Here is a 115343-nt window from a genome sequence, read left to right as displayed (position 1 = left end):
GCCTCGGCCCGCGCAGCTCTGCCCGTCGGCGGTCCGATCGCAGACCACTTTCACCGTCACCTGACGTTGAACCCGCAGGTCGAAGCGCTTTTCGTAGAGCTCGTAGTAGTGCGGCACCGCGCTGGCGGCTCGCGCCGACTCCGATCCCGCCGGCAGCGTCTCGGCGAAGGACATCCCCGGCAGGTCGTGCACCCGGTTCACGGTCGTCAGGGTGAGCGAGGGCCACCGGAACTGCCAGGCACCACCGGGGCCCGGAGCGTGGTCGACGATGCGGAAATCGCGTTCGGGCACCAGCCCGAGCTTGCGCAGGTGATAACCGGCGGAGAGCCCTGCCTGGCCCGCGCCGATCACCACGATGTCGAAATCGGTGTCTGGGGAGACCTCTCCTGCGTGGTGCCACACAACCGTCGATGCTATCGCCTTGCCGGGCGTTGTCGGCGGGCTGTGGCAGAGTGTGAACATCCACGAAATCCGCTGATTCTGGGGAGGATGCATGCTCGGCGTGACCCGCGATGGTGATGTGATCACCATCGAACTGCAGCGCGAGGAACGGCGCAACGCGCTCAACGAGGACCTGGTCGGGCAGCTGCGCGCCGCGATGCTCGACGCCGTGGCACAGGGTGCGCGCGCCATCGTGCTCACCGGCCGCGGGCCGATCTTCAGCGCGGGCGCCGATCTGTCGGGGGTGTACTCCGAGTCGTTTCTGAGCGGGCTGCTCGACATGCTGCACACCATCGAATCCGTGCCGGTTCCGGTGATCTCGGCGATCAACGGTGGTGCGCTCGGTGCGGGCGTGCAGCTGGCGCTGGCCTCGGACCTGCGGGTGATCGAACCCGACGCCTACATCGCGGTGCCCGCGGCCAAGCTCGGCATCTCGGTCGACCGCTGGACGGTGTCGCGGCTGGCGGCCCTGATCGGTGGCGGCCCGGCCCGGACGATCCTGCTCGGCGCCGAATCCGTCTCCGCCGCAGACGCCTACGCCTACGGCTTCGCCAACAAGCTCGGCACCCTCGCCGACGCCAAGGACTGGGCCAAGTCCATCGCCGCGCTGGCGCCGCTGTCGCTGCAAGCCATGAAACTGATGCTCAACGACGACGGCACCGGCGATCCGGCGAGCGCGCAGCAGCAGGCCGCGCTGGCCGCCGCGTGGAGCAGCGACGACGCGAAAGAGGGCCGCCTGGCCCGGCAGGAGAAGCGCCCGGCGAAGTTCGTGGGGCGCTGATGCGGATCACACGTCTGGCAGGTTCGGTGGCGAGCACCTTCGGTCTCGCCTGGATGGCGCGCGCGGTGTGGGGCCTGCCCACCTCGATCGGTGCGGGCCCGTCGGCGATCGCGCCGACCGCCCTCGGCAAGTCCTCCTATCGCGACGGCCGTTTCCACAACACCGAGCCGAGTTCGATGCTCGCCGCCGGCGCCGCGCCGTCGCTGCTCTGGTCGGGACTCACCAAGGGACGCGTCGGCCGCCCGGCCAACCCCGTCCCGCTGGTCACCCCCGCGGTTCCCGAGCAGGCCGCCGAACTCGCGGTGACCTGGTACGGGCACGCGAGCGCCCTGGTGGAACTCGATGGCTACCGGGTGCTGGCCGACCCGGTGTGGAGCGAACGGGTCTCCCCGTCCCCGGTGGTCGGCCCGGCCCGCCTGCACCCCGTCCCCGGCGAACTGGCGCAGGTGCCGCAAGTCGACGCCGTGATCATCTCCCACGATCACTACGACCACCTCGACAAGGCCACCGTCGACGAACTCGTCCGCACCCAGCTCGCGCCGTTCGTCGTACCCACCGGCATCGGCGCGCACCTGCGGCAGTGGGGTGTGCCCGAATACCGGATCATCGAGCTCGACTGGGGCGGCTCGGTCTCGCTCGGTCACGACGCCGACGACCGGGGGCTCACCATCACCTGCGCCGAGGCCAGGCACTTCTCCGGGCGCGGGCTCGTCCGCAACACCACGCTGTGGGCGTCGTGGGCACTGTCCGGCCCGACCAAGCGGGTCTATTTCGGCGGCGACACCGGCTACACCAAGGCGTTCGCCCAGGCGGGGGCGGTGCTCGGCCCCTTCGATCTCACGCTGCTGCCCATCGGCGCCTACGACGAGCGCTGGACCGATGTGCACATGAATCCCGAAGAGGCGGTGCGTGCCCACGCCGACCTGTGCCTCGGCGACGCAGGCTACGGGCTGCTGGTCCCGATCCACTGGGCAACGTTCAACCTGGCCTTCCACGGCTGGTCCGAACCCGTCCGGCGCCTGGTGTCGGCAGCCGCCGATGCGGGTACTCCGGTGGTAGTGCCCAAGCCGGGCCAGAGGGTGGTTCCGAATGACCTCCCACCACGGGATTCGTGGTGGGAAGATGTGGAGTGACCCTCCTCTCGAAAGGAACATCGGCAGATGAGTCTCGTGGACACCTTGAAGGGCTTGCTCGGTAAGGGCAAGGTTGCGGTCGAACAGAACGCCGACAAGATCAATGAGGCGGTCGACAAGGCCGGCACCTTCATCGATGACAAAACCAAGGGCAAGTACAGCGACAAGATCGAGAAGGGCAAGGACGCGGCCAAGAAGGTCGTGCCCCCGCAGGCAGGCCCCGGCACTGCCCCCGGCGGCCCCGCTCCGACAGATCCGGGACCCAAGGCCTGATTCGGTGCGCGGGGACCACTAGACGGTCCCCGCCGTCCGATCGCGTCGATGGTCCGCCGGGAATTTCGGGGCGCGCCGGGTGAACCGGACATCGAGGTTGAGCTCAGCAACCTCGACAAGGTGCTGTACCCGGCGACCGGCACGACGAAAGGCGAGGTGATCGCCTACTACTCGGCGATCACCGAGGCGGCCCTGCCCCATCTCGTCGGCCGTCCGGTCACCAGGAAGCGCTGGCCGAACGGAGTCGACCATGCCGATTTCTTCGAGAAGAACCTGCCCGAGCACGCGCCCGCGTGGATCCACCGGTCCGCGATCGAGCATTCCAGCCGCCGGGTGGTGTACCCGCTGATCGATTCCGAGGCCGGGATGGCCTGGCTCGCGCAGCAGGCGGCGCTGGAAATCCATGTGCCGCAATGGCGTTTCGACGCGGACGAGCGCGGGCCCGCCACCAGGATCGTGTTCGATCTCGACCCCGGCCCCGGCGCGGGTCTGGCGGACTGCGCGCGGGTGGCGATCGCCGTGCGCGACATGGTCGCCGACATCGGCATGCGGGCATTCCCGGTGACCAGTGGTAGCAAGGGGATTCACGTCTACGTGCCACTGGATCGGCCGGTGAGTTCGCGTGGCGCGTCCACCGTCGCCAAGCAGGTGGCCACCAATCTCGAAGCGCTGCACCCGGATCTGGTGACGGCCACCATGGCGAAGGTGGCCCGCAAGGGCAAGGTGTTCCTGGACTGGAGCCAGAACAACGCCGCCAAGACCACCATCGCCCCCTACTCGCTGCGCGGTCGCGCCGAACCCAACGCCGCCGCCCCCCGCACCTGGGCCGAGATCGAAGACCCGGACACCCTGCGCCAGTTACGTTTCGACGAGGTGCTCGCCCGCTGGAAGGCCGACGGCGACCTACTGGCCGAACTCGATCCGCCGCTTCCCGCCGACTCCGGCCGGTCGACTGCCCGCCGCGATTCCCTCACCAAGTACCGCAGCATGCGCGACTCACAGCGGACCCCCGAGCCCGTCCCCGAAGCGACACCGGAGCCCGGCCCCGGCAACCGCTTCGTCATCCAGGAACATCACGCCCGCCGTCTGCACTGGGACGTGCGGCTCGAACACGACGGCGTCCTCGCCTCCTGGGCGGTGCCCAAAGGCCCGCCGACCGATTCGAAACACAACCGACTGGCCGTGCGCACCGAGGATCACCCCCTCGAGTACCTGGACTTCCACGGCACCATTCCGAAGGGCGAATACGGTGCGGGGGAGATGACGATCTGGGATTCGGGGACCTATGTCACCGAGAAATGGCGAACCGACGAGGTGATCGTCGAATTCGACGGCAAGCGGGTGTCCGGCCGCTACGCCTTGATCCAGACCAAGGGCGATCAGTGGCTGATGCATTACATGCGCGACCAGACTCGTCCAGAACCCGTGGTGGACAGCAGTTTCCCCCGCGGACTGTCGCCCATGCTGGCCACCGCGGGCGACGTCGAATCGCTGCCCCCCGCCGACTGGGCCTTCGAAACCAAGTGGGACGGCTTCCGGGTGATCGTCGAGATCCACGACGGCACCGTCACCGTCCGAAGTCGTGCGGGCAACACGGTGACCGCCCGGTATCCGCGCCTGGCCGCCCTCGGCGAGGAACTGGCCGGGCATCAGGTGGTCCTGGACGGCGAAGCGGTGGTTCTCGACGACGCCGGCCTCTCGGATATCTCGGCGCTGCAAGCGGATTCGGCCCGCGCGGTCTTCATCGCCTTCGACGTGCTCTACCTCGACGGCACCTCGCTGCTGCGCAAGAAGTACACCGACCGCCGGGCGGTGCTCGCGGCGCTGGGCCGATTGGCGCCGTCGATGAATGTCAGTGCGCTGCTGGAGGGTTCGGGCGCCGAGGCGATGAAGGCCAGTCGAGAGCAGGGGCAGGAAGGGGTGGTGGCCAAGCGGCGGGAATCGGTGTATCAGCCGGGCAAACGCAGCCAGACCTGGCTCAAGCAGCGCAACTGGCGCTCGCGCGAAGTGGTCGTCGGCGGGTGGCGGCGCAGCGACAAACGGCCGTTCAAGTCGCTGCTGCTCGGCATGCCGCACGACGACGGCCTCATCTACGTCGGCCGGGTGGGCACCGGATTCGGGGACGAACAGTCGCGCCGGATCGCCGCCGCGCTCGACGGACTGCGGCGCGAGACTTCCCCGTTCACCAACGAGCTGACCGCCGACGAACGCCACGACGCGCAATGGGTTACCCCCGAGCTCACCGGCACCGTCCGCTTCCAGGCGTGGACCGACACCGGACGGCTCTGGCATCCCGTCTGGGACGGTGTGACGAGCTCCCCACGATGACGCCCACCCGCGAAAGCTGCGATGTTGCTACGGTTGTCGCGTTGTACCCGGTGTCGAATCAACGAGGAGTGCGCGGTGGATTTCAAGAACCTGGCGGGCAAGGCGATGGACCTGGCCGCCCAGCATGCGGACAAGGTCGACAGTGTCATCGACAAGGCCGGTGACGTGGTCGACGAGAAGACCGGCGGCAAGTTCAGCGGCCAGGTCGACTCCGCCCAGGACGCCGCCAAGAACGCCATCCGCGACTGAATTATTGGCGGCGGGCGCCGCGGGGGTTTTCGGCCCCGATTGCCTCGAATCCGAGGGGCGATACTGCGCCTCCGGCGTTCCGTCTCGCCCCTCGGATCCGAGGCGGCCGAAAACCCACTGCTGCTGAAAGTTCGCCGGTTGGTCTCAGTTCCCGGTCATCAGGCCGGAGATCGTGTCGACATCGGTGACCAGCGCATTGCCCTGGAACGCGAAGTCGTCGTAGGCGCGCGCCATCGCTTCCTTGTCGCGACCGCCGCAGGCGTCACCGATCACCACGGGCACGAAACCCAGATCGGTGGAGTGGGTGACGGTGGGCGCGATCCCGATCTCGAGTGCGACACCGGCGATGGCGTAGGAGCCGATCCGCAGATCGCGCAGCAGAGTAGCGAGGGGTGTGCCCTCGAAGGCCGACATCGACATCTTGTCGAAGACCAACTCGTCGTCACGCGGCACCAGTTCGGGTACCAGCTCGAACGAGGGCGTATCGCGTTGCAGAATGAAGGCCACGTCGTCGACGGATTCGGCGTTCTGCCAGCTCATCAGTAGCCGCATCCCGTACACGCCGGTCAGTCGCCGCGGCGGGAAGAAGTGCCGGAGGAAGATCACCGGATAGCCGCCGCGCCGGGCGGCTTCGACCACCCGCACGACGCGCTCGGTGATCTCCTGGCCGTCGGGCAGCTGGCCGAGAACCCCGACCTGCATGTCGTAGACGATCAGCGCCATCCGGTCGGGCGCGCACAGATCGCCGAGGTCATCGGGAATGTCGAGTCCGTTTCCTTGTCGCACCGACGCCAGTGTAGGCGTCGGTGCGACAGTGGAATCGAACTGTGGCGCAGACTATTTGGTCTGCTGTGCCCACTGCGTGGTGCCTGCGGGCGCCTGGAGGGTGTTGATCAGATCCATGCCCGCGACGACCAGGGCCGGTCCACCGACAACGAGGGTGCCGATGATGCCGCCGACGGAGGCGCCGGTGACGAAGCCGGGAATCGCGCCGACGCCGGGGATGAGAACACCGCCCACGATCAGACCGATCACCGCGCCGATGCCCATGCCGACAAAGCTGCCGACGGCGGTGGCCAGGCCGAAGGTCGACGCGAAATTGGCCTGTGCCGCATAGTTTTCGGCGGGCGAGGCGACCGGCGTGAGGTTGGGCTTCGCCGCGGCGACGTCCTTCACCGCGGTCAGCTCGAGGACGTGGCCTTCGTCGCGCACCGCGTGCGGCAGCGGGTACTCGAACTTGCCGTCGCGGACGGAGAGCGGCATCGACACCAGGGTGGCGCCCGCTTCGTCGCGGATGTCGACCCTGCCGCCGGTGACGGCGAAGGTGCCGTGCGTGAGGGTGGTGACGAGAGTGTTGCCGACGACCTCGGTGCGGTACTCGACATTCGGCGTCACCGGGTCGGCTCCGGCAACTCCGATTCCCACCAGCGCGGCGGCGAGCGCCGGAACAGCAGCCGCGGCGATTGTGCGGATGATCATGTGAACATTTCCCCTCTGGACTTCATCAGGAGTGAGTGCCCGAACAAGCGCCGTGGCGAGGACTTCCCCCGAGAAAGTTTCGTGACCGGCGCGTGAAGCTGCCTAGCTCGATTTCCGTGACGAACCATAGCGTGCGCCAGGGTTTCGGGGCAGTGAATTCGGGGTATTGCTTTCAGCTGAGAATGTTGCTCAGCACCACGGCGCCCGCGCAGACCGCGACGACCGCTCCGAGGGCGATGACGTCGCGCCGGTGCGGCGCGCTCGGATGCGCTGTCAGCATGCCGGTGCCGCCTCGCGCGGTGATCGCCTCGCCCAGTTCGCCCGCGCGCCGCGACGATACCGCCATGCACGCGGTGAGGATGTCGATGAGCGGGTTGTCGGCGGCGCGGTGCATCAGGTTGTCCTTGGGGCGCAGTTTGCGTGCGGCGCGCAGCACCCTGATCTCGTCGAACAGCAGCGGCAATCCGCGCAGGGTGAGCGCCACGACCACGGCCCATTCGTCGACCGGCAGTCGCAACTTACGCAGCGGCGCACCGAGTTTCGCGAGAGCGGGGGCGATCTCGCCCATCGGCGTGGTGAACGCGATCAGGAACGAGGCGGCCACCAGGACCATTCCGAAGACGAAGATCTGCGTGTAGCCGAGCACGGCCTTCATCCCGATCGGCGCGTTGATCAGGCCGCCGAGCACGACGAGTCCCCAGAACCACCACGGCAGCCGGGGGATCGCGCCGACCGGCAGCCGCGCGAGCACCCAGATCAGTACCAGGAAAGCCGTGATCACGCCGAGCACCGGCCAGGACGGCAGGAACATCAGCAGCAGGCTGATCAGGAACGCGGCGATCATCTTCGTGCCTGCCCACAGGCGGTGCACGACACTGTCGACCGGTACTTCACGCAGCAGCACTGTGCTCATGGGGTCGTGCCTTTCGGTGCGCTGGTGTGTGCCGTCGCGCCCTCGTCGCCGCGACGGCCGAGGGGCAAGCCGGCCACGAAGGACGGCTTGTCGAGTGCGCGTTCGGTTCTCGGGATCGCGTGGCCGTCGGCCGCGACCACCACGCCGTCGTCGAGGTGCACCGTGCGGTCGCAGACCATCGCCATCTCGGCGACATCGTGGGAGATGATGATCAACGTCAGCCCCGAATCCCGCAGCCGGGCGAGCAGTTCCACGATCTCGGCGCGACCCTGCGGATCCAGGCCCGCCAGCGGTTCGTCGAGCACGACCACCTGCGGCCGGCTCGCCACCATCGCGGCGAGGACCACCCGCTTGGCCTGTCCGCCACTGAGTTCTTCCACCGAACGGGCGGCGAGGCGGCGGTCGAGCCCGACCGCGTCGAGCGCTTGCCCGACCGCGCCGGATCCGGTGGCTCGCCCACCCCAATCGGCGATCTCCGCGCCGACCGTCTGCTTCTGTAGTTGCAGCCGGGAATGCTGGAAGGCCAGCGCCACCCCGCCGACCTGCTTGTCGACCGCGGTACCGCGCAGTTCGCAGCGTCCCGAGCTCGGCGCGATCAGGCCCGCGATGATCCAGGCGAGCGTCGATTTGCCCGATCCGTTGCCGCCGACGATCAGCAGCGCCTCGCCCTTGTGGACCGACAGGTCCACCCCGTGCAGAGCCGGCGCTTCCCACGGCGTGCCGCGGTTGTAGGTGTGTCGCACGTCGGCGAGTTCGAGGACAGGGGCGCCCATCGGCCTGCGGCGCTGATCGCGGGCCGGGTGGGGCCAGCTCGCGAGGTGATCGACCATGCGGCCGCCCGCGAGGTGGATCACCCGGTCGGCGGCGGTCGCGTCGGCTTCGTGGTGGGTCACCAGGACCACGGCGGTGCCGTGCCTGCGCGGGAGTTCGGCCAGCAGGGCGACGAGCTCGCGACGGCCGTCGGGGTCGATCATCGAGGTGGCTTCGTCGGCGATGAGCAGCGCCGGGCGCCGGGCGAGCGCGGCCGCCACGGCGAGGCGCTGTTGCTGGCCGCCGGAGAGGGTGGCGGTTTCGCGGGCGCCCATGTCGGCGAGGCCGACCTCGGCGAGGAGCGCGTCGACGTCGACCTCGGCGGCCGAGTCCGCCGACAGCCCCCACACCACATCGTCGGCGACCGAGACGCCGAGAGTCTGGCTCTCGGGTCGCTGCAGGACCAGGGCTGTCCCGCCGAGCGCGCCCAAGCCTGCCGAACCCGGACGGTCCACCGCACCCGTTGTCGGCGGCCTGCCCGCCAGTACCCGGGTCAGGGTCGACTTCCCGGATCCGTTGTGGCCGACGACGGCGACGAACTCGCCCGGACGAATGGTGAGGTCGATGTCGGCCAGCGCGTCGGCATCGGTGCCCTCGTACCGATAGCCGACCCCGTGCAGGGCTACCGGCAGCGGTCCGACCGGCCGATCGTCGAGCGGCGCGTCGAGTCGATCGCTGCCCGGCAGCCACGCGAGCCGGTCGAGGACGGCCCCGAGCACGAACCAGGAGATCACCGTGCTGACCAGCACGCCGAGCGCCACCGTGCTGCCGACATAGATCCACCACCAGCGCAGCACCACCTCGACCGTCTCGGCGGCCATCCGGCCGAGCGGCTCCAGCGCGGGCAACCGGCCCGCCAGATTCTCGATGCCCTTCGCGGTATTGCGGATCGCGTCGAAGAACAGGTCTCTGGTTCGGGAGAAGAGCAGCAGACTGCCGACGGAGAACAGACCCCAGCCCACCCCGGCGACGATCCCGAGCGTGAACACCGCGGGGAATCCGCCACCCCGGCGCTTCACCGTCCCGATGATTCCCGCCAAGGTGGCCGCGCCCATCACGCCGAGCGCGGGCATCACCCCGGCGGCCACGAAGGTGACCAGCGTTGCCGCGACAGTGGCGGTGACCAGTGCTCGTAACCGGTACCGCTGGGCGAGCAGGCCCAACGGCACCGCTGCGACGAGCTGCAACGCGGCCGCCATGGGAACGAGTGAGCCGACGGTGATGAGGCCGACGGTGAGCCCGGCCATCACCGCACCGCTCGCCAGTTCGATCGGGCGCAGGGGACCGCTGGGCAGACCCGCGGGCTTGTCTCTCACGTGTCCAGTCTGCCAGGGGGCCGGGTGTGCGGGGGTGGGGCTGATGTGGAGGTTGTGTGGGGATGCCCGCAGGCGTGTCGGCTACCGAAGCGCCGGGGCGACGTCGTCTCGGTGCACGGAGGCGGACTGGGGGCGTCGATGGAACATGCTCGGCCGCAAGCGGGCGATCGCGACACCGGCCAGGCAGAGGGTGCCGCCCAGGAGTGCGGTGGGAGTCGGGACCTCGGTGAGGAAGATCCAGGACATGACGATGGCGAGGGCGGGCACGGCGTAGCTCGACGACGCGGTTATCCCCGCGGGGGTGTGGGCCAGGGCGTAGGCCCACAGCAGGAAGGCGAGGGCGGTCGAGACCAGGCCCAGGTATCCGACGCCGATGGCGGCGGAGAGCGGAGCTTCGGCCAGTTCGTGTGCCATCGTCGGTGCCCACGGCAGCAGTACGACGGCGCCCGCGACCGCGCCGAGGGCGGTCGCGGTCAGCGGGTCGGTGGACCGCAATACGAGCTTTTGCGCCACCACGCTGATGCCGTAGAGCAGGGCGGCCGCCACCGCGAGCAGCACGCCGACGCGGTCGCGCTGTCCCGGTCCGGTGAACGCGATGATCGCGGCGCCGGTGAAGCTGACCGCGATGCCGACGACCAGCAGCGGCGGGAAGCCTTCGTTCAGGAACAACCCGGCCAGTACCGCGACCACGATGGGCGCGATGTTCACCAGGAGCGCGGTGGTGCCCGCGTCGAGATGCTGTTCGGCGGCGTTCACCAGCACTGTGTAGAGCCCGAACCACAGGGCGCCGTAAGCCATCGTGAGCCACAGCGCCATACCGCGCGGCATCCGGCCGCCGCGCAACGCCAGCACCGGCACCAGCACCGCAGCGCCGACGAGCAGCCGCCCGGATGCCATCGCCGCGGGCGAGACGTAGGGCGCGATGCCGCGGATGATCACGAACGACGATGCCCAGGCGAGCATCACGGCGACCAGGGCGAGAGCGGGCAGGCGTGACTTCATGCCTCTACGGTGGACCCGTGGAGAGGTAAGTACAAGCGGGTATTCGCCATCTACTATTCAGTAGAACTGAATCGAGGAGTTCGCATGATCGACACGCACCGCTTGATGATCTTCCGATCCGTGGTCGCGACCGGTTCGGTGGCCGCGGCGGCCGCGACGCTCGGTTACTCGCCGTCGGCGATCTCCCAGCACCTGACCGCACTCCAGCGGGAGACCGGCTTGCAGCTGCTGGAGCGGGTCGGTCGCGGCGTGGTGCCGACCCCGGCGGGACGGGTGATCGCCGGGGAGGCGGCCAAGGTGCTCGACGAGCTGACCGCGCTCGGGTCGACGGTGTCGGACCTGCGCGCGGGCAAGGCCACCCGGATCACGATCAACTCGTTCAGCTCGGCCGGCACCAACTGGATGCCCGACGTGGTCGCCACCCTCGCCCACGAGTTCCCCGACACCAGGGTTCGCCTGCGCATCGTCGACGAACTGGCCGCGGTGTCGGGCAACCGTCCCGACATCGCCCTCACGGTGCGCTTGGGCAAACCGGCCCAGATCTCCGGCTACACCCACCGCGACCTGATGACCGAGCCCTACGTGGCCGTGGTCCCCGCCGACCACGAACTCGCGGCACGCACCACCGTCGACGTCGCCGAACTCGAGCGATACCGCTGGATCGACAACGACACCAGCCACGGACCGTGCAGGCAGGCGATGCTGAACGCCTGCGCCGCAGCGGGTTTCACGCCTCGGTTCGTGGTGGAGACCACCGACTACCCGTCCGCCCTGCGATTCGTGGCGCGCGGTGTCGGCATCACTGTCGTCCCCCGTCTCGGCGCCACGGACCTGCCGCCCGGCTCGCGCGCGCTGGAGCTCACCAACCCGACACCGCGCCGCACGATCTGCGCGCACATCAAGGACTCCGAGTCGTACAACCCGGTCGTCATCCGGACGATGGCGTTGCTGCGGGCGGCCGCGGGCTAGTCGCGCGATCAGGCGGGTGGCGGCTCGGACAGCCAGCCGCCCATCGCGACGGTGCGGAAATGTGTTGTCAGGCCGAAGTTCTCGTCGATGACGTGCAGAGCGATAGCCGGGTCGGGTGCGTAGTCCATGACGCGGTGCGGTGGCGTCACTTCCCATTCGCCGCCGAGCACGGAAGCGGTACTGGGACCGGTGATCATCGGTTTGCCCGCGAAAACCGTCGCGATGGGGGAGTGGGCGTGGCCGGTGAGAATGCCGACGATGCGTGGATCGCCCGCCACCACGGCGGCCAGCCGGCCGGGATCGGCGAGCGCGATGACATCGACCACGGGACTGAACACGTGCTTGGGCGGATGGTGCAGGGCCACCAGGATCGGTCCGTCCGGGGCCTCGGCGAGCGTGGCGCGCAGCCAGTCGAAGGTGTCCTCGCCCAGCAGGCCTGCGGGTTCACCGGGGATGCTCGAGTCGAGCATGATGACAGTGAGCGCGCCGACGCGGTGGACGCTGTTGACGGGAGTGGTCGAGGCGGGCTCGCCCAGCAGTGCGGTGCGGAAGTTCGCGCGGTCGTCGTGGTTACCGGGCAGCAGGTACACGGGGATGTCCGCTCGCAGGGCAAGGCGTGCCTGCGCGTACTGCTCCGGTGTCCCGGAATCGGTGATGTCGCCGGTCACGAGGATGACGTCGGGCCTGCGTGGCAGGTCCGCCAGGTAGCCCATCACCGCCTCCACCCGTTCGGTGTTGCGCGCGCTGAGGTCGAAGTGGGTATCGCTGAGCTGAGCCGCCAGGATCATCGGCAGTCGCTTTCTTCTCTGGGATCGCTCCGTTGCGTCAGAGTGCGCCGGTATGACTCATCGGCACCTCTCAAGGCTAGATGACCTGCGTTTATTCGTCTTCATGAGCCGTACCACGGACGAAAACCTGTTCAGTGGTCTGTGTCACCTTTCACGCCCGCGGATCCGGCTGTTCCGGCGTGCGGCGCGCGCCGATGTGCTGGCGGAAACCCGAGAGAACATTCTTGTAGGTTCGCGGCCCGATGTTGCGTAACTTTGTCTATGTGTCCAACGCTGATGCTGTGCGTCATTCCCGTAAGCGGGTTGTCCTGAGTGCCTTGTCGATTCCGTTCACCCTCGCTCTCTTCGGGTGCAACGCGTCGATCTCGATCGGCGGCCCGGATTACGAGGCGCTGGAGAAGAACATCACCACGGAGCTGGACAACGCCTACGCGTCGATGTCGCGCAAGGTGTCCTCGGTCAAATGTCCACGACTGGCCGATGATCCGAAGGCAGGCGACACCTTCGTCTGTATCGCCGACCTCGGCGGCAACGACGTGCGCGTCGATGTGACCGTCGAAGACGACGAGGGCGCGGTGAAGTTCACGACTCGCGACATCGTGTTCGACCTCGCCGCGACCGCGAGCGGACTCAGCACCGATGTCGCGAGCCAGGTGGGCTTTCCGGTGACGGTGGACTGCGGGCAAGGGCTGAAGATCGTCGAGGTCGGCAGTACCTTCACCTGTACAGCGCTCGACGAGCAGGGCGAGTCGGCGACGATCGAGGTGACCGCGCGCAACGCCGGTGACAGCGACTGGCGACTCGTGCAATAGCACCGGTGGCCGCCGGATCGCGGTCAGTCGCCGGTGAGCTGGCGCGCGGTGTCGAGTAGTCGCGCGGCGTCGTCGGGGTCGCGCGTGATCGGCTCCCAGAAGTCGGGGCCGGGAGTGGCCTCGAGGTCGAGGATCGGTGGGGTCAGCCAGTCGGCGGCGAGGCCGAGTTTCCAGGAGTGCAGGTGAGTGCGGGGCAGCGCGGCGGTGCGGTCGAACAGCGGGTCGCCCAGAATCGGGTGGCCGATCCAGGCCAGCTGCACGCGAATCTGATGGCGACGTCCGGTCACCGGCCGGAGGGCGAGCAGGGCGTGATCGCCGCGCCGGGCGACTGTGCTGAACACGGTGCGCGACGGATAGTTCTTCGCGGGCAGCAGATCCGCCTCGTCGACGAACCACCGGTCGCCCGCGCGGGTGATCGCCTCCCGTGGCGCCGCGATCCGCACCCGATTCTTGCGCCCCACACTCAACGGCAGGTCGATCTCGCCGTGATCGGGCAGGTCCGCGCCCGACACGATCGCCAGATACGCCTTGCGGGCCGTCTGATTGTTGAACTGCCTGGTCAACGGTCCGTGCGCGGCCAGATCGGTAGCCAGCAGCACCAGTCCCGAGGTCACCTTGTCGATCCGGTGCACCGGGTACAACTGCGTCCCCGCCGCCTGCGCCAACTCCACCAGGTCGGTGTCGTGGCGCTCCCCGGTCACCGAGATCCCCGACGGTTTGTTCAACGCGAGCACCGCGTCATCGGCGAACACGGTGTACTCCTCGCGCACACTGCGCCAATCCAAGTCCACTACAACACCCTAGGCAACGGTGTGCGGACTCCGCTCGACGGCTGGTCAGCGGGCCGCCGCAGCGGAATTCCGCACGTCGCGATCATGCCTGCCGCAGGCGATGGGGGCGCAGGCGGTTGAAACCGCGAACGCGGACACTGCGCAGGTGCCGGATGGCGAACGCGGGGTTGTCGTCGAGGGCCGAGGCCGCGGCGTCGTCGATGAGGATGTTGCCCGGTCGGGCGACGCCGGTGAGGCGGGCGGCGATGTTGACCACCGAGCCGTAGAGGTCGCCGAAGCGTTGCAGTACCTCTCCGTAGGCGAACGCCACGCGCAGTTCCGGCGTGCCGCCGACGAGCATGGTCGACTCCTGGATGGCCAGCGCGATGCGGGCGGCGGCGGGCGCGGTCTCGGCGGCGAACATCACCTCGTCGCCGACGTTCTTGATCACCCAGCCGCCGTTGTCGGTGATCGCCGAGGTGGTGGTCGACTCGAAAGCTTCCAGGAGTGTGGACAATTCGTCGGGATGCAAGTGCCGGGTGAGCCGGGTGAAGCCGACCATGTCGGCGAATCCCACCGCCAGCGTCCGCGTCGAACCTTCGCCCTGCGCCTCGCTCGACCTGGCGACCGCGGCTGCCAGGTGCCTGCGCCACACATACGACTGCAACTGGTCGATGCTCGCCATGGTGGATTCCGTTGCGGCACCTACTCGTTCCGCCAGCGGGATCGCGGGATCGGCCGCGGCGGCGCGCGCCTTGATCTCGGCCAGCACCAGGTCGGCCTGCCACTCCGCCAGCCGCGCCATACCCTGACCGATCGTGCGCGCGGCCGCGGCCTGCTGCCGGATATCGGACGCGGCAACAACTTTCATGCTCCGGAAGTTGGTGACCGCCGTGATGTCGATCTGGGTGAAGTCGACCTGGTCGTCCTCATTGGCCGGAAACCCCAGCGCCGTCCACAGCCGCCGTGACTCCGACTCCGGTACGCCCGACTGCTCGGCCACCTGCGTGCGCGTATAGCGGCGTTGCCCACCGAGCAGCGCTTCCTCGACACTGCGCTGCACCAATTCGGTCATCTCGGACTCCGACATACTCAGACTCTACGACTGTGCCGCACGAGTGACAGGCATCCTCGGCTCCGCATTGGCAACGTTCATAAATCCGGGGCCAGGTTCCGCTTCGGTGACACCTGGCACAGCGCCGTCACGCCTGGTAACCCGCGACCTGGTTGCTTACCTGCCGGTGCGCAAGGGATGGCGAAAGTGCGTACTTGTCCGCGTGCGGACCCGAATCGACACTCGGTGCAGGGGGTCGTCCGATGGCCTCGTGGGCAGGAGTGGAAATGATCAAGGAATCGGTGACGGTGCTCGGCACCGGAGCGATGGGCAGCGCGCTGGCCGCCGCCTTCCTCGCCGCGGGCTACCGCACCCAGGTCTGGAACCGCAGCCACGAACGCACGACACCGCTGGTGGACGCGGGCGCGACCGCGCACCTCGACATCGCCGATGCCGTCGCCGCCAGCCCGGTGATCATCTCCTGCCTCACCACCTTCGCCGCCACGCGCGAGAGTCTGCTCGGCGTCGACGCGCTGGCGGGTCGCGACCTCATCACTCTGAACAGCGGAACACCCGACCGAGCAAGGGAATTCGCGCACTTCGCGCACTGCAAGGGCGCGCGTTACCTCGGCGGCGCGATCAAGAATGTGCCTGCGGCCGTGGGCGATCCGCATACGCTGCTGTACTTCGGTGGTGACCGCGCCGTGTTCGACACGCACGCGGACACCCTGCGCGTACTCGGCGGCGATCTCGAATTCCTCGGTGCCGAACCGGATCTGGCCGCGCTCTACGAATCCGCCGTCGGTGCGACCCTGCTGCCCGCGCTACTCGGCTTCCTCGAGGGCGCGGCGGTTTTGGCCTCGCGCGGACTGCCCGCGGCGACGATGGTGCCCTATTCGGTGAAGTGGCTGCAGATGATCGAGTCGCTGCTCCCGGTGCTGGCGGGCGAGATCGACGACAGGGACTACACCCGGCTCGGCTCGTCGGTCGAGCTGTTCCACACCGCCGTCGCCGACGAGGTGCGGCTCGGCGCCGAAGCGGGCGTCGACCTGTCCTGGCACGCCCCGATGCACGAGCTGTTGGACCGTGCGGTCACCGCGGGACACGGCGCGCAGAGCATCACCGCGGTGATCGAGCTGTTGCGGACGCGTCAGCGCAGCACGCTGTAGGTGGCTGACAGGGTGAAGCCGTGCGCGCCGACCTCGCAGCTCACCGTTCCCTGGTAGCCGACGCCGCAGGTGGTGTTCTCCCGCGTGATCCGGTGACCTTCGGGGAGCACCTTCGCGGCCGGGTGGGTGAAGATCGGGCTGTCGGCATCGACGAAGTGCGCCGCTTCGAGGATCCCGACCCGGAGCTGGTCGGTGCCGGTGGGCGCGTCGATCGGGACCGCGTCACACCCGGCCGGGCCGTTGTTCCAGTAGATGGCGCAGTGCCGTCCGTCGGGGGTCGTGAAGAAGACGCTGCCCGTGTATTCGGGTTCGGGAACCTGGTACTCGACCGGGTCGACCGGCGTGTAGTCACCGAGTCCCGACTGGGCGGCGGCCGGTCCCACGGCCAGGAAACCGGCGGCCAGCGCGGCCCCGGACGCGACGGTGAGTGCGGATCGGATCAACATGGACGTCCTCCCTACGACTTGTTGTACCGGGTATTTCGCCGCCCCGACACACCTCGTTAACCGACCGAACAAATTCCTTCGCACGATGCGATGCACGCGTACCCGCCGCTACCTTCTACGCTGGCTGCCATGTCGTCACCCGCTCTCGGCGAGTTCCTTCGTACCCGGCGCGCCCGCATCCAGCCCGCCGCCGTCGGACTGAGCGAATACGGTCGCCGAAGAATGGTCGGATTGCGTCGCGAGGAAGTGGCGCAGCTGGCCGGCATGAGTGTGGACTACTACACCCGGCTGGAACGGGGGCGCGAGGAGGACTTCCCCGATTCGGTGCTCGACTCCGTTGCCCGCGCCCTGCGGCTCGACGCGGCCGAGCGCGACCATTTCTACACGCTGGTCCGTCCCGCCGACCCCGACTACACCTACGCCCCGGCCGTTCGCCCCGGTACCCGGCGGTTGCTCGACTCCATCACGACACCCGCGTTCGTGCTCGGGCGCCACATGGAGGTACTGGCCTGGAACGACATGGGCGACAAGGTCTTCGGTTTCGGCGCGGTCACCGAATCCGACCGTAATCTGGCCCGTTTCACGGTGCTGAACCCCGCGGCCGGCGTTTTCTATCCCGACTGGGAACCGGTTGCCGCCGAGACCGCCGCCTATCTCCGCCGACAGGTGGACCGCTGCCCGCGCGATCGCCGGCTGACCTCGCTCGTCGACGAACTCACCGCGGGTAACCCGGTGTTCCACCGCATCTGGTCGATCCACACCTCGGCGGGCACTGCGCACGGGGACCGGCTGATCCAGCATCCGGTGGCAGGCCGGATCGAATTCGGTTACGAGACATTGGCTTTGCCCGGCGACCAGGATCAGCTGCTGGTGGTCTACACGGTGATCCCGGAGTCGGCGGCCTGCGACGCCGTAGCCGCGTTGGGTGCGCGGGAACTGGTCGGCGTTCGCTGACGAGAAGGCTCACCTGGGTTGGAGCGGTTCGCTGTCGGATGAGACGCTCGAAGCATGACGATCGAGGAAATCACCGACTACGTGACCGGCCTCGGCGGAGTGCTGGTGCTGCGACCGACCGAGGGAAGTGAAGCTCCCGAGATCAGCTGGGGCGACACTTTCTTCTACTACGCCCCCGACGGCGTCGTTCCCGCCGGTCAGCCCTTCGCCACCATCGTGACCAAGGACTATTCCGGCGACGAGACATCCGACCTGAACCGACCCGGCAGCTTCCGCGTCAACATCGCCGTGAGCAAGACGACCTTCACCGACGCGGCCGCCCCGACCGACGCGAGCATCGCGGACACCGTGGTCGCTCACCCCCTCTACGCGGCCGCGAACTGGCTCGCGGTGGTGAATCCGGCGACTGCCACCGAAGCGACGGTCCGCGATTTGCTGCGCGAGGCCCACGACCGGGCCCGCACCCGATCCGAGCGACGCGCGGCCGAATAGCCCAAGCATCCGGCGGTCGCCATTCATTTGCTGGCGACATGTTCCGCGACGGCCCGGTCTCATGGTCACGGTTTGTTCCCGTCGGCGCGGTACCTTTCAGCTACCAACGAAAGGGGAGGCCATGTCGGTACATTCCAGGCTCGCGGGTTTGTCATCCACTGCCAGGATCGGACCCGTCGAATGGATTACCGGTGGATTGCTGTCGACAGCCGCGGCCCTGGCCATGGCCGGCCCCCTGATCGCGGCCCTGCTGATCCACCGCAGCGGCGCGGGCCGAACCGACCCCACCACCGCCCTGATCCTGCTGACCCCCGCCATCGCCCTCGCGATCACCGCCGCCCTCACCATGTTCGCCCTCGCTCGTCGCAGGAGCTCGGATAAGGGCAGTTCATAGGTCATTGCGACTACCTTTTTGTAGTCGCATGAGGTGACTACGATAACGTAGTCGAGTATCCTGACGTCTAAAAGGTAGTCAAGGAGGCGTCGTGGCCTATACCGGCAAGGTGACAGGTGCGGAATCGCTCGGCCGAATCCTGCAACAGGCGCGGTTACTGAGCGGTTTGAGTCAGCGTGAGCTCGCCCAGCGCCTCGGCACCACCCAGCGCTACATCTGGGAGATCGAAGCGGGCAAACCCTCGATCTACACGGATCGGCTGTTCGCCATGATGCGCGAGACGGGGATGGAGCTCACCGCCACCATCGAGCCGAAGGGCGACCGTGGCTGACCTCGTTATCGAGTTGTACGACACGCGCATCGGAACTCTCACCGGGACCTGGCAAAACTTCGACTTCGTCGCGGATCCGGCCGCGGTCGACAAGTTCGGGATCGACAGCGCGATCCTGTCCGTGTCCATCCCGCTGGCGGCTGTTGCCACTCGATCGCGTAAAGGAAGGCGGCAGAACTTCTTTCGCGAACTCCTTCCGGAGGGACGCATGCTGACCCGAATGGCAGCGGACGCAGGAGTATCCGAGCGGGACGTGATCGGATTGCTGCGGCGATATGGTCGCGACATCGCGGGCGCACTCCAGATCTGGGACCCCGAAGCACCCGGCGAGCCGAAAGAACCTGCGCTGCAGCCGCTGTCCGATACCGAGGTTGCGAACATGCTGGTCAACGTCGCGGATAATCCGTTGGGTAACAAACCTTTCGGTGGCAAGACCTCCTTGGCGGGCGTGCAGGACAAGATCGTCCTCGCTCGCACCGGCGGTGGCTGGAATCGCGTGATCGATGGTTATCCGTCGACGCATATCCTCAAGCCGGAGGCCCGCGACCACCCGACTGCCATCTATGACGAGGAGTACGGTGCGCGCTTCGCCCGTGCGGTGGGATTGGCGGAATTCGGCACGGCGATCAGGGAATTCGACGGCACGCCCGCGCTTGTCGTCGAACGGTACGACCGGTCCGCGCAATCTCCATCCGGGCGAATCCATCAAGAAGACTTCAGTCAGGTACTCGGCGCGGGTGGGGACCAGAAGTATCAGATATTCGGCGGAAAAGTCAGTACCAGCCGCATCGCCGGTGTTCTGTCAGCTGTCGCTGATCAGGCGTCCATGGAAAAGCTGCTCCGGATGACGACGTTGTCCGTCGCTCTCGGCAACCTCGACATGCACGCGAAGAATGTTTCTCTGCTGCACCACCTCGACGGGTCGATAACCCTTGCCCCCGCCTACGACGTCGTCCCGCAGGTGCATCAGCCCAATGACGGTGAGATGGCGCTCGCGGTCGATCGCGAATACCGCCACCGAGTCATCACGCGAGCTCATCTGATCGCCGAGGGCGAAGCATGGGGACTGTCCGACGCTGACCGCATCATCGACAACACCCTCGCCGCCGTGTCGGACATCGTAGCCACCGAAATGCCGCACCCGTCAGCGCATCCGGCCCTGGTTGCGGATATCGCCCGCTTCACCGGCAACCTGATCGCGGGCCGCGCGGCTGGTGACCCCGCGGAAACAGGTGGGGCGTAACCGGATCGGTTATCCTGGTGGTGATCAGGGAGGCTGCTCATGCCCATCAAGTTCCGTCAGCGCAAATCCTTCGGACCGCTGAAGTTCAATTTCACCCAGTCGGGCCTGTCGTCCTGGGGCATCAAAATCGGCCCCTGGTCCTGGAACTCCCGCACCCGCAAGAACAGCGTCGACCTCCCCGGCCCCCTGAGCTGGCGCCAACGCTGATCGGGCGCTGCCCGAGTCGCTCGTGTGCCCACCGCGGCTGAGGAACACTGCTGCCGTGACAGTCGCTCCGAACGCTCGTGTCGGTTTCGTCCAAGACAGCGCGGGGGAGCGTTCCCTAGGCTGATCACAGGTCGTTTCCGACGCTCGGATTCAGGAGGATTGTGATGGCACGCGAACTGGTGTACACGGGATTCATGTCGCTCGACGGCGTGGTCGACTCGCCGGGTGGGAAGGTCGAGGGCCATCGCAGTGGCGGGTGGGTGATGGAGACCGAGTTCGTGCCGGAGGCGTTTTCGCTCAAGGGCGAGGAACTCGCCGACACCACCGCGCTGATGTTCGGCCGCCGCAGCTACGAGGCGTTCGCCCCGATCTGGCGCGATTCCGAGGATCACGCGGCCTACAAGGAACTGCCCAAATATGTCGTCTCCTCGACGCTCACCGACGACGCGCTGATCGACGGCTGGGGCGAGATCACCATCCTGCGCTCGACCGCGGACATCGAAAAGCTGAAGCAGACCGACGGCGGCCCGATCTACATCCACGGCAGCGCCGAACTGGCACAGCGACTGTCGGACGCCGACCTGATCGATCGATACAACCTGCTCGTGTTCCCGGTGCTGCTCGGCGCGGGCAAGAGCCTGTTCGGCCGGGCCGACCGGCCCAAGCAGCAACTGCGCCTGCGTGACTCGGCCACCTACTCCAACGGCGTCGCCAAGATGGTCTACGACGTAGTGCGCTGAGTGAGGTCCAGCGCGATCGCACCGCTGCCGCCCTCGCGCAGCTGCCCCGCCGTCCGTCCGACGAAGCGGCGCAGTGCGCGGGCGAGGTGGGGTTCGTCGTAATAGCCGAGCTTGTCGATGACATCGGCCGGCGCCTCGCCCGCGCTCAGCAGCACCGCCGCGGTCCGGGCCCGCTCGATCTGACGGACCGCGCCCTGGGTGAGGCCCGTCGCCGCCCGGAAGCGACGCTCGAGCGTGCGCTCGGTGATCGCGGGCGTCAGACCACGCAGGGTGTCGGCGACCAGGGCATCGCGGATCACGACGCCCTGGCCGACCAGCCGCTCGACCAACGCTTCCGCGTCGTCGACGCGCGGTGTTTCCCATCGGTCGCCGTCCAGCCAGAACCCCCGCGCGGTCACATCGGGCAGCACGATCCCGCTGCCGACCAGGGTCGTCGCGGTTACCGCGCGCAGCGAGGTGCCGACCGCGAACTGGATGCCGACGAAGTCGGCCCCCTCGGGGACGGGCGCGGTGCTGGTGGCGACTTCCGGCCCGGTGACCGCCGCGGACGGCACACCCTGCTGCTCCCAGAACACCAATCCCCAGGTCTGGCTCGCCACGGACGTCATCTCCGCGACCTGCTCACTCCGGCAGGTCCAGACCGACTCCACCCACGGCGAGTCCGATAGCCGGGTCTCGAACACCAATCCCACCGTCGCGATCCTAATCGCGCGGGTTGTCGGATTTCGGCGAAGTCGCCCTGGTAGGCGGTTTATAAAAGCGGCAGGCAGGAGCTTCCGGTATTCAGACCGCGTCCTACGACCTCGACCGTGATGTAGTCCGTCGAGGTGTATTGCCCGGGCTTGAACTGCTGGGCGACAAGGTTCTGACGACCGGTGTACTCGGGCGTCCAATCGAAGGTCGCGGTGCCGTTTTCCGGATGGTAGACGGCGACCCCGAGCTGTTTTCCGTTCCCGGGGACCGAACCGCCGCTGATGCCGATGGTCACCTCCCCGGCTTCGGAAACCGGTGCGTCGACACCGACGGTCACCGTGTACGAGCAGCCGGTGCGCAGGCCCTCAGCAGGCTGCTCCACACTCACTCCGGTCACTGCCGCGGTCGCATTCGGTGCGGCGGTCAGCATGGGCACGGCGCCCAGCAACACAGCGAAGCCGAATCGGCGGGTCCGAACATTCATGGTTTTCCTTCCTGCACGTGGTTCAACGATCGCACGATCAGGCCGGCCGCAGTGGGCCGATGAAGGTACCCGCGTGGGTGGCGGCGTCCTGGCGGGCGACGCTGCCGACCTGCGGCCACGGCACCCGCAACTGGGTGGTGGTATCGGGTGGGGTCAGCACGATCGCGGTGGGGGTCCAGCCTTCGGGTCCGTCCGAGAGATAGGTGAGTTCGCTGCTCACGGCCGCGCCGGGGGCGACCGTCACGGGGGCGAAACCGGTTTCCCGGCGTGGCAGCGAGTAGTTCGGCCCGTAGGCCGGATGGTCGGGCCCGGCCAGGTCGACGCCCGGGTAGCCCTGGACCAGGCAGCTCTGCTGGGACGTGTTGGTGAGCACGATCCGCAGGGTGTTCTGCTGACTCGAGGGCGCCGAGTGCTGGGTGGTCGCGGTCAACATCTCGGCCGAACAGATCGGCAGCTGTGCGGAACCGACGGCCGGGGCCATGAACGTCGCTGGAACTGCCACTGCCACAACCGCTATCGCTCGCTTCGCTATCACCGTGAAGTTCCTTCCGTGCAGACTTCCATTCGGGACGTGGGTAGATCGAGGCGTCGAGCGTGTCCGTTAACCTCGCTAACGAAGTTCCCCGTGCACGGTGTGGGTATACCCCGGGGTGAGGCAGCCGCCGTACCGCAGCGTGATGCCGAGGGGCGTGTGGCATCGATAGGTTCCCAGTGATTCGAAAGGGGAGCGATGCGATACACGATCGTGGCCGCGGTGCTCGCGCTGGCCTTGACGGTCAGCGGATGTGACGCCGAACCCGGCGCGGACACTCTGCAACGCGACGTCGACGCGATCGCGGCGCTGGGAACCGCGGGAGTGCAGGCCAGGGTCGTGGGCCTCGGAACCGATCGGACTGCGGTAGCGGGTCACTCGGACACTGGTGCACTGGAGGAGGTTTCGTCCGATGGGTACTTCCGGATAGGGAGCTTGACCAAGACCCTGGTTGCCACAGTGGTTCTCATGCTCGTGGGCGAACGTCGTCTCTCGCTGGATGACACGGTCCAGCGCTGGCTGCCGGATATGGTGCGCGGCAACGGGAACGACGGTACGCGGGTGACCGTTCGGCACCTTCTTCAGCACACCAGCGGTATTCACGAAAGCCCACCCGAAATGGCCACTGCCGAGGACTATTACCGGCTCCGCTATCAGGTGCGCGATCCGCGAGACACAGTAGCGGCCGCCATGGGGCACGCACCCGATTTCGCACCGGGTGCGGGGTGGTCGTATTCCAATGTCGGCTACGTTCTGCTCGGCCTGATCATCGAGCAGGTCGGAAACCGGCCCTGGCACGACGAGATCTCCGCGCGGATCCTCGAACCCCTCGGACTGCGTGACACCCGCTGGCCCGGCGACGCGCCGACACTGCCCGCCCCCCACGCGAACGGCTACCAGCAATTCGAGGTCGACGGTCCGCTGATCGATGTCACCGAACTGGTCGACGCCGACGCCTCCGCCGGCTACCTCTCCACCACCGCCGATGTCGGCACCTTCTACCGAAGCCTGCTCGGCGGAAAACTGCTACGACCCGAAGAGCTGGCCCAGATGCGCACCACGGTGCCGGTCGACGGCGTCACCGAGCTGGTCTGGCCCGGTGCGGCCTACGGCCTCGGCCTGTTCGCCGTGCCGCTGTCCTGCGGCGGCACGTATTGGATGCACAACGGCGGTCAGACCGGATTCCTCACCAACGCCGGAGTAACCGACGACGGTGGCCGAAGCGCCGTGGTCTCACTGTCGGCCGCTCTCGCTGTCGGTGAGAACGTCACGCAGAGCAAGGGATTCGCGCAACTGCGGGCGGTCAACGAACTGGTGGACCACGCGCTCTGTGAGAGGTAGGCCGGCCGTCTCCAGGTCGGCTTGGTCGAGTTGGGCGGGCGGAGTACTCTTGCCGGGAGGTGTGATGGCTGAGCATCGCAGCACCGTGTTGCCCGGCGAACTCTGGCGTGCACCCCTTCGAACCCTTCGGCCGCAGGACTTGGCCGACATCTACGCACAACCTCGCCCCGAGATCGCGCGGCTCGTCGATCGGGGTGTGCTGCACCGCGTTGCTCACGGCTATTACGTGATCGTCGCGCCGGAGCAGGTCGGCCGACCTTGGCTGCCCGCTCTGGAGGCCGTCGCCGCAGGTATCGCGACATCGATCTACGGGCAGGATCAGGCCATCGTCATGGGAATCAGCGCGGCTCGCGTGCTGGGAGCCGTGCCGCGTGCGCTGGCAACCGCGCTTGTCGCCGTTCCGCGCCAGCACCGGGCGATCGCGCTGACCGATCGCCCGGCGCAAGTCCGGTTCGTTCGCCGCGATACCGAAGCGCTCGACGCCGAGCGTATCGAAACACCGCTGGGCCCCGCGCTGGTCACGACGCCGGAGCAGACCGTGCTCGATCTGGCCCGACGCCCGGAGCTGGGCAATGCCGAGGCAGAGGTTCGTCAGGCGATCGAGACGCTCTACCGGCGTAGCGATCCGGTACGACTCGCGCAGCTCGCGAATGACCAGCGCCTGGGTGCGGCGCTTCGGCGCGCGCAAAGCTGGGTGGGGGCATGACGATCGACGAACACGACAGTGTCGCAGTCCAATTCGGCGTCTCCACGGAGCAGGTCGAACGCGACCATCTGATCTCCCATCTGCTCGCGGCAATCAGCGCAAGGTCGTACGGACCGCGACCGTGGACCAGTTCCCGGTGAGCGGGGTGCCGAAGTTGTGGAACACGGCTTCGCGGGTGACGATCTGGGCGATCGCCGGGTCGGTGTCGCACGCGGCCGGCAGAATGCCGAACTGGTCGTAGAGCCGCTCGCCGGGGCGGGGTAGTCGCGCACCGACGAATAGCCTGTGCTGATTCGGGCGGAATACGACCGGTTGCAGGTCGCGTACCGGAGCTGCCCGGGTGGGAGGTATGGGGGCTCCGGCACAGTGTTGCCATGGGTTCGTCGGTCGCTGACTCTTTCACTGTCGCCACTTTCAATGTCAACGGAATCCGCGCGGCACGTCGTCGTGGATTCGACCAGTGGTTGCAGGCGCGGTCGGTCGATGTGGTCGCGTTGCAGGAGTTGCGTTGTCCCGCATCAGATGTGGGCACCTTCCCGGGCTATTCGGCGGCGGTGGATGTGGGTTCGGTGGCCGGTCGTAACGGTGTGGCCGTACTGACGAGGGTTTCCGCCGCTGCCGTGCGGACGTGGGTGGCCCACCCACCCAGGTCCCGCGGACTCGGTGAGTTCGCCGCCCAGGGACGCTATATCGAGGTGGATCTGGCCGACCGGCCGGTGACGGTTGCCTGTCTGTATCTCCCCAAGGGTGGTCTGCCCGCGCATCTCCAGCGCCCGGGATCGATGCGCGAACTGCCCGACGGTGGGGCCAAGTACGAACGGAAGCAGAGGTTCCTCGCGGCGTTCGCCCGCGAAGTGCACCGGAACCGGCTCGCGGCGCTGAGCGCGGGACGCGAGTTCGTCCTCACCGGGGATCTGAACATCGCGCACACCCGACATGATGTGACCAACTGGCGTGCCGCCCGCACGATGGACGGCTTCCTGCCTGCCGACCGCGAGTGGTTCAGTTATGTTCTCGGCACGCGCCGGCTCGTCGACGTGGTGCGACAGGTGCACGGTGACCGCCCGGGTCCACTCACCTGGTGGAGTTGGGCGGGTCGATCGTTCGCCAAGGATGTGGGTTGGCGAGTGGACCACCAACTCGCGACGCCCGGTCTCGCCCGCCTCGCGACGTCAGTTGTCGTCGACAAGGAACCGTCACCCGCCGAGCGGCTCTCCGATCACGCGCCCCTCGTGGTGACCTACTCGGCGATGCCTGACCGATAAGTTCTGGTGCCCTCGGCGGGGCACATCGACAATGGGAACGCGTTTGACCTGGGGGTTTGCTCCGGTCAGCTGGTGATAGAAGCAGATTTAGCAACCCTCAATCTGATGAGAAATTTGTCAAGATGATCAATAAAGACCTCGCTGACGATGGGAATGTCCTAATTGATCCTGACGGAATGTCGCCGGCGCGGCGTGCGCGATTGGAACAACTATTTTCTGAACATCCCGAGTGGGAAGGAAAAGCAGTATGGGGCAGTTGATTTATGGCCGGACCAGGAGCGATGTCAAGCGTTGGCCTTCTGGCCCTGCGGCTCAAGTGGCTCTGGGGCTCTACCTGGATCAATTGCCACCGGTGTCGATGTCGATGTCGGCATCCAATCTCTTCAATGGGGACGGTCTGGACCTTTCCCGCTCTGATGTATCGGGTTTGTTCTTGGAGGGCGCGTCCTTGAATGGGGCCGATCTGACTTCGGCATGCGTATCCGATGTGGATCTGTATACGGCGTGGATGATTTCGGCCGATTTGCGTAATGCTGATTTCAGTCGTAGCGATCTCCGCAAGGTCGAAGGTCGTGGCTGTTCGGCATCTGGTGGTATTTTCTGTGATGCCCGTCTTCAGAGCGCGGTCTTCGAGGATTCGGACTTCCGGCGTGCAAATCTGGTTGGTGCTGACTTGCGGAGCGCAAGCTTTGCGGATGCCGATCTCGGATCCGCCGATCTGCGAGGCTGCGAGTTTTCTTCGACAGACTTTTCGGACGCACGAATGGGCGGATGTTCGGTGGCAGGCGCTTCGGGGTCCATAATTGGTCCAGTGGATGTCGGAGTGAAATCGGCTATGGTTCTCGCGGGTCTCGAGCTCAAGAAATGGTTCAGCGAAAATGGGGCTGTGGATGTCACGATTCGATCGTGACCCGGCTGTCATTGACTCCGAACTTTCGAAGGCGAGGAAACATGGAAGACAACTCGGGTGACCCTGTCGAATCTCTCAGGTCCGGCAATCCCGACAATCAGGTAGCCGCACGGGCGTCATCGACGCTGCACCTGCGGAACGAGTAATCGGCTCACCATCGAGGTGGACTGGATCGGGTGCTTCGGCATCGGGGTGTTCTTGAGCTGATGCACAGCTGGCCAAGTCCGTGGAACCGGCCGCTGCGCGCCGCGAAGGACATGGTGCCAGGACTAACCGGTGCCGGTGAGAGGCCCGGACGCCGATATCCCGTGTACCGATGCGTGCATTCCCATGTTCCTTGTGCACTGCCACTCCAGAGGGACGAACGCGCTTGACCTGGACTGTCGTGTGCGACCTTTGTCGGAATCGCGAGGAAAAGGTCGTTGACCTGCGAAATTAGTGTCGCAGGTTTGTGCCCTCGGCAGGGCACACAAAACATGGGCAACCCGAAAACGCCTGGTCATCGCGGGTTCTTACACGATCTAGCGATCCCGGTGCACCGGTGTCGATCCTATCGCGTTCTGCGGTCTTCGAATGGTCGACGGGTGATCGAAGCCGACTATCAACTGTAGATCGGGCCCGGTGGCGGCAGGTTTCTGGTTCGAGTCCAGATGGGGGAGCGCAACCACCAGGTCAGGCACGGGTCACCGTGCCTGACCTGGTTTCGTATGCGGGCCGCGACCAAAATTACGCCAAGAATTCCGGTCCGTACTACTGGTGACGACCGTAGGTCAAGCCCACCGGCCCAGCCCTGGCTGCCGAACCCGCGTAGGCGGTCACCCAGCCGTCACCAGCCCACCCGCAACCCTCAGTATGGGTCCCGGTCACCAACCCGCCACCCGCCTCGCCGACGACGAATGGCAGAAGCGCGCCTACACCCCCTCCTACTGCCGCTCCTTCCTTACCTCGCGGCGTCCGCGGGCGCGCTCGGTTGCTGACCGGGGGAGGGGGCTTCGGCACCTTGGTCAAGCTTGAACCCGAGCGGGAAGCTCAATCCCCTTAGCGTCGCGCACTTGTTCGGACTTGCGGTCCAGCGACCACTCGATTGCTGAGACACCGATATTGGCCCATCTGGCCCGGATGTCCTCGAGCACAACGTCGATGAGGTCAGGCAAATTACTTCCGTGCTCGGTGAAGGTCACGCCAAGGCCAGGCGCCGATTCGCCTTCTGATTCCTGCTCACCCCATTGCGCACTCCAGAATTCAGGCGCACCGTCCTGGGGCTCGAACCAGTTGATCTCGACTTCCATCGTCACTGGTCCTATCTTCTCGGAAGCATCTGCTGCAGAGACAGGCCGCAGATTCGCGCCGGGCCGGGAGGCGGCCTTCTGGGCAGCTCGTTCACGTGCACGACGCTGCTGACGAGTTTCGGTCATCCCTCGATAGTGGAGTGGGGTCGGCTGGGCGGCAACCTTTTCAGCCAATCGGGGTATCGCGGCTACGTCGCGCTGCTCAAGCTCTACCTCGCGCGCGCCGGCTGGCACTGGTCGGTCTCGCCGCGGCCGTCGCGGTCTCCTTCGCCGCGGGCACCGCGCACGCCGCGGTGGACAGCGCCTCGGTGGTGGTCGACGCCAAGCAGCGCACGATCAGCGCGATTCTGTCCGACAATGTCATCCGCGGGTACGCTCCGCTGGACCGCAATCCGCTGACCCGCCAGTGGACCCATGACGGGGTGGCCGAGTTCACCGTCACCGGGGACAAGGCCGAGGAGTTCACCGGAACCATCAAGATCGGGTACCTGATCGGGTACCCGGCGACCTTCGGCGGCAAGATCAAGGTCAGCCACAGCACCCCGTCGTTCGGTTTCAATGTCGACGGCGCCGAGTCCAGCCTCGGTTTCAGCGGCAGCCTCGTCCCGACTCTGACCGCGGAGATGGAAGTCGGTTTCGGACCCGGTGTCCGGCAGGTCGAGGCGGCGTCGGGCAAGATCAGCGGCGCGACCGGCAAGATCAGCATCGTCAACAATCTCGGCACGGTGACCGGGGTCGTCGGTCCCGCCAGCATCCAGCCCTATGTCACCGTGGTCAGCGACTCCGGCGACACCGTGACCACCTTAGGGCGAGTTCAGGACGTCTGAGTCACTCGGGCCCGGTTGATGGCTTCGGCGATCGACCGGGCGACCTGCCCAAGTGCCCGCCACCTCGGCAACTTCCGCACCGGCGTCGGATCCGAACCCGTCGCGACCGACAATCCTACAATTCGTCGGGCAGTAGCGTGAACGCCTTGTGCTCGGTCAGTGGGCGAATCGCCCGGAAGGCCCGGTCAGGCTGGCTGGGCTCGATTCCTTTGGGCAGAGACCTCGTCTGTTGCAGCCCCACGCTGCCGTGTCTAGGCTGACTCCGATAGCCTGAGAACGGGGGAAGCATGGCGGGTGAAAACGATACTTCTGGAACAGTTTTCGCGATCGTGCCGGGTGAGGTGACCGATGCCGGTGTCTATATCCAGCAGATCGCGGAATCTTTGATCAACGGGCTCGGCACGCTCGACCGCGAGGTATCCACTGTCCTGGACAATTGGAGCGGTGCGGCGGCCGAGGCGTTCGAGGACGGTTGGACTGAAACCAAGAAGGGTGCCGCAGACGTACTGAACGCCCTCACGACGATGGGCGAACTTCTGGGCATCGCAAGCAAAGCCGTTGTCGGTCAGGATATCTCGAACTCCGGTACTTTGAGTTCACTCGACCTACCACAATTGAACATGTGATGGCCGACGACTCCCGCGACTTCACCTTCGACATCGATGAGTTGGACCAGCTCATCAGCCGCGCCAATGGATTCATCGGCTTCCTCACCGAAAGCCTCGACGGCATCAACAACCGAATCGCCTCCATCCAGCAAAACTGGCAGGGGGCCGCTGCCGACGCCCAGGAGGAGGCCTACCGAGAATGGGCTTCCGGGGCTGCCACGGTAATTGAAGGGCTCGCCCAGATGTACAATGCCGCCGTCACAGCCCGCGACGCCTACAGTGCGGCAGCGGAAGCCAACTTGAGAATGAGCGGTGGCTGACTTCTATGGGCGCAGTCTCGCCGCAGTCCTATGACAGCGCGGCCACGGCGTGCTACGACTTGTCGGAGAAATTCCAAACGGTCTACGAAACGCCGCAATCTGTACTCTTAGAAACAAACGCGATGGCCGGCGGCTATGGAGCAGTCAAGTCGTGGTCGAAAGTCTACGACGACCGTGCCGCCGCTTTGACAATGGTCGCTACCAATTTCGCGCGAGCCCTGCAACGCTACGGGGACATACTGACAGCGTCGAGCTACAACTGGAAGTCCGCAGAATACACAGCCAACCGCGGTACCAACAAAGGCGACCCACCATCGTTGCCCACCGGCATCCCGTCGGAGCTACCCTACGGCGCGAGCGCAGTAGTCGGTATCGCGTCGTCAGGAGCCTATTCCAACGGACTTCAGACAGACTGGACCGAACTGCAGGACAAGGTCACCACGCTTGTCACCGGCGGCCAAGTCCCCGACGGGGATACCGACAAACTTGCACGCTCCGCGACCATGTGGAAGACCTTCGCCAATTCAGACCCCCTCGAATACGGCGTGGCACGGCTACTAACCGTCGCCTCAGGGCTGGAACAAGGCTTCGGACCCAAAGTCCCGGACGACATCCCGAACCATGTAGCAAACCTTCGCAAGCTCGCTGAAAAACTCCGCGAAGTCCGTACCGCCGCCCATGACATCGCCAACGCAGTCGAAGCCCACAACGTGGCGTTGACCAAAATGCGCGCGGACATCAATACGCAGTTCGCAGCAGTAGTTGTGGTTACCGCCATATCGATCGGGCGTTCGATGGTAAATGTCAAAGAGCAGCCAGCGAAGGAAAAGGCGCCGAGCAAGCAGCAGTCGCAGTCGCCCAACGACAACAAAGTCGAGATAGATATCGACTTCCTGAACGACGCGGCTTGGGCCATAGCCGGGCCCGCCAACACATTCCTCGCCACCCTCAGCACCCTCACTTTCACCACCGCCACGCTGACAAACGGCGACCTCCTGGCCATCGTCGAGTTGCCGATAGTTGTCACCACGGTGGACCCGGTACAATCCACCAATGGCCTCGGATCCCAATGGAGTACGGTATCGGGGCCTGTTCCGAGCAGTATCTCTATCACCGAGCTCAGGAAGATTCATATCCTCGACGGAGACGGGAGCGACGACGTTAACAGCGGAGGGCATGCGCCTGGGACAGGCATGCCAGGTAAGACCGAATTCCCGGACAATAAGACTTGGACGGACGACCATATTATCAATAGCATTCAAGATGTTGCTAGGAATCCCGATCAGGTTCCTGTTCTTCAGAAGCACGGAACTTGGTTGGTCACTGGTACGCGGGATGGTGTTGTCATAGAGGTCGTCGTCGACACGTCGGGCAACATCATCACGGGCTATCCGGTAAGTGGTCCGGAGGTGTATAAGAACGACGCAAATGGCAACCCGATCAAATAGAACTAGGTGACACTGATGGATTCTGATGATAGGCCCAGCACTCGGCGCAAAAGGCGCCAGTTCACTCCGGAGCAGAAGGCTAAATTAGCCAAGCTGAACAACGATTCCCGGGAACTTCTAGAACGGTTCTCGGACCGCCTTCGGCCCGAAGCGCTAGCTCAGTACCGAACTTTTAGTGAGGTCGGCGAGTGGACGTTGTTGATCGATAACCTGTGCGCCACTCTGGTGAAAGATAAAATTTTGGTCAGCGCGGCCGAGCGTGATGCCTTAGCTGATCTCCTGCCATTGTTTGGAAACCCTAAAGAAAATTCCTCCATGTTTTATATAGAGAGTTATGATCGGGTGCTTGCGGAGTTGAATGTGGGCCACGAATAGAGCTGGATGTCGAAAGCCGCTGATTCGAGGGTGAGCAGGTGGGCGTGACCGGGCAGGATGAGGTCATGGGCCAATGCCGCTAACTGGCTCGCCGTCGCTAACGCGCTGACCTCGAGCCCATACTGCACTGACATCGCGCGCCACTGGGCGGCTGCCGATCAGCAAGCTCGCCGACGACGCACGAGCGCACGGCGCGAGAATCGCGGTGCTGGTCAGTGCGGTCCTGCCCCGGTCGAGGTCGCGCAGTAGGGGCGGTTTGGGGTCAGGGCTTCGACGTTCTTGTTTGACCCCCGGTGGCCAGCAATAACCGCCCGACTCGATCCCTGAGCTGAGTCACCAGGCCCGGTCGATGGCTTCGGCGATCGACCGGGCGACCTGCCCGAGGACCGGGCCGTCGCGGACGACATCCATGTGGCCGCCCTGCATCTCGATCACGTCGGCCCCGTCCACCAGTCGCAGCCAGCCCGGCAGCTGGTGGGCGGTCTCGGTCGCGACGAATCAGCGCGGGACCCGGCCGTTGGCGCAGACGCGCGCGGTTCTGGACGCGCAGCCCGATCTCGTAGAACAGCTCCTGTTGCCTGCCGACCGGCCGGCGTGATCCGCCGGCCACATACCAGACCGCACCGGCCACGGCAGCGGTGCCGAGCACGACATCGAACCGCCAGAACGTCAGCAACTGCCACGCCGATGGCGGCCGTGTCACATCGAACCCGATGAACGCCTCGTGCGCGGTGAACGGGCGCCCGGCGAACGCGGGAGCGGGGCGCATCCCCGCAAGAGCGAACAACGCCACCGCCAGCATGGCCGCCGCGCCGCCGACCGGGTGCGCCGAAGACCTCCGGGCCACCGTGAGCATCGTCGCCAGCAGCGCGATCCCGACCAGCACGATGCGGCCGTACCCGCTGGCGATCGCCGCCGACGGTGGGATCAGCAGCGCGACGAGTACCGCCCCCGAACCGCACGCGACCCCGGCGCAGATCGTGACCAGGTGCCGGGTCCGCGTCGCGGCGGCCGCGCCGTCACCGCCCATCCGAGGCGTTCGCGCACCGGTACACCACAACAGACCCACTGGCACCGAGATCGCCAGCTGGAACAGGATCACCGCACCCGTCGCGTAGTCGTGCCCTGGCCCTTCCCCGGCATTGCCGACCACGACCGGAGCCAGCACCCCGACACCGGCGACGACCAACGGCACGACAGCACCGGTCCACGACAGCGTCCACCGCGCCACCGCGGTCACCACCACGGCACACACCGCGACCACGATCCACGCCTTGGGCTTCTCCGAGGCATCCATGAGCGCCGGCAGCGCACCGATGCTCACCATGTCGCCGACCCGCATACCCGCGATGTCGGCGGCCGACACCGGAATCATCGCCACCGCGCACAACGCCCACACCGCCGCCGCGCGCTCGACCACCCGCCAACCGGCGAACCCGGCGAGATCGACCCGCCCGTCCCGGGCGGGGCCCGTGCAGCTCAGGACGTACACCAGTCCGCCGAGCGCCACCGCCCCCGCCACCATGGCCGCAGTGCGCAAGATTCCGTACAGCAATGCCTGTATCAAGCCCGGGTAGGCAGTACCGGCTTCCAGATACGGCATCGGTCCCGCGGTCACGACCGCGGCGACCACGGATCCCGCGGTGGCGAGGACTACGCCGCACCCAACCGCCCGGCTCGGCCTGTCACCAGCCTTGTCCGGCCCACATCCCTCGCTCACCCGCAGTTGGTCGGAACGGCACTCCTCCCGGTTCCACGATCGATTGAATGTGACCACCGACATGGTGTTCCGTATCTGACCACCAACGCACACACCGGAGAACTCTCCATCGCGCCGAAGAACCTCGCCACCCCCGTATGGACCTCGCTGATGTGGCGACCGGGCGATCGGACGTGCTCGGCTGGACGAGCCGGTCGCCGATGATCACGCTGCATCGCAACCTGCGACGGGACGGGTTCGCCCAGAAACAGTACGCCGGCTGTTCGTCGGCGGACCGGGCCTGCGATGCGCCTCGTCACGCCGATCTGAAGCGATCTGGCACGGCCGCCGAGCAGGTCAGACCGAATTGTCCTACTCATCGGAGCGGAATGCACGCAGATCGCGCCGATCGAAGTCGACGTCCGCCCGCTCAGAGCTAGCACCCTAGGGCACGTACCTGCGACCTGTGCCCTGGGGATTCTTGTTCGCCCGGTTTGCATCTCTCCATAAAAATGGCCCTGACCTGCGCAAATAGTGCGCAGGTTGGTGCCCTCGGCAGGATTTCAACCTGCGACCACCGAAACGGGCAGGGTGCTCAATAGGCGAGGTCGGTCCAGGCGAGGGTGAGGGGGAAGGGGTGGTTCAGCTCGACTTCGGGGTGGACGGTGGGCGACCATTCGCTGACCAGGGCGTATTGGCGCGGTCGCAAGGGAGTGACGCCCGCGGGTAGGTCGGTGGGTGTCGCCAGGACGTAGGTCAAGATGGTGTCGATGCGCCGACCTTCCCGGTCGAGCAGCACCTCCCAGTATTCGCTGATCCCGGCTTCTGCGTAGCGCGCTTGTTTTGTCAGCATTCGACCGATGTGGTTGGACGGGGAAAGTACTTCGCCGACGATGACAACGTCCTCGGCGAAAATCGGCGTCCATGGTTCGTCGGGGCAGTGGTAGACCATGAAATCCGGGGTGAGGAAGTCATCTTTGGAGGGGCTCAGGAACACGTTGGTTTCGGTGTCCACCTGCCAGCATTCACCAGGACGGGCCTTCATGCTGCGTCGCGCGGCGTTCTCCAGTGCGTTGCGCAGGCGGGTAGCGAAGCGCTGGTGCTCTGGCGGACCGGTGCGAACCCAGACCGGATGCCCTCTGATCAGTTCGATACGTTCGGACTGGTCCGGGGGGAGGGCGCTCAACTCGGCCCAGGTCATCCGATCGGGCAGTGGGGGGAACTCCGTTGACGGATTCGACATCGTCATTCCTCCTCGCACCAGGCGAACTCCGGTGCCCTCGGCAGGATTCGAACCTGCGACCTACCCTTTAGGAGAGGGTTGCTCTATCCCCTGAGCTACGAAGGCGTGGCCAGGCTCGGCTGGCCGAGCTGAGTATAGCGTGGGGTCGGGTTCGGTGGCAGAGGCCCGGTGGGCGGGGTCAGAAGCCGCCGAAATCGCCGCCGCCACCGCTGTCGAAACCTCCGCCGGTGTCATAACCCCCGTCGCCGCCGGTGTCGCCGGGGTCGAAACCGCCCTGGTCGTGGCCGGGATCGGCGCCTGCTTCGCCGGTGCCGTCCTCGAACGCTTGCGCGTCGTAGCCGACGCCGCCCATTCCGGCGAACAGCGTCGTGAACAGCAGTGCCGAGCCCGCGCCCCAAGCTCCGGCGATCAGCGCGGGCTTCCACCACGGCTCGGAGTACCACCCGGCGGGGACGGGACGACCTGCCACGCGGCCGCCGGGGAAATAGTTCGGTGTCCCGGCGGAGGGGGCGGGGGAGGCGGTGATCGAGCGGCCGTTGTGGGCGATGGTGCGCTGCTCGTCGACCTGACCGGCGATGTCCTGGCCGTCGATGGCCGGGATCGGCGGGCCGGGGTCCATGTCCATCGCGGTGCGGGCGGCGCGAATGTAATAGAGGCCCTCCGTGGCGGACTGCTTGGCCAGCCGGGCTTGGGCGGGGGAGCCGGCGCGGTCGATCTGGCCGCCCGCGGCGTTGTACCGTTCGGACGCGTCGGCCAGGGCCTGACGTGCGGCTTCGTTGCGTGGGGACAGCTGGTAGACCTGCCCGCCGAGTCGCTCGATGGTCGCCCGCGCGTCGGCCTGTGCCTCCTCGAGCTCGCGCGCGTTGCGCTTGTTCTGTTCGGCGCGCAGGTACAGCAGAGCACCGACGCACACAATCACGATCACGATCAGCCACCACAGCATCGCGCGCCTCATTTCGTCGAGGTGTCGAGATGCCATTCAGTTTACTGATCGGTTGCCCGAACGCGCCGACCCGTATTGATCAGCGCGTTGCCGATTAGCTACCGGCGAGGTGGCGGGCGATGACCAGGCGCTGGATCTGGTTCGTTCCCTCGAAGATCTGCATGACCTTCGCTTCGCGCATGTAGCGCTCGACGGGGAAGTCCTGGGTGTAGCCGTAGCCGCCGAAGACCTGGACTGCGTCGGTGGTCACCTTCATGGCCGCGTCGGTGGCGACCAGTTTGGCGACCGAAGCCTGGCGTGAATACGGCAGGCCCGCATCGCGGCGGCGGGCGGCGTCGAGGTAGGTGGCGCGGGCGGTGTCGACGGCGGCGGCCATGTCGGCGAGCACGAAACCGAGGCCCTGATGGTCGATGATCTTGCGGCCGAAGGCTTCTCGTTCCTTGGCGTAGGCGACGGCCTCGTCGAGCGCGCGCTGGGCGACACCGGTGGCGACGGCGGCGATGCCGAGGCGGCCCGCGTCGAGCGCGCTGAACGCGATCGAAAGTCCCTGTCCCTCTTCACCGATGCGACGTTCGGCGGGCAGGAACGCGTCGTCGTAGGCGGCGGTGGTGGTGGGGATGCCGCGCAGCCCCATCTTCTCCTCGGGCTTGCCGAAGCTCAGGCCCTCGGTGCCGGCGGGGACGAGGAAGCAGGAGATGCCGCGCGAACCCTCGCCGGTGCGGGCGAACAGGGTGTAGAAGTCGGCGCGGCCGCCGTTGGTGATCCACGCCTTGGTGCCGTTGAGGGTGTAGCCGCCGTCGACGGGGGTGGCGCGGCACCGCAGCGCGGCCGCGTCGGAACCGGCGTGCGCCTCGGAAAGGCTGTAGGCGCCGATGGTTTCGCCCGACAGCATGCCCTCTAGCCATTGCTGCTTCTGCTCGTCGGTGCCGTAGGTGAACAGTGGATGGCAGGACAGGCCGTGCACGCTCACGGCGACCGCGACGGCGGCCCAGCGGCTCGCGATCTCCTCCAGTACCTGGAGATACACCTCATAGGGCTGCGCGCCGCCGCCGAATTCCTCCGGGTAGGGCAGGCTGAGCAATCCGGCCGCGCCGAGCGCGGGGAACACGCCGTCGGGGAAGACGCCGGTCTTCTCGCTCTCGGCGACCCTCGGCTCCAGCACCTTGTCGGCGATATCGCGGGTCAGTTCGATCAGGTCGCGCGCGTCGTCGGTGGGCAGCATCCGGTCAACAGCCATGCTCGTCACAGTATCCGTCGTTCACTTAGCCGGCCGTGGCGAGGCGAACCCGCACGGCTCTATTATCTGCGCATGAATGCAGATGATCGTTCGCCCCTGGCCGAGGATCAGGTGGGGTTGGTGGTCGAGGTGTTCCGAATGCTGGCCGACCCGACCAGGGTTCAAGTCCTCTGGGCGCTGGCGGATCAAGAACTCTCGGTGAACGAATTGGCGAGCCGGGTCGGCAAGCCGGGCCCCTCGGTGTCCCAGCATCTGGCGAAACTGCGGATGGCCAGGCTCGTGCGCACTCGTCGCGAGGGGACCACCATCTACTACAGCCTCGACAACGATCATGTCCGCAGCCTGGTCGTCGACGCGGTACACAACGCTGAACATGCCGGTCCCGGAGTGCCGTCGCACCATAGGGGCCCCGATGGTCAGCCGCCGCACGCGCCGCCGCCTGGTTTGTGATGACGAGCCGACCTGCAGGAATGTTGTCGGAGGAAACGATTGCGAGCCCCAAACCTTTCGGTAGCATCCGTTGTGACGTGGCTCATGCCACGGCAGGGACTGAAGGAGCACCGATGCTGAGCACCATGCAGGACGACCAGCTCTCGCTGGCCAAACTGCTCAACTATGCCGCAACTTTCCAGGGCGATTCGACTGTGTCCACATGGACCGGTGACGGTGTTCGCACCATGACCTACCGTGAGCTCGGCGCCGATTCGGCCCGGCTGGCCAACGCGCTGCGCGGTCTCGGCATCGCGGAGGGTGACCGCGTCGGCACCTTCATGTGGAACAACAACGAGCACATGGTCGCTTACATCGCGGTGCCCGCGATGGGCTCGGTGCTGCACGCGCTCAACATCCGGCTGTTTCCCGAGCAGCTGGTCTTCGTCGCCAACCACGCCGAGGACAAGGTCGTGCTCGTCGACGGCACGCTGGTGCCGCTGTTCGCGCAGTACCTACCGAATCTGAAGACCGTCGAGCACGTGATCGTCGTGAACGGCGATCCCGCCGGGCTCACCGCGCCCGAGGGCGTCACCGTGCACTCCTACCGCGAGCTGCTCGACGCCCAGTCCGCCGACTTCGACTTCCCGGTCGTCGACGAGCGGTCCGCCGCCGCGATGTGTTACACCTCCGGCACCACCGGCGACCCGAAGGGCGTCGTCTACTCGCACCGCTCCAACTGGCTGCACGCGATGCAGGTGAACTCGCCCAACGGCATGGGTTTCCAGGGCTCGGACTATGTGCTGGCGATCGTGCCGCTGTTCCATGCCAACGCCTGGGGCCTGCCGTACGCGGCACTGATGTCGGGCGCCAACGTCTTGATGCCGGACCGCTTCCTGCAGCCCGGCCCGCTGCTGGAGATGATGGCGGCCGAGAAGCCGACCTTCGCCGCCGCGGTGCCCACCATCTGGGGCGGCGTACTGGCCGCGCTGGCCGCCGCGCCGCAGGACATCTCGCACCTGCGCACCGCGGTCGTCGGTGGTTCCGCGGTGCCGCCCGCGATGATGCGCGCGTTCGAGGAGAAGCACGGCGTGCGCATCCTGCACGCGTGGGGCATGACCGAGACCTCCCCGCTGGGCAGCGTCGCGCACGCGCCCGCGGGCGTCAGCGACGACGATGCCTGGGAGTACCGCTACACGCAGGGTCGTTTCCCGGCCAACGTCGAGGCCCGGCTGGTCGGCGACGACGGCAAGGTTGTCCCGAACGACGGTGAGTCGCTCGGCGAGCTCGAGGTCCGCGGCGCGTGGATCACCGGCTCCTACTACTCGCCCACCGGCGCGGAGATCGACCCGGACAAGTTCGACGACGGCTGGCTGCGTACCGGCGATGTCGGCAAGATCAGCGCCAACGGCTACCTCACCCTGGTCGACCGCTCCAAGGACGTCATCAAGTCCGGTGGCGAGTGGATCTCCTCGGTGGATCTGGAGAACGCGGTGATGGGCCACGCGGCCGTCGCCGAGGCCGCGGTCATCGGTGTGCCCGACGAGAAGTGGGACGAACGCCCGCTGGTCGCCATCGTGCTCGCCGACGGCGCTGCCGCCGAGGCCACCGAACTGCGCGACTACCTGGCCGACAAGTTCGCCAAGTGGCAGCTGCCCGAGCGCTGGACCTTCATCGCCGAGGTGCCGAAGACCAGCGTCGGCAAGTTCGACAAGAAGCGCCTGCGCGCCCAGTACGCCGAGGGCGAGCTGGACGTCGTCACGGTGTAGGACAGCGAAACGGCGGGCGTGGAATCGCTTCCACGCCCGCCGTTGTTGTTCTGTGCTGTTTCGCGGCCCGCCCGATTCTGGACTGACCAGAGGGTGCGACGAAGGAGTGCCCGTCGGGAGGGAAGAATCGGGGCCCGAAGGGCCGCGATCCGCGGCGCCAGCCGCCAAACAATCAGCAGTTGCGCAGCTCGGGGCTTTGGTTCAGGAGCTGGGCGCGGGGGCTGATGTAGGTGGTGTAGGTCTCCCCGCCGACGGCCGACAGCGGGAACGCCGCGACCCGATGGCAGTTCTGGAAGGCCAGCTTCACACCGAAGTGCCGTTCCAGGCCGCCGCGGATGGCGTCGGAGGCCAAGGCACGCAGCAGTTGCCCGCGAGCCACCTCGTCCGGCGGCGGAATCCGGTTGTCGGCGTATTCGTCGGTGCCGCTACGCAGGTCGTCGGCTACCCGGCTGACCACCTCCCAGGCGTAAGGCAGTGAGGTGCGGACGCATTCGACGAATTCGGCGTCGTCGATATCGCCTTGTTCTGCGCGTTCTAGTAATGCGGCGGGAACATCGAGGGACATGGCGCTCTCCTCCTGCTTGGGGGGTGGTCGGCGGGATGCGATGCCAGGTCCGAGTCTAAACGAAATTCGTTGTCAATAACCCTGGATTCGTTCCGAAAGTGCTTTTCGGAGTGCGCTTTTCGCGTCAGCGGCCAGGTCGGTGACCAGTTCGCTTGCCGGTTGCCCGGTGCTCAGCGAGTGCGCTTGCCCCGCCCACAGATTCACTTCGTCGGTGTTGCCGCCTGCCCGCGCGGCGGCCCGCAACGGGGCAGTGGCGTAATGGATTTCGGGGTAGGCGGCCGGCGCGTCGGCGGTGTGATCGACGAGGAAACGGTTGCGGATCCCGCGGGCGCGACGTCCGGTGAACGCGCGCGTGAGCATCGTCGGTTCCGGCGTCCCGATCGCCCCGCGATGCACGGCGTTGGTGCCCGCTTCCGGGCAGCGCAGCAGCGCGGTGCCGATCTGGGCGGCCGCCGCACCGGCCGCCAGCACCCCGGCCACACCCGCGCCGGTGGCGATGCCGCCCGCCGCGACGAGCGGGCGCGAGGTGACGGCGGTGAGCAGCTGGATCAGGGTCAGCAGGCCGGGCGGGTCGATCGGGTCGCCTGCGGGATCGTCGAGGAAGCTCGCGCGGTGCCCACCCGCCTCGGCGCCCTGGGCGATCAGCACGTCGGCGCCCGCCTCCACGGCGGTCAGCGCCTCGGCGGGGGAGGTGACCGTGACCCACACCTCCGAGCCGACCGCGTGCAGCCGGTCCACCTCCGCCGCGCTGGGGCAGCCGAAGGTCGTCGAGACCACGGCGACCGGATCGGCGACCAGCAGATCGAGCTTGTCGTCCCATCCGTCGGTGTCGTGCTCGGGGGTGCCGATCGGGAATTCGGCGCCGAGTTCGGCGAGGTAGGTGGCGTAGACGGCCGGGTCGGCCACCACGCCGGGCGCGAACAGGTTCACCCCGAACGGCGCCGTGGTGGCGGCCCTCGTCGCCTCGATCTGTGCTGCCACCGCGTCGGTGCCGAGGTATCCGGCGGCGAGCTGGCCGAACCCGCCCGCGGCCGCGACGGCGACCACCAACTCGGGTGTGGACGGGCCGCCCGCCATGGGCGCGGCGACGATGGGGACAGTCAGGGTCTCGATCACCATGGGTCGAGTCTGGTCGGTCGGGGCCGTGTTCAGGCCCGGTGACAACGCGTGTGATGGGCCGGACACCGTGATTGTTACTGTGCGGCACGTCATCTACCTGCGATTTCGTGACAGAAGGTTGCGGAATGGTCACGGCCGGGTAGAGTTCCCGTCACAACGTATGCCGAACCGTTACACATAGTTCGGCATCGGAGAACATCCAGGTGGTCTCCGGGCCGGTCGCAGACCGGTTTCGTTTCCTTGTTGTCGGACGCTAGGACGAGATCTTGTCGCAGCACCGTGTGGGTCCCGAATCCATCTCCGTGCAGGCCCTGCTTGCGAACGCGGATGGCCGGAGCCCGAGCAGGAGCAGGCACCGCGCCGAGGCGTCGCGTTCCGATCGTGTCCGGGTCGCCGCCAGTGCCGCGGTCGCCGCGGGCGCACTGGTCGGCGTCACCGCGCAGATCGCCCCGGCCCTGGCCTTCGCGGCCCCGCTGCTGCCGACCCACGACGACAGCGTCGAGGAATCGGTCGTCCCCGAGTCGGCCCGCCAAGATGTCGACCTCGTCGCCGCGCAGGAAGTCGCCGCGCACGTGGAGACCCCCGCGCCGGTGACCGCGGTCGCCGCGCCGATCGCCGCCCCCGTGGCCGCGCCGTTCGGCATCGGCAACCTGCCCCCCGAGATCTCCGGTCCGCTGTCGCAGGTCGAGGACATCCTCCAGGGCATCCAGCACCAGGTCGCGCCGCCGCAGGCCACCCGCCCGGTCGCGGGCCCGATCAGCTCCGGCTTCGGCTCGCGCTGGGGCGCCATGCACTACGGCCTCGACTTCGCCGATTCGATCGGCGCCCCGATCAAGTCCGTGTCCAACGGCACCGTCATCGAGGCGGGCCCGGCGTCGGGCTTCGGCCTGTGGGTACGGGTGCTGCACGACGACGGCACCACCGGCGTCTACGGCCACGTCAACGAAATGCTGGTCAGCGAAGGCCAGCGGGTCAACGCGGGCCAGGTCATCGCGACCGTCGGCAACCGCGGCCAGTCCACCGGCCCGCACCTGCACCTCGAGATCTGGGATCAGGGCGGCGCCAAGATGGACCCGATTCCGTACCTCGCTTCCAAGGGCGTGCCGCTGGAATGGGGCCCTTCCGCGCACTGAGTTTCTGGAGCGCTGGCGCGCTCGAGTTCGCGGCCCCGCCGGTCACGTCGATCAGGCACCGTTGCTTGCTCCTTCGTCGCCTACGCAACGGCACCTGATCGACGGGACGGCCGCGAACCGCCGCTACGCGGCGCCCCTCCCTAAGGGTCGGGGTATGCGGTGTGCTCTGACAGCGTTAGCGAGTGACGGTGGTTCTTATGAACCCCGTCACTTTGCCGTTGGTGGGGGCAACACGTGCCAGGGCCGGGCCGATAGTCCTCTGGGCCCCGAGCACCGGGGGCACGCTGACTCGGACATTATGCGACCGATCTATATGATGACTCGATCTGCACGGTGCGGGGCAGCCGCACGTGCAGGCGCGATGAGAGGTGAATGAACCCGAATGGAAACTGCCCGTCGTTCTGCCCGCGGTAATCGCCGTCGCCGGTCGAGCAGTCCGACATTCGGGCAGTTGCTGACGGGAGCGGTCGAATCGGCCGCCGATCGGGTCGCGGTCCGGTTCAACCCGTCCGGCGACCCGGCCGACCAGCGCCAGCTCACCTATTCCGAGTTCGATCAGCAGTCCTCGCGGCTGGCCCGCGCGCTCATCGCTCGCGGGATCGGCCCCGGCGACGTCGTCGCCATCGGCATCGCCCGTTCGATCGAATCGGTGCTCGCGGTGTGGGCCATCGCCAAGACCGGCGCCGCCTACGTGCCGGTCGACCCGAACTACCCGCCCGACCGCATCGCGCACATCGTGTCCGACTCCGGCGCGGTGCTCGGTCTCACCACCGCCGCGCATCGCGACGTGCTCGGTACGGCGCTGACCTGGCTCGAGCTCGACGGCGCCGAGACAGCCACCGGGATCGCGGCCCAGCCAGCGCACCCCATCTCCTACACCGACCGGATCCGCACCCTCGACGAGCGGCACCCGGCCTACGTCATCTACACCTCGGGCTCCACCGGCAAGCCCAAGGGCGTCGTGGTGACCCACACCGGTCTGGCCGGTCTGGTGGCCGCCGAGCGCGCGCACTACCGCGTCGACGCCGACGCACGCGTGCTGCACGTGTGTTCGCCGAACTTCGACGTCTCGGTGCTCGAACTGCTGCTCACCTTCTCCGCGGGCGCCACCCTGGTGATCGCGCCGCCCGGGGTGTTCGGTGGTTTCGAGCTCGCGGATCTGCTACGCCGCGAACAGGTTTCGCACATGCTCATCACCCCGGGCGCGCTGGAATCGGTCGATCCGGCGGACCTGGACGACCTGCGCGTAGTGGTCGTCGCGGGCGACAAGTTCGGTCCGGAACTGGTCGGCCGCTGGGCCGTGGGCGAGCGGGAGTTCTACAACGGCTACGGCCCCACCGAGGCCACCATCCTGGCCACCAGCACCGCGCCGATGGATCCGGCCGCGCCGGTGACGATCGGTGCCGCGATCGCCGGTGTCGGTGCGTTCGTGCTGGATTCCCGGCTGCGGCCGGTGCCCGCGGGCGTGATCGGCGAGCTGTATCTGTCGGGTCCCGCGCTGGCACAGGGCTATCTGAACCGCCCCGCGCTGACCGCGGAACGTTTCGTCGCCAGCCCGTTCGGCGCCGAATCCGGTGACGCGAACGCGCGCCTGTACCGCACCGGAGATCTGGTGCGGCGCAGCGAATCCGGTGACGGCGTCATCGAGTACATGGGGCGCTCGGACTTCCAGGTGAAGATCCGCGGTTTCCGGATCGAGCTCGGTGAGATCGACAACGCGCTCACCGCGCACCCCGATATCGACTTCGCCGCCACCCTCGGCAAGACCCTGCCTTCCGGTGTGACAGCGCTGGTTTCGTATGTGATGCCCCGCTCCGGCGCTACCGTCGAGGTGACCGAGCTCGACGCGTTCCTCGCGGAATCGCTGCCCGGCTACATGATTCCGGCCGCGATCATGGTGCTGGACCGGATCCCGCTGACGCCGGTGGGCAAGCTGGACCGAAAAGCGTTGCCGGAGCCTGTTTTCGCGGTGCGCGAGTTCCGTGCACCCGTCACGCCGGTGCAGCAGGTGGTGGCCGACGTCTTCGCCGAGCTGCTGACCGCCGGTGCGCCGGAAGAGATCCGGGTCGGCGCCGACGACGACTTCTTCGAGCTCGGCGGCAACTCGCTGCTGGCCGCGCAGGCCGCCACCCGCATCGGTGCCGCGCTCGACACCAGGATCGCGGTGCAGGTGCTGTTCGAGGTCAGCACCGTCTCGGGGCTGGCCGAACGCGTCGAACGGCATATCGGCTCCGGATCGGGCCAGGAACTGGTCGCGCAGCAGCGCCCCGATGCGATCCCGCTGTCGTTCGCCCAGCAGCGGATGTGGTTCCTCAACCAGTTCGATCCGGCCAGCGCGGTGAACAACATGCCGATCGCGGTGCGCCTGTCGGGTGCGCTCGATGTGGACGCGTTGCGCGTGGCGGTCACCGACCTGGTGGCCCGCCACGAGGTGCTGCGCACGATGTATCCGCCGGTCGACGGGGTCGGCACGCAGCTGGTGCTGCCGCTGTCGGACCCGCGCGCCGTGCCCGCCCTCGTGGTCGGCGACGCGGGCGAGGACGCGATCGCCGCCCTGGTCACCGAGACGGTCAGCGCGGGCTTCGATGTCACCGTCGCGCCGCCGCTGCGGCTGCGCCTGCTGCGACTGAGCGCGACCGAGCATGTGCTGGTCTGCGTGATGCACCACATCGCCGGTGACGGTGTGTCGATGGGACCGCTCACCCGTGACCTGATGACCGCCTACGTCCAGCGCAGTGCGGGTAACGCGCCGGGGTGGCCCGAATTGGCCGTCCAGTACGCCGATTTCACGCTCTGGCAGCGGGCGGTGCTCGGTACCGAGGACGACCCGGAGTCGATCCTGACCCAGCAGATCGACTTCTGGCGCACACAGCTCGCCGGTGTGCCCGACCAGCTCGAACTGCCCACCGACCGGCCGCGGCCCGCCACCGCCTCCTACCGTGGTGCGAGCCTGGACTTCCGTATTCCGGCCGAGGTGCACGCCGGGCTGGATCAGCTCGCGCGCGCACACAATTCGACGCTGTTCATGGTGGTGCACGCGGCGCTGTCGGCGCTGCTGGCCCGGCTGTCGGGCAGCACCGACATCGCCATCGGCACCCCGGTCGCGGGTCGTGGCGAGGCCGCGCTCGACGATCTGATCGGCATGTTCGTCAACACCCTGGTGCTGCGCACCGAGGTCGACCCGGCCGTGAGCTTCGCGGAGCTGCTCGCCTCGACCAGGGCGGTCGATGTGGCGGCCTTCGGCCACGCCGACGTGCCGTTCGAGCGCTTGGTCGAGCTGCTCGACCCGGCCCGGTCGACCGCGCGGCATCCGCTGTTCCAGGTGATGCTCGCCTTCCAGAACATGGCGCGGACGGCACTGGAGCTGCCCGGTCTGACTGTCGCCGGCGTCGAGATGACCATTCCGTTCGCCAAGTTCGACCTGCAGTTCGAGATGGTGGAGGACACCGATCGCGACGGTGCGCCGCACGGCATCGCGGTGGGGCTCACCTACGCCACCGACCTGTTCGACGCCGAGACCGTCGCCGGGTTCGCCGACCGGTTCCAGCGGTTGCTGGCCGGGATCGTCGCCGCGCCCGCCGAGCCGCTCGGCGCGATCGAGCTCCTGGAGCCCGCCGAGCTCGACCGGATCCTGGTGCAGTGGAACGACACTCGCCACGAACTCGCTCCGGAACTGTTGCTCGACGGCTATCGGCGTGCCGTGGCCGAGCATCCCGATGCCGTGGCCGTCTCCTATGAGGGTGCCGAGCTGACCTATCGGGAGTTCGACGAGCGGGTCAACCGCCTAGCCCGGCTGCTGGTCACCCACGGTGTCGGTCCCGAATCTCTGGTCGGCCTCGCGGTTCGGCGCTCGCTCGATCTGGTGGTCGGGATGTACGCGATCGTGACCGCCGGCGGTGCGTACGTGCCGATCGACCCGGATCATCCGGCCGATCGCATCGCCCACATTCTCGATACCGCCGCGCCCGCCGCAGTGCTGAGTACCACCGCGGATGCGATCGAGGTGTCCGCTGACGTGCCGGTGATCCTGGTGGATTCCGTTGCGCTCGAGGAATTCTCGGCGGCGCCCGTCGAGCTGGCTCGGCCGGTCCGGCCCGGGAACCCGGCCTACGTCATCTTCACCTCCGGTTCCACCGGGCGTCCCAAGGGTGTGGCGGTGTCGCACGCGGCCATCGTCAACCAGATGGTCTACATGGGCGCCGAGTACGGGATCGGCCCGTCGGATGTGTACCTGCAGAAGACGCCTGCCACGTTCGACGTGTCGCTGTGGGGCTATTTCCTGCCGCTGCGAACCGGTGCGAAGCTGGTCGTGTCGACCCACGACGGACATCGCGATCCGCTGTATCTCGCCGAGACGATCGCGGCGCAGGGCGTGACGCTCACCGACTTCGTCCCGTCGATGCTGTCGGTGTTCGCCGCGCACACCACCGCCGGTTCGATTCCCAGTCTGCGGGCGGTGTTCGCCGCCGGTGAGGCGCTGCCCACCGAGACCGTGGCCGACGTGACCCGCGTGTCCACCGCCGGGGTGCACAACCTGTACGGGCCCACCGAGGCTGCCGTCACCGTGACGCGGTGGCCCGCAAGCGATTCCGATCGCGGTTCGGTGCCGATGGGCGTGCCGGAGTGGAACACCCGTGTCTACGTGCTGGATTCGCGCCTGCGCGCGGTGCCGGCCGGAGTGGTCGGCGAGCTGTACCTCGCCGGTGACCAGCTCGCGCGCGGTTATGTCGCCCGCCCCGGGCTGACCGCGGATCGGTTCGTGGCCAACCCCTTCGAGCCCGGCGCGCGGATGTACCGCTCCGGTGACCTCGTCCGCTGGGGCGGTTCGTCGGCCGCGCCCGCGCTGGAATACCTGGGCCGCACCGACTTCCAGGTGAAGTTCCGCGGTCAGCGCATCGAGCTCGGTGAGATCGAGACCGCCCTGCTCGCGCAGGAGGCGATCAGCCAGGCCGTGGCGTTGGTGCTCGACACCGTGTCCGGCCAGCATCTGGTGGCGTATGTGGTGGCGCGGCCCGGCGAGGAGCCCGACCCCGCGGCGCTGCGGACGGCCGTCGCGGACTCGCTCCCCGCCTATATGGTGCCGACCGTCGTCACGGTGCTGGACAGCTTCCCGCTGAACCCGAGCGGCAAGCTCGACCGCAAGGCCCTGCCCGCCCCCGCGTTCACCGTGGGCGAGTTCCGCGCCCCCGCGACGCCGGCCGAGGAGATCGTCGCCGGGGTGTTCGCGGAGCTGCTCGGCATGGCCCGGGTCGGTGCCGACGACGACTACTTCGCCCTCGGCGGCAACTCGCTGCTCGCCACCCGCGCGATCGCCCGGATCAACGAGGCGCTCGACGCCCACCTCGCGATCCGCGACCTGTTCGAGACGCCCACTGTGTCGGCCCTGGCCGCGCGTATCGGTGGTACGAGCGGTGCCGCCGCCCGCCCGCCGTTGGTCGCCACCGAACGGCCACAACGCATTCCGCTGTCGCTGGCTCAGCAGCGCATGTGGGTGGTCAACCAGGTCGACCCCACCTCGGGCTCCTACAACATCCCCTTCGCGATCCGCCTCACCGGCGAGCTCGACATCGCCGCCCTCGACGCCGCGGTCGCCGACGTGCTCGGTCGGCACGAGTCGCTGCGCACCTTCTTCCCGGCGTCCGATGGTGTGCCCGTCCAGGAGATCCTCTCCGTGGCCGAAGCACTGCCGGGCGGGCTCGCGCTCGAGACGACGTCCGACCTCCTCACTCGTGCGGCCGAATTAACCGGTGCGGGGTTCGATGTGGCGCGTGAAGTTCCGCTGCGTGCGCGGTTGCTCACCGATGGGAATTCGGCCGACTGGCTGCTTGTCGTTGTGGTGCACCACATTTCGGCCGACGGTGCGTCGTTGGCGCCGCTTGCTCGCGATCTGATGACCGCCTACGTCGCCCGCGCGGCTCAGCAGAGCCCGGCGTGGACGCCGCTGGAAGTTCAGTACGCGGATTACGCGCTGTGGCAACGAGCGGTCGTCGGCGACGACGAGCAGCCGGACTCCCTGGCCGCCGCCCAGCTCGACTACTGGCGCAACCAGCTGGCCGACGTGCCGCCGCTGCTGGAGCTGCCGCAGGACCGCCCGCGGCCCTCGGTGCCGACCCTGCGCGGGGCCACCTCCGAGCTGCGCTTGCCCGCCGAGGTCCACGCAGCACTGAATCACCTCGCGCGCGAGCACAAGTCGTCGCTGTTCATGGTCGTGCACGCGGCGCTTGCCGTGCTGCTCGGCCGGTTGTCGGGCACTTCCGACATCGCCATCGGCACCGCCGTCGCCGGGCGCGGTGAGCGGGCGCTCGACGAACTGGTCGGCATGTTCGTCAACACCCTGACCCTGCGCACCACCCTCGATCCGGCCGGTTCCTTCGACGAAGCCGTGGACGTGGCGCGCGAGACCGACCTCGGTGCTTTCGTCAACGCCGACCTGCCGTTCGAACGGGTCGCCGAGGTCGTCGCGCCCGGACGGGGCAGTGCGCAGAGCCCGCTGTTCCAGGTGGCGCTCACCTTCAGCAACAACGAGGCGGCCGCGCTCGAACTGCCCGGCCTCACCGTGAACGCGCTCGACACCGCGATCGCGGCCAAGTTCGACCTGCAGGTGGACGTCGAACCGCGTTTCACCGCCGCCGGTGATCCCGACGAGCTGGTCACGCTGTTCAACTACGCCACCGACCTGTTCGACGAGGCCACCGTGCGCAGCATCGGCGCCCGCTTCGCCCGTATCCTGACCGCCGTCGCCGCCGACCCGCAGATCCGGATCGGCGACATCGACATCCTCGACGAGTCCGAACGCGCCCGGCTGCTCGCCGGCGCGGTCAAGGCGCCCGCGCCGGGCACCCCGTCGGGTGGCACCACGCTCGCGCAGGCCTTCACCGCCGCCGCCGAGGACGACCCCGATGGTCCCGCCCTCGTCTGGGGCGACGACGCGCTCACCTATGAGCAGCTCGATACGCGCTCGGCCCGCCTGGCCCGGCTGCTGATCGGCCGTGGCTTCGGCCCCGGAGACGGTGTGGCCGTGGATCTTCCACGCGGTGTCGACTGGGCCGTCGCAGTCTGGGCGATCCTCAAGGCGGGCGCGGCCGTGGTCCCGGTGATCGGCACCGAGCCGCACGGCGAACCCGCCGCGAAGCTGAGTATCACCGTCGGCGAACCCCGTGGCGTCGACTGGATCTCGCTCGACGACCCGGCGATCAAGACCGAACTGTCCACCCAGTCCGCCCGTCCGGTCACCTACGCCGACCGGACCCGGGCCCTGCGCGGCGGTGACCCGGCCTTCGTCGGCGCCGACGGCACCCGGAGCTACGACGAGCTCGCCACGGCGGGTGCGCGGGTGCGCGCCGACACCGACCTGACCTTCGAAGCGCGAACCTTCGGCTATGGGGCCGTCGACAGCTTCACCGCGCTCGTCGAACCGGTCGCCGTCGGTGTCGCGGGTGCGTCGATGGTGCTGGTTCCCGGCACCGCGCACCAGCGGTTGGTGGCGCAGGCCGTGTCGTCGGTACCGGGTGCTTCGCCGGCGGGCCAGTCGCCGAATGGGCAGTCGGACAACGGGATCGCCGGCGAAGTGTCGACGGTGCTGGCCGAGGAGTGGGTGACCCATCTGTTCGGTGACCGGGCCGGTATCGAAACGCTCGATACCGCCGAGCTCGGCGATCTGCAGGCGCTGATCGCCGACGATGCCGCACCGGGCAATCCGGGCGCGGCCGAGATAGTGCTGGTACTCGCGGATTCGCGCGCCCAGGTGGCCTGAGCGGCGACGCGGGACCGCGCTGCGGCACAACAAGTTTCGGTGATGGGTGAGGTGGAGCAGCTATGACACGACCGGCGAGAACCCGACCGGTTCGTACCCGTCGCCCCCGCGTCACCGCGTTGGCGCAGCTGCTGGCCACCGCGGTCGAGACCAACCCCGACGGCCTCGCGGTCGTCCTCGCCGACGCCACCCGCACCCTCGGCAGCCTGACCTACGCCGAACTCGACGAGCGTTCGAACCGCATCGCCCGCTTCCTGATCGGCCGTGGCATCGGCGCGGGCGACCTGGTAGCCCTCGGGATCCCGCGCTCCATCGAATCGGTCCTCGCCGTCTGGGCCGTCACCAAGACCGGTGCGGGCTTCGTCCCCGTCGACCCGAACTACCCCCCGGACCGGGTGGCGCACATGGTCACCGACTCCGGCGCGGTCTTCGGACTGACCGTCGCGGCCGTCGCCGACGGCCTTCCGGACCAGGTGCAATGGCTCCGGCTCGACGCCGAGCCGACCGGCGACACCCGCGGTGACGGCGCCCGGCCTGCTGGTGGCCTGCTCTACGGCGCCGACCCTTTCGACAGCCTCTCCGGCGAGGCGATCACCTCCGGGGACCGGCTTCGTCCCGTGCGGGCCGAGGATCTGGCGTACCTCATCTACACCTCCGGCTCCACCGGCCTGCCCAAGGGCGTCGCGGTGACGCAGGCGGGGCTCGCCGGGTTCAGCGAGGAACAGCGTCGGCACTATGGGGTCGACTCCACCTCGCGCACTCTGCATTTCGCGTCGCCGTCCTTCGATGCCTCGCTGCTCGAGCTGCTGCTGGCGATCGGCGCGGGCGCCACGATGGTGATCGTCGACCCGAGCGTGTACGGCGGCGACGACCTGGCCGCGCTGTTGCGGCGGGAGCGGGTGAGCCATGCGTTCATCACCCCGGCCGCGCTGGCCTCGATCGATCCGGACGGGCTCGACGAGTTCCGGGTGGTGGCGGTGGGTGGCGAGGCCGTTGCGCCGGATCTGCCGCGGCGCTGGGCGATTCCGCTCGCCGACGGCACCCTGCGCGAATTCCACAATGTGTACGGACCCACCGAGACGACCATCGTCACCAACATCAGCGTGCCGCTGAAACCGGGCGACCCGATGACCATCGGCGGCCCGATCAACGGGGTCGCCGAATACGTCCTCGATGACCGGCTCGGCCCCGTTCCGCCCGGCGTCACCGGCGAGCTCTACATCACCGGCGCCCAGCTGACCCGCGGCTACCACGCCCGCCCCGGTCTCACCGCTTCGCGCTACGTCGCGAATCCGTTCGACCCGGCCGGTTCTCGCCTCTACCGCACCGGTGACCTGGTCCGCTGGTCCGCGGATGGTGCGCTGGATTATGTGGGCCGCAACGACTTCCAGGTCAAGATCCGTGGTTTCCGCATCGAGCTCGGTGAGATCGACGCGGTGCTCTCGGCCCACGAGAGCCTCGACTTCGCCGCCACCCTCGGCCACGAACTCGACAGCGGCGCCACCATTCTGGTGTCCTACGTGCACGCGGCGCCGGGCGCGACCGTCGACACCGCCGCACTCACCGTGTTCGCCGAACGCAGCCTGCCCGCGCACATGGTGCCGACCGTGCTGATGGAACTCGACACCATCCCGCTCACCCCGGTCGGCAAGCTCGACCGAAGGGCGCTGCCAGCGCCGATCCTCGAACACGCCGAATTCCGCGCTCCCGCAAGCGCAGTGGAGCAGATCGTGGCGGGCACCTTCGCTCAGGTGCTCGACCTCGGCGACACTCAGCTCGGCCTCGACGACGACTTCTTCGCCCTCGGCGGCAACTCGCTGATGGCCACCCAGGTCGCCGCCCGCCTCGGCGCCGCGCTGGACACCGAGTTCCCGGTCCGGCTGCTGTTCGAGGCGTCGACGGTGGAAACACTGGCCCGGCGTCTCGCCGAATCCGCCGGTGCGGGTGCGCGTCCCGCGCTGACCGCGGGGGAGCGGCCCGCGCGGATTCCGCTGTCGCTGGCCCAGCAGCGGATGTGGTTCCTCAATCAGTTCGACCCGGGATCGGTCGCGTACAACATCCCGATGGCGGTGCGGCTGCACGGCGCCATCGAGGTCGAGGCGCTGCGCGCCGCCGTCGCCGACCTCGTCGCCCGGCACGAGACCCTGCGCACGATCTACCCCGAGACCGACGACGGGCCGATTCAGCGGATCCTGGCCGGGACCGAGGCGACGCCGCGGCTCGAGGTGCGGTCGATCGAGCCCGAGCAGCTCACCGCCGCCCTGCGCGAGTTCGGATCGTCGGGGTTCGATGTACGCGATCAAGTGCCGTTGCGGGTGACGTTGTTCGAGCTGGGCGGCGATGAAGCGGTGCTCGCGGTGGTCGTGCACCACATCGCCGGTGACGGCTCCTCGCTCGCCCCGCTGACCAGGGATCTCATGTTCGCCTACGCGGCCCGCTCGGCGGGTAACGCGCCGGAGTGGGCGCCGCTGACCGTGCAGTACGCCGACTACGCGGTGTGGCAGCGGGCCCTGCTCGGCAGCGAGGACGATCCGCGGTCGCTGGCCTCGGCCCAGCTCGCCTATTGGCGTGACGCGCTGGCCGGGCTGCCCGACCAGCTCGACCTGCCCGCCGACCGTCCGCGTCCCGCCGTGCAGTCCTTCGCCGGTGGCCGCGTCCCGATCGAGGTCGACGCCGAAACCCACCGTGCCCTGCTCGCGGTGGCGCGCAATCAGGGCGCGACGCTGTTCATGGTCGTGCACACCGCCCTCGCGGTGACGCTGGCCAGGTTGGCGGGCACCGACGATCTGGCGGTCGGTACGCCCATCGCGGGCCGTGGCGAGGCCGCGCTCGACGACCTGATCGGCATGTTCGTCAACACCCTGGTCTTCCGTACCACCCTCCGGTCCGGCGAGTCGTTCACCGAACTGCTCGCCCGCCAGCGCGATAGCGACCTCCAGGTGTTCGCGAACGCGGACCTCCCGTTCGAGCGCCTGGTCGAGGCGATCAACCCGGCTCGCTCCACCGCCCGCCACCCGCTGTTCCAGGTCGGCCTGTCCTTCCAGAACCTCAGCCGCACCGGCCTCGAACTCGGCGAGACCGCGGTCGAGGGCGTCGATGTGGATCTCGCGGTGTCCCAGTTCGATCTGCACGCCATCGTGGCCGACGCCTACGGCAGTGACGGCGTCGCGCAGGGGATCAGCGGTGTATTCACCTATGCCACCGACCTTTTCGACGCGTCGACCGCCCAGATCTACGCGGATCGGTTCGCGCGGGTGCTCGCCGCCGTCGCCGCGGCGCCCGAGAGTCCTGTCGACGAGCTCGAACTGCTCTCCGACGCCGAGCGGGCACGAATCCTGCACGGCTGGAACGCGACCGATCACGTCCACCCGCCCGCGACACTCGCCTCCCTGTTCGCCGATACCGTGTCCGCCGAGCGAGAAGGCGTCGCGCTCGTCGATGCCGACGGCACCGAACTCACCTACCGTGATCTCGCCGCGCGCGTGAATCAGCTCGCGCGGTATCTGATCACGCAGGGTGTCGGGGTGGAGGACCGGGTGGCGCTGGCGTTGCGCCGCTCCCTCGACCTGGTCATCGCCATGTACGCGGTGACGCAGGCCGGCGCCGCCTACGTTCCGGTGGACCCGGACCAGCCCACCGATCGCATCGAGCACGTCCTCGCGACGGCCGCGCCGATCTGCGTGCTGACCACCACGCGGGACGGCTTCGCGCACGGTTCGTCCGCTGTCGCCGCCGGCACCACCGGGTCGCGCGCCGTGAACCCGGCCGACACGACGCCGGTCCCGGTGATCGGCATCGACAGCCTCGACCTTTCGGGCGTGGCCTGCGCGCCGATCGAGGCGAGCGAGCGCATCGGCACGCTGTGCCCGGAGAACACGGCTTACCTCATCTTCACCTCCGGCTCGACCGGCAAGCCGAAGGGCGTGGCGGTCTCGCACGGTGCGATCGTCAACCAATTGCTCTGGAAGAAAGCCGCTTTCGGCCTCGGCCGCGACGACTCGGTACTGGTGAAGACCGCCGCCACCTTCGATCTGTCGGTGTGGGAATTCTGGTCGGCCGCGATCTGCGGCGGCCGCCTGGTGATCACCGCCCCCGACGGCCATCGTGACCCCGCCTACCTGCTGCGCGTCCTCGCCGCGCAGTCCGTGACGACCCTGCACGTGGTGCCGTCGATGCTCGACGCGCTGCTCGCCGAATCCGGTGGTGTCCTGCCGGGATCGCTGCGTCGCGTGCTCGCGATCGGCGAGGCCCTCCCCGCCGCGACCGCCCAGCGTTTCCTCGCGACGAACTCGGCGGCCCTGCACAATCTGTACGGCCCCACCGAGGCCGCGGTCTCCATCACCGACCACCGGGTGAGCACCGCCGATCGCACCACCGTCGCGATCGGCCGACCGCAGTGGAACAGCCGCGTCTACGTCCTCGACGCCTGTCTGCGCCCGGTCCCGGTCGGCGTCGCGGGCGAGCTGTACCTCGCGGGCGCGCAGCTGGCCCGCGGGTACCACGCGCGTCCCGACCTCACCGCCGACCGGTTCGTCGCCGACCCCTTCGCCGGGTTCGGTACGTCGGCCGCCGAGGGCGGAGAACTCGGCGGCGCCCGCATGTATCGCACCGGTGATCTCGTCGCCTGGACCGCTGACGGCGAGCTCGAGTACCGCGGTCGCACCGATTTCCAGGTCAAGATCCGCGGTTTCCGGATCGAACTCGGCGAGATCGAAGCCGCCCTGCTCGCCGCGCCGCGGATCGCCCAGGCAGCGGTCATCGCCGTAAACGATCCGCAACTGGGTGACCGGCTGGTCGCCTATGTCGTTCCCGCGCCCGGCGCGGCGCTCACCGCCGGGCAGGCCAAAGCCGTGGTGGCGCAGGTGCTCCCCTCGTACATGGTCCCGTCGGCCTTCGTCGTGCTCGACCACCTCCCGCTGAACGCCAACGGCAAGCTCGACCGGGCCGCCCTTCCGGCGCCGGTGCTCGAACCCCGCCGCTACCGCGCGCCCGAGACCGACCACGAGAGCGCCGTAGCCGCCGTCTTCGCCGAGGTTCTCGGCGCGGAGAACCCCGGCCTCGACGACGATTTCTTCGCACTGGGCGGCAACTCGTTGCTGGCCACCCGCGTGGTGCACCACCTGCGCGAACGCACCGGTGTCGAGCTCACCGTCGCCGCGTTCTTCGCCGACCCCACCGTCGCCGGTCTCGCTACCAGAATCAGCGACGGCCCCGCAGGCGCGGCCGACCTCCGAGCCGCGCTCGCGGTCGTGCTCCCGATCGCCCGCCGCGGCACCCGCCCGCCGCTGATCTGTGTGCACCCGGTCTCGGGTCTGGCATGGGCCTACGCGAGCCTGGTGCCGCATCTGCCCGCCGATCAGCCCGTGGTGGGCATCCAGTCGCCCGCGCTGAGCGATCCGGATTTCCGGCCCGCGTCCGCCGACGAGCTGGTCGACCGCTACCTGGCCGAAATCCGCGGCGTCCAGCCCCACGGCCCCTATCAGCTGCTCGGCTGGTCTCTTGGCGGCGTGCTGGCGCAGGCCGTCGCCACCCGCCTGCAAGCCGAGGGCGAGACGGTGGCGTCGCTGACGATGCTCGACAGCCTCCCCGGCGCCGCGCTCGCCGATTTCGCGACCGAATTGCGCCACGTGCTCACCGAACTCGGCATACCCGAGGAGCAACTGCCCGGCCAACTCACCGAACTCGGCGAGGAGGCACTGGAATCGCTGCACGCAACACTCGCTGGGGACGCACCGATCTCGCGTGCGCAATTCGTGGGCATGTACCGCGGCGCGCTGCGCTCTGTGGCGCTTCTCGCCGAGCTCGAACCCGCGCGGTTCGACGGCGATCTGACCTATTTCACCGCCCTGCGGACCCCCCAAAAGCTGGGGGACGGAGCCTCGCGATGGCGCCCGTTCGTCAGCGGGATCATTGCTGACCACCCGGTCGAGGCCACCCACCAGGAGATGCTCTCGACTGTGGCGGTAGCCACGTCCGGACCGGCAATCGCGCAGGTCGTCGTGGGTGTGGACGGATCCGCCGATACACGTCCGTAACGGACTCCATGGGCATTACGATTCTGTTGCGATAGAGTTGGTGTGTCGTGGCGCACACCTCGGCGACGGTCGGCAGCGGCTATGTAGGTGTGGCTATGCTGTGTCCGACTCGGCCGCCGGACGCGAGAGGTGTATAGGTCTGTGGAAACCCCCCGCCGCACGGGCCGTGCCGGTCGTCGACGTACTACCGGCGCACCGTTGTTCGGTCAGCTGCTCACGGCCGCCGTCGAATCCGCGGCCGATTCGATCGCGCTGCGCTACAACCCGACCGGGATGCCCGGCGCGGAACAGCACCTCACTTATCGTGAGCTCGACGAGCGCTCCTCGCGCCTGGCCCGCGAACTCATCGACCGTGGCATGGGCGCGGGCGACGTTGTCGCCATCGCCATCGCCCGTTCGATCGAATCCGTGCTCGCGGTGTGGGCCATCGCCAAGACCGGCGCCGCGTACGTGCCGGTGGACCCGGCCTACCCGGCCGATCGGATCGCCCACATCGTCGCCGACTCCGGCGCGAGCATCGGCCTGACCACCGCGGCCCATCGCGCCTGCCTCGGCACCACCGCGTACTGGATCGAACTCGATGACCCGGTGGTCGCCGAGCGCATCGCCGTGCGGCCCGCGCACGCGGTGAGCTACGCCGACCGGGTGCGCCCGATCGACGAAGGTCACCCGGCCTACGTCATCTACACCTCCGGATCCACCGGTAAGCCCAAGGGCGTCGTGGTGACGCACACGGGGCTCGCCACCCTGGTCGCCGCCGAGCGCGAACACTATGGGGTGCAACCCGATTCGCGGGTGCTGCATGTTTGCTCGCCGAACTTCGACGTGTCGGTGCTCGAGTTGCTGCTCGCCTTCGGCGCCGGTGCGACGCTGGTGGTGTCGCCGCCGCGCGTGTTCGGCGGTTTCGAGCTGTCGGACCTGCTGCGCCGCGAACGCATCACCCACCTGCTGATCACCCCCGGCGCGCTCGAGTCCGTCGACCCGGCCGGGCTGCCGGATCTGTCGACCGTGATCGTCGCGGGCGACCGGTTCGGCCCGGAACTGGTCGGCCGCTGGGCAACCGGCGGGCGCGCGTTCTACAACGGGTACGGACCGACCGAGGCGACCATCCTCGCCACCAGTACTTCGGCACTGCGGGCGCACGCGCCGATCACCATCGGCAACGCGGTGCCCGGCATGGGCTTGTACGTGCTCGACGCGCGGCTGCGGCCGGTGCCCGCCGGCGTGGTCGGCGAGCTGTATCTGTCCGGTCCCGCGCTCGCGCAGGGGTATCTGGGCAGGCCGGGGCTCACCGCGGAACGGTTCGTCGCCTCGCCGTTCGGGCCGGGCAGGCTGTACCGCACCGGTGATCTGGTGCGCCGGTTCGAACACGACGGCACGCTGGAATACCTGGGCCGCACCGACTTCCAGGTGAAGGTGCGCGGCTTCCGGATCGAGCTCGGCGAGATCGACAACGCGCTCACCGCGCACCCCGACCTCGACTACGCCGTGACGCTGGGCAAGACGATGCCCTCGGGCGCGACGGCGCTGGTGTCCTATGTGCTGCCGCGCGTCGGCCGCACGGTCGACACCGGGGAGCTGGCGGAATTCCTCGCGGAATCGCTGCCCGCGTACATGATTCCGTCGGTCATCATGGTCCTCGAAGAGCTGCCGCTGACCCCGGTCGGCAAGCTCGACCGCGCCGCGCTGCCGACGCCGGTGTTCACCGCGCGGGGCTTCCGCGCGCCAGCCACCCCGGCCGAACAGGTGGTCGCCGACGTGTTCGCCGCGCTGTTGCTGCGTGACGGCGCGGGCCGGGTCGGCGCCGACGACGACTTCTTCGAACTGGGTGGCGACTCGCTGCTCGCCGCGCAGGCGGTGGCCCGCATCGGCGCCGCGCTGGACGTGCGGGTGCCGGTCCAGGCGGTGTTCGAGGCGCCGACCGTCGCCGCCCTCGCCAATCGAGCCGAGCAGCACCGTGTTTCGGCACACGCGCTGCCGTTGACGGCGCGTCCGCGCCCCGGGCTGGTCCCGCTGTCCTACGCCCAGCAGCGGATGTGGTTCCTCAACCGCTTCGACCCCGCGTCGGCCGTGGACAACATCCCGGTCGCGGTCCGCCTGTCCGGCCGCCTCGATCTGCCGGCCCTGCGCGCCGCGATCGCCGACCTGGTCGCGCGCCACGAAGTTCTCCGCACGGTCTACCCGGTGTCCGACGGTATCGGCGCCGAGGGCCACGGCTCGGTCCTCGACGGTGAAGGTCACCAGCTGGTGCTGGCGGCGGGTGACCCTGCCGCGGTACCCGAGTTCGAGATCGTCGAAGTGGCGGAGCAGGACCTGACCGAGGCGATCGCCGCGGCCGCGCTGACCGGCTTCGACGTCACCGCCGCGCCGCCGGTGCGGGTGCGGGTGCTCGCTATCTCGGACAACGAGCACGTCGTCGTCTGCGTGGTGCACCACATCGCCGCCGACGGCTTCTCGTTCGCACCGCTGACCAGGGATCTGCTCACCGCCTACGCCGAACGACGCGGTGGCGGCGCGCCGCAATGGCCGCCGCTGCCGGTGCAGTACGTCGACTACACGCTGTGGCAGCGCGAGCTGCTCGGCGCCGAGAACGATCCGGATTCGCTGCTCGCCGCGCAAGTGGCCTTCTGGCGAAAGACGCTGTCCGGCTTGCCCGAACAGCTCGAACTGCCCACCGACCGGCCGCGTCCCGCCGTGTCGAGCCGGGCGGGCGGGTCGCTGAACGTGCAGGTGCCCGCCTCGGTGCACGCCGGGCTGTCCGCGCTGGCCCGCGAGCACAACGCCACCCTGTTCATGGTCGTGCACACCGCGCTGGCCATGCTGCTGGCCCGGCTGTCCGGCACCCGTGACATCGCGATCGGTACCCCGGTGGCAGGCCGTGGTGAGCAGGCGCTCGACGAGCTGATCGGGATGTTCGTCAACACCCTGGTCCTGCGCACCGAGGTGGATCCGGCGACGAACTTCGGCGGGCTTCTCGCCGAGGTCAGAGCCCGCGATCTCGCCGCCTTCGGCCATGCCGACGTGCCGTTCGAGCGGCTCGTCGACCTGCTGGAACCGGTCCGTTCGACCGCGAGGCACCCGCTGTTCCAGGTGATGCTGACCTTCCAGAACCTGGCCCGCACCGATCTCGCGCTGCCCGGCCTCGCCGTGTCCGCCGCCGACTTCGCGGTGCCACTGGCGAAGTTCGATCTGCAGGTGGAGCTCGCCGAACACATCGGCATCGACGGCGCGCCGCAGGGCATGGCGGCCACCTTCGTCTATGCCACCGACCTCTTCGATCGCGCCACGGTCGCCGACTTCGCCGATCGCTGGACGCGGGTACTCGCCGCGGTTGTCGCCGACCCCGCGAAGCCGGTCGGCGATATCGACGTGCTCGCCCCCGGTGAGCGTGAACTCGTGCTGCGCGAAGGCTATTCGCCCGGCATCGCCGTTCCGGAGGTGACGCTCACCGACCTGATCACCGCCCAGGCGCAACAGCGACCCGAGGCGATCGCGATCAGGGCGGGGCAGCGTTCCCTCACCTTCGCCGGCCTCCTCGGCAGGGCATCGGCGCTCGCCCGCGCGCTCATCGCGCAGGGCGCCGGTCCGGAAACTCTGGTGGCCGTGGCGGTCGCGCGCACCGAGGAGCTGCCGGTCGCGCTGCTCGCGGTGCTCCTTTCGGGTGCGGGCTACCTGCCGATCGACTCCGGATACCCCGCGCAGCGGCTGGCCTACATCGTCGACGACGCGAAACCCGCTGTCCTGCTGACGTCTTCGGCCGAGCGCGAACTGCTGACGCCACTGGCGGAGCTGCCCGTGGTGTTGCTCGACGAGGCGCCCGTCTACAGCGATGCCACCCTGCATCCCGATGAACGCCGCGCCCCGCTGCGCCCGGATCACCTCGCGTACGTCATCTACACCTCGGGTTCCACCGGCCTGCCCAAGGGCGTCGGCGTCACCCACCGCAATGTGCTCGAGCTGTTCGCCAACACTCAGCTGCTGTTCGCCTTCGACGAGGACGACGTGTGGACGGTGTTCCACTCCTTCGCCTTCGACTTCTCCGTCTGGGAGCTGTGGTGCGCGCTGGCAGGCGGTTCGTCGGTGGTCGTCGTCGACCACCTCACCTCCCGTTCGCCGATCGAATTCCGCGAACTGCTGGCCCGGGAACACGTGACGGTGCTGAGTCAGACCCCCACCGCCTTCGCCCAACTCGACGAAGCCGACCGGGCCGCGCAGGCCGCGGGCGCCACCCCGCTGCCGTTGCGCTATGTGGTCTTCGGCGGTGAGGCATTGGACCCCCGCAAGCTCAGCCGCTGGTACGACCGCTACGGAAACGGGCCGGGCGCACCGGAACTCGTCAACATGTACGGCATCACCGAGACCACCGTCCATGTCTCGCACCAGGTCCTGACCTCGCGGACAGCCGACATCGTGGCCGACCGGGCCCCGGCGGACGCCGACCACATCGGCGGCTCCGGCGTCGACCTGCCCGGCAGTCTCATCGGCCGCGCGCTGCCCGGACTGTCGGTGGTCGTGCTCGACGACCGGCTGCGTCCGGTGCCGTTCGGTGTGGCGGGTGAGCTCTACATCGCGGGCAATCAGCTCTCGCGCGGCTACCTCGGCAAGCCGGGCCTCACCGCCACTCGCTTCGTCGCCGACCCGTTCGGCGCACCGGGAGCCCGTCGCTACCGCTCCGGTGACCTCGGTCGCTGGATCGGGTTCCGCGGCGCCCCCACCCTCGAATACGGCGGTCGCGGCGACCAGCAGGTGCAACTGCGTGGCTTCCGCATCGAACCGGGCGAGATCGAGGCAGCCCTGCTCCGGGTGCCCGGCGTCGGGCAGTCCGCGGTCATCGTGCGTGCCGACGAGCACGCCGGCGACCGGCTGATCGCCTACGTCGTCCCGGCGACAGAGGGATTCGAGCCGGACGACGCGCCCACTACGGTCCTTCCGAAGACTCCGGTCGGCGCGCGCTTCGAACGGGTCGAGGTCGGTGCGGGACCCGACAGCGACGAGTCCGCCGGTCCTCGGCCGGCCGCGGCTCTCGACCCGGTGCGAGTGCGGGCCGCCGTGGCAGACTTCCTCACCGGATACATGGTTCCCGACGCTGTCGTGGTGGTCGCGGAACTACCGATGACCACCAACGGCAAACTCGACCGGGCCGCGCTGCCCGCACCGGAGTTCACCGCCGCCACCACCTTCCGCGCGCCGACCACTCCCATCGAACTCAGCGTCGCCGAGGTGTTCGCGAACCTGCTCGGCGTGCCCGAGATCGGCTTGGACGACAACTTCTTCGATCGCGGCGGCAACTCGCTGCTGGCCACCAGGGCCATCGCCCGCATCGACCAGGCACTCAGTACCGACCTGGTGGTGCGTGACCTGTTCGAGGCGCCGACCGTCGGTGCGCTCGCGGCCCGCGTGCGCCCTGGTTCGGTGGCCGCGCCACGCCCACCGCTGATCCCGGCGCAGGATCGTGGCGTGGTTCCGCTCTCGCCCGCGCAGCAGCGGATGTGGTTGCTCAACCGCATCGACCCCGATTCCCCGGCGTACAACATCCCGCTGGTCCTGCGGTTGCGCGGCGCGCTCGACACCTCAGCGCTGCGCTATGCCGTCGCTGATGTGCTCGAACGGCACGAGGCGTTGCGCACCCGCTTCCCGGCCGACGACGCCGACGCCGTTCCGTACCAGGAGATCCTGCCCGTCAGCGCGGTACTGCCGACCGGCCTCGCACTCGAGGAATGCGACGATCCGCGCGACCGGGTGATGCGTTTGCTCGCAGGCGGTTTCGACGTCGCCGAGCGAGTTCCGCTGCGCGCCGGGCTGTTCACCTCGCCCGCCGACGACCCGCTCGCGGAGGAAGAGTATGTGCTCGCCGTGGTGGTGCAGCACATCATCGCCGACGGCGCCTCGCTCGCGCCGCTGGCCCGTGACCTCGTGATCGCCTATCGGGCTCGCGTCGAGGGACGCTCACCCGCCTGGTCGCCACTGCCCGTGCAGTACGCCGACTACGCGCTGTGGCAGCGCGAGGTACTCGGATCGGAATCCGACGAGAATTCCACCGCCGCACGGCAGTTGGGGTTCTGGCGGCACACGCTGTCGGGGCAGGCGGGCACGGTCGAACTGCCGCACGACCATCCGCGCCCCTCGCACGCCTCGCTGCGCGGCGCCGATGTGAGCACCACCCTGACCGCCGATGTTCATGTCCGCCTCGCCGAGGTCGCCCGCAGGCACAACGCGTCGCTGTTCATGGTCGTGCACGCGGCACTGGCCGTGCTGCTCGCCCGGATCTCCGGCAGCACCGATATCGCGATCGGCACCCCGATCGCCGGCCGGGGTGAACCCGAGCTCGACGACCTGGTCGGCATGTTCGTCAACACCCTGACCCTGCGCACCGAGGTCGACCCGCGTCACGGCTTCGACGAATTGGTCAGCACCGCCCGCGAAGTCGGCCTCGCCGCCTTCGCCAACGCCGACCTGCCGTTCGAGCGGGTGGTCGAGGAGGTGGCCCCGACCGGCACGGTGTCGCACAACCCGCTGTTCCAGGTGGTGCTCTCCTTCCACAACAACGAGACCCCCGTGCTGCGCCTGCCCGGACTCACCATCGAGGCGATGGACCTCGCGGCCCGGCCCGCCAAGTTCGACCTGCAGGTCAATATCGAACCGCGCCTGTCCGCGACCGGCGAACCCGGCGAGATCGGCGTCGTCTTCACCTACGCCACCGACCTGTTCGACGAACACACCGTCGCCGCCTTCGCGCGCGGGCTCACCGAGATCGTCACCGCGGTCGCCGCCGATCCCACGGTGCGAGTCGGCGATATCGACCTGCGTGACGCCAGCGAACGCGAACGCGAACTGACGGCGGCGGCCTATGCCCCTGTGCCGTCGGCCAACGGTGCCGCGCTGGCGCAGGAACTGGCCTCGGCCGTGGAGGAAGACCCGGACGCGCCCGCGCTCGAACTGGGTGAAGCCGAGATCGCCTACGCCGAATTCGATGCCCGATCCTCGCAGCTGGCGCGCTCACTGATCGCCCGCGGCGCCGGACCCGGCACGGGCGTCGCGGTCCGGCTCGACCGCGGGGTGGAGGCGGCGATCGCGACCTGGGCGGTGCTCAAGGCAGGCGCCGCGGTGGTGCCGCTGATGACGATGGACGCGCGCCTGCCGGGCAGCAACCTCGAGGTGAAACTCGGCCTGACCATCGACATCCTCGACGCCCCCGACGGCCTGGACTGGTACGACCTGGCCGACCCCGCGCTGCGCGCCGAACTGGCCGCGGAATCACCGCGCCCGATCGGTTACGCGCACCGCACCCGCGCCCTGCGCGGCGACGATGTGGCCTTCGTCGGCGGCGGTCGTACGCTGAGCTACGACGAGCTGGCGACCGCGGCCGAGCAGGTGGCCGAGCGCACCGGGCTCAACTTCGAATCACGCACGCGAGCGGCGGGCCGACCGGATTCGGTGGCGGGTGTGCTCGAGATCGTCGCGGCCGCGATCGCGGGCGCGACGCTGGTGATGGGGGCAGACCAGGGGGGTGCGGACGAGGTGAGTCATGTGTTCACCGAGTCCGCGGTGGCCGTTGCCGAGCCAGGCGACGGGACTGGTGCGAGGATTGTCGCGCTCAGTGAGATGATCGGCAACACCGGGCAGCCGCACGAGCGGCGCGCGGTGGTCGGGATGGATGGATAGGTGGAACGAACACTGGCTGGTCCGCGCGCGGTGCGGATGAGTGGCAGTGCGCGTCGATATCGGTACGAGGTGTGCATGACCGGGCAACGGCAAGTCGACTCCGTCGATCGGACGGAACTGTCGTGACCCGGGCGAACCGGGCGTCCGGCGCCCGTGCCCGGCAGCGCGGAAAGTCGCTGCCGCAACTGCTGACCGTGGCGGTGGAATCCAACCCCGGCGGGCTCGCGCTGTCGTGGGACGACGGTGTGTCCGCGCCGGTGCGCTGGACCTACGCCGAGCTCGACGAACGTTCCAACCGGCTGGCGCGGCTGCTGATCGCCCGCGGCGTCGGCCCCGAGGACGTGGTGGCCATCGGCATCCCGCGTTCGCCGGAATCGGTGCTGGCCATGTGGGCGGTGACCAAGACCGGCGCAGCGTTCCTGCCCGTCGACCCGCACTATCCGCCTGCTCGGGTGAGTCACATGCTGGGCGATTCCGGGGCGGTGCTCGGGGTCGCGGTCGGCGCCGCGGTCGACCGTCTGCCCGGTGCGCTGGAGTGGTTGTGCCTCGACGACGACGCCGTCCGTCGCGCCACCGACGACCAGTCCGGTGATCCGGTGACCTTCGCCGACCGGGTGCGTCCGCTGCGGCTGCAACACCCCGCCTACGTCGTGTACACCTCCGGTTCCACGGGCCTGCCCAAGGGCGTCGTGGTGACGCACGCCGGCCTGGCCGGGTACTGCGCCGAGCAGCGCGCGCACTACGCGATCGAGCCGACCTCGCGGACGTTGCATTTCGCGTCGCCCTCGTTCGACGCCGCCGTGCTGGAGCTGTTGATGGCGGTGGGTGCCGGAGCCGCCATGGTGCTCGTGCCCGCGGGCATTTTCGGCGGTGCCGAGCTGGCCGACGTGCTGCGCCGCGAAGCCGTCACGCACATGTTCATCACCACCGCCGCCCTGGCATCGCTGGATCCGGCCGGGCTCGACGCGCTGGCCGTGGTCACCACCGGTGGCGAGGCGTGCCCGCCGGACCTGATCCGGCGCTGGGCCACCGATACCCGCCGGTTCCACGACTGTTACGGGCCGACCGAGACCACCATCGTGACCAACATCAGCGCGCCGCTGGTGGTCGGCGACACGATGAACATCGGGGCGCCGCTGCGTGGGGTAACGGAGTACGTGCTCGACGAACGACTGGTCCGGGTGCCCGACGGGATGATCGGCGAGCTGTACATCGCCGGTCACGGGTTGGCGCGTGGCTATCACCGTCAGCCGGGTCTGACGGCGTCGCGCTTCGTGGTCGATCCCTTCGCCGGGGCCGAGGGGCGGATGTACCGCACCGGTGACCTGGTGCGTCGCCGGGTCGACGGTGCGATCGAGTTCGTGGGGCGCAACGACTTCCAGGTGAAGGTGCGTGGGTTCCGGATCGAGCTGGGCGAGATCGACACTGTGCTCACCGCGCACGACACCGTCGACTTCGCGGTGACCGTGGGGCACGAACTCGACAACGGCACCACGATTCTCGCCGCGTACGTGCACGCCGCGCCCGGCGCGCGAATCGACACCGACCAGCTGTTCGAGCACGCCAAGGCCGGGCTGCCCGCGCACATGGTGCCGACCGCGCTGACCGTGCTCGACACCATTCCCCTGACTCCGGTCGGTAAACTCGACCGGGCCGCGCTGCCCGCGCCCACCCTGCGCGCCGAGGAGTTCCGGGCGCCCTCGGGTGCGATGGAAGAGCTTGTGGCGCACGTCTTCACCGAGCTGCTCGCCCCGGAGAACCCGGTGGGCGCCGACGACGACTTCTTCGCCCTCGGCGGCAATTCGCTGCTCGCCACGCGGGCCGCGGCGCGACTCGGAGCGGAGCTCTCGGCCCGGGTGCCCGCCGGTCACGTCTTCGAGAGCCCCACTGTCGCCGGACTCGCCGCGCTGCTCGAACCGCTGAAGGGCGCGGGCGGCCACGCGCCCCTGGCCCCGCGCGAACGCCCCGCGCTGATCCCGCTCTCTCCCGCGCAACAGCGGATGTGGTTCCTCAACCAGTTCGATCCGGGTTCGACCGCCGAGACGATCCCGTTCGCGCTGCGGCTGTCCGGACCGTTCGACCCGCGCGCCCTGCACGCGGCGCTGTCGGACCTGGTCGCCCGGCACGAATCACTGCGCACGCTGTACCCGGTCTACTCCGCCGAGGTGCCAGAGCGAGGTGCCGACGGCGCGGTGGTGGACGGCGTCGGCCACCAGGTCGTGTTGCCGATGGCCGAAGCCGTCCCCGATGTGCTGGTCGACTCGCTCACCGAGGACGAACTGCCGTTATGGCTCGGCGAATTCGCCGCCACCGGGTTCGATGTCGCCGCCGGTGTGCCGTTCCGGGTGGCGCTGGCCGAGCTCGGGCCGCACGATCACGTGCTCGCCGTGGCCCTGCACCACATCACCGCCGACGGCGCCTCGGTCGCGCCGCTGCTGCGTGACCTGCTCGGCGCCTACCTCGCCCGCCGCAACCGGTCGCGGCCCCGGTGGCAGCCGCTGCCGGTGCAGTACGTCGACTACACGCTGTGGCATCGCGAGCTCCTCGGCGCCGAAGACGACCCGGATTCGGTTGCCGCCGCCCAGATCTCGCACTGGCGGACGGCGCTGGCGGGGCTGCCCGACCGACTCGACCTGCCGACCGATCACCCACGCCCGCCCGTCTTCACCGGCCGCGGCGCCGAATTCGGGTTCCAGATCCCGGCGACGGTGCACACGGCACTCGCCGCGCTCGCCCAGCGCAGCGGCACCTCCGAATTCATGGTCGTCCACGCCGCTTTCGCGGTGCTGCTCGGTCGGATCGCGCACACCGACGACATCGCCATCGGCACCCCGGTGGCCGGTCGCGGCGCCAGGGAACTCGACGACCTGATCGGCATGTTCGTCAACACGCTCGTGCTGCGCACGCACCTCGACCCGCGCGCGAGCTTCGCCGAACTGCTGCGCGCGACCAAGCGCGCCGACCTCGCCGCCTTCGCCCATGCCGACCTGCCGTTCGAGCGCCTGGTCGAACTGCTCGATCCGGTTCGCTCGCAGGCCCATCACCCGCTGTTCCAGGTTGCCCTGTTCTTCCAGAACCTGGACCTGCCGAACCTGCGCCTGCCCGGCCTCGACGCCACTCCCGTCGAATTCGGCGGTGCGGTAGCGCGTTTCGACCTCCAGCTCACGATCGTGCCCGGCGCGGATCCGGCCGAGCCGATGGCCGCGTCGTTCAACTACGCCACCGATCTGTTCGACGCGGCCACCATCGAAATCCTGGCGGCCCGGTTCACCCGCCTGCTCGACGCGGTCGCCACCGACGCCGATCTCGCGATCGCCGAGATCGACCTGCTCACCGAGGCCGAGCGCGAGCAGAGCCTGGTGAGCTGGAACGAAACCCGTCATCCGGTGCCGCCGGAACCGATGCTCGACGCGTATCGCCGTGCGGTGCAGACCCATCCGGACGCCACCGCGCTGGTCTACGGCGACACCGAGCTGACCTACCGGCAGTTCGACGCGCGCGTGAATGCCCTCGCCCGGCTGCTGATCGACCAGGGCGTCGGTCCCGAAAGCCTTGTCGGCCTGGCTGTCCGGCGTTCACCCGACCTGGTGATCGGGATGTACGCGGTGCTCACCGCGGGTGGCGCCTATGTGCCGCTGGATCCCGACCATCCGGCCGAGCGCATCGCCTACATTCTCGACACCGCGCGCCCCGCCTGCGTGCTGAGCACCCGCGCCGACGCCATCGAAGTCCCGCCCGGCACCGCGCTGCTGCTGCTCGACGAACTCGATTTCGCCGGTGTACCGGGTGATCCCGTCCTCGCGCCGGAACTGCGCGCACCGCTGCACCCCGACCACCCGGCCTACGTCATCTTCACCTCGGGGTCAACGGGCAAGCCGAAGGGCGTCGCGATCTCGCACGCCGCCATCCACAACCAGCTGGTGTGGATGCTGGCGAAATACCCGCTCGCACTGGGTGATGTGTACCTGCAGAAGACCGCGACCACCTTCGACGTGTCGCTGTGGGGCTATTTCATGCCATTGCGCGTCGGCGCGAAACTGGTGCTCGCCACCCCGGACGGCCACCGCGACCCCGCCTATCTGATCGACCTGATCGGCAAGCACAAGGTCACCGTCACCGACTTCGTCCCGTCGATGCTCACGATGTTCGCCGCGCAGGCGGCAGCGGTCGACCCGAACTCCGTGTCCGAGGGCCACGCCGACCTGGAGTCGCTACGCGAGATCTTCGTCATCGGTGAGGCCCTGCCCGCGGAGACCGTCGATGCCATGGCCGCGGTCACTTCCGCCAGGTTGCACAATCTGTACGGGCCGACCGAAGCCGCTGTCTCGGTGACCTACTGGCCGGCCCGCCCCGGTGAGCGGTCGGTGCCGATCGGACTGCCGCAGTGGAACTCTCGCGTGTACGTCCTCGACGATCGGCTGCGACCGGTGCCGCCCGGTATCGCGGGGGAGCTCTATCTCGCGGGCGATCAGCTCGCGCGCGGCTATGTCGCGCGACCCGGTCTCACCGCCGATCGATTCGTCGCCGACCCCTTCGCCTCGGTATCCGGCGCGGGCTCGACGGGCGCTCGCATGTACCGCACCGGCGACCTGGTGGTGTGGCGCCGGCCCACCGCGAATGCCCCGCACCGGCTGGACTACCTGGGGCGCATCGACTTCCAGGTGAAGTTCCGCGGACAGCGGATCGAACTCGGTGAGATCGAGACCGCGCTGCTGGCGCACGAATCCGTGAGCCAGGCAGTGGCCTTGGTCGCGGCGACCGAGCTCGGTGACCAGCTGGTCGCCTACGTGGTGCCCGCGCCCGGCCACGCCGCCGAGCCCGACCGGCTACAGGCCGCTGTCTCGAAGACCCTGCCGGTCTACATGGTGCCTGCGTCGATCACCGTGCTCGACGCATTGCCGCTCAACCCCAGCGGCAAGCTCGATCGCACGGCACTGCCCGCGCCGAGCTTCACCGCACGGGCCTTCCGCGCGCCGAGCACCGCGCAGGAGCGGCTCGTCGCCGGTCTGTTCGGGGAAGTGCTCGGCCGTACCGACATCGGCGCCGACGACGACTTCTTCGCGCTCGGTGGCAACTCGCTGATCGCCACCCGCCTGGTCGCCCGACTCGGCGCCGCCACCGGTGGCCGCATCGCCGTGCGTACCCTCTTCGAAACCCCCACCGTCGCCGGGCTGGCCGCGGTACTCGACCCCGACGCGGTGGCGGAACCGGCCAGTGGCCTCGGCACCCTGCCTCGCCCCGACGAGCTGCCGCTCTCGCCCGCCCAGCGCCGCATGTGGTTCCTCAACCGCTTCGACCAGGGCGTCGACGACGGAGCCGCCGCCTACAACCTGCCCTTCGCGCTGCGGCTGACCGGGGCCCTCGACGTCGCGGCCCTCACCGCCGCGCTGCGCGACGTACTGGCCCGCCACGAGGTCCTGCGCACGGTCTACCCCGACACCGCCGACGGCCCGATTCAGCAAGTTCTCCCCGCGGACCGGGTCGACCTCGACGTCACTGTGCACCGGATCAGCGCCGGGCAGCCGACCGCGGGTGAGACCGGAGCCCAGGACGCCGCGACCGCGCTGATCGCCGAGGTGACCGCACTCGCGTCGACCGCCTTCGATGTGACCACCGAGGTTCCGTTGCGCGTCCGGCTGCTCGACATCACCGGGAGCGAACCCGACGCTCCCACGGAGTACGTGCTCGCCGTGGTGGTGCACCACATCGCCGCCGACGCCTCCTCGATGGCGCCGCTGGTGCGCGATGTGACCACCGCCTATCTCGCACGGGCCGCCGGACATGCCCCGGAGTGGGCGGCGCTGCCGGTGCAGTACGCCGACTACGCGCTGTGGCAGCTGGATCGGCTCGGCACCGAGGACGAGACGGATTCGGCGGCTGCCCAACAGCTCTCGTTCTGGCGCTCCGAACTCGCCGATCTGCCGGATCTGCTCGAACTGCCCGCCGACTACCCGCGCCCCGCCGTCGCCTCCCTCGCGGGCGGACGGGTGCCGGTGCGCATCGACGCCGCGACGCACGCCGCGCTCGCGCGGCTCGCCCGCGACAGTGGCGCCACGGTGTTCATGGTGTTGCACACCGCTTTCGCCGTGCTGCTGGCGCGACTGTCCGGTGCCGCGGACGTGGCGGTTGGCACCCCCGTGGCCGGTCGCGGAGAGCGTGAACTCGACGATCTGATCGGCATGTTCGTCAACACGGTCGTGCTGCGCACCCGCTACGACGGTGGTGCGACGTTCGCCGCGCTGCTCGCCGCCCAGCGCACGAGCGACCTGGCCGCGTTCGCCGCGGCCGATGTTCCGTTCGAGCGACTGGTCGAGGTGCTCGATCCGCCGCGCTCCACCGCACGTCATCCGCTGTTCCAGGTGGGTCTGTCCTTCCAGAACATCGACCGCGCGGCACTGGAACTGCCGGGCCTGCGGATCGCGCCGGTGTCCTCCGAACTCGCTGTGTCGCAATTCGATCTGCATCTGATCGTCGGCGACGGATACGACGCGGACGGCGCACCCACCGGCATCGAGGGCTTCTTCACCTACGCCACCGATCTCTTCGACGCCGCGACGGTGGCGGCCTTCGCCGACCGGCTGGCGTTGCTGCTCGACGCGGTGGTGCGCGAGCCCGCCGTGGTGGTCGGTGACGTCGACCTGCGGACCGCCGAGGAACGCGCGACCGAAATCGTCAGTGGCGCCGCTGATCTCGCTGTGCCCGGCGGCACCCTCGCCGACCTGCCGTCGGTCGCCCGCCCCGAAGCCGTCGCGCTCGTGGCCGATCTGCCCGAGGGTCGCCTCGAACTCACCTACGCCGAGTTCGAATCGCGGGTGAACAAGCTCGCGCGACACCTGATCTCGATCGGGGTCGGCCCGGAGTCGCTGGTCGCGCTAGCCCTGCCCCGGTCGATCGATCTCGTGGTCGCCATGTACGCGGTGACCAGGTCGGGCGGCGCCTACGTGCCGATCGACCCCGATCAGCCCGCCGACCGCACCGACTACATCCTGCACACCGCCGCACCGATCTGCGTGCTCACCAACGGTTTCCGAACCGACGCCGCGCCGGTGGTGCGCGTCGACCACCCGGTGATCGCCGCCGCCGATCCCGGCCCGATCACCGACGCCGACCGCCGTGCGCCGCTGCACCCGGACAACACCGCCTATGTCATCTTCACCTCCGGCTCCACCGGTCGCCCCAAGGGGGTGGCGGTGCCGCACGCGGCGGTGATCAACCAGTTGCAGTGGCTACGCGGTGAATTCGGCACGGATGCCGCTGATGTCTTCCTGCTGAAGACCCCCGCTACCTTCGACCTGTCCGTGTGGGAATTCTGGTCCGCCGCCGTCTGCGGTGGCCGCCTGGTGATCGCCGCGCCCGACGGCCACCGCGACCCCGCCTACCTGGACGACCTGATCACCGACGCGGGCGTCACCACCCTGACGGCGGTGCCGTCTCTGCTCGACGCGCTGTCCGGGTATTGGGAGTCGTCCGCGCACGACGAGAACGGCGGCCGGGTCGCGTTGACCCGCATCCTCGCGATCGGTGAATCCCTGCCCGCCGCGCTGGCCCAGCGCCTGCTGAAAGCGTTGCCCGGCACCAGGATCGACAACCTGTACGGCCCCACCGAGACAGCGGTGTCGATCACCGACCACCGCGTCGGCACCGCCGACGTGCTCACCGTGCCGATCGGCGCGCCCGAATGGAACAGCCGCGTCTACGTGCTCGATGAGCGCTTGCGACCCGTCGCCCCCGGCGTCCGAGGTGAGCTGTACCTCGGCGGCGTCCAGCTGGCTCGCGGTTACCTGCGCAAAGCGGCCCAGACCGCCGACCGCTTCGTCGCCGATCCTTTCGAACCCGGCGCCCGCATGTACCGCACCGGTGACCTGGTGGCGCGCCTCCCGCTGACCGGCGGTGGCGAGCTGAACTACTTGGGCCGCAGTGACTTCCAGGTGAAGATCCGCGGATTCCGGGTGGAGCCCGGTGAGGTGGAAGCTGTGCTGCTCGGGCTGCCCGGGGTGACTCAGGCCGCGGTGCTCGCCAGGACCGACGCCCATTTCGGCGATCGACTGGTCGCCTACGTGGTCGGCGCGGATCTCGATGTCGCACAGCTGAAGTCCGTGCTGGGGGACCGGTTGCCGACCTACCTGGTGCCCGACGCCTTCGTCGTCCTCGAGGAACTGCCGTACACCGTCAACGGCAAGCTGGATCGAAAGGCGTTGCCCGCGCCGGTCTTCGAGGCCGCCACTTTCCGTGCCCCGGCGACGCCCACCGAGCAGGTGGTCGCGGAGGTCTACGGCGAGATCCTCGGCGTCGCCTCCGTCGGCGCCGACGACGACTTCTTCGCCCTCGGCGGCAATTCGCTGCTCGCCACCAGGGCCGCGGCCCGGATCGGGACGGCACTCGATCGCACGGTCGGCGTTCGATTGCTGTTCGAGGCGCCTACGGTGGCCGATCTCGCCCTGCGCGTGCACCGATCCGACGAGGCCGCCGCACCGCGGCTACTCGCCGGACCGCGCCCGCAGCCGGTGCCGTTGTCGCTGGCACAGCAGCGGATGTGGCTGCTCAACCGGCTCGACCCCGACGCGACCGTCTACAACATCCCGGCCGCGATCCGGCTCACCGGCGCCCTCGACCTGCCCGCCCTCGGACTGGCCGTCGCCGACCTGTTCGCCCGGCACGAGGTCCTGCGCACCCGCTACCCGGCGCGCGGGGACGTGCCGGTTCAGGACGTACTCGCGCCCGACGCGGTGCGCGTCGACCTGACCCCGGTCGAGGTCGCCGCCGACGACCTCGCCGACGAGGTGCGCCGGTTCGTCGCCACCGGGTTCGACGTCACCGCCGAGCCACCGGTCCGCCTGCGGCTGCTGCGCCTCGGCGCCGACGATCACGTGCTGGTGTTCGTCGCCCACCACATCAGCGCCGACGGTTTCTCGATGGGGCCGCTCACCCGCGACCTCGTCCTCGCCTATACCGCCCGTACGGCGGGCTCGCCGCCCGCGTGGTCGCCGCTGCCGCTGCAGTACGCCGATTACGCGGTGTGGCAACGAGACGCACTCGGCGACGAAGCCGACCCCACCTCCACGGCCGCCGCTCAGCTGGCCTACTGGCACGACGAGCTCGCCGGCCTGCCCGAGGAGATCGCGCTCCCCGCCGACCGTCCGCGCCCGGCGGTGCAGTCCTTCGCAGGCGCCACCAGCACCTTCGAGATCGACGCCGCACTGCACGCCGCGCTCGCCGGATTGGCCCGCGCGCAGGGCGTCACGGTGTTCATGGTCGTGCAGGCCGCGCTCGCGGTGCTGCTCGCCAGGCTCAGCGGCGCTGGCGACGTCGCCATCGGGACCCCGATCGCGGGCCGTGGCGCCCGTGAGCTCGACGATCTGGTCGGCATGTTCGTCAACACCCTGGTGCTGCGCAGCCGGATCACCGAGAGCGATCCGTTCACCGCGCTGCTGTCACAGACCCGCGACACCGATCTGCGCGCCTTCGCCCACGCCGACGTCCCCTTCGAGCGGGTGGTCGACGCGATCGCGCCCACGCGGTCGGCGGGCAGGCACCCGCTGTTCCAGGTGGCGCTGTCGTTCGAGAACCTCGCCCCGGTCGCGTTCGAACTGCCGGGGATCACGGTGGGCGCGCTGGACGCCCGCACCGCCGAAGCCAAGTTCGACCTGTTGCTCACCGTGCGTGAGCAGCAGGACAACGGCGGGATACACGCCGAATTCGCCTACGCGACAGACCTGTTCGACGCCGGGACCGTGCGGAGTTTCGGTGCGCGCTTCGTGCGTCTGCTCGCCGCCGTAGCCGCGGACCCCGATCTCGCCGTGGGCGATATCGACCTGCTCGACCCCGCCGAATTCCTCGCCGGCATCACCTTCGCGGGCCCGGCGGCCGAGCCGGAACGCACCCTCGCCCAGCTGATGGACGACGCGGTGCGCGCCAACCCGACCGGCATCGCCCTGCGCGGCGACGGGCGCGGATTCACCTACACCGAACTCGACGCCGCCGCCAACCAGCTGGCCCGCGGCCTGATCGCTCGGGGCGCGGGCCCGGAAGCCGCAGTCGCGGTGGCGATTCGGCGCTCGGTCGAATCGGTGCTCGCGGTCTGGGCGATCGCGCGCACCGGCGCGGTGATCGTGCCGATCGACCCCGGGTACCCGGCCGAGCGGATCAGCCACATGGTGACCGACTCCGGCGCGGTCTTCGGCATCACCCTCGCCGCCGAACTCGCCGGCCTGCCCGCGCTGTCCGGCGACGGCGGCTGGGTCGCGCTCGACGATCGAGTGTTCACCGCCGAGATCGCCGGCTGCGCCACCGTGGGCCTGCGTGAGATCGAACTGCTCTCTCCGCCGAGTACCGGCAACGCCGCGTACATGATCTACACCTCCGGTTCGACCGGACTGCCCAAGGGCGTCGTTGTCACCCATGCCGGACTCGCCAACTTCTGCGCCGAGCAGAAACAGCGCTACCGCCTCGATACCACGACGCGCGCACTGGCTTTCGCCTCCCCGTCGTTCGACGCGTCCGTGCTGGAACTGCTGCTCGCCCTCGGCGGCGCGGGCACCCTGGTGGTCGCTCCCGCGGGATCCGTCGGCGGCACCGAGCTCGCCGAACTGATCCGCACCGAGGGCGTCACCCACACCTTCCTGACCCCGTCGGTGCTGGCCACCCTCGACCCCGACGGCGTACCCGGTCTGCGCACCCTGATCGTCGGCGGCGAGCACGTACCCGCCGACCTGGCCGCACGCTGGAACACGCTGCCCCAGCGGCACTTCCACAACGGCTACGGCCCCACCGAGACCACCGTCATGACCGCCATCAGCGACGCGCTGCGTCCGGGCGACCCGGTCCACATGGGTGGCCCGATCCGTGGCATCCGCGCCCTGGTCCTCGACGAACGCCTGCGTCCGGTCCCCGACGGCGTCGCCGGTGAGCTCCACCTCGGCGGCATCCAGCTCGCCCGCGGCTACCACCGGCGCCCCGCCCTCACCGCGTCGCGCTTCATCGCCGACCCCTTCGGTCCGGAGGGCGCCCGCCTCTACCGCACCGGCGACCTCGTTCGCCGACGTGGCGATGTTCTGGAGTTCCAGGGCCGCAACGACTTCCAGGTCAAGATCCGGGGGCTGCGGATCGAGCTCGGCGAGATCGACGCCGTGCTGGCCGCCGCACCCGGAGTCGCCTGGGTCGCCACGCTCGGCCGCGACAACGGCACCGGCTCGACGATGCTGGTGTCCTACGTCCTGGCCGACGAGGGTCGCGCGCTCGATACCGCCGAGCTCACCGCGCTCGCCGCGCAGGTGCTGCCCGACTACATGGTGCCCGCCGCGATCCTCGTGCTCGACGAGATTCCGCTGACTCCCGTGGGCAAGCTGGATCGGCGCGCGCTGCCGGACCCGATCGCCACTCGCGGCGAATACCGCCCGCCCCGCACCGCCGCCGAGAAGACCATCGCCCGGGTCGTCGCCGACGTCCTCGGCCACGACCGCGTCGGCCTCGACGACGACTTCTTCGCCCTCGGCGGCGACAGCATCACCGCCATCCAGGTGGTCTCACGGGCCACGGCGGCCGGAGTGGTTCTGCGACCGCGCGATCTGTTCGACGCGCGCACCGTCGCCGCGCTCGCCGGGCGCGCCGAAGTCGCCGTCGCGCCGAGCGCGCCCTCGGCCACGCTGCCACTCACCGCCACCGCCGCACAGCTCACCGAAGCGGGCACGGCCGCGGTCGAACCCCGCGCGGTGCTGCTCGAGGTACCGGCCGACTGCCCGGACGACGCCGTCGCCGCCGCCGCGGCCGCGGTGATGAACCAGCATCCGATGCTGTGGGCGCTGCTCGACCGCACGGGCGAGACCCCGGTGCTGCGCATCCCGCCGCCCGACGAACGCACCGGCGACGCCTTCCGCAGGCTCGACAACGAAGACGGTGAGTCCTCGCTGCCCGTCGACGACATCGTGGCCGCGGCCTCGGCGGCGCTCGATCCGGACGAGGGCCGCAATATCCACTTCGTGCTCACCGGCGACGCCGGGAGCTCGACCACCCTGGTCGTCGTCGCCAACGCCCTCGTCCTGGACGAGAATTCGTGGCGCGCCGTGGTCGATCAGCTGACCACGGCCTGGAGTCGCGGCCGCCACGCCGCACCCGCGGCACCCGACGACGGACTCGGTGACCTGGTACGCCACCTCGCCGAGTACCCCTCGACCGCCGCCGCGCGGGCCGAACGCGCGTACTGGCATCGCGCGATCCGTTCCAGGGCAGGCGAATCCGCCGACCTGCACCTGCGCAACCGGGTCTCGCTGAGCATCACCGGCGAGGGCACCACCGCGGTGCGCACCGTCGCCGACGCCTACCGCGCCACCGTCGACGAGGTGCTGCTCACCGCCGCCGCGCTGGCCCTGCACACGGCGGCCGACACCGCCGCGGCCCGGGCGATCGGCACGGTGGTGCGGCTGCGCGCCGATCAGCGCCTGCTCGGCCGACCCGATGCGGACAACGTCGTCGGCGGGTTCACCACCGACTACCCGCTCGCGCTGCGCCTGGACGGCATCGACGTCGGCGACGCGCTCGTCGGCGGTCCCGCCGCGGGAACGGCCCTGGCCCAGATCAAGGAACTGCGCCGCGCGGTGCCCGCCCACGGCGCCGGGTTCGGGCTGCTGCGCTACCTCGACGCCGAGACCGCCGACAGCGTCCGCACGCTGGACCGCGGCCGATTCGCCGTCCGCCTGCGCGACCTGCGCCCGGCGCGCGTGCACACCGATGTGGCCGCCGACGACCTCGCGCTGGTACTCACGGTCGACGCGACCGACGACGGCTTGGTCGCCCGGTTCGACTACGCCACCGCCGTGCTCACCGCGGACGCGGTCAAGACCTTCGCCGAACACTGGATCCGCGCGCTCGGCGGACTCGCCGAACACGGATTGCAGCCCGGCGCGGGCGGATTCACGCCGTCGGACTTCCCGCTGGTGCGTCTGGGCCAGACCGAACTGACGCGCCTGGTCCGCCGCTATCCGCTGCTCAGCGACGTGTGGCCGGTGACGCCGCTGCAATCGGGGATGCTGTTCCACGCGCTGCTCGCGGAGAACTCGGTCGACCCCTACATCACCCAGTTCGTCCTCGATCTCGATCTGTCCGTGGACGCCGAGCACCTGCACGAGGCGGCACAGGCCGTGCTCGACCGGCACGACAACCTGCGCGTCGCGTTCGCCACCGACGCCGCGGGCGCGCCGCTGCAGGTGGTGCTCGACGACATCGACGTGCCGTGGCAGGTCATCGACGCCGACGAAGCCGCCTACCAGCGCATTCGCGCCGCCGATCTGGCCGCGCACTTCGACATGGCCACCGCGCCGCTGCTGCGGTTCACCCTGGTGCGCACCGCCGAGGCCGCGCATCTGCTCGTCACCAGCCATCACATCCTGATCGACGGCTGGTCGACCCCGCTGCTGCTGCAGGAACTGCTGACCGCCTACGTGGTCGGCGGTCGTAGCAGGCGCCTGCCGAAGGTCGCGCCCTATCGCGACTACCTGGCCTGGCTCGTCGACCAGGATCTCGAAGCCGCGAGGACGGCATGGCGCACCGCGCTCACCGGACTGGCCGAGCCCACACCGCTCGCCCCCGTCGATCAGGGCCGTGAGATCGCGACGGGCACCGGGGAAACCGGCTTCGCGCTCTCCCCGGCCGACACCGCCGCGCTGAGCGAGCTCGCCGCCGGCCTCGGCGTCACGGTGAACACCGTGGTCCAGGCGGCGTGGGGCCTGCTCATCGCACGGCTGGTGGATCGCGACGACGTGGTGTTCGGCGCCACCGTCTCGGGCAGGCCTGCCCAGCTCGACGGTGTGGAGCGGATGGTCGGGTTGTTCCTCAACGCGATTCCCGTTCGCGTGCGGTTGCGCCCCGGCGATACCGTCGCCGAGCTGCTGCGCAGGCTGCAGGACGATCAAGCCGCGCTGCTCGATCACCACTACCTGGGGCTCGGTGAGATCCAGGAGATCGCGGGCATCGACGCGCTGTTCGATTCGCTGGTCGTCTTCGAGTCGTTCCCGGTCGACCGCGAGGGGCTGGCGCGGGCCGCGTCCGGATCGGCCGCCGTCACCGGGATGGACGCCGCCAACGGCACCCACTACCCGCTCACCGTGCAGGTGGTCGCCGACGGGCAGCTCCGGGTGTCGGTGAAGTACCTGCGCGATGTGTTCGGTGAGGACACCGCCACCGCGCTGGCGCAACGCTTTTCGATGCTGCTGGCGCGGTTCGTCGCGGGCCCGCAGGCCAGGATCGCCGAGATCGATGTGCTGCTCGCGGAGGAACGCGCGACCCTGGCGGCGGTCAACGCCACCGACGCGCCCGAACTGCTCGACGAGGCGACCCTGCTGTCGCTGTTCGACGCGCAGGTACGGCGCACGCCGCAGGCCACCGCGCTGGTCGACGGCGAAACCACCTACACCTACGCGGAATTCGACGAACGCGTGCGCGATCTCGCCGCTTCCCTGCGTGCGCGGGGCGCCCGGCCGGAAACGCTCGTCGCGGTCGCGATGCGGCGCGGCATCGACCTGGTGACCGCGATCTACGCGGTACTGCGGACCGGTGCGGCGTACGTACCGGCCGACCCGGACCATCCGGCCGAACGGACCGAACGGGTGCTGGCCTCGGCCGCGCCGATCTGCGTGCTCGCCACCGCCGGTTTCACCACCACGTCCGGCATCCCCGTCCTCGACATGGACACCGCCGGTGGTGAAGTGGCGGATCTCGCGCTGCCGGCGGCCGACAATCTCGCCTACGTCATCCACACCTCCGGGTCCACCGGCACGCCCAAGGGCGTCATGCTGACGCACCGGCAGCTGGTCAACCAGTTCCGCTGGGCGCAGCGCACCTACCCGCACGGACCCGGCGACGTGGTCCTGCACAAGACCCCGGTCACCTTCGACATCTCCACCTGGGAGTTGCTGTGGCCGTTGCAGACCGGCGCCACCGTGGTGATCGCGGCTCCCGACGGGCACCGTGACCCGGCCTACCTGGCCGAGGTGATCACCGAACGCGCCGTCACCACCGCGCATTTCGTGCCCTCGATGCTGGATGCGTTCCTCGCCGATCGCGACCCGGGCGAATTTCCGTCACTGCGAAGGGTATTCGCGGCGGGCGAGGCGCTGTCATCCTCGACCGCCCGCCGGTTCGCCCAGGTGCTGCCCGCGGCGACACTGGTCAACTGGTACGGGCCCGCCGAAGCCACCGTGGTGACCGCGGCGCAGGTCGAAGCCGGTCCCGCCGTGGGTATTTCGATCGGCGTTCCGGTCGCCAACACGCGCGCGCACGTGCTCGATCGGCAGCTGCGTCCCGTCCCGCCCGGCACGGCGGGGGAGCTGTACCTGGAAGGTGTGCAGCTGGCCCGCGGCTACCTCGGCGCGCCCACTCTCACGGCCGAACGCTTCGTGGCTCATCCCGGCGGCGGCAGGCTCTACCGCACGGGCGACGTCGTGCGCTGGACCGCCGACGAGAACCTGGAATACCTGGGCCGCAGCGACTTCCAGGTGAAGCTGCGTGGTCAGCGCATCGAGCTCGGTGAGGTCGAGGCGGTCCTGCGCGATCATCACAGTGTCCGCCACGCCGCTGTCGCGCTGGTCCACGGCCCGACGGGAGACCGCCTGGTCGGCTACGTGGTGCCGGTCGAGGTGCCGGTCGAGTCGGCTCCCGCCTCGGCTCGCCCGGAGGGCTATTCGATCGAAAGCGGCGCCACCACCGCCGGTTTCGATCAAGTCGCGCTGCTCGCCCATGCCAGGGCCGCACTCCCGTCGTACATGGTTCCGGCGACCGTGGTGATCCTGAGTGCGCTGCCGCTCAACGCCAGCGGCAAGCTCGACCGCAAGGCCCTGCCCGTCCCCGCCTTCACCACGCGCGCCTACCGCCCGCCGACCACGCCGTTGCAGCGTGCCGTCGCCGAGGTCTACGCGGAGGTGCTCGGCGCGGGCAAGGTCGGCCTCGACGACGACTTCTTCGAACTGGGCGGCAACTCCCTGGTCGCCACCAAGGCCATCAGCCGTTTGCGCACCAGGGTCGGCGCCGAGGTGCGGGTGCAGTGGTTCTTCACCGACGCCACCGTGGCCGCGCTCGCCGAGCGGATCGACGCCACCCAGTCCGCGGGCGGCGACCGCGACCTCACCTCCGACCTCGAATCCGACGACGCCCTCGGCGTCCTGCTGGCCATTCGCAATCGGGTGCCGCACGGCACCGAGGCGGGCGGCGCGCTGTTCTGCATCCACCCGATGTACGGGCTGTCCTGGTGCTACGCCGGGCTGGCGCAGTACATTCCGGCGCGGCGGCCGATCTTCGGCCTCCAGTCGCCCGCGCTGAGCGAGGCGGGCTACCTGCCCGGCACGCTCGCCGAGATGGCGCGCCGCTACGCCGCCGAGATCAGGACCCAGCAGCCACACGGCCCGTACCGGTTGATGGGCTGGTCGCTGGGAGGTGTGCTCGCCCACGCCGTCGCCACCGAACTCCAGGCGGCGGGGGAGCAGGTGTCGCTGCTGGCGATGCTGGATTCGCATCCCGATATCGATGTCCCCGATTTCCACACCGCGGTCCGTGACGCGCTCGCCGAACTCGGCGTCGACATCAGCGCGGCGCTGCCCGCCGCGGGGGTGCGCGAACTCAGCGAGGACGCACTGGCCGCGCTGCACGCGATCATCCCGGCCAACATGGCCGTCCTCACCCCCGAACGGGTGCGCCGGATCTACCGCAGCGCGGTGCGCTCGGCCGAGCTGATCGCCGAACACCGGCCCGCGGTGTTCCGTGGCAGGCTCGAATACTTCAGCGCGCTCGGACACGAGGCGGCGGCGGCCAATTGGGCCCCGTATGTCGACGGCGCGGTGCGCGATCGGCCGGTCGCGGTGGTGCATGATCAGATGACCTCGCCGCAGGCGCTGGCCGAGATCGGTCCGCGACTGGCGGAACTGCTCGACGCCGGTGACCGTGCGGCCGGGGCGCGATGACACAAAACGCTGGTGCGCGGTGACATCAGGGGTGCCGGTGAGGCATGATGTGACCGCGCTGTTGTAACGATTACCCCTGTTGTCACCACCGGATAACCCGTAGGGTCTGGCTGGTTGCAACTTCGTGCCCTGTTGGAGCACGGACCGAATCGGAATTCGAGACGAAGCGAAGGTGCGAAATTGATGCGTCGGCACACCCGGCGTCGTGGCTCCCGGGCCGCGGCGATGATCGCGGCAACGGCAGTGGCGGCGGGACTGATGGCCGGCATCGGCACGAGCCCGGCATCAGCTGACCCGATCATCGATTCCAAGAGCCTGCTCGCCAACCCCGTCTCCGACGACGGCTCCAAGATCGTCAAGGCCGAAGTGAAGGATTCGCGCAGTCTGCGGCTGCACGTGTACTCCGCGGCCATGGATCAGAACATCATCGTCGACGTGCAGCGTCCCGCCGACGCCTCGGTCCCGCGCCCCACGCTGTACCTGCTCAACGGTGCGGGCGGCGGCGAGGATTCGGCGTCGTGGGTGGCCAAGACCGACGCGCTCGAATTCCTCAGCGACAAGAACGTCAACGTCATCCAGCCGATCGGTGGCGCCTGGAGCTACTACACCGACTGGATCCACGACGACCCGGTCCTCGGCCGCAACAAGTGGAAGACCTTCTTCACCGAGGAACTGCCCCCGCTGGTCGACGGCGCGCTGGGCACCAACGGTGTGAACGCCATCGCGGGTCTGTCCACCTCCGGCACCACCGTGCTCGCGCTGCCGATCGCCAAGCCCGGCCTGTACAAGGCGGCCGCGGCGTACAGCGGTTGCGCGCAGACCTCCGACCCGGTCGGTTCGGAATTCGTGAAGGTCACGGTCGAGACCTGGGGCGGCGGCGACACCATGAACATGTGGGGTCCGCAGGGTTCGCAGGGCTGGGTCGAGAACGATCCGTATGTGAATGCCGAAGGTTTGCGCGGCCTCGATCTCTACATCTCCACCGGCAACGGCCTGCCCGGCCCGTACGACACCCTCGACGGACCGTACGCGCTGCCCGGCGCCTACGGTCTGGCCAACCAGATCGTCATCGGTGGCGTCATCGAGGCGGGCACCAACTACTGCACGCACAACCTGGCCAACCGGCTCAACGAGCTGGGTATCCCGGCGACGTACAACTTCCGCCCCAACGGCACCCACTCGTGGGGCTACTGGAAGGACGAGCTGAAGCTGTCGTGGCCGACCCTGGCGCGCGGGCTCGGCCTGTAGACGCTGGTTTCTCCCGGACCGCCCCGATAGCGAGCACGTCGCTGCCGGGGCGGTCCCATTTCCTCGACCTGCCCTCGACGTTTGCGAATTGTGGTTAACTTAGGTTGACTGGACCAACCCGGTTCGCGCAACGGAAAGTGAGTGCATGGTCGCCGATCGCAGTGAGGCCGAACAGGCCTGCGAGCCGACGACCGCACCTGCCCGCGTCGTGCGCCGCAGGCCGAAGGACCGCAAGATGCAGATCATGCGGGCCGCCGCCCGTGCGTTCAGCGCGCGCGGCTACTACCCGGTCGGGGTGGACGAGATCGCCGCCGAGGTCGGTATCTCCGGACCCGCGCTGTACCGCCACTTCGCCAACAAGTACGCGCTGCTCGTCGCCGCCGCCGAGGAGGGCGCTCGGGGTTTGCGCGATGTCGCCGCCGCGGCCGACGACCCGTCGCTGAGCCCGGAAGCCAGGCTCGACGCGCTGCTCACCGCCGTCGCCGAACGCAATATCGACATCCGCCGCGAGGCCGGGCTCTACCGCTGGGAACGCCGCTACCTCGAGCCCGACGACCGGGTGCGCATCCGCGCGTTCTATCGCGAACTCGAGGCGAACGTGGCCGCGCGGATCGCCGAAGTCCGGCCGGAGGCCGGCGCGGACGACGTCATCCTGCTCGCCGTCGGCGCGCTGAGTTCGCTGGCCAGCATCGCCGCGCACCGCACCACCCTCTCGCACGGCCGCATGCTCGCGGTGCAGCTCGAGATGGCCTGGGCGATCGTGCGCGCCGAGCTGCCCCCCACCCCCGCCGCGGCCGAACCCGGCAAGCAGCCCCGTGGCCTTCCGGTCACGTCGAAACGTGAACAGCTGCTCACCGAGGCGATCCGGATCTTCGGCCGCAACGGGTATCACGAATCCGGTATCGAGGAGATCGGCGCCGCCGTCGGCATCAACGCCTCCAGCGTGTACCGCCACTTCGACAGCAAGGCCGACCTGCTCGCGGCGGCTTTTCATCGCACCGCCGACCGGCTCGCGGTCGCGATCGGCGAGGCGCTGGCGGAGAGCGAGAACCGGGCCGACGCCGCCCGCCGCATCGCCGACCAGCACGCGCGCCTCACCTTCGCGACCCCCGAGATCGCGCCGGTCTACTACGCGGAGTTCAGTAACCTCCCGCAGGCCGAGCAGCACCGTCTGCGCGCCATCCAGCGGCAGAACATTCTGGAATGGGCCAACCTGCTCGACGGCGACCCGATCGAAGCCCGCTTCCGGGTACACGCCGCCGTCGGGCAGATCATCGATGTCGGTCGGTTGCTGCGTTTCGACTCGCGCCCCGAACAGCTCGCCCGCCTCGCCGCGCTGACCGGCGCGGTACTGCTCGGCAGCGGCTCGGCGGACGGGAACTAGCCGCTCAGCCGCGGCCGTGGCGCAAGCGGAACAGGGCTTTCGCCGTCTGCAGGTGCCCTGGTCGGCGGTCGAAGGTCGACAGCCGGACCGGGGCCCGGTAGCGCCTGCGGGCGATCGACAGCGTGCGGCTGTATTCGTACAGCCCGTGCTGACCGTGGCTGTGCCCCTGGCCGTATTCGCCCACCCCACCGAACGGCAGGGCCGGGATGCCGGTGAACGCGGTCGATGAATTCACCGTCACCACACCGACTTTGAGCTGTTCGGCGATGAGCTCCGCGCTGGGGATATCGAGGGTGAAGATGGTGACGGCGATGCCGTTGCCCGCCGCGTTCACCCGGGTGACGGCGTCGGCGAGGTCGGCGACCCGGTTCACCACGAGCATCGGGCCGATCCCTTCGCCGGTGATCGCGATGCTCTCCTCGGGTACCTCGGCCAGCACGATCGGCTCCACGTACGGGTCGCGGAACGAATCGAGCCCGCCGAGTACCGCGTGCCCGCCGTGGGCGAGCGCGTCGCGGACCTGTCTGCGCACCACGTCGACCTGGGTGGCATTGATCATCGGCCCGTAGGAGGCGCGGTTGTCGGCGCCGGGACGCAGTTTCGCCGCTCGCTCGGCCACTCTGGCCAGGAAGTCGTCGAACACCGAATCGGCGACATAACAGCGCTGGATGCCCGAGGAGTTCTGGCCGGCGTTGGCCATCGCGCCGAACACCGCCGCCTCCGCGGCCGCGTCGAGCACCGCGTCGACGTGCACGATCATGCTGCCCTTGCCGCAGTTCTCCACCACCACCGGCGTCAGCGTCTGTGCGCACAGCGCGATCACCTCGCGTCCGCGCGCCTGCGGCCCGGCGTAGGCGATCTTGTCCACCTCGGCCTTGCACAGGGCGGTAGCGGTCCGCGAATTTCCGGTAACCGCCTGCAACACGGGTTGTTCGGGCGATACCGCGGCCCAGCTGTCGGCCAGCCAGGTGCCGACCCCGGTGCTGAGTTCGTGCGGATTGAACACCACCGCGTTGCCCGCGGCCATGGCGTAGGCGATCGAACCCATCGGCGTGAACACCGGGTTGTTCCACGCGCCGAGCACGCCGATCACGCCCAGCGGCAGATAGCCGACGGAGGCGTGCTGATTGCGGGTGAACCAGCCGGTGGGCAGGCGCTTGCGGCCCAGCGTGCGCTCGGCGTTGCGGGCGGCCCAGTCCAGATTCTCCACCGCCAGCATCACTTCCAGGGTGGCGTCGGCCTCCGGTTTGCCGGTCTCGCTGCGCAGGAGATCCACCAATTCACCTGCGTTCCTGGCGATCTGGCGACGCCAGTCGAGGAGCAGATGCTTGCGCTCGCTGAAATCCAGTTCCCCCCACCAGTTCTGGGTGGCGCGTGCGGTGCGCACGGCGCGGGTGACCTCGGCGGTGCCCTGCACGGGATACTGCGCGAGCTGTTCACCGGTGCGCGGATCGAAAGCCGTGAGCACATCGGATCGACCGGCGGGCGCGGCAGCGGTAGAAGCCGACTCGACCATGGTCACCTCCCCAAGATCGAACACGCCCGCACGCGGGCCGGTGAGACGAGTGTTTCCCCGCTGTCAGCGTATGGGCGCACGGCCCGGCCGACAAGGTCCGCGCACTGCCCTTGCACTGCCCAGGTGAGCAACACCACAGCGGGTCGCGGGCAGCGCCCGGCAAACCGGGCGCATCGGCGCAGACCGGGCCCGCGAAACCGCCGGACCGGTAACATCGCGCCGAACGGTATGGATCACTTACCGGGAAGAATTTATTCCGCGTGCGCTCGTCTCTTCCAGAGCCGTGCGCACCGGCCGATGGTGGAGAGTTGATGCCGAGTTCGATCTCAGTGGATTCGCCCGCAGGTGGCGTCGCGTCGAGCGACAGTGAACCCGCGGTGCTGGTGTCCGACGTGCGCAAGTCGTTCGGCGATGTGCACGCTTTGCAAGGCATCAGTTTCCAGGCAGGCAAGGCCAGTGTCCTGGGCATTCTCGGACCCAACGGCGCGGGCAAGACCACCATGGTCAAGGTCCTGTCGACCCTGCTCCGTCCCGACTCCGGCACCGCCGTCGTAGCGGGGCACGACGTGCTCACCGATGCCGCGGGCGTGCGCCGCTCGATCATGATGACCGGCCAGTACGCCGCGCTCGACGAGAATCTGACCGGCCGGGAGAACCTCGAGCTGTTCGGGCGACTGATGGGCCTGACCAAGTCGGCCGCCCGCAAGCGCGCCGAAGTGCTGCTCGAGGAATTCGACTTGGTCAGCGCGGGCAAGCGGGCCGTGCGCAACTACTCCGGCGGCATGCGCCGTCGCGTCGATATCGCCTGCGGGCTCGTCGTGCGACCCGAGGTAGTGTTCCTCGACGAGCCGACCACCGGCCTCGACCCGCGCAGCCGCCAGGGCGTGTGGGACCTGGTGACCGCGCTCAAGAACCAGGGCATCACGGTGCTGCTGACCACGCAGTACCTCGAAGAGGCCGACGTGCTCAGCGACAACATCATCGTCATCGACAAGGGCACCGTCATCGCCGAGGGCACCGCCGACGAGCTCAAAGCCAAGACCGGCGGCAGCTTCTGCGAGATCGTGCCGCTCGATCCGAGCCGTGTCCCGCAGACCGTCAAGGCCCTCGGTGACCTGGTCCCGGCCGCTGTCGCCGCCGAGACCGACGGCGCCGACAAGGTGTCCATCCCGGCCCCCGACGGCGCCGCCACCCTCGCCGAGGCACTGCGCAGGCTCGACGCCGCGGGCATCGACCTGGCCGACATCGCGCTGCGCAGGCCCTCGCTCGACGACGTGTTCCTGTCGATCACCGGCCACTCGGGCGGCCACTAGTGAGCGTGTCCACCCCCGCGGCGAACACCTTGTTCGCCGAGCTTCCCGCTGTGCGCCCGAGCAGTTTCGCGCAGTGGCGCGCGCTGACCGGGCGCATCGTGCACACCATGGCCACCAAGGGCGAGCTGATCGTCGCGGTGCTCACCCCGCTCGTGGTCACCGTGGCCTTCTACCTGCCGTTGCGGTACGTGATGAAGGTCCAGGGCATCGACTACGCGCAGTACGTGATGCCGATCGTCGTACTGCAGACGATGGCCATGACGATGATGTCGAACGCACAGCTCGCGGCGTTCGAAGCGCTCACCGGATTGAGCACTCGGCTGCAAACCATGCCGATCGGTTCGCTGGTTCCGCTGATGTCGCGCATCTGCGCGGGGCTGGTGCGATCGGTGGTCTCGCTGATCGCGACCGTCGGCTACGGCTATGTGATCGGGTTCCGGTTCACCGGCGGTTGGCTGCAGGCGCTCGCGTTCTGCGGATTCGCGCTGACCGTCGGCGTGGTGCTCACGCTCGGCGCCGACGCGCTCGGCAGCCTCACCAAGAACCCGGAGGCGCTCAGTCAGGCCCTCACGCTGCCGATTCTGATCTTCGGCATGATGTCGACCGGGTTCGTGCCCGAGGCCAGCTTCCCGTCGTGGGTGCGCCCGTTCGCGCGCAACCAGCCGATCTCCCAGTTCGCCCAGACGCTCAGCGATATGGCCGCGGGCCATCTGAGCTGGGCGGGCACGTGGGTCTCGCTGGCGTGGCTCGGCGGCCTGGCTGTTTTCTTCCTCCCACTGGCTGTGTGGGCGAGTGTGAGGCGATCATGACAACAATCGAGAAGACGTCGGTCGAGGAGGCCGCGGCCGACCTTCCGGTGGTGCACACCAAGCCGGAGGGATCGGTGTCGGTGTGGTTCACCCACAGTCTGATCCAGACCAAGCGCCTGCTGATGGTGTGGTTGCGCGACCCGTCGACGACCATCCAGACCATCGCCTACCCGGCGGTGACCCTGCTGATGTTCCGGATCGTGCTCGGTGACTCGATCACCGCGGCCACCGGCGCCCCCAGCATCTACGGCCAAGCCGCGCTGCTCACCCTGGTCGCGGCCATGACCGGCGCGGTGGTGAGTGCCCTCGGGTTCAAGCGTGAGAAGGCCTCGGGCCTGCTCAGTCGGTTCTACACGATGCCGCTCAACAAGGCCTCGCTGCTGACCGGTCGACTGCTGGCCGAGATGCTGCGCATCCTGCTCACCACACTGATCGTGCTGCTCGTCGCGGTGCCGCTCGGGTTCCTGTTCATGGAGGACCCGTTCGCCAATATCGCCCTGGTGCTGGTTCCGGTGCTGTTCGGCATCGGGTTCGCGGTGATGGTGACCGCACTGGCCACGATCACCGAGGGCGTGATGCTGATCAGCCTCATCGGCATTCTCAACACGCTGCTGATGTTCTTCAACACCGGCTTCGTCCCGGTCTTCGCCTACCCGACCTGGTTGCAGGACGTGGTCGCCAATCAGCCGATGAGCTGTGCCATCGATGCGATGAAGGGCCTGTCCTACGGTGGGCCGGTCGCTGAACCGCTGTTGAAGACCGTGGCCTGGACGGTCGGCATGGTCGCGGTCTTCGCCTACCCGGCGATCGTCGGCTACAAGAAGGCCGCCGAGTCGTCCTGAGCCCCGGACCGCCTCGTCTCTGATCGCCGCCGCGAACTTCGTGGCGGCGATCAGTGCGTTATCGGCTGGGTGAGTCGGCGTCGGCGGGAGCGAAGGGGTGGTCGAGCCACCGGTTGCGGTTGGTCCAGCCGACGAGGTCGTAGCGCCAGCGGAACGGCCAGGTGTGGGCCACGGTGTTGAACAGGACGGCGCCGAGGGCGGTGTAGTCGTCATGGGCCGAGAGCAGCGCCCGCTGACCGCGTTCGGATTCGGTGAAGAAGGCGTCGAACATGGCGATCGACTGGTCGGTGGTGAGCCGGCCGAGACCCCACAGGCCGCGCATGCGCATCCAGTACACGGCCCTGGCCTGCCACGGCCAGAGGGCTTCGATCGGGTCCTCGCCGCGCGCCACCGCGGCGACGGCGGTATCGGCCAGCGCCAGGGAGTCGGCCACGCTGTAGCCGGTGCACGGGTGCATCATCCCGCCACGTGAGCCGAACGGGACCGCGATCGCGGTGCCCTTCTTCGGGGGCCGCTGATCCAGGGGATAGTGGGCGGCTTCGTGCGGTTCGTCGCCGGTGAGCCGGATACCGTGCGCCGCGAGCCTGCTCAGCGTGCGCTTGCGTAATTCGTGCTGCGGCATCCCGCCACGTAACCCGAGGCTCGTCTCCTCGAAGATCACCGTCCCGTCCCCGAGCGGCACCGCGTAGAGGAACGACGGCGGCTCGTCCGGGCCGGCCCCGTTCTCCGGCCGCCAATCCAGCAGCAGCCCTTCACCTTCCGCGACCATCGGTGCCGCGGTCTCCGCGTCCACGAAGATCCCGTGCGCCGAGGCGGCTCTGCGCTTGCCCAACGTCGGCAGTCCTCGCGTATCGAACACCGTCCCCGCCGAGATCACTGTTCCGTCCGCGAGTTCCACTTCGTGTGGGTCCACCCGCCGCGCCCGATCCGCGAAGACGGTCGCGTCGTCCAAGGCCAACGCGTCGTGCAGCCCGGCCTTGGAGAGCACGCAGTACGGCCGCTCGATCCGATGCTTGCCCTTGGTCCACACCGTCGGCGCCGCGATCCGTTGCGCGATCGCGCTCGCGGGCAACCACTGCGGGAGTTCGTCGATCCAGCAGGAGAATGTCGGCGGGAACAGCCGCTCCGGCCGCGGATCCACCGCCGCCACCCGCAACCCGGCCACCGCGGCCCGATGCGCCAACCCCCGCCCGGTCGGCCCCAGCCCGACCACACAGATATCGAATTCCCGCACAACACTCACGTCCGCATTCAATCGGCCCCACCCGTCACCACGCAAGCATCAGTGATCCGGTCGTCACAGCGCCTCGACGCAGCACTGTCGTCCCCTAGTCCTCCAAGGCCAGGGCCTGGCGCATCGTCAGGCGGGCTTGGGTCTGCATCAGCGAGCGGCGGTAGATCTTCTCGGCGACGACGACAATCGCGTAGGTGGCGATCGCCATCAGGGCCAGGGCGATGAAAGGCTCCCACCAGGCGGCGGTGCCGTCGGCCAGGCGGGCGGGCATGGCGACGATGGACATGATCGGAACATAGGAGCCGATGGTCCGGGCGGTGCCGGTGAGGAAGATGCCGGCGAACAGCACGATCATGATGAGCAACCCGAGCGGAGTCGAGGTGGACTGGAGATCTTCGCTGCGAGTGGCGAGCGCGCCCGCGACGGCCCACAGGCTCGCCAGAGCGAGGAAGCCGACGAGGAAGAAGACGATGAACCAGCCCGCGGCCCCGGCGATCTGGCCCAGCTGGCCACCCTTGCCGGTGACGGCCAACCCGATCAGCCCGGCACCGACGAACACCGCCAGCTGCGCGAACGCCAGCAAGGCGTTGCCCACGACCTTGCCGATCAGCAACTGCCGCAACGGAATCGCACTCGCCAGGATCTCCACGATCCGATTCTGCTTCTCCTCGACCACGCTCTGCGCGATGGACATGCCGAACAGCACCGACGCCATGTAGAAGAGGAACGCGAAGACGAACGCGATGCTCTTGGCGAGTCCGGGGTCGATCGCGCCCTGCTCGAGCAAGCCGTAGGTCACCTCCGCACCGCGCCCCAATTCTTCGAGCGACACGCCCGCGGCGGCGGCATTGCGCTGCAACGCGAGCTGCTGGGCGGCGGCGGTGATGTAGGTGGTCGCGTCCTCGTCCTCGGCCGTCTTGCCGATCAGCTGCCACCCGCCGGTGTCGGCGGGTACCAGTCCCGCGTCGACCGTTTCCTCGCGCACCAGCTGCTCGACCGCGGCCCGGTCGGCGACGGGTCGCGGGGTGAAGCTGGTGTCGGTACCCGCGCTCGAGGCCAGGGTGTTCGCCGTCGCGAGCACGACCGAGGTGTCCGAACCGGCGATCGCCACCTCGATCTTGTCGGGTCTGCTGCTGAGGAACCCGGTGAGGAGCAGCGACGCGACGATCACCACGAGCGTCACCACCGTCGAGATGACGAAGTTGCGGTCACGCAGCTTCACCGCGATCTCCCGCGCGGCAACGATCCGCCACACGCCGCTCATGCCGTCACCTCCCGGTAGATCTCGGCGACCGTCGGCCGCACCTCGGCGAACTCGCGCACCGACCCCCGCGACAGCGCCTCCTTGAGCACCCCATCGGTGCCGCCGCTGTCGACCTCGAACAACACGCCCGGCCCGGCGCTCTCGACCACGCGAACCCCCGGATACCCCCGCAACCACCCCGCATCGTCGTCGAGCACCAGCCGATACCGTGAGCCGCCACTGGACCGCAGCTCGTCGACCGAGCCCTGCCCGACCACCCGGCCCGCGGCGAGTACGACCAGTTGATCGCACAGCCGCTCCACCAGATCCAGCTGATGCGAGGAGAACAGCACCGGCACACCCTGATCGGCGTACTCGCGCAGCAACTCCACCATCGAATCCACGGCCACGGGGTCGAGCCCGGAGAACGGTTCGTCCAGGATCAGCGCCGACGGCTGCGCGATCACCGCCGCCGCGATCTGGACGCGCTGCTGATTGCCCAGCGACAACGATTCGAGCTTGTCCTTACCGCGCGCGCCCAGATCGAACCGCTCCAGCAAGGTTTCGGTACGCGCCTTCGCCTCGTCGGCGGGCAGTCCACGCAAGCGGGCCAGGTACACGAGCTGGTCGAGTACCGGCTGCTTGGGATAGAGCCCCCGCTCCTCGGGCATATAGCCGAACGAGCGCCGATCCTGCTCGGTCACCGACCGGCCGTCCCACCGGATATCGCCGGACTGAACGGCCAAGACGCCCATGATCATTCGCATCGTGGTGGTCTTGCCCGCCCCGTTGCCCCCGACGAACCCGGTCAGCGCACCGGGCAGGACCGCGAACGACACATCGTCGACCGCCACGTTCTCCCCGAACCGGCGCGTCACATGGGCCACTTCCAACATCGAACTCCCCGTCCTTTGTTGCCTGACCCACAACCGTACCGGTGCCGCGGTTCACGTGGCCGCAATCAGCGTGGCGACACCCAGGTGGTGATGTCGGCGTGCACGACCTCGATGCCGTCCTTGTCGTAGATCGAGACCGGCACCGTCAGTTCCTGGCCCTTGGTGATCGCGGCGAAGTCGGGGATCTCGTCGAGCTTGGCCACGGCGCGCAGACCCGATTCCGCCTTGGCCAGGTACTGGACGTTCATCGACTTGGGGATCCAGCGGTGGGTGGTGGGGACGGTGGCCTCACTCAGCATGCCCATCGCCACCTCGGCCAGATTGCAGGCCGCGATCGCGTGGAAGGTGCCGAGGTGATTGTTGATGCCGAACCACTTCGGGGAGGTCACCTCGCAGACGCCGGGCTCGAGGCGAACCACCTGGGGGAGCACGGTGCCGAAGTAGGGGACCCGGGCAACCATGCCGAGCGAGAACAGCGCGTGCCCGATGCGATTGTCGGGCAGCTTCTTCCAGCCGCGGAAGGTCGCGGTTTCCTGTGTCATAGGCCCTATCTTACTCAAAAGTAAGTTATGTGGAAGCCCTCCGGTGGCCAGGCGGGGCGACGAGCCAGCTACCATTCATCGGTACAGCCCAGCCGGCGGTGCGGTCGAGGTGGAAGCCCCTGTGCGGGCGTGATCGATACCTCATGACCCCCGATTTGAAGGACGTCGTCGGCATGGTGCATACTGTTCGGGTTGCCTTGCGCAGGATCGACCGACTCCTCGGAGCGGATGGCCTGGGCGGGGGGAGCAGTAGTTTGTATCTCGCCGGTCCGCCGGTGCGGATACGTTCGGTACCACGCACTTTCGACCGATGGTGAGCACATGACCAGGGTCGGAGAATAAGCGTTAGGGCGACACGCCCGACCGCGTGGGCCGGAGAACCATGACAGATGAACAGCGGCGAGGACTAGGTAGTGCCTTTTGGTGCGCCCTGGTTGCGGGTCTTTCAGTGGGAAACCACGCTGAGGCGTCTTTCTTGTGTTCGGGCTGTGCAAATTGAGGGTGGTGCGGGAGCTAGCTCCTGTGACCACGAAGGAAAGCGGAGAAAAGGACACTTAGCGTGGCGGGACAAAAGATCCGCATCAGGCTCAAGGCCTATGACCACGAGGCGATCGACGCGTCAGCGCGCAAGATCGTGGAAACGGTGACCCGCACCGGCGCCCGTGTGGTCGGGCCTGTGCCGTTGCCGACCGAGAAGAACATCTACTGCGTCATCCGTTCGCCGCACAAGTACAAGGACTCGCGCGAACACTTCGAGATGCGCACGCACAAACGCCTCATCGACATCCTCGACCCGACGCCGAAGACGGTGGACGCGCTCATGCGCATCGACCTCCCGGCCAGCGTCGACGTCAACATTCAGTGACGGGGACTCGAGACATGACTGACAACAAGAACCGGCCCGCAGCCGGCATCCTGGGCACCAAGCTCGGCATGACCCAGGTCTTCGACGAGAAGAACCGCGTCGTCCCGGTCACCGTCATCAAGGCGGGCCCGAACGTGGTCACCCAGATTCGCACCGTGGAGCGCGACGGCTACTCGGCCGTGCAGATCGCTTTCGGCGCCATCGACCCGCGCAAGGTGAACAAGCCGACTTCCGGCCAGTTCGCCAAGGCCGGTGTCACCCCGCGCCGCCACGTCACCGAGATCCGCGTCGCGGATGCCTCCACCTTCGAGATCGGCCAGGAACTCTCGGCTGACGTCTTCGAAGAGGGCACCTACGTCGACGTGACCGGAATCAGCAAGGGCAAGGGCTTCGCCGGCACCATGAAGCGTCACGGCTTCAAGGGCCAGGGCGCCTCGCACGGTGCGCAGGCTGTGCACCGTCGCCCGGGTTCCATCGGTGGCTGTGCCACTCCCGGCCGCGTGTTCAAGGGCATGCGCATGTCGGGTCGTATGGGTAACGACCGCGTCACCACGCAGAACCTCTCGGTTCACAAGGTCGACGCCGAGAACGGCCTGCTCCTGGTCAAGGGTGCCATCCCTGGCCGCAAGGGCAACGTCGTGATCGTCAAGAGCGCCGTGAAGGGTGGTGCGCACGCATGACCAGCCTCGACAAGAAGGCCAACCTGACGCTGACCGTTAAGGCCGCAGGCGGCAAGACCGAAGGCACCGTCGAACTCCCCTCGGAGATCTTCGACGTGACCGCCAACGTCGCGCTGATGCACCAGGTCGTCATCGCTCAGCTGGCCGCCGCTCGCCAGGGCACCCACTCCACGAAGACTCGTGGCGAGGTCTCCGGTGGTGGCAAGAAGCCGTACCGCCAGAAGGGCACCGGCCGCGCCCGTCAGGGCTCGACCCGTGCGCCGCAGTTCGCCGGCGGTGGCACCGTCCACGGCCCGCAGCCGCGTGACTACAGCCAGCGGACCCCCAAGAAGATGAAGGCCGCCGCCCTGCGCGGTGCCCTCTCCGACCGGGCCCGCAACGAGCGCATCCACGTGATCACCGAACTGGTCTCGGGTCAGACCCCGTCGACCAAGATTGCCAAGGACTTCCTGGCCGAGCTCTCGGGCCGCAAGAAGTTCCTGGTCGTCGTCGGCCGCGAGGACGTCGCCGCGTGGAAGAGCGTGGCGAACCTGCAGAACGTGCTGCCGATCGCCCCGGATCAGCTCAACACCTACGACGTGCTCAACAGCGACGACGTGGTGTTCAGCGTCGAGGCCCTGAACGCGTTCGTTCACGGTCCCGCCGAGGCGGCCCAGGAGGAGAGCAAGTGAGCACCATCGCCGACCCCCGCGACATCCTGCTCGCACCGGTCATCTCGGAGAAGTCCTATGGGCTGATCGAGGAAGGCACCTACACCTTCCTGGTGCACCCGGATTCGAACAAGACGCAGATCAAGATCGCCGTCGAGAAGGTTTTCGGCGTCAAGGTCACCAGCGTCAATACCGCCAACCGTCAGGGCAAGCGCAAGCGGACCAAATTCGGTTACGGAAAGCGCAAGGACACCAAGCGCGCACTCGTGACCCTCTCGGCCGATAGCAAGCCCATCGAGATCTTCGGAGGACCGGTCGCGTAAGCGCCTGGGACTCCAGAAAGCGAGAAGAACTCATGGCAATCCGTAAATACAAGCCGACAACGCCGGGCCGTCGTGGCTCCAGCGTCTCGGACTTCGCCGAGATCACCCGGTCGACGCCGGAGAAGTCGCTGCTGCGCCCGCTCACCAAGTCCGGTGGTCGTAACGCGCACGGTCGCATCACCACGCGTCACCGCGGTGGCGGTCACAAGCGTGCCTACCGTCTGATCGACTTCCGTCGGCTGGACAAGGACGGCATCCCGGCCAAGGTCGCTCACATCGAGTACGACCCCAACCGCACCGCCAACATCGCACTGCTGCACTTTGCCGACGGCGAGAAGCGCTACATCATCGCGCCGAAGGGCATCAAGCAGGGCAGCCCGATCGAGTCCGGCCCCACGGCCGACATCAAGCCGGGTAACAACCTGCCGCTGCGCAACATCCCGACCGGTACCACGATCCACAACGTGGAGCTGCGTCCGGGCGGCGGCGCCAAGCTGGCTCGTTCCGCCGGAATGAGCATTCAGCTGCTGGGCAAGGAAGGGCCGTACGCGACCCTTCGTATGCCCTCGGGTGAAATCCGCCGTGTCGACGTGCGCTGCCGCGCCACCGTCGGCGAGGTCGGCAACGCCGAGCAGTCGAACATCAACTGGGGCAAGGCCGGCCGTATGCGCTGGAAGGGCCGTCGTCCTACCGTCCGTGGTGTCGTGATGAACCCGGTCGACCACCCGCACGGTGGTGGTGAGGGTAAGACCTCCGGTGGTCGCCACCCGGTCTCCCCGTGGGGTCAGCCTGAGGGCCGCACCCGCAAGCCCAACCGCCCGAGTGACAAGCTCATCGTTCGCCGTCGTAAGACCGGCAAGAAGCGCTAAGGAGGAGGTAAGAAATGCCACGCAGCCTCAAGAAGGGCCCGTTCGTCGACGACCACCTCCTCGCGAAGGTGGACGTGCAGAACGAAAAGGGCACGAAGCAGGTCATCAAGACCTGGTCGCGTCGCTCGACCATCATCCCCGATTTCATCGGACACACTTTCGCCGTCCACGACGGTCGCAAGCACGTGCCGGTGTTCATCTCGGACAACATGGTCGGCCACAAGCTCGGTGAGTTCGCGCCGACCAGGACGTTCAAGAGCCACGTCAAGGACGACCGGAAGAGCAAGCGGCGATGACTGAAACCATTCAGAACCCGACTGCACGCGCAACCGCCAAGCACGTTCGGGTCACCCCGATGAAGGCCCGTCGAGTCGTGGACCTGGTCCGCGGCAAGAGCGTCGAGGACGCGCTGGCGATCCTGCGGTTCGCACCGCAGGCTGCCAGCGAGCCCGTGGCCAAGGTCGTGGCTTCGGCCGCGGCGAACGCCGAGAACAACCTCGGCCTCAACCCGGCCACCCTGGTCATCTCGACTGCTTTTGTCGACGAGGGCGCCACCATGAAGCGTTTCCAGCCGCGGGCCCAGGGCCGTGCGTTCCGGATTCGCAAGCGCACCAGCCACATCACCATCGAGGTCGAGAGCGTGCCCACCACCGGCGCTGCCACTCGTAGCCGCCGGAAGGGAGGGGCAAAGTAAATGGGACAGAAAATTAACCCCCATGGCTTCCGCCTCGGTATCACCACCGACTGGAAGTCGCGTTGGTACGCGGACAAGCAGTACGCGGAATACGTGAAGGAAGACGTTCAGATCCGCAAGCTCCTCGCCACTGGCATGGAGCGGGCAGGCATCTCGAAGGTCGAGATCGAGCGCACCCGTGATCGCGTCCGTGTGGATATCCACACCGCGCGTCCCGGCATCGTGATCGGTCGTCGTGGCGCGGAAGCCGACCGCATCCGCGCCGAGCTGGAGAAGCTCACCAAGAAGCAGGTTCAGCTGAACATCCTCGAGGTCAAGAACCCCGAGTCGGATGCGCAGCTGGTTGCTCAGGGTGTGGCCGAGCAGCTGTCCAACCGTGTGGCGTTCCGTCGTGCGATGCGTAAGGCCATTCAGTCGGCCATGCGTTCGCCGAACGTCAAGGGCATCCGTGTGCAGTGCTCGGGCCGCCTCGGCGGCGCCGAAATGTCGCGCTCGGAGTTCTACCGTGAAGGTCGCGTTCCGCTGCACACGCTGCGTGCGGACATCGACTACGGCCTCTACGAGGCCAAGACCACCTTCGGTCGCATCGGTGTGAAGGTCTGGATCTACAAGGGTGACATCGTCGGTGGTCGTCGTGAACTGACCGCCGCCGCCGCTGCTCCGGAGCGCCCGCGTCGCGAGCGTCCGAGCCGCCCTCGTCGGTCCGGCGCCACTGGCACCACCGCGACCAGCACCGAGGTCGGTCGCGCCGCCACTGCAGTGGCGGAGGCTCCGGCAGAGAACAAGGAGGGCTGACGCATGCTGATGCCCCGTCGCGTCAAGCACCGCAAGCAGCACCACCCCGGTCGCTCGGGCATGTCCAAGGGCGGCACCGCGGTGGCCTTCGGTGAGTACGGCATCCAGGCTCTCGAGCCCGCCTACGTCACCAACCGTCAGATCGAGTCGGCGCGTATCGCAATGACCCGCCACATCAAGCGTGGCGGCAAGATCTGGATCAACATCTACCCCGACCGTCCGCTCACGAAGAAGCCGGCCGAAACCCGCATGGGTTCCGGTAAGGGTTCGCCGGAGTGGTGGGTCGCGAACGTGAAGCCCGGTCGGGTCATGTTCGAGATGTCTTACCCCAACGAGGAGACCGCTCGTGAGGCCCTGCGCCGCGCGATGCACAAGCTCCCGATGAAATGCAGGATCGTGACCAGGGAGGAGCAGTTCTGATGGCTACCGAAACACCGGCCGCAGAGCTCCGTGAGCTCAACGAAGAAGAGCTCGTGGCACGCCTGCGCGAGTCGAAGGAAGAGCTGTTCAACCTGCGCTTCCAGATGGCGACGGGTCAGCTCGACAACAACCGTCGACTGCGCGTCGTCCGCCACGAGATCGCGCGCATTTACACGGTCATGCGTGAGCGCGAGCTCGGCCTGGCCACGGCGCCCGCTGGCAAGGGAGATGCGGCATGAGCGAGAACACCGAAGAGCGCAACAGCCGCAAGGTACGCAGCGGCTACGTTGTCTCCGACAAGATGAACAAGACGATCGTCGTCGAGCTGGAAGACCGTCACCGGCACAAGCTCTACGGCAAGATCATTCGCACCACCTCCAAGGTGAAGGCGCATGACGAGAACGAGATCGCCCACGTCGGCGACCACGTTCAGCTGATGGAGACCCGTCCGCTGTCGGCCACCAAGCGCTGGCGTCTGGTCGAGGTCCTGGAGAAGGCCAAGTAAGGTCCCTCCTCGATCCATCGAGATCGTTGTACGAAGGCCCGTTTCCCTCTGGGGAAGCGGGCCTTCGTCGTTTCGCGGGATGGTCCTGAATGGTTTCATTGTTGATACCATTCACTACATGGCGTGGACGATGCGATTGACAGATGACGAAGAGGCGGCACTGGCAGCCCAAGCTGACGCCGAGCGCAGGTCGAAGAACGAGATCATGCGCGACGCTTTGCGGGCGTACCTGCTGCGCAACCGGCAGTGGAAGACTCCGCTTCTGGACGACGACGAGACCTTCGATCTCGGCGGGCCGATCAGCAAGGACGATATTCGAGACGCTATGAACCGATCCGCATGATCGTCGTCGCCGACACCTCGGGTCTGCTCGCGATGTTCAACCGCACGGAACCCGAGCATTTCGCGGTGCGGCGAGTAGCTGATTCAGCCAGCGCATTGGTTGTCAGCCCCATGGCATTGACCGAGGTTCATCATGTTGCAAGTGTTCGTGGTGGTAGAAAAATCGCTGACCGGATCCTCGGGCTGTTGGCCGAACGCATCGCGTCCACCCGTGTGGTTCTAGCCCAGCCGGACGCTGCCCAACTCGAGGTGGCGCTTTCGGTCCGAGCAACATACGACGGGTTGGACCTCGACCTGGTCGACGCCGTCTGCGTCGCGTTGGCGGCCGAATTCGACACCGATGCAATATTGACGCTCGATCGCCGTGACTTCCGTGTGCTACGTCCGCTGAACGGATACCCGGCGTTCCGGTTGTTTCCCGACGACGCCGACTGACGCTCAGCCGGTGAAGGCGTAGGGCTGGCGGATCTTGTGGGCGAATTCGACGATGTTGGTGACGGTGCTGCTGGGGACGCCGACTTCGCTGCCGATGCTGCGGGCCGACCAGGACTGGTCGGTGAGCTCGAGGATCTCTTCGATCTGGCCGAGGGTCAGGCGCAGGGGGCTGCGGTGGGCGACCTGGCGGGCCAGGGCGCGGACCTCGGTGTCTTCGTCGAAGTCGAAGTCGTCGGGGGCCGCGAAGTCTTCCTCGTCTTCCTCGGGGGCGTCATTGCCGCCCGGGTCGGCTGTTGCCGCGGGCTTGTCGAAGGGGGCGGCGGGGTCAGGGCTGGATGTCGTCGGCTGCGCGGTGGCCCGCGACGGCTCAGGAGTCTCGGCCTCGACAAAGTGATCGACCCGGCTGGCGGTGGAAGCTGCGACGGTGTGGTCGGTACGGCCGGCGGGTGGAGTTGTGATGGTGGAGTCGGTCGGCTCGTGGGCTGGGGACGCGACGGTGGTGGCGGTCCGCGCGAGGGGTGATGCCGGGGAGGTGGTGGCGGTCCGTTCGGGGGTCGGCGCGGTGTGCTGAGCGGGCTCCGGTTGCAGGACCAGTTGCTCAGCGGGTTCCGCGGTGAGGGTCAGCTGCTCCGGCTCCGCGGCGGGGGGCTGGGGATCGTTGTGCACCGCTACCGGATCGGTGATCGGTGGAGTGTCGCCATCAGGGTCACGGGCGACGGTGCCGGCGTGCATCGTCGCCTCGGGAACCGGGTCGGTGCCGGTCGCTTCGCCCGCAGGGGAGTGCGCGGCGGTGGTGACCGGTATTCGGCGCAAGGTCGAGGCGACCCCAGTGGTCCGGCCGACGTGCTCGGTGCCGTTGCGGCGATGGTCGGCGGCTGCCTTGTGGATGAGTTCGAGGGTGCCGGGGGCGCTCGGCTTGTCGGCGGACGGGCGGCGCAGGCCGTGCGGGTAGGTGCGTTCGGCCGACGGCGCTGCGATTGCCTCGGCCGCTGCGACCAGCGGTGTCGCGCTCGGCGCCGAGGTATCGCGAACCACCGGCTCCGAGACGATCGGCTGGTCGAGGCTGTCGGCGGGATTCGCCTGCGCGGAAGCCGCGGCGGTCTCGAAAGCTGTTCCGATTATGGTGGAAGCCGATTCGTCGGTGCCCGCGGCGGACGCTGTTTTCGCGGCGGCGAACTCGAGATGATCGGTCGCCTCGGTCGCCTCGGTCGCCTCGGTCGCCTCGGTCGCGACGTCCGCGGCATCGTGCCCGCCGAATGTCGCGGCAGTCGCGACGTCGGTGGGGGTCGCGGTTTCACGTAGGTCATGCGTCTGCGCCGAATGCGGAGCGGTCGAGCTGACGACAGCCGGGTCGACCAACGGTGAGCGGAGTTCGGGCGCGACCCCGATCCTCAGGTTCTGCCCCAGCGCCTGCCTGTCGGCGGCGAGGGAGTCGGCCGCCTGCTGCGGGAACGCACGAGAAGCCATCCGTTCGGATGCGGAATACCCGGTGTCCCCTGGCAATTCGACCGACGCGCTCTCGATCAGCATCGCGTACCGGGCCGAGACCCACGCGTGCAACCAGATCACCACACCCACCATCACCGGGGCGATGGCGAATTCGGCGGCGCGACCGAAGGATCCGGCGGCCAGGTGGGGGCCGGCGTTCAACGCGATGGTGGTGCCGAGCAGGGCGAGTTCGAACACGATCACCTTGCCGCGCTCCAGCTCACGTCCCCAGCGGGCCGCGGTGGTCGCGGTGACCATGATGACGATGATCGGGATCGAGATCATCGCCTCGATGCCGTAGCTGAGCCAGTACAGCGGGTCGCTCATGTCGCCACTCGGCACGAGATTGCGTTGCACGTTGACCCCGGCCCACACCATGCCGAGAACGACGACCCCGATCAGCGCGCGCGAGGACCATTCCGACCGCCGGTACAACTGGGCCAGGCGCGCGTCGGCGCTCGACACCCGTCGTCGTGCGGCCAGAGCCTTGCGATGCCAGCGCGCGTCGGCTTCGTCGGTGCGGCGGATGAGGGCGTTGGTGCGGCGGTCGCGTTGTTCGGCGGCGAGTTCGTCGCCCACGGCGCGCCGGCGCTGTGTGCGTCGCTGCGTGCGAATCCATTCGGCCAGTTCCCGTTCGGCGCGGATCTCGTCGTCGGAGAGCGCGTCGTAGAGGGCCGTGTCGTGCTGGAGGGGGAGCTTGTCGCGGGCCGTGGCGACCTGCTGGGCGAGCGCTGTGATCTCGGTGTTCGGCGCGATGGCGGCGTTCTCGCTCAACCGATCGTCGGACATGTCGCGCCTTCCGTCACTCGAACATATGGACTATCGAACATATGTGTGATTGCCAGAGAGCGTAAACGCCGACCGTGCCCCGGTCAACGACAACGAGTCGATTCCGCCGAATCCCCGGCGGCGACACGCCGGAATTCAGGAATCGGTGTCGCCGCGGAGCAGCCGTTTCTCATAGGACGCGCGGCTCGACGATCCGGCCACCGCCGCAACCTGATTCGGCACCGTTCGGCGCAAGACGAAGTCGCGCAACCACTGTGGCAGCGCACCGGACAGGCCGAGCAGCGGCCCGAGATGTGCGGGCAACGTCACCTCGAATCGCGGCCGTGCGACAGCATCGAGCACGGCCGCGGCGACGTCGCTCGGCTGGAGCAATGGTGCTGCGCCCGTATCGGTTCCGGCCGCCAATGCGGTATCGACCACCCCGGGCATGATCGCCGTCAATTGCACGCCGCTCCCGCGCAATTCCTCGCGGACCGCTCTCAGGTAGCCGAGCACGCCGTGTTTGGTCGCGGCATATGTCGCTTCACCGGCGGGGGAGACCTTGGACGCGATCGACGCGATGGTGACGATCTGTCCGCGCCCGCGTGTCCGCATCGCCGGCGCCGCCAGCCGCACCCCGCGGATCACCCCGTGCAGATTCACCGCGAGCATGCGCGCGGTCGCGCTGTCGGGTTCGGTGTCGAACGGTCCGACCCACATCACTCCGGCATTGTTGACGAGCACGTCGACCGGACCGAGAATCGCCTCGGTGACGGCGAGAAAGTCATGAAACGACCGCTCGTCGGTCACATCGAGTTCGCACCCGTGCACGGTTCCCGGCAGCCCGGCCGCGGCCTCGCGCGCCGCACTGCCCGACAGATCGCCGAGACACACCCGAGCTCCCGCGACCGCGAACTGCCGCGCGATCTCCAGCCCGATCCCAGCGGCACCGCCGGTCACCGCGACGACCCTGCCGGTGTGCGTACGTTTCATGGCGGACATGTCCCCTCGATGGAACGGCTACATCTGGCATGTTGTCATGCCAGAAATTGTTGCCAGTATTCCACGCCATCGCGACCCGGCGATAGCCTCGGCGGCGACTTCTGGACACTTGATCATCAGGCGCATGCGGCATTCGACTTGCGCACAACGCTATCGCCGGCAGTGTGGAGATCAGCTGCCGAGTTCGGGCCGGCTTCAGCGCAGGGCGGTGTGCCAGACGACAGCGGCGGCGAGCGCGCCCGCGCCGTTCAGCGACCAGTGCAGAGCGATCGGCGCGAGCAGGCTACCGCTGCGGCGGCGCAGCCACGTGAACACGACGCCCGCGGCGGCGGTGGCGGCCACGGCGAGTGCTATCCCGGCTATCTGGCCGAGCACGCCCCCGCCGACGATGCTGGACAGTCCCTTGTTGCCGGAGGTGAGGCCCAACGAGGACGCGATGTGCCAGAGGCCGAACATCAGCGATCCGGCCGCGAAGAGCCCGCGGACGCCGAGAACCCGGTCGAGCGTGCCGTGCAGCACTCCGCGGAACGCGAGTTCTTCGGGGATCACCGTCTGCAGCGGGATGACGATCATCGACGCGATGAGGGCTCCGGAAATCGTCGCGTACCGATCGGCGAGAAAGAACGGCCTGGTGAGTGGTAGTAGAGCGCCGATCGCGACCGCGGTCAACACGATCCCGACCGCGCCGAGGGCGTACACCGTCCCGCGCTTCCAGTGCCTGGGTGACAGCCCGAGTTCGGACCAGCCCAGCCCCCGCTTGCGCATCAGCGCCAAGAGCGCGAACGCCGCGACGGGCACGGTGACGATATTGGCCCACGCCGTCGTGAAGTGCGCGATCAGATTGGTGCCTGCCAGCACGACGACGACCACGGCGATATCGATATAGGCATGGAGCTTCGGCGGGGAATCGGCGACGGCGGGTACGGGCACCCGACCGAGTGTACGGAAATATCACGAAACGAAAACGGTCCGGTGAATGCGGGACAACCCGCCGACTCCGGCGTTGAGCGGCCCGGAATGGACCCACCAAGATCGACAGCCCGCGCCGGTGCTGTGAGCTACTTGACAGGGGATCGGGACCATCCGGCCATATCGGTCCACGCCTGTAACTCGCGTCGCGTTTCGAACCGTCGCGGCACTCCGCTGATCGGATCCGTGAATTCGAGCGAGGCCGCCAGCAATTGCAACGGCCGCGTGTAATCGTCGACCGATTTATCGGTGATCACCGGATAGAAGTCGTCGCCGAGAATCGGCACGCCGAGCCCGTTCATATGCAGGCGCAGCTGATGGGTTCGCCCGGTGTGCGGGCGAAGGCGGTAGCGCCCGAGCCCGTCGCGGTGTTCGGCCAGCTCGACCTCGGTCTCGGCATTGGGCTCGCCCGCCACCTCGTAAGCGGCGAGCACCTGCTTGTCCTTCATGATCCGGCTGCGCACGGTCCGCGGCAGCTCGAGCGCGGGATCGTAGGGCGCGATGGCCTCGTACTCCTTGCGCACGGTCTTGCGGTGGAACATCGTCTGATAGGCCCCGCGTCGCGCCGGATTCACCACGAACAGCAGCAGGCCCGCAGTGACCCGGTCCAGTCGGTGCGCCGGGATCAGGTCGGGCAGTTCGAGCTCGTTGCGCAACCGCACCAGCGCTGTTTGCAGAATGTGCTGACCGCGCGGGATGGTCGCCAGGAAGTGGGGTTTGTCGATCACGAGGATGTCGTCGTCGCGGTGCACGATCCCGATCTCGAACGGCACCTCGGTCTCGACGGGCAGATCGCGGTGGAACCACACGGCGCCGCCTGGCACGAACGGCGCGTCCGGCGTCAGCGGACCTTCCAGATCCACGATCTCGCCCGCCATCAGCATCGCGTCGATCCTGGCCGGATCCACTCGCGGCAACCGCTCGACGAGGTGGTCGCGCACGGTCGTCCACCGGCCGTCCTCCGGGAGCCGGAGCCGGGCGGGATCGAGGCCGTGCCGTTTCGGCAGCGGCGGCTGCTGCCTACGTCGCATAGCAATGAAGTGTTGTCGAGCCGGTGGCGCCGTGTGCGGTCGGCCCCTCGGAACCCGCTCGACGTCGTGGATCACGCGGTGCGGGTGGCCAGCCCGGGGTAGTCGACGATCAGACCCGATTCGTCGTAGTCCAGGGTGGCGTGGAAGTCGAATTCGGGGGAACGGTAGTCGTAGCGCTGACCTGCCCCGTCGACGATCCGGCGATAGTGCTGCGGTAATCGGGCCGCGGTGAGGTCGGCGGCGCGCACATACGCGGCGGGCGCGTCGGCGCCGTCGCCGACAGCGAGCCCGAGGCGATGCACCGGCAAGGCATTGGTGAACACCGACGCCTCGAGATCGATATCGAGACACCCGTCGAGCTCGGGCGCGACCGCGCCGTCGACCTGCCAGCGGCCCAGCCCATCGGACTGCACGGTCACCGACCGCCTGCCCTCGGGATAGCGTCCGACGATCTGCGCCGACCGGGTGTGCCAGCTCCCGTCGAGCCGCAGCCGATAGTCGATCGCCCAGACCGCCCCGTCCTCGACGGCCGTCGCGCACCCTTCGACGAGAACTCCGCGCGCATCGTCACGGAAATAGGTGACCTCGAATCCGGTCCGCGCGTCACGATGTAACCAGGCGGCCGAAGAGGGCAGCGAAGTGAACATGGAAAACGCTAACCCGCCCGCTGATCGAGCACCATCAGTTTCGCTTCGACGAGGACTTGCCGCGCACGCCGTCGCACCCGGCACAGGTCGACGCTGCATTCGAGATGTATCTGCATCGCCCGATGCGCCTGTTCGGGCGACAGCTTTCCAGGGTCGGAATGGCAATCGGCGATTGCTGAAATGATTGACGTGACAAACATTTTCGTTCTCCCACCGCTACACGAGATCAAGAGGTAGGAAGGAAATTACGCCCGAAAGAGTGAATTGCCGACGGGTTGACGGGCAGTTCACACAACCTTCCCCGATCGTCCACAACCACTCAACTTAGGCTAACCTACCTTTGGCGGAGTTGCCATGGACAGGTCGAGAGGCGAGAACGGTATGACGGTGCAGGTAGCGCCGCCGCCGGGGGCGGAGTCGGGGAACCGGCTGCCCAAGGCGGCAGCGAAAGCGCAGAAGCAGCAGGAAGCGCTGGCGCGCAAGGAGATTCTGGCGCCGGTATCGGGGATGCTGACGGCGGCGAGTCTGATCGTCGCGCTCGCCTCGGTGTGCTCGGTGGTCCCGTTCCTGCTGATCGTGGCGGCCTGCCGCGAACTGCTGAACTCCCCGGTCGACACCGACCGGGTGTGGTGGCTGTTCGGCGCGGCCGTGATCGTGCTCGTCGTGCGGGCGTTGCTCCAGGTCGTGGCGCTGAGCTGGTCACACGCTGTCGACGCCGGCTACCAGCTCACCCTGCGCAGGCTGCTCGCGGCCAAGCTCACCCGGGTGCCGCTGGGCTGGTTCGGCGAACGCAGCTCCGGTGAGGTCAAGGGCTATCTGCGCGACGATGTCGACGCCCTGCACTTCCTGGTCGCGCACGCCCGGCTCGATTTCATCGGCGCGCTGGTGGTCCCGCTGGTCACCCTCGGCTACCTGTTCACGGTCGACTGGCGGCTGACGCTGGTACTGATGATTCCGCTGATCGCCTACATGTTCCTGTTCAGCAAGATCATGGACCGCGACGGCCGCGACCGCCTCGCGGTGTACACCCGGTGGGAGCGTCGGTTGTCCGCCGCCACGGTCGAGTTCGTCGACGGTATCCAGGTGGTGCGGGCGTTCGGTCAGGCGGGCAAGGCGCACCAGGAGTTCCAGGACGCTGTCGAAGGGCAGGTCAACGCGGCGCATCGGATGAAGACGCCGATCATTCGCGTGCAGGCGGCCTCCGACATCGTCGTGATGCCCGTGTTCGTCATGCTGGTCGTGGTCCTCGGTGGCCTCGCCGGTGTGGGCCTCGGCTGGGTGAACCCGCTCGATCTGCTGCCGTTCCTGCTGGTCGGGTTGGGTATCGGCAGTTCGCTGCTCGGCCTCGGCTACGGCTCGCAGGCCCTGCGCGCCGGTGGCGCCGCGGCCCTGCGCCTGCACGAACTCCTGCAGACCCCGGAACTGGAGATCGCCGAAACGCCCGCGGGGGTGCACACCGGCATCGTGCGCTTCGACGGCGTCGAGTTCGCCTACCGCGCCGGCCATGACGTGCTGCGCGGCATCGATCTCGAACTGACACCCGGCACCATCACCGCCCTGGTCGGCCCGAGCGGTTCCGGCAAGTCGACCCTGGCGAAGCTGCTGCCGCGCTTCTACGACGTGAGTGCGGGCCGAATCACCATCGACGGCCGCGATATTCGCGAATTCACCAGCGAAGAGCTCTACCGCACGGTCGGATTCGTCTTCCAGGACGTCCGCCTGATCCGCGGCACCATTCGCGAAAACCTCCTGCTCGCTCGCCCCGATGCGGACACCGAGGCCATCGAACGCGCCACCGGGGCCGCCCAGATCCACGAGCGGATCCTGGCGCTGCCCCGCGGCTACGACTCCGAGATCGGCGTCGACGCCACGCTGTCCGGCGGTGAGGCGCAACGGCTGTCGATCGCCCGCGCACTGCTGGCCGACACTCCGGTCCTCGTCCTCGACGAGGCGACCGCGTTCGCCGATCCCGAATCCGAGGCCGCGGTCCAGGACGCGCTGGCCGCCCTGGTCTCGGGGCGCACGGTGCTGGTCATCGCGCACCGCCTGCACACCATCACCGGTGTCGATCGAATCCTGGTACTGGACAACGGAACTCTGGTCGAACAGGGCACGCACGCGCAACTGCGCGCTGCCGGTGGCCTGTACCAGCGGCTGTGGGAGATCAACGAAGCTGCCCTCGGCGCGCTCGCCCTGGTGGAGGAAACACGATGATTCGCAAGGTTTTCCGGCTCGTCCCCGACGAGTTCGCCCCCCTGATCCCGCGCCTGCTCGCCGTGATCGTGGTGCAGGCGCTGTGCCAGGCCATCGCGTATCTGCTGCTGGTGCCCGTGCTGGAAGCGCTGTTCGGTGACGATCTGAGCGGCGCGTGGCTCTGGACGCTCGGCATGGCCGCCGCCGTGGCCGGTGTGGTCGTCTTCGGGTACCTGCAGGCGGTGATCGGTCTGCGGATCGGTCTCGGCATGCAGCGCGGTCTGCAGACCCGGCTCGGCGATCAGCTCAACGCGTTGCCGCTGGGCTGGTTCGAAGATCGTGACGCGGGCCCGCTCTCGCGGGTGATGGTCGAGCAGGTGCGTGAGATGCAGGGCCTGATCGCCTATCTGCTCACCAAGGTGCTCACCGGCATCATCGTGCCGCTGGTCGTCGCGATCGGGATGCTGTTCGTCGACTGGCGCGTCGGCGCGGCGATGTTGCTCGCCGCACCGGTGCTCTACCTGGTGAACAATCTCGCCACTCGCGCCTACACCGGCGCCGACGCCCGGCTGCACGCCGCCGCGGCCGAGGCCGACTCGCGGGTGGTGGAGTTCGCGCAGGCCCAGCCGGTCCTGCGTGCGTTCGGCGCGGTCGGCGCGGGGAACAAGAAGCTGGATTCGGCACTGGTGCGGCAACGTTCGGCAGCGCTGAAGATGATGGTCGCGACCGTGCCGGGGCTGACCGTGTTCGCTCTGTTCGTGCAGGCCGTGTTCCTGGTGCTGGCCTATATCGCGGTCGTCCAGGTGACCGATGGCGCGATCTCGGCCGCGGCGGCGATCGCGCTGATCGCGGTGAGCGCGCGCTTCATCGAACCGGTGAACCAGGCCGCCCAGCTGGGTGCGGCCCTGCGCTCGGCCGCCGCGGCCGCCGACCGCATCACCGACCTGCTCGCCGAATCGCCGCTGCCCGCCGCGACCGAACCGGTCACCCCCGGTGCGCCCGCGGTGGTCTTCGACGAGGTGAGCTTCGGCTATCGCCCCGGCGAACCGGTTCTGTCGGAGCTGACCTTCACCGTCCCGGCGGGCACCACCACCGCCATCGTCGGGCCGAGTGGTTCGGGCAAGACCACCCTGCTGCGCCTCGCCGCCCGCTTCTACGATGTCGACTCCGGCGCGGTCTCGGTGGGCGACCACGATGTGCGCAGGCAGCCTTCGGACACCCTGCTCGACCAGCTCTCGCTGGTCTTCCAGAACGTCTACCTGTTCAACCGCTCGGTCGCCGACAACATCCGCATCGGCAAGCCCGGCGCCACCGAGGACGATCTGCGCCGCGCGGCGGTGGCCGCCAGGGTCGACGAGATCGCCGATCGCCTCCCCGACGGTTTCGACACCGCGGTCGGCGAAGGCGGCACCTCGCTGTCGGGCGGTGAGCGGCAACGGGTTTCGATCGCTCGCGCCCTGCTCAAGGATGCCCCGATCGTCCTGCTCGACGAGGCGACCAGTGCGCTGGACCCGCACAGCGAGGCCGTGGTGGTCCGTGGGATCCACGAACTCACCAGGGACAAAACGGTTCTCGTCGTGGCGCACCGTCTCTCGACGATCGCCCATGCCGACCAGATCTTGTTCCTGGACAAGGGCCGCATCGCCGAACGCGGTACGCACACGGAGCTTCTCGCGCTGAACGGTCGCTACGCCGCGTTCTGGAACGAGCGCGAGCGGGCAACCGGCTGGCGCCTGGAGCCGGTATCCGCGTGAACGCCAGGGCCTCGGCGGTGTCGCGACACCGCCGAGGTCGGGTTCACTGGTGGTAGGTGGAGAGGAATTCGCCGATCCTGCCGATGATCTGGTCGAGCTCATCGGCTTGCGGCAGGGTGACGATGCGGAAGTGGTCGGGGGAGGGCCAATTGAAGCCGGTGCCCTGCACGACGTGAATCTTGGTGGCCAGCAACAGGTCGAGCACGAATTTCTCGTCGTTGTCGATCCGGTAGGTCGCGCGGTCCAGCTTGGGGAAGGCGTACAGCGCGCCCTTGGGCTTCACACAGGACACACCCGGAATCGCGTTGAGGGCGGTCCACGCCCGATCGCGCTGTTCGAGTAGTCGGCCACCGGGCAGGGTGAGTTCGTGGATGCTCTGGTGTCCGCCCAGCGCCGCCTGAACAGCTTGCTGTGCGGGCACGTTCGCGCACAGGCGCAATCCCGACAGCATCGTCAGGCCCTCGAGGTAGCTCTCGGCGTGGCGGGTCGGTCCGGAGACGGTGAGCCAGCCGGACCGGAAACCGGCGAGCCGGTAGGCCTTGGACAGGCCGTTGAACGTCAGACACAGCAGGTCGGGCGCGAGCGAGGCGGTGACGGTGTGGGTGACGTCGTCGTAGAGGATCTTGTCGTAGATCTCGTCGGAGCAGACGATCAGATTGTGCTGGCGGGCGAGTTCGAGCATCTGCTCGAGCACCTCGGCCGGATACACCGCGCCCGTCGGGTTGTTCGGGTTGATGATCACGATAGCGCGGGTGCGGTCGGTGATCTTGGCGGCGATATCGGCGATGTCGGGATACCAGTCTGCGCTCTCGTCGCACCGGTAGTGCACCGCCTTGCCGCCATTGAGATGCACGGCGGCGGTCCACAGCGGGAAATCGGGTGCGGGGACGAGGACTTCGTCGCCGTTCTCGATGAGCGCGGTCATCGCCATCATGATCAGTTCGGACGCGCCGTTGCCGAGGAAGACGTTCTCGATGTCGAGGTCGTCGACTCCGCGGCCCTCGTAGTACTGCACCACCGCGCGCCGGGCGGGCAGCAACCCCTTGGAGGTCGCGTAGCCCGCCGACGACGGCAGGTTGGCGATGATGTCGCGCAGCAGCTCCGACGGTGCGTCGAAGCCGAACTGCATCGGGTTACCGGTATTGAGCTTGATCACCCGGTGTCCCTCGACCTCGAGTCGAGCGGCGTGCTCGGCTATCGGGCCGCGGATCTCATAGGAAACATTCGCGAGCTTGCTCGACTGTTTGAACTGCATGTCGGCTCCCCACCGTGATACGGACGGAGCTCGCCACAGTACTCGCCGGGTTCCGGCGCACGCACCGCGGCAGTTCAGAAGCCGCGCAGGCGTTCCGGGGCGACGCGGATCGGCACCGAGTAGGCCGCGAAGAATTCCGCTTCGGTCATCTTGATGTCGACGAAACCCCGGGTGTATTTCCTGGCGTAGTGGGCGATTTCGTCCTCGGAGGCCGGCTCGCCCACGCGTGCCGTGCCGGTGAAGACGGCAACCTCGCCGCCGTTCTCGGTGGCGTTGAAGTTGAGTGCGACCCGCGGATTGTGTGCCAGGTGCCGCAGCTTCTTCGCCTCGGGCATGGTGAAGACGAGGAACTCGTCGTTCTCCCAGTGAAACCACACCGGGTTCGGCTGCGGGGTGGTGTCCGCGCCGATGGTGGTCAACCAGATCACGTGTTCCTTGGCCAGCCGCTTGCCGACCTCTTCGCCGAAGGGGGTGGCGGCATCGAGAATGGACACGGTGCTCTCCTCGCAGGCAGGGGACAACTTCCGCCCCTCACCCTTGCCGAAATCCCGGTGGCCCGCCACCCGCCTCGCGGCCTATCGCGGAACCGGTCCGCTCATTTCCAGTAGGCCTGCGACTTGATCGAGGTCTTGGGCAGGGCGTGCTGGGTCTTGAGGGTCTTCACGATCGAGCGGGTGGTGTGGCCGTCGCAGGTGACCCAGCCGTAAGTGCCGGGGACGCAGGTGATTTCCTGGGCGGCCTCGCGCAGCAGGCGGCCGTCGTCGACGCGCTGGAGCCAGGTCAGGGTGTGGTGGGGCTTGTTGGTGACCGGGATGGTCTTGTCGGACTCGTACTGCCATTCCAGCCAGACTCGCGCGGGGGTGTCGCCGATGGCGTCGAGCAGCGAGTTGATGGCGGGCAGCGAGGCGGTGTCGCCGAAGATGACGTACTCGCTCGGTGTCTGCTCGGGGAGCTGGAAGTCCGAGCCGAGCACGGTGGCGTCGAGCGGGTCGCCCGGCTTCGCGCGGCGGGCCCAGTCGGCCGCCGGGCCGTTGTGCAGGGCGAAGTCGATGCTCATGGTGTCTTCGTCGGGGTTCTGGTCGACCAGGGTGTAGCCGCGGTGGTGCAGCTTGTCGCTGGTCGCGTCGGGGATCCAGAGGCGGATCCACTGGGTGGGGTGCACCGGGTGGTCGGCGAGCAGGCCGCCCGCGGTGAAGCCGATGCGGACGAACTTGTCGGTGATCTGCTCGTTGGAGGTCACCGTCAGCCGGTAGTCGGCGCCGCCCCAGGCCTTGGTTATCAGACCGTTCAATCCCTTACCCATGAGCGTTAGGTTAGCCTAACGACACTTGTTTGTCTGCTCTGGTGGTTAAATAAGGTAAGCCTATGCAAATATGGGCTGGTGCGTGAGAGAGTGGAGTACGAACCGGTGGAAACCCTCCTGGTAGTCGGCGCGGGGCCGAAAGCCCTAGCGGTGGCGACTAAATCGCACGTTCTGCGCTCGCTCGGGATGCCCGCTCCGCGCGTTGTCGTGGTCGAGGCGCACGCCGTCGGCGGCAACTGGCTGCCCACCGGCGGCTGGACCGACGGACAGCACCGCCTCGGCACCAGCCCCGAGAAGGACGTCGGCTTCCCGTACCACTCCACCTGGGCGCGCGGCCGCAACCGCGATATCGACCACGCGATGGCCGCCTTCAGCTGGACCACGTTCCTGATCGAACACGGCACCTACGCCGAGTGGATCGACCGCGGCAGGCCGAGTCCGCAACACCATGTGTGGGCCAAGTACCTGCAGTGGGTCGCGAAGTCCATCGACCTCGAGCTGGTGCTCGGTCGCGTGGAGCAGATCGGTCACGGCGACGGTGAGCAGTGGCAGGTCGACGTGGTCGACGCCGACGGTGCGCGCAGCAGGCTCACCGCCGACGGCCTGATGATCACCGGCCCCGGCCGCAGCAGCCGTGCGCTCCTCGACCATCCGCGCGTGCTCAGCATCGCCGAATTCTGGGACCGCGCCGGCAAACGCACACTGCCCGCCGCGTCGCGTGCCGCGGTGATCGGCGGTGGCGAGACCGGCGGTTCGGCACTGGACGAGCTGGTTCGCCACGAGATGCTCACCATCTCGGTGATCTCCCCGCTGGCCACCCTGTACACCCGTGGCGAGAGCTTCTTCGAGAACTCGCTGTTCAGCGATCCCGTGAAGTGGGCGGCGCTGAGTATCCAGGAGCGTCGCGACGTGATCCGGCGCACCGACCGCGGGGTGTTCTCGGTGCGTGTGCAGGAAAGCCTGTTGGGCGACAACCGCGTTCATCACCTGCAGGGGCGGGTCACCAAGATCGCGCCGCAGGGCGAATCGCTGGCCTTGACGCTGAGCAACGAGTTGCGCGCCGACCAGGTCCACAACTTCGACCTGGTGGTGGACGCCACTGGTGGCCAGCCGCTGTGGTTCCTGGAGATGTTCGATCAGCAGACCGCTGATCTGCTCGAACTCGCCGTCGGCGGTGCGTTGACACAGTCGCGGATCGAGTCGTCGATCGGCTACGACCTGGCGGTCACCGGGCTCGGCGGCAAGCTCTATCTTCCCAATATGGCCGCGATGGCGCAGGGGCCGGGATTCCCGAACCTCAGTTGCCTCGGCGAACTTTCGGACCGGGTGCTGCAAACGGTGCCTTCACGGGCGAGGGCCGCTGCCATCGCGCGCTGAGTGCGCACACAAGAGCCCCTTCTCGACGAGAGAAGGGGCTCTTTGTGTTCAGCTTCGTGCGCTCAGCGTGGCGCGATGATGTCTTCCGGGGTGCGCGGCACGTACTGCAACGCGATCCGCCGGTCGGGGCGGACGTCGATCTCGCCGATCGGCTGGAACCCGGCCTTGGCAAGGCTGCGGGCGATCGCCACGTTGCGGTGGTCGGGGTCGGCCATGACGCGGCGGCACGCGGGATCGGCCGCGAAGACGGCGGTGGTCATGGTGGAGATCCACGCGGACATGATGCCCTTGCCGATCACCGCGGTATCGGCGGTGGCGATGTGGAAGCCGGTATCGCCGGGATCGCTGTCGTAGAAGCGACCGATCTCGTCCTTGGCGGCGCGGTAGAACTCCAGGTAGGCGATATCGCGCACACCGAGTTCGGGCTCGCCCAGGACCGCGAAGTCGAGGCTGAGAATGCACGGGCGGGAATAGGTTCCGGCCAGCTGGACGCGGAAGTTCTCGCGGCGGCGATCGGCGTCCCAGTCCTGTTCCCAGGATTCGAGCAGGTGCGGGCGGGCCATCCACTCGGCGAGCAGCTCGGCGTCGGTGCCGTCGGGATCGACCAGGCGCAGGCTGAACGGCGCCGCGAAAACGGGCAGCGCGGGCGCGGGCGCGGCGGCCACCTCGGCGGGCAGATCGGTCCGCTCGCGAGGTAGTGCGGTGGGGGTCCCGGCGGGGTTCATCTACTCGGTGCTCCGTTTCAATCGTAACCTTGGTCACCTCGATTGGTAAGGCTAGCCTATACTAATGGCTGGGTGTTACTGTTGCCCGACCGATCGCCCGGTGATAGCCGGGCCGTTCCGATTCGGGTCGGATTCGGGTGCAACAGGATTCGCCCGGTTCCGGACGACAGCGCCGGGCGGGCCCGTGCGTGAGCGCGGCGTTTGGATAGTGCGAAACGGCCGCGCGGCTTCGCGTGGTCGGTGAGGGAGAGCGACATGGCAAGAGAACTCGGCTGGATCAGGCAATTTCAGGCCCCCAGGACCGATTCCCTACCGCCGCTGATCGTCTTCCCGCACGCGGGCGCGGGCGCCTCGGCGTACCGGGTGTTCGCCAAGCGTATGGCCGCCGACTTCGACACCGTGATCGTCCAGTACCCCGGCCGTCAGGACCGCGCGCGCGAAGCCGCCGCCCAGACGCTGCCCGAGCTGGCCGCCGGCGCCTTCGAGGCGTTCCGCGACTCCGCGCACAACACCGGCGCACCGCTCACCGTCTTCGGTCACAGCATGGGTTCCATCGTCGCGTTCGAGTTCGTCCGGCTGGCCGAGGCCGAAGGGTTGCCCGTGCGTTTGCTGGTGGTCTCCGCAGCCGCCGCACCGCACCGAATCGCCGAGCTCCCCGGACATCCCACCGAGGACGACGAATTGCTCGACCACATGGCCACGCTCAACGGCACCGGCGCCGACGTGATGGCCAGCCGTGAGGTGATGCGGATGGCGCTGCCGGTCATGAAGGCCGACTACCGCGCCTTCGACGCCTATTCTTGCGGCCCCGACGTGACTGTCGCGGCGCCCGTGCTGGTGCTCGGCGGCGACGACGACCCGTTCGTCGGGCCGCGCGACCTCTACGGCTGGGACCAGAGCACCACCGCCGAGATCGAGGTGAACCTGTTCGCGGGCGGCCACTTCTACCTCGACGAGAACCTCGACGAGATCGCCGAGGCGCTCGTCGGTCAGGCGCTCGCGCGATGAATGCCGATCCCATCGTGATCGTCGGGATGGGTGTCGAAGCCCCCGGCGGCGTCGAGACTCTGCCCGGCTTCTGGTCCGCACTCGCCTCCGGGCGTGAGCTGATCGGCCCGTTCCCGCGCGACCGGGAATGGCCGCTCGACGAACTGTTCGCCCTCGGCAGGCTCGAGGGCTGGGCGCCGGTCCGCGACGCGGGCGGGTTCCTCGACGGCGCGACCGAATTCGACGCGCAGTTCTTCGGCATCACCCCGCGCGAAGCGGTGGCGATGGATCCGCAGCAGCGGGTGGCCATGCGGGTGGCCTGGCGTGCGCTCGAGCACGCGGGCATCAATCCCGGCGCGCTGAACGGTGATTCGGCCGGTGTGTGGATGGGCGTGTCCGCGGCCGAGTACGGGCCGCGGGTGAGCTCGGTGAACGAGTACAGCGGTTACCGCGCGACCGGCACCGCGCTCGGTGCGGTGGCCGGGCGGATCTCGCACGGGCTCGGCCTGGTCGGTCCTTCGATCAGCGTCGATACCGCGTGCGCGTCGTCGCTGACCGCCGTGCATCAGGCGGCCTCGGCGATCCGCGCGGGCGAGTGCGACTGGGCGCTGGCGGGCGGGGTGTGCGTGATGGGTTCGCCCGGCGCGTTCTACGAGTTCGCCAAGAACAATGCCCTGGCCACCGACGGCCACTGCCGTTCCTATGCCGCCGACCCGACCGGCACCCTGTGGGCCGAAGGCGCGGGAGTCATCGTGCTGGAACGGCAATCGCGGGCGAAGGCACTCGGCCACCGGATCTACGGGCAGCTGCTCGGATCTCGGGTCAACCACAATGGCGCGGGTGCGCCGATCGCGGTGCCCAGTGCGAGCGCGCAGCAGCGGCTGATCGAGGACACGGTCGCCGCGGCCGGGATCAGCGCCGACGACATCGGCCTGATCGAAGGGCACGGCACCGGCACCGCCGTCGGCGACCCGCTCGAATTGACCGCGCTGGCAACGACTTACGGCAACCCGGACCGCACCGACAAGCCCCTGCTCGGCTCGGTGAAGTCCAACACCGGCCACGCGCAGGCGGCGTCGGGGATGCTCGGCCTGATCAAGGTGCTGCTGTGCGGTGCGCACGGCGCCATCGCACCGAGCCTGTGGGCGGACACGCCCAACACCGAGATCGACTGGGACGCGACCAGTTTGCGTCTGGCGGCCGAACTCACCGACTGGGCGCCGCGCGCGGACGGCCTGCGCTATGCCGCGGTGTCCTCGTTCGGTGTCGCGGGAACCAACGCGCACGCCATCGTCGGCCTGCCGGTGCTGGAGGAGACCAACCATGGCTGAGTACCGCTTGCCGGACGGCAGCGTTCCCGTCCTGCTGTCCTCCGACAGTGTCGACGGCCTGCGCGCCGAGGCCGCCGCGTTGCGCGACTACGTTGCCGCGCACCCCGAGGTGAGCGCGGAACGGCTGTCGGACATGCTGTTTCGCACCCGCGTGCCCCGTCGTCGCCGGGCGCTGATCCTGGCATCGTCGACGGGGGCGACCGATGAGCTGTTGTCCGCGCTCGACGCGATCGCGACCGGTGCCGAGCACGCACTCGTCGTGCAGGGCGACGTTCCCGCGAGCGCACGCCGGATCGGGTTCGTCTTCCCCGGTCAGGGCAGTCAGCGGCCCGGTATGGGCGCGACGTTCTACGAGCTGTCGGCCGACTATCGCGCGGTGGTCGACGAATGCGCGACCATCCACGCTGAACGATTCGGGCATTCCCAGCCACTGCACTACCTGCTCGGCAACGAGGGGCAGTACGAGGACACGGTGTGGGAAGTGCA

General features: G+C 68.4%; 89 protein-coding genes, 1 tRNA gene and 1 pseudogene (2 of these 91 running past the window's edge). 56 read left to right on the top strand and 35 right to left on the bottom strand.

Translation table 11 applies throughout. The features are described from left to right. Nucleotides 1–402 carry the beginning of an NAD(P)-binding domain-containing protein gene (locus tag ACFWFP_RS15080; RefSeq protein ID WP_379295371.1) on the bottom strand. It extends 744 nt beyond the left edge of the window, so 402 of the gene's 1146 nt are visible here — the first part of the coding sequence; it begins with the start codon at nt 400–402; its stop codon lies beyond the left edge, outside the window. A gap of 91 nt (nt 403–493) precedes the next feature. Here ACFWFP_RS15080 and ACFWFP_RS15075 point away from each other — a divergent pair, with 91 nt between their 5' ends. From ACFWFP_RS15075 to ACFWFP_RS15055, 5 genes are all read left to right on the top strand, one after another. After that, nucleotides 494–1222 carry an enoyl-CoA hydratase gene (locus tag ACFWFP_RS15075; protein WP_378656479.1) on the top strand — a complete coding sequence of 243 codons (729 nt, stop codon included), beginning with the start codon at nt 494–496 and terminating at the stop codon, nt 1220–1222. Beyond that, entirely contained in the window at nt 1222–2355 is a 1134-nt protein-coding gene (locus ACFWFP_RS15070; protein WP_379295369.1) for an MBL fold metallo-hydrolase, read from the top strand. Before ACFWFP_RS15075 ends, ACFWFP_RS15070 begins: the two co-directional genes overlap by 1 nt. A gap of 27 nt (nt 2356–2382) precedes the next feature. Beyond that, complete coding sequence (locus tag ACFWFP_RS15065) at nt 2383–2628, top strand: antitoxin (RefSeq protein ID WP_301904870.1); 246 nt, start codon at nt 2383–2385, stop codon at nt 2626–2628. A 48-nt stretch (nt 2629–2676) separates the two neighbouring features. Next, nucleotides 2677–4956, top strand: coding sequence for an ATP-dependent DNA ligase (locus ACFWFP_RS15060; RefSeq protein WP_379295367.1), 2280 nt, complete (start codon nt 2677–2679; stop codon nt 4954–4956). A gap of 75 nt (nt 4957–5031) precedes the next feature. Beyond that, a complete protein-coding gene (locus ACFWFP_RS15055; protein ID WP_379295365.1) occupies nt 5032–5205 on the top strand; it encodes an antitoxin in 174 nt (57 codons plus the stop codon). A 144-nt stretch (nt 5206–5349) separates the two neighbouring features. Here ACFWFP_RS15055 and ACFWFP_RS15050 read toward each other — a convergent pair whose 3' ends face one another. From ACFWFP_RS15050 to ACFWFP_RS15030, 5 genes are all read right to left on the bottom strand, one after another. After that, nucleotides 5350–5991, bottom strand: coding sequence for a cysteine hydrolase family protein (locus ACFWFP_RS15050; protein WP_379295363.1), 642 nt, complete (start codon nt 5989–5991; stop codon nt 5350–5352). A gap of 51 nt (nt 5992–6042) precedes the next feature. After that, nucleotides 6043–6684: an ammonium transporter gene (locus tag ACFWFP_RS15045; protein ID WP_379295361.1), complete on the bottom strand. Its 642-nt coding sequence runs from the start codon at nt 6682–6684 to the stop codon at nt 6043–6045. A 172-nt stretch (nt 6685–6856) separates the two neighbouring features. Then, nucleotides 6857–7597, bottom strand: coding sequence for an energy-coupling factor transporter transmembrane component T family protein (locus ACFWFP_RS15040; protein WP_379295359.1), 741 nt, complete (start codon nt 7595–7597; stop codon nt 6857–6859). Then, nucleotides 7594–9723 (bottom strand): ABC transporter ATP-binding protein, encoded by a 2130-nt coding sequence (locus tag ACFWFP_RS15035; RefSeq protein WP_379295357.1) that lies wholly within the window; start codon nt 9721–9723, stop codon nt 7594–7596. Before ACFWFP_RS15035 ends, ACFWFP_RS15040 begins: the two co-directional genes overlap by 4 nt. Nucleotides 9724–9804: 81 nt before the next feature. Next, nucleotides 9805–10725 carry a DMT family transporter gene (locus tag ACFWFP_RS15030; RefSeq protein WP_379295355.1) on the bottom strand — a complete coding sequence of 307 codons (921 nt, stop codon included), beginning with the start codon at nt 10723–10725 and terminating at the stop codon, nt 9805–9807. Nucleotides 10726–10809: 84 nt separating this feature from the next. Here ACFWFP_RS15030 and ACFWFP_RS15025 point away from each other — a divergent pair, with 84 nt between their 5' ends. Then, nucleotides 10810–11694 carry a LysR family transcriptional regulator gene (locus ACFWFP_RS15025; RefSeq protein ID WP_379295353.1) on the top strand — a complete coding sequence of 295 codons (885 nt, stop codon included), beginning with the start codon at nt 10810–10812 and terminating at the stop codon, nt 11692–11694. 8 nt (nt 11695–11702) lie between these two features. Here ACFWFP_RS15025 and ACFWFP_RS15020 read toward each other — a convergent pair whose 3' ends face one another. Next, complete coding sequence (locus tag ACFWFP_RS15020; RefSeq protein WP_379295351.1) at nt 11703–12482, bottom strand: phosphodiesterase; 780 nt, start codon at nt 12480–12482, stop codon at nt 11703–11705. A 263-nt stretch (nt 12483–12745) separates the two neighbouring features. On the opposite strand from ACFWFP_RS15020, the gene ACFWFP_RS15015 reads away from it, so the two are divergent. Further along, nucleotides 12746–13294: a DUF4333 domain-containing protein gene (locus ACFWFP_RS15015; RefSeq protein WP_379295349.1), complete on the top strand. Its 549-nt coding sequence runs from the start codon at nt 12746–12748 to the stop codon at nt 13292–13294. A gap of 23 nt (nt 13295–13317) precedes the next feature. On the opposite strand, the gene ACFWFP_RS15010 is transcribed toward ACFWFP_RS15015, so the two are convergent. Together ACFWFP_RS15010 and ACFWFP_RS15005 are read right to left on the bottom strand one after the other, a co-directional pair. Continuing rightward, a complete protein-coding gene (locus ACFWFP_RS15010) occupies nt 13318–14085 on the bottom strand; it encodes an RluA family pseudouridine synthase (protein ID WP_379295347.1) in 768 nt (255 codons plus the stop codon). Nucleotides 14086–14167: 82 nt separating this feature from the next. Beyond that, nucleotides 14168–15154, bottom strand: coding sequence for an adenylate/guanylate cyclase domain-containing protein (locus tag ACFWFP_RS15005; RefSeq protein WP_379295345.1), 987 nt, complete (start codon nt 15152–15154; stop codon nt 14168–14170). A gap of 251 nt (nt 15155–15405) precedes the next feature. On the opposite strand from ACFWFP_RS15005, the gene ACFWFP_RS15000 reads away from it, so the two are divergent. Then, complete coding sequence (locus tag ACFWFP_RS15000; RefSeq protein WP_379295343.1) at nt 15406–16287, top strand: NAD(P)-dependent oxidoreductase; 882 nt, start codon at nt 15406–15408, stop codon at nt 16285–16287. Here the strand turns inward: ACFWFP_RS15000 and ACFWFP_RS14995 are convergent. Next, nucleotides 16269–16733, bottom strand: a complete 465-nt coding sequence (locus ACFWFP_RS14995) for a hypothetical protein (protein ID WP_379295341.1) — start codon at nt 16731–16733, stop codon at nt 16269–16271. The genes ACFWFP_RS15000 and ACFWFP_RS14995 overlap by 19 nt on opposite strands. Nucleotides 16734–16862: 129 nt before the next feature. Between ACFWFP_RS14995 and ACFWFP_RS14990 the strand changes: the two genes are divergently transcribed. The 7 genes from ACFWFP_RS14990 to ACFWFP_RS14960 all read left to right on the top strand — a co-directional run bounded on the left by ACFWFP_RS14990 (nt 16863) and on the right by ACFWFP_RS14960 (nt 21094). Beyond that, the gene (locus ACFWFP_RS14990; RefSeq protein ID WP_379295339.1) at nt 16863–17687 is read left to right on the top strand and encodes a helix-turn-helix transcriptional regulator; all 825 of its coding nucleotides are present in this window, start codon (nt 16863–16865) and stop codon (nt 17685–17687) included. Between the two features lie 54 nt (nt 17688–17741). After that, nucleotides 17742–18179, top strand: a complete 438-nt coding sequence (locus tag ACFWFP_RS14985) for a DUF6194 family protein (protein ID WP_379295337.1) — start codon at nt 17742–17744, stop codon at nt 18177–18179. A 121-nt stretch (nt 18180–18300) separates the two neighbouring features. Then, entirely contained in the window at nt 18301–18573 is a 273-nt protein-coding gene (locus ACFWFP_RS14980) for a hypothetical protein (protein ID WP_379295335.1), read from the top strand. 91 nt (nt 18574–18664) lie between these two features. Next, nucleotides 18665–18904: a helix-turn-helix domain-containing protein gene (locus ACFWFP_RS14975; RefSeq protein WP_379295333.1), complete on the top strand. Its 240-nt coding sequence runs from the start codon at nt 18665–18667 to the stop codon at nt 18902–18904. Continuing rightward, nucleotides 18897–20147 (top strand): type II toxin-antitoxin system HipA family toxin, encoded by a 1251-nt coding sequence (locus tag ACFWFP_RS14970; protein ID WP_379295331.1) that lies wholly within the window; start codon nt 18897–18899, stop codon nt 20145–20147. The genes ACFWFP_RS14975 and ACFWFP_RS14970 overlap by 8 nt, the downstream gene beginning before the upstream one ends. A gap of 39 nt (nt 20148–20186) precedes the next feature. Beyond that, entirely contained in the window at nt 20187–20354 is a 168-nt protein-coding gene (locus ACFWFP_RS14965) for a DUF4236 domain-containing protein (RefSeq protein WP_084472559.1), read from the top strand. A gap of 164 nt (nt 20355–20518) precedes the next feature. Then, nucleotides 20519–21094, top strand: coding sequence for a dihydrofolate reductase family protein (locus ACFWFP_RS14960; RefSeq protein WP_379295329.1), 576 nt, complete (start codon nt 20519–20521; stop codon nt 21092–21094). Here the strand turns inward: ACFWFP_RS14960 and ACFWFP_RS14955 are convergent. The 3 genes from ACFWFP_RS14955 to ACFWFP_RS14945 all read right to left on the bottom strand — a co-directional run bounded on the left by ACFWFP_RS14955 (nt 21076) and on the right by ACFWFP_RS14945 (nt 22773). Further along, a complete protein-coding gene (locus tag ACFWFP_RS14955) occupies nt 21076–21786 on the bottom strand; it encodes a helix-turn-helix domain-containing protein (protein WP_379295327.1) in 711 nt (236 codons plus the stop codon). The genes ACFWFP_RS14960 and ACFWFP_RS14955 overlap by 19 nt on opposite strands. Before the next feature lie 59 nt (nt 21787–21845). Beyond that, the gene (locus tag ACFWFP_RS14950; RefSeq protein ID WP_379295325.1) at nt 21846–22217 is read right to left on the bottom strand and encodes a hypothetical protein; all 372 of its coding nucleotides are present in this window, start codon (nt 22215–22217) and stop codon (nt 21846–21848) included. A gap of 91 nt (nt 22218–22308) precedes the next feature. After that, nucleotides 22309–22773, bottom strand: a complete 465-nt coding sequence (locus tag ACFWFP_RS14945) for a DUF4232 domain-containing protein (protein WP_379295323.1) — start codon at nt 22771–22773, stop codon at nt 22309–22311. 228 nt (nt 22774–23001) lie between these two features. Here ACFWFP_RS14945 and ACFWFP_RS14940 point away from each other — a divergent pair, with 228 nt between their 5' ends. The 5 genes from ACFWFP_RS14940 (at nt 23002) to ACFWFP_RS14920 (ending at nt 27025) form a co-directional block, all read left to right on the top strand. Next, nucleotides 23002–24144, top strand: coding sequence for a serine hydrolase domain-containing protein (locus tag ACFWFP_RS14940; RefSeq protein ID WP_379295321.1), 1143 nt, complete (start codon nt 23002–23004; stop codon nt 24142–24144). A gap of 64 nt (nt 24145–24208) precedes the next feature. Further along, entirely contained in the window at nt 24209–24850 is a 642-nt protein-coding gene (locus ACFWFP_RS14935; RefSeq protein WP_379295319.1) for a type IV toxin-antitoxin system AbiEi family antitoxin, read from the top strand. Then, on the top strand, nt 24847–24990 hold the full coding sequence (locus tag ACFWFP_RS14930; RefSeq protein WP_379295317.1) for a hypothetical protein: 144 nt from the start codon (nt 24847–24849) through the stop codon (nt 24988–24990). The genes ACFWFP_RS14935 and ACFWFP_RS14930 overlap by 4 nt, the downstream gene beginning before the upstream one ends. 234 nt (nt 24991–25224) lie before the next feature. Beyond that, on the top strand, nt 25225–26115 hold the full coding sequence (locus tag ACFWFP_RS14925) for an exodeoxyribonuclease III (protein WP_379295315.1): 891 nt from the start codon (nt 25225–25227) through the stop codon (nt 26113–26115). Between the two features lie 247 nt (nt 26116–26362). Further along, nucleotides 26363–27025, top strand: a complete 663-nt coding sequence (locus tag ACFWFP_RS14920) for a pentapeptide repeat-containing protein (RefSeq protein ID WP_379295313.1) — start codon at nt 26363–26365, stop codon at nt 27023–27025. A 1004-nt stretch (nt 27026–28029) separates the two neighbouring features. On the opposite strand, the gene ACFWFP_RS14915 is transcribed toward ACFWFP_RS14920, so the two are convergent. Further along, nucleotides 28030–28440 carry a hypothetical protein gene (locus ACFWFP_RS14915; protein WP_379295311.1) on the bottom strand — a complete coding sequence of 137 codons (411 nt, stop codon included), beginning with the start codon at nt 28438–28440 and terminating at the stop codon, nt 28030–28032. 14 nt (nt 28441–28454) lie between these two features. Between ACFWFP_RS14915 and ACFWFP_RS14910 the strand changes: the two genes are divergently transcribed. The 5 genes from ACFWFP_RS14910 to ACFWFP_RS14890 all read left to right on the top strand — a co-directional run bounded on the left by ACFWFP_RS14910 (nt 28455) and on the right by ACFWFP_RS14890 (nt 31892). Then, complete coding sequence (locus ACFWFP_RS14910; RefSeq protein ID WP_379295309.1) at nt 28455–29141, top strand: MspA family porin; 687 nt, start codon at nt 28455–28457, stop codon at nt 29139–29141. Between the two features lie 287 nt (nt 29142–29428). Next, nucleotides 29429–29767, top strand: coding sequence for a WXG100 family type VII secretion target (locus ACFWFP_RS14905; RefSeq protein WP_379295307.1), 339 nt, complete (start codon nt 29429–29431; stop codon nt 29765–29767). Further along, complete coding sequence (locus ACFWFP_RS14900) at nt 29767–30069, top strand: WXG100 family type VII secretion target (protein ID WP_379295985.1); 303 nt, start codon at nt 29767–29769, stop codon at nt 30067–30069. The genes ACFWFP_RS14905 and ACFWFP_RS14900 overlap by 1 nt, the downstream gene beginning before the upstream one ends. Nucleotides 30070–30074: 5 nt before the next feature. After that, nucleotides 30075–31517: an EndoU domain-containing protein gene (locus ACFWFP_RS14895; protein ID WP_379295305.1), complete on the top strand. Its 1443-nt coding sequence runs from the start codon at nt 30075–30077 to the stop codon at nt 31515–31517. Between the two features lie 15 nt (nt 31518–31532). Beyond that, on the top strand, nt 31533–31892 hold the full coding sequence (locus tag ACFWFP_RS14890; RefSeq protein WP_379295303.1) for a hypothetical protein: 360 nt from the start codon (nt 31533–31535) through the stop codon (nt 31890–31892). Nucleotides 31893–32154: 262 nt separating this feature from the next. On the opposite strand, the gene ACFWFP_RS14885 is transcribed toward ACFWFP_RS14890, so the two are convergent. The 5 genes from ACFWFP_RS14885 to ACFWFP_RS14865 all read right to left on the bottom strand — a co-directional run bounded on the left by ACFWFP_RS14885 (nt 32155) and on the right by ACFWFP_RS14865 (nt 37014). After that, nucleotides 32155–33612, bottom strand: coding sequence for a hypothetical protein (locus ACFWFP_RS14885; protein ID WP_379295301.1), 1458 nt, complete (start codon nt 33610–33612; stop codon nt 32155–32157). A 574-nt stretch (nt 33613–34186) separates the two neighbouring features. Continuing rightward, nucleotides 34187–34834 carry a Uma2 family endonuclease gene (locus ACFWFP_RS14880; protein WP_379295299.1) on the bottom strand — a complete coding sequence of 216 codons (648 nt, stop codon included), beginning with the start codon at nt 34832–34834 and terminating at the stop codon, nt 34187–34189. 32 nt (nt 34835–34866) lie between these two features. Beyond that, a tRNA-Arg gene (locus ACFWFP_RS14875) sits at nt 34867–34939 on the bottom strand. A 73-nt stretch (nt 34940–35012) separates the two neighbouring features. After that, nucleotides 35013–35777 (bottom strand): DUF1542 domain-containing protein, encoded by a 765-nt coding sequence (locus tag ACFWFP_RS14870; protein WP_379295297.1) that lies wholly within the window; start codon nt 35775–35777, stop codon nt 35013–35015. A 94-nt stretch (nt 35778–35871) separates the two neighbouring features. Next, a complete protein-coding gene (locus tag ACFWFP_RS14865; protein ID WP_379295295.1) occupies nt 35872–37014 on the bottom strand; it encodes an acyl-CoA dehydrogenase family protein in 1143 nt (380 codons plus the stop codon). A 72-nt stretch (nt 37015–37086) separates the two neighbouring features. On the opposite strand from ACFWFP_RS14865, the gene ACFWFP_RS14860 reads away from it, so the two are divergent. Together ACFWFP_RS14860 and ACFWFP_RS14855 are read left to right on the top strand one after the other, a co-directional pair. Then, a complete protein-coding gene (locus ACFWFP_RS14860) occupies nt 37087–37464 on the top strand; it encodes an ArsR/SmtB family transcription factor (protein WP_379295293.1) in 378 nt (125 codons plus the stop codon). 113 nt (nt 37465–37577) lie between these two features. After that, the gene (locus tag ACFWFP_RS14855; protein WP_379295291.1) at nt 37578–39212 is read left to right on the top strand and encodes a long-chain fatty acid--CoA ligase; all 1635 of its coding nucleotides are present in this window, start codon (nt 37578–37580) and stop codon (nt 39210–39212) included. Nucleotides 39213–39384: 172 nt separating this feature from the next. Here the strand turns inward: ACFWFP_RS14855 and ACFWFP_RS14850 are convergent, their stop codons facing one another. Continuing rightward, nucleotides 39385–39777 (bottom strand): SCO5389 family protein, encoded by a 393-nt coding sequence (locus ACFWFP_RS14850; RefSeq protein ID WP_379295289.1) that lies wholly within the window; start codon nt 39775–39777, stop codon nt 39385–39387. A gap of 72 nt (nt 39778–39849) precedes the next feature. Then, the gene (locus ACFWFP_RS14845) at nt 39850–40896 is read right to left on the bottom strand and encodes an NAD(P)H-dependent flavin oxidoreductase (protein WP_379295287.1); all 1047 of its coding nucleotides are present in this window, start codon (nt 40894–40896) and stop codon (nt 39850–39852) included. Between the two features lie 266 nt (nt 40897–41162). Between ACFWFP_RS14845 and ACFWFP_RS14840 the strand changes: the two genes are divergently transcribed. The 7 genes and pseudogenes from ACFWFP_RS14840 (at nt 41163) to ACFWFP_RS14810 (ending at nt 83054) form a co-directional block, all read left to right on the top strand. After that, the gene (locus ACFWFP_RS14840) at nt 41163–42029 is read left to right on the top strand and encodes a M23 family metallopeptidase (protein WP_379295285.1); all 867 of its coding nucleotides are present in this window, start codon (nt 41163–41165) and stop codon (nt 42027–42029) included. Nucleotides 42030–42411: 382 nt separating this feature from the next. Next, on the top strand, nt 42412–49782 hold the full coding sequence (locus ACFWFP_RS14835) for an amino acid adenylation domain-containing protein (protein ID WP_379295283.1): 7371 nt from the start codon (nt 42412–42414) through the stop codon (nt 49780–49782). Nucleotides 49783–49850: 68 nt separating this feature from the next. Then, nucleotides 49851–55817: pseudogene (locus ACFWFP_RS14830) on the top strand (amino acid adenylation domain-containing protein); the annotation flags it as partial. A gap of 141 nt (nt 55818–55958) precedes the next feature. Then, nucleotides 55959–63479, top strand: a complete 7521-nt coding sequence (locus ACFWFP_RS14825) for an amino acid adenylation domain-containing protein (protein ID WP_379295281.1) — start codon at nt 55959–55961, stop codon at nt 63477–63479. Nucleotides 63480–63601: 122 nt separating this feature from the next. Then, on the top strand, nt 63602–80422 hold the full coding sequence (locus tag ACFWFP_RS14820; protein ID WP_379295279.1) for an amino acid adenylation domain-containing protein: 16821 nt from the start codon (nt 63602–63604) through the stop codon (nt 80420–80422). Nucleotides 80423–80647: 225 nt separating this feature from the next. Beyond that, nucleotides 80648–81670 (top strand): alpha/beta hydrolase, encoded by a 1023-nt coding sequence (locus ACFWFP_RS14815; protein ID WP_379295983.1) that lies wholly within the window; start codon nt 80648–80650, stop codon nt 81668–81670. Nucleotides 81671–81815: 145 nt separating this feature from the next. Continuing rightward, entirely contained in the window at nt 81816–83054 is a 1239-nt protein-coding gene (locus tag ACFWFP_RS14810) for a TetR/AcrR family transcriptional regulator (RefSeq protein ID WP_379295277.1), read from the top strand. Between the two features lie 4 nt (nt 83055–83058). Here ACFWFP_RS14810 and ACFWFP_RS14805 read toward each other — a convergent pair whose 3' ends face one another. Continuing rightward, complete coding sequence (locus ACFWFP_RS14805; RefSeq protein WP_379295275.1) at nt 83059–84570, bottom strand: aldehyde dehydrogenase family protein; 1512 nt, start codon at nt 84568–84570, stop codon at nt 83059–83061. Nucleotides 84571–84881: 311 nt separating this feature from the next. On the opposite strand from ACFWFP_RS14805, the gene ACFWFP_RS14800 reads away from it, so the two are divergent. From ACFWFP_RS14800 to ACFWFP_RS14790, 3 genes are read left to right on the top strand one after another with little or no spacing between them, the layout of a single operon-like run. Beyond that, on the top strand, nt 84882–85883 hold the full coding sequence (locus ACFWFP_RS14800) for an ATP-binding cassette domain-containing protein (RefSeq protein ID WP_379295273.1): 1002 nt from the start codon (nt 84882–84884) through the stop codon (nt 85881–85883). A 5-nt stretch (nt 85884–85888) separates the two neighbouring features. Next, on the top strand, nt 85889–86692 hold the full coding sequence (locus tag ACFWFP_RS14795) for an ABC transporter permease (RefSeq protein ID WP_379295271.1): 804 nt from the start codon (nt 85889–85891) through the stop codon (nt 86690–86692). Next, complete coding sequence (locus ACFWFP_RS14790) at nt 86689–87534, top strand: ABC transporter permease (RefSeq protein WP_378993703.1); 846 nt, start codon at nt 86689–86691, stop codon at nt 87532–87534. Before ACFWFP_RS14795 ends, ACFWFP_RS14790 begins: the two co-directional genes overlap by 4 nt. Before the next feature lie 58 nt (nt 87535–87592). On the opposite strand, the gene ACFWFP_RS14785 is transcribed toward ACFWFP_RS14790, so the two are convergent. The 4 genes from ACFWFP_RS14785 to ACFWFP_RS14770 form a co-directional block, all read right to left on the bottom strand. Continuing rightward, entirely contained in the window at nt 87593–88777 is a 1185-nt protein-coding gene (locus tag ACFWFP_RS14785; protein ID WP_379295270.1) for a lycopene cyclase family protein, read from the bottom strand. An 85-nt stretch (nt 88778–88862) separates the two neighbouring features. Beyond that, nucleotides 88863–90032 carry an ABC transporter permease gene (locus ACFWFP_RS14780; RefSeq protein ID WP_379295269.1) on the bottom strand — a complete coding sequence of 390 codons (1170 nt, stop codon included), beginning with the start codon at nt 90030–90032 and terminating at the stop codon, nt 88863–88865. Beyond that, entirely contained in the window at nt 90029–90907 is an 879-nt protein-coding gene (locus ACFWFP_RS14775) for an ABC transporter ATP-binding protein (protein WP_379295268.1), read from the bottom strand. The genes ACFWFP_RS14780 and ACFWFP_RS14775 overlap by 4 nt, the downstream gene beginning before the upstream one ends. A 65-nt stretch (nt 90908–90972) precedes the next feature. Beyond that, nucleotides 90973–91449 carry a hotdog fold domain-containing protein gene (locus ACFWFP_RS14770; protein ID WP_379295267.1) on the bottom strand — a complete coding sequence of 159 codons (477 nt, stop codon included), beginning with the start codon at nt 91447–91449 and terminating at the stop codon, nt 90973–90975. 559 nt (nt 91450–92008) lie between these two features. Here ACFWFP_RS14770 and rpsJ point away from each other — a divergent pair. From rpsJ to ACFWFP_RS14705, 13 genes are all read left to right on the top strand, one after another. Beyond that, complete coding sequence (gene rpsJ, locus ACFWFP_RS14765; protein ID WP_040804197.1) at nt 92009–92314, top strand: 30S ribosomal protein S10; 306 nt, start codon at nt 92009–92011, stop codon at nt 92312–92314. A 14-nt stretch (nt 92315–92328) separates the two neighbouring features. Beyond that, nucleotides 92329–92994, top strand: a complete 666-nt coding sequence (rplC, locus tag ACFWFP_RS14760) for a 50S ribosomal protein L3 (protein ID WP_071926407.1) — start codon at nt 92329–92331, stop codon at nt 92992–92994. Next, nucleotides 92991–93665: a 50S ribosomal protein L4 gene (gene rplD / locus ACFWFP_RS14755; protein WP_379295266.1), complete on the top strand. Its 675-nt coding sequence runs from the start codon at nt 92991–92993 to the stop codon at nt 93663–93665. Before rplC ends, rplD begins: the two co-directional genes overlap by 4 nt. After that, on the top strand, nt 93662–93967 hold the full coding sequence (gene rplW / locus ACFWFP_RS14750; RefSeq protein ID WP_067448314.1) for a 50S ribosomal protein L23: 306 nt from the start codon (nt 93662–93664) through the stop codon (nt 93965–93967). Before rplD ends, rplW begins: the two co-directional genes overlap by 4 nt. A gap of 32 nt (nt 93968–93999) precedes the next feature. Continuing rightward, a complete protein-coding gene (gene rplB, locus ACFWFP_RS14745) occupies nt 94000–94836 on the top strand; it encodes a 50S ribosomal protein L2 (protein WP_379295265.1) in 837 nt (278 codons plus the stop codon). A gap of 14 nt (nt 94837–94850) precedes the next feature. Next, the gene (rpsS, locus tag ACFWFP_RS14740) at nt 94851–95132 is read left to right on the top strand and encodes a 30S ribosomal protein S19 (protein ID WP_056818481.1); all 282 of its coding nucleotides are present in this window, start codon (nt 94851–94853) and stop codon (nt 95130–95132) included. Continuing rightward, nucleotides 95129–95530, top strand: a complete 402-nt coding sequence (gene rplV / locus ACFWFP_RS14735) for a 50S ribosomal protein L22 (RefSeq protein WP_067448312.1) — start codon at nt 95129–95131, stop codon at nt 95528–95530. Before rpsS ends, rplV begins: the two co-directional genes overlap by 4 nt. Continuing rightward, nucleotides 95531–96325 (top strand): 30S ribosomal protein S3, encoded by a 795-nt coding sequence (gene rpsC, locus ACFWFP_RS14730; protein ID WP_266296840.1) that lies wholly within the window; start codon nt 95531–95533, stop codon nt 96323–96325. 3 nt (nt 96326–96328) lie between these two features. Further along, nucleotides 96329–96745: a 50S ribosomal protein L16 gene (rplP, locus tag ACFWFP_RS14725; RefSeq protein WP_266296839.1), complete on the top strand. Its 417-nt coding sequence runs from the start codon at nt 96329–96331 to the stop codon at nt 96743–96745. After that, nucleotides 96745–96984, top strand: a complete 240-nt coding sequence (rpmC, locus tag ACFWFP_RS14720) for a 50S ribosomal protein L29 (RefSeq protein WP_056818473.1) — start codon at nt 96745–96747, stop codon at nt 96982–96984. Before rplP ends, rpmC begins: the two co-directional genes overlap by 1 nt. Next, nucleotides 96981–97250, top strand: a complete 270-nt coding sequence (gene rpsQ, locus ACFWFP_RS14715; protein ID WP_056818470.1) for a 30S ribosomal protein S17 — start codon at nt 96981–96983, stop codon at nt 97248–97250. Before rpmC ends, rpsQ begins: the two co-directional genes overlap by 4 nt. Nucleotides 97251–97368: 118 nt before the next feature. Further along, entirely contained in the window at nt 97369–97593 is a 225-nt protein-coding gene (locus ACFWFP_RS14710; protein WP_379295264.1) for a ribbon-helix-helix protein, CopG family, read from the top strand. Beyond that, complete coding sequence (locus ACFWFP_RS14705; protein ID WP_379295263.1) at nt 97590–98027, top strand: type II toxin-antitoxin system VapC family toxin; 438 nt, start codon at nt 97590–97592, stop codon at nt 98025–98027. The genes ACFWFP_RS14710 and ACFWFP_RS14705 overlap by 4 nt, the downstream gene beginning before the upstream one ends. 3 nt (nt 98028–98030) lie before the next feature. On the opposite strand, the gene ACFWFP_RS14700 is transcribed toward ACFWFP_RS14705, so the two are convergent. The 5 genes from ACFWFP_RS14700 to ACFWFP_RS14680 form a co-directional block, all read right to left on the bottom strand. Continuing rightward, complete coding sequence (locus tag ACFWFP_RS14700) at nt 98031–100304, bottom strand: hypothetical protein (RefSeq protein WP_379295262.1); 2274 nt, start codon at nt 100302–100304, stop codon at nt 98031–98033. 135 nt (nt 100305–100439) lie between these two features. Continuing rightward, nucleotides 100440–101276, bottom strand: coding sequence for an SDR family oxidoreductase (locus ACFWFP_RS14695; RefSeq protein ID WP_379295261.1), 837 nt, complete (start codon nt 101274–101276; stop codon nt 100440–100442). Between the two features lie 204 nt (nt 101277–101480). Then, on the bottom strand, nt 101481–102215 hold the full coding sequence (locus ACFWFP_RS14690) for a CPBP family intramembrane glutamic endopeptidase (RefSeq protein ID WP_379295260.1): 735 nt from the start codon (nt 102213–102215) through the stop codon (nt 101481–101483). A 128-nt stretch (nt 102216–102343) separates the two neighbouring features. Continuing rightward, nucleotides 102344–103285, bottom strand: a complete 942-nt coding sequence (locus tag ACFWFP_RS14685) for an RluA family pseudouridine synthase (protein WP_379295259.1) — start codon at nt 103283–103285, stop codon at nt 102344–102346. Nucleotides 103286–103356: 71 nt separating this feature from the next. Beyond that, on the bottom strand, nt 103357–103932 hold the full coding sequence (locus tag ACFWFP_RS14680; protein ID WP_379295258.1) for a putative glycolipid-binding domain-containing protein: 576 nt from the start codon (nt 103930–103932) through the stop codon (nt 103357–103359). Between the two features lie 381 nt (nt 103933–104313). On the opposite strand from ACFWFP_RS14680, the gene ACFWFP_RS14675 reads away from it, so the two are divergent. Then, nucleotides 104314–106146: an ABC transporter ATP-binding protein gene (locus ACFWFP_RS14675; protein ID WP_379295257.1), complete on the top strand. Its 1833-nt coding sequence runs from the start codon at nt 104314–104316 to the stop codon at nt 106144–106146. Continuing rightward, nucleotides 106143–107879 carry an ABC transporter ATP-binding protein gene (locus ACFWFP_RS14670; protein WP_379295256.1) on the top strand — a complete coding sequence of 579 codons (1737 nt, stop codon included), beginning with the start codon at nt 106143–106145 and terminating at the stop codon, nt 107877–107879. Before ACFWFP_RS14675 ends, ACFWFP_RS14670 begins: the two co-directional genes overlap by 4 nt. Before the next feature lie 43 nt (nt 107880–107922). Here ACFWFP_RS14670 and ACFWFP_RS14665 read toward each other — a convergent pair whose 3' ends face one another. The 3 genes from ACFWFP_RS14665 to ACFWFP_RS14655 all read right to left on the bottom strand — a co-directional run bounded on the left by ACFWFP_RS14665 (nt 107923) and on the right by ACFWFP_RS14655 (nt 110437). Continuing rightward, nucleotides 107923–109134 carry a pyridoxal phosphate-dependent aminotransferase gene (locus tag ACFWFP_RS14665; RefSeq protein ID WP_379295255.1) on the bottom strand — a complete coding sequence of 404 codons (1212 nt, stop codon included), beginning with the start codon at nt 109132–109134 and terminating at the stop codon, nt 107923–107925. A gap of 74 nt (nt 109135–109208) precedes the next feature. Next, complete coding sequence (locus ACFWFP_RS14660; RefSeq protein ID WP_379295254.1) at nt 109209–109628, bottom strand: TIGR03667 family PPOX class F420-dependent oxidoreductase; 420 nt, start codon at nt 109626–109628, stop codon at nt 109209–109211. Between the two features lie 101 nt (nt 109629–109729). Beyond that, a complete protein-coding gene (locus tag ACFWFP_RS14655; RefSeq protein WP_379295253.1) occupies nt 109730–110437 on the bottom strand; it encodes a siderophore-interacting protein in 708 nt (235 codons plus the stop codon). Nucleotides 110438–110542: 105 nt separating this feature from the next. On the opposite strand from ACFWFP_RS14655, the gene ACFWFP_RS14650 reads away from it, so the two are divergent. Further along, entirely contained in the window at nt 110543–111814 is a 1272-nt protein-coding gene (locus ACFWFP_RS14650; protein ID WP_379295981.1) for a SidA/IucD/PvdA family monooxygenase, read from the top strand. A 62-nt stretch (nt 111815–111876) separates the two neighbouring features. On the opposite strand, the gene ACFWFP_RS14645 is transcribed toward ACFWFP_RS14650, so the two are convergent. Further along, the gene (locus ACFWFP_RS14645; protein WP_379295252.1) at nt 111877–112539 is read right to left on the bottom strand and encodes a GNAT family N-acetyltransferase; all 663 of its coding nucleotides are present in this window, start codon (nt 112537–112539) and stop codon (nt 111877–111879) included. A gap of 255 nt (nt 112540–112794) precedes the next feature. Here ACFWFP_RS14645 and ACFWFP_RS14640 point away from each other — a divergent pair, with 255 nt between their 5' ends. The 3 genes in view from ACFWFP_RS14640 to nbtC are tightly spaced (each overlapping or abutting the next) and all read left to right on the top strand, a layout consistent with a single transcriptional unit that may run on beyond the window. Further along, nucleotides 112795–113547, top strand: a complete 753-nt coding sequence (locus tag ACFWFP_RS14640) for a thioesterase II family protein (RefSeq protein ID WP_379295251.1) — start codon at nt 112795–112797, stop codon at nt 113545–113547. Further along, on the top strand, nt 113544–114857 hold the full coding sequence (locus ACFWFP_RS14635; RefSeq protein WP_379295250.1) for a polyketide synthase: 1314 nt from the start codon (nt 113544–113546) through the stop codon (nt 114855–114857). The genes ACFWFP_RS14640 and ACFWFP_RS14635 overlap by 4 nt, the downstream gene beginning before the upstream one ends. Continuing rightward, nucleotides 114850–115343, top strand: partial view of a nocobactin polyketide synthase NbtC gene (gene nbtC, locus ACFWFP_RS14630; RefSeq protein ID WP_379295249.1) — the 5' end (the start) only. The gene runs 2635 nt beyond the window's last position; the window shows 494 of its 3129 coding nt (coding positions 1–494); its start codon is at nt 114850–114852; the stop codon falls past the right edge of the window. Before ACFWFP_RS14635 ends, nbtC begins: the two co-directional genes overlap by 8 nt.

Source organism: Nocardia sp. NPDC060249, assembly GCF_042728755.1.
In the GTDB taxonomy this organism is placed as follows: domain Bacteria; phylum Actinomycetota; class Actinomycetes; order Mycobacteriales; family Mycobacteriaceae; genus Nocardia.
Note: the sequence above shows the minus strand (reverse complement) of the source record. Positions and strands in the feature narration are given on the sequence as shown.

Bases quoted from the DNA above. Each gene is read 5' to 3' on its own strand.
- ACFWFP_RS15075 (WP_378656479.1), top strand. From the start codon at position 494: ATGCTCGGCGTGACCCGCGATGGTGATGTGATCACCATCGAACTGCAG.
- ACFWFP_RS15070 (WP_379295369.1), top strand. From the start codon at position 1,222: ATGCGGATCACACGTCTGGCAGGTTCGGTGGCGAGCACCTTCGGTCTC.
- ACFWFP_RS15065 (WP_301904870.1), top strand. From the start codon at position 2,383: ATGAGTCTCGTGGACACCTTGAAGGGCTTGCTCGGTAAGGGCAAGGTT.
- ACFWFP_RS15060 (WP_379295367.1), top strand. From the start codon at position 2,677: ATGGTCCGCCGGGAATTTCGGGGCGCGCCGGGTGAACCGGACATCGAG.
- ACFWFP_RS15045 (WP_379295361.1), bottom strand. From the start codon at position 6,684: ATGATCATCCGCACAATCGCCGCGGCTGCTGTTCCGGCGCTCGCCGCC.
- ACFWFP_RS15040 (WP_379295359.1), bottom strand. From the start codon at position 7,597: ATGAGCACAGTGCTGCTGCGTGAAGTACCGGTCGACAGTGTCGTGCAC.
- ACFWFP_RS15030 (WP_379295355.1), bottom strand. From the start codon at position 10,725: ATGAAGTCACGCCTGCCCGCTCTCGCCCTGGTCGCCGTGATGCTCGCC.
- ACFWFP_RS15025 (WP_379295353.1), top strand. From the start codon at position 10,810: ATGATCGACACGCACCGCTTGATGATCTTCCGATCCGTGGTCGCGACC.
- ACFWFP_RS15020 (WP_379295351.1), bottom strand. From the start codon at position 12,482: ATGATCCTGGCGGCTCAGCTCAGCGATACCCACTTCGACCTCAGCGCG.
- ACFWFP_RS15005 (WP_379295345.1), bottom strand. From the start codon at position 15,154: ATGTCGGAGTCCGAGATGACCGAATTGGTGCAGCGCAGTGTCGAGGAA.
- ACFWFP_RS15000 (WP_379295343.1), top strand. From the start codon at position 15,406: ATGATCAAGGAATCGGTGACGGTGCTCGGCACCGGAGCGATGGGCAGC.
- ACFWFP_RS14995 (WP_379295341.1), bottom strand. From the start codon at position 16,733: ATGTTGATCCGATCCGCACTCACCGTCGCGTCCGGGGCCGCGCTGGCC.
- ACFWFP_RS14990 (WP_379295339.1), top strand. From the start codon at position 16,863: ATGTCGTCACCCGCTCTCGGCGAGTTCCTTCGTACCCGGCGCGCCCGC.
- ACFWFP_RS14985 (WP_379295337.1), top strand. From the start codon at position 17,742: ATGACGATCGAGGAAATCACCGACTACGTGACCGGCCTCGGCGGAGTG.
- ACFWFP_RS14980 (WP_379295335.1), top strand. From the start codon at position 18,301: ATGTCGGTACATTCCAGGCTCGCGGGTTTGTCATCCACTGCCAGGATC.
- ACFWFP_RS14965 (WP_084472559.1), top strand. From the start codon at position 20,187: ATGCCCATCAAGTTCCGTCAGCGCAAATCCTTCGGACCGCTGAAGTTC.
- ACFWFP_RS14960 (WP_379295329.1), top strand. From the start codon at position 20,519: ATGGCACGCGAACTGGTGTACACGGGATTCATGTCGCTCGACGGCGTG.
- ACFWFP_RS14950 (WP_379295325.1), bottom strand. From the start codon at position 22,217: ATGCTGACCGCCGCACCGAATGCGACCGCGGCAGTGACCGGAGTGAGT.
- ACFWFP_RS14940 (WP_379295321.1), top strand. From the start codon at position 23,002: ATGCGATACACGATCGTGGCCGCGGTGCTCGCGCTGGCCTTGACGGTC.
- ACFWFP_RS14935 (WP_379295319.1), top strand. From the start codon at position 24,209: ATGGCTGAGCATCGCAGCACCGTGTTGCCCGGCGAACTCTGGCGTGCA.
- ACFWFP_RS14930 (WP_379295317.1), top strand. From the start codon at position 24,847: ATGACGATCGACGAACACGACAGTGTCGCAGTCCAATTCGGCGTCTCC.
- ACFWFP_RS14925 (WP_379295315.1), top strand. From the start codon at position 25,225: ATGGGTTCGTCGGTCGCTGACTCTTTCACTGTCGCCACTTTCAATGTC.
- ACFWFP_RS14920 (WP_379295313.1), top strand. From the start codon at position 26,363: ATGGGGCAGTTGATTTATGGCCGGACCAGGAGCGATGTCAAGCGTTGG.
- ACFWFP_RS14915 (WP_379295311.1), bottom strand. From the start codon at position 28,440: ATGACCGAAACTCGTCAGCAGCGTCGTGCACGTGAACGAGCTGCCCAG.
- ACFWFP_RS14905 (WP_379295307.1), top strand. From the start codon at position 29,429: ATGGCGGGTGAAAACGATACTTCTGGAACAGTTTTCGCGATCGTGCCG.
- ACFWFP_RS14900 (WP_379295985.1), top strand. From the start codon at position 29,767: ATGGCCGACGACTCCCGCGACTTCACCTTCGACATCGATGAGTTGGAC.
- ACFWFP_RS14895 (WP_379295305.1), top strand. From the start codon at position 30,075: ATGGGCGCAGTCTCGCCGCAGTCCTATGACAGCGCGGCCACGGCGTGC.
- ACFWFP_RS14890 (WP_379295303.1), top strand. From the start codon at position 31,533: ATGGATTCTGATGATAGGCCCAGCACTCGGCGCAAAAGGCGCCAGTTC.
- ACFWFP_RS14880 (WP_379295299.1), bottom strand. From the start codon at position 34,834: ATGTCGAATCCGTCAACGGAGTTCCCCCCACTGCCCGATCGGATGACC.
- ACFWFP_RS14870 (WP_379295297.1), bottom strand. From the start codon at position 35,777: ATGCTGTGGTGGCTGATCGTGATCGTGATTGTGTGCGTCGGTGCTCTG.
- ACFWFP_RS14865 (WP_379295295.1), bottom strand. From the start codon at position 37,014: ATGGCTGTTGACCGGATGCTGCCCACCGACGACGCGCGCGACCTGATC.
- ACFWFP_RS14860 (WP_379295293.1), top strand. From the start codon at position 37,087: ATGAATGCAGATGATCGTTCGCCCCTGGCCGAGGATCAGGTGGGGTTG.
- ACFWFP_RS14855 (WP_379295291.1), top strand. From the start codon at position 37,578: ATGCTGAGCACCATGCAGGACGACCAGCTCTCGCTGGCCAAACTGCTC.
- ACFWFP_RS14850 (WP_379295289.1), bottom strand. From the start codon at position 39,777: ATGTCCCTCGATGTTCCCGCCGCATTACTAGAACGCGCAGAACAAGGC.
- ACFWFP_RS14845 (WP_379295287.1), bottom strand. From the start codon at position 40,896: ATGGTGATCGAGACCCTGACTGTCCCCATCGTCGCCGCGCCCATGGCG.
- ACFWFP_RS14835 (WP_379295283.1), top strand. From the start codon at position 42,412: ATGGAAACTGCCCGTCGTTCTGCCCGCGGTAATCGCCGTCGCCGGTCG.
- ACFWFP_RS14815 (WP_379295983.1), top strand. From the start codon at position 80,648: ATGATCGCGGCAACGGCAGTGGCGGCGGGACTGATGGCCGGCATCGGC.
- ACFWFP_RS14810 (WP_379295277.1), top strand. From the start codon at position 81,816: ATGGTCGCCGATCGCAGTGAGGCCGAACAGGCCTGCGAGCCGACGACC.
- ACFWFP_RS14805 (WP_379295275.1), bottom strand. From the start codon at position 84,570: ATGGTCGAGTCGGCTTCTACCGCTGCCGCGCCCGCCGGTCGATCCGAT.
- ACFWFP_RS14800 (WP_379295273.1), top strand. From the start codon at position 84,882: ATGCCGAGTTCGATCTCAGTGGATTCGCCCGCAGGTGGCGTCGCGTCG.
- ACFWFP_RS14790 (WP_378993703.1), top strand. From the start codon at position 86,689: ATGACAACAATCGAGAAGACGTCGGTCGAGGAGGCCGCGGCCGACCTT.
- ACFWFP_RS14780 (WP_379295269.1), bottom strand. From the start codon at position 90,032: ATGAGCGGCGTGTGGCGGATCGTTGCCGCGCGGGAGATCGCGGTGAAG.
- ACFWFP_RS14775 (WP_379295268.1), bottom strand. From the start codon at position 90,907: ATGTTGGAAGTGGCCCATGTGACGCGCCGGTTCGGGGAGAACGTGGCG.
- ACFWFP_RS14770 (WP_379295267.1), bottom strand. From the start codon at position 91,449: ATGACACAGGAAACCGCGACCTTCCGCGGCTGGAAGAAGCTGCCCGAC.
- rplC (WP_071926407.1), top strand. From the start codon at position 92,329: ATGACTGACAACAAGAACCGGCCCGCAGCCGGCATCCTGGGCACCAAG.
- rplD (WP_379295266.1), top strand. From the start codon at position 92,991: ATGACCAGCCTCGACAAGAAGGCCAACCTGACGCTGACCGTTAAGGCC.
- rplB (WP_379295265.1), top strand. From the start codon at position 94,000: ATGGCAATCCGTAAATACAAGCCGACAACGCCGGGCCGTCGTGGCTCC.
- rpsS (WP_056818481.1), top strand. From the start codon at position 94,851: ATGCCACGCAGCCTCAAGAAGGGCCCGTTCGTCGACGACCACCTCCTC.
- rplV (WP_067448312.1), top strand. From the start codon at position 95,129: ATGACTGAAACCATTCAGAACCCGACTGCACGCGCAACCGCCAAGCAC.
- rpsC (WP_266296840.1), top strand. From the start codon at position 95,531: ATGGGACAGAAAATTAACCCCCATGGCTTCCGCCTCGGTATCACCACC.
- rplP (WP_266296839.1), top strand. From the start codon at position 96,329: ATGCTGATGCCCCGTCGCGTCAAGCACCGCAAGCAGCACCACCCCGGT.
- rpmC (WP_056818473.1), top strand. From the start codon at position 96,745: ATGGCTACCGAAACACCGGCCGCAGAGCTCCGTGAGCTCAACGAAGAA.
- rpsQ (WP_056818470.1), top strand. From the start codon at position 96,981: ATGAGCGAGAACACCGAAGAGCGCAACAGCCGCAAGGTACGCAGCGGC.
- ACFWFP_RS14710 (WP_379295264.1), top strand. From the start codon at position 97,369: ATGGCGTGGACGATGCGATTGACAGATGACGAAGAGGCGGCACTGGCA.
- ACFWFP_RS14705 (WP_379295263.1), top strand. From the start codon at position 97,590: ATGATCGTCGTCGCCGACACCTCGGGTCTGCTCGCGATGTTCAACCGC.
- ACFWFP_RS14700 (WP_379295262.1), bottom strand. From the start codon at position 100,304: ATGTCCGACGATCGGTTGAGCGAGAACGCCGCCATCGCGCCGAACACC.
- ACFWFP_RS14695 (WP_379295261.1), bottom strand. From the start codon at position 101,276: ATGAAACGTACGCACACCGGCAGGGTCGTCGCGGTGACCGGCGGTGCC.
- ACFWFP_RS14685 (WP_379295259.1), bottom strand. From the start codon at position 103,285: ATGCGACGTAGGCAGCAGCCGCCGCTGCCGAAACGGCACGGCCTCGAT.
- ACFWFP_RS14680 (WP_379295258.1), bottom strand. From the start codon at position 103,932: ATGTTCACTTCGCTGCCCTCTTCGGCCGCCTGGTTACATCGTGACGCG.
- ACFWFP_RS14675 (WP_379295257.1), top strand. From the start codon at position 104,314: ATGACGGTGCAGGTAGCGCCGCCGCCGGGGGCGGAGTCGGGGAACCGG.
- ACFWFP_RS14670 (WP_379295256.1), top strand. From the start codon at position 106,143: ATGATTCGCAAGGTTTTCCGGCTCGTCCCCGACGAGTTCGCCCCCCTG.
- ACFWFP_RS14665 (WP_379295255.1), bottom strand. From the start codon at position 109,134: ATGCAGTTCAAACAGTCGAGCAAGCTCGCGAATGTTTCCTATGAGATC.
- ACFWFP_RS14655 (WP_379295253.1), bottom strand. From the start codon at position 110,437: ATGGGTAAGGGATTGAACGGTCTGATAACCAAGGCCTGGGGCGGCGCC.
- ACFWFP_RS14645 (WP_379295252.1), bottom strand. From the start codon at position 112,539: ATGAACCCCGCCGGGACCCCCACCGCACTACCTCGCGAGCGGACCGAT.
- ACFWFP_RS14640 (WP_379295251.1), top strand. From the start codon at position 112,795: ATGGCAAGAGAACTCGGCTGGATCAGGCAATTTCAGGCCCCCAGGACC.
- ACFWFP_RS14635 (WP_379295250.1), top strand. From the start codon at position 113,544: ATGAATGCCGATCCCATCGTGATCGTCGGGATGGGTGTCGAAGCCCCC.